Source organism: Pseudomonas sp. zfem004, from assembly GCF_032621715.1.
Classification (GTDB): Bacteria; Pseudomonadota; Gammaproteobacteria; order Pseudomonadales; family Pseudomonadaceae; genus Aquipseudomonas; species Aquipseudomonas sichuanensis.
The window spans coordinates 160,344-256,734 of the sequence record NZ_JAVYJF010000006.1; the positions used below are offsets into that span (position 1 = coordinate 160,344).

At 61.6% G+C, this 96,391-nt stretch carries 99 protein-coding genes and 1 tRNA gene; 35 read left to right on the plus strand and 65 right to left on the minus strand.

The window, feature by feature from the left end:
* The first annotated feature begins 421 nt into the window (after positions 1-421).
* Positions 422-748 carry a DUF2790 domain-containing protein gene (locus RTH46_RS08870; RefSeq protein WP_232882446.1) on the plus strand — a complete coding sequence of 109 codons (327 nt, stop codon included), beginning with the start codon at positions 422-424 and terminating at the stop codon, positions 746-748.
* A 30-nt stretch (positions 749-778) separates the two neighbouring features.
* Here the strand turns inward: RTH46_RS08870 and RTH46_RS08875 are convergent, their stop codons facing one another.
* The 3 genes from RTH46_RS08875 to RTH46_RS08885 all read right to left on the minus strand — a co-directional run bounded on the left by RTH46_RS08875 (position 779) and on the right by RTH46_RS08885 (position 2,429).
* Positions 779-1,129 carry a DUF3147 family protein gene (locus tag RTH46_RS08875; protein ID WP_316905461.1) on the minus strand — a complete coding sequence of 117 codons (351 nt, stop codon included), beginning with the start codon at positions 1,127-1,129 and terminating at the stop codon, positions 779-781.
* Positions 1,130-1,288: 159 nt separating this feature from the next.
* Entirely contained in the window at positions 1,289-2,194 is a 906-nt protein-coding gene (locus RTH46_RS08880) for a cation diffusion facilitator family transporter (protein ID WP_316905462.1), read from the minus strand.
* Between the two features lie 55 nt (positions 2,195-2,249).
* Positions 2,250-2,429, minus strand: coding sequence for a zinc-ribbon domain-containing protein (locus RTH46_RS08885; protein ID WP_316905513.1), 180 nt, complete (start codon positions 2,427-2,429; stop codon positions 2,250-2,252).
* Between RTH46_RS08885 and RTH46_RS08890 the strand changes: the two genes are divergently transcribed.
* On the plus strand, positions 2,388-2,636 hold the full coding sequence (locus RTH46_RS08890; RefSeq protein ID WP_316905463.1) for a hypothetical protein: 249 nt from the start codon (positions 2,388-2,390) through the stop codon (positions 2,634-2,636). The two genes, RTH46_RS08885 and RTH46_RS08890, sit on opposite strands and share 42 nt — an antisense overlap.
* A gap of 439 nt (positions 2,637-3,075) precedes the next feature.
* Positions 3,076-4,773: a phosphoethanolamine--lipid A transferase gene (locus tag RTH46_RS08895; RefSeq protein ID WP_316905464.1), complete on the plus strand. Its 1,698-nt coding sequence runs from the start codon at positions 3,076-3,078 to the stop codon at positions 4,771-4,773.
* 626 nt (positions 4,774-5,399) lie between these two features.
* Here the strand turns inward: RTH46_RS08895 and RTH46_RS08900 are convergent.
* From RTH46_RS08900 to RTH46_RS08955, 12 genes are read right to left on the minus strand one after another with little or no spacing between them, the layout of a single operon-like run.
* On the minus strand, positions 5,400-5,723 hold the full coding sequence (locus tag RTH46_RS08900; RefSeq protein ID WP_316905465.1) for a hypothetical protein: 324 nt from the start codon (positions 5,721-5,723) through the stop codon (positions 5,400-5,402).
* Positions 5,720-6,379, minus strand: coding sequence for a DsbA family protein (locus RTH46_RS08905; protein ID WP_316905466.1), 660 nt, complete (start codon positions 6,377-6,379; stop codon positions 5,720-5,722). The genes RTH46_RS08900 and RTH46_RS08905 overlap by 4 nt, the downstream gene beginning before the upstream one ends.
* Positions 6,369-6,677 carry a hypothetical protein gene (locus tag RTH46_RS08910; protein WP_316905467.1) on the minus strand — a complete coding sequence of 103 codons (309 nt, stop codon included), beginning with the start codon at positions 6,675-6,677 and terminating at the stop codon, positions 6,369-6,371. The genes RTH46_RS08905 and RTH46_RS08910 overlap by 11 nt, the downstream gene beginning before the upstream one ends.
* Positions 6,674-9,673, minus strand: coding sequence for a conjugative transfer ATPase (locus RTH46_RS08915; RefSeq protein ID WP_316905468.1), 3,000 nt, complete (start codon positions 9,671-9,673; stop codon positions 6,674-6,676). The genes RTH46_RS08910 and RTH46_RS08915 overlap by 4 nt, the downstream gene beginning before the upstream one ends.
* On the minus strand, positions 9,673-10,122 hold the full coding sequence (locus tag RTH46_RS08920; protein WP_316905469.1) for a TIGR03751 family conjugal transfer lipoprotein: 450 nt from the start codon (positions 10,120-10,122) through the stop codon (positions 9,673-9,675). Before RTH46_RS08920 ends, RTH46_RS08915 begins: the two co-directional genes overlap by 1 nt.
* Positions 10,100-11,596: a TIGR03752 family integrating conjugative element protein gene (locus tag RTH46_RS08925; protein ID WP_316905470.1), complete on the minus strand. Its 1,497-nt coding sequence runs from the start codon at positions 11,594-11,596 to the stop codon at positions 10,100-10,102. Before RTH46_RS08925 ends, RTH46_RS08920 begins: the two co-directional genes overlap by 23 nt.
* Positions 11,577-12,467, minus strand: coding sequence for a TIGR03749 family integrating conjugative element protein (locus RTH46_RS08930; protein ID WP_316905471.1), 891 nt, complete (start codon positions 12,465-12,467; stop codon positions 11,577-11,579). Before RTH46_RS08930 ends, RTH46_RS08925 begins: the two co-directional genes overlap by 20 nt.
* Positions 12,464-13,114 carry a PFL_4703 family integrating conjugative element protein gene (locus RTH46_RS08935; protein WP_316905514.1) on the minus strand — a complete coding sequence of 217 codons (651 nt, stop codon included), beginning with the start codon at positions 13,112-13,114 and terminating at the stop codon, positions 12,464-12,466. Before RTH46_RS08935 ends, RTH46_RS08930 begins: the two co-directional genes overlap by 4 nt.
* Positions 13,115-13,122: 8 nt before the next feature.
* A complete protein-coding gene (locus RTH46_RS08940) occupies positions 13,123-13,515 on the minus strand; it encodes a TIGR03750 family conjugal transfer protein (protein ID WP_316905472.1) in 393 nt (130 codons plus the stop codon).
* A gap of 14 nt (positions 13,516-13,529) precedes the next feature.
* Complete coding sequence (locus RTH46_RS08945) at positions 13,530-13,880, minus strand: TIGR03745 family integrating conjugative element membrane protein (protein WP_316905473.1); 351 nt, start codon at positions 13,878-13,880, stop codon at positions 13,530-13,532.
* Positions 13,881-13,898: 18 nt separating this feature from the next.
* On the minus strand, positions 13,899-14,132 hold the full coding sequence (locus RTH46_RS08950; protein ID WP_410478551.1) for a TIGR03758 family integrating conjugative element protein: 234 nt from the start codon (positions 14,130-14,132) through the stop codon (positions 13,899-13,901).
* Positions 14,133-14,134: 2 nt separating this feature from the next.
* The gene (locus RTH46_RS08955) at positions 14,135-14,524 is read right to left on the minus strand and encodes an RAQPRD family integrative conjugative element protein (protein WP_316905515.1); all 390 of its coding nucleotides are present in this window, start codon (positions 14,522-14,524) and stop codon (positions 14,135-14,137) included.
* 185 nt (positions 14,525-14,709) lie between these two features.
* On the opposite strand from RTH46_RS08955, the gene RTH46_RS08960 reads away from it, so the two are divergent.
* Positions 14,710-14,925: a hypothetical protein gene (locus tag RTH46_RS08960; RefSeq protein WP_316905475.1), complete on the plus strand. Its 216-nt coding sequence runs from the start codon at positions 14,710-14,712 to the stop codon at positions 14,923-14,925.
* A 33-nt stretch (positions 14,926-14,958) separates the two neighbouring features.
* Here the strand turns inward: RTH46_RS08960 and RTH46_RS08965 are convergent, their stop codons facing one another.
* The 9 genes from RTH46_RS08965 to RTH46_RS09005 all read right to left on the minus strand — a co-directional run bounded on the left by RTH46_RS08965 (position 14,959) and on the right by RTH46_RS09005 (position 22,547).
* Positions 14,959-15,264 carry a hypothetical protein gene (locus tag RTH46_RS08965; RefSeq protein WP_316905476.1) on the minus strand — a complete coding sequence of 102 codons (306 nt, stop codon included), beginning with the start codon at positions 15,262-15,264 and terminating at the stop codon, positions 14,959-14,961.
* A gap of 18 nt (positions 15,265-15,282) precedes the next feature.
* Positions 15,283-16,749, minus strand: coding sequence for a UvrD-helicase domain-containing protein (locus RTH46_RS08970; protein WP_316905477.1), 1,467 nt, complete (start codon positions 16,747-16,749; stop codon positions 15,283-15,285).
* Between the two features lie 11 nt (positions 16,750-16,760).
* A complete protein-coding gene (locus RTH46_RS08975; RefSeq protein ID WP_316905478.1) occupies positions 16,761-17,510 on the minus strand; it encodes a TIGR03747 family integrating conjugative element membrane protein in 750 nt (249 codons plus the stop codon).
* A 10-nt stretch (positions 17,511-17,520) separates the two neighbouring features.
* Positions 17,521-19,740 carry a type IV conjugative transfer system coupling protein TraD gene (gene traD / locus RTH46_RS08980; RefSeq protein WP_316905479.1) on the minus strand — a complete coding sequence of 740 codons (2,220 nt, stop codon included), beginning with the start codon at positions 19,738-19,740 and terminating at the stop codon, positions 17,521-17,523.
* Entirely contained in the window at positions 19,718-19,903 is a 186-nt protein-coding gene (locus RTH46_RS08985) for a hypothetical protein (protein ID WP_316905480.1), read from the minus strand. Before RTH46_RS08985 ends, traD begins: the two co-directional genes overlap by 23 nt.
* Before the next feature lie 86 nt (positions 19,904-19,989).
* Positions 19,990-20,520, minus strand: a complete 531-nt coding sequence (locus tag RTH46_RS08990; protein ID WP_316905481.1) for an integrating conjugative element protein — start codon at positions 20,518-20,520, stop codon at positions 19,990-19,992.
* Positions 20,517-21,077, minus strand: a complete 561-nt coding sequence (locus tag RTH46_RS08995) for a lytic transglycosylase domain-containing protein (protein WP_316905482.1) — start codon at positions 21,075-21,077, stop codon at positions 20,517-20,519. The genes RTH46_RS08990 and RTH46_RS08995 overlap by 4 nt, the downstream gene beginning before the upstream one ends.
* A complete protein-coding gene (locus RTH46_RS09000) occupies positions 21,062-21,838 on the minus strand; it encodes a TIGR03759 family integrating conjugative element protein (RefSeq protein ID WP_316905483.1) in 777 nt (258 codons plus the stop codon). Before RTH46_RS09000 ends, RTH46_RS08995 begins: the two co-directional genes overlap by 16 nt.
* A 10-nt stretch (positions 21,839-21,848) precedes the next feature.
* Positions 21,849-22,547 (minus strand): methyl-accepting chemotaxis protein, encoded by a 699-nt coding sequence (locus tag RTH46_RS09005; protein ID WP_316905484.1) that lies wholly within the window; start codon positions 22,545-22,547, stop codon positions 21,849-21,851.
* 178 nt (positions 22,548-22,725) lie between these two features.
* Between RTH46_RS09005 and RTH46_RS09010 the strand changes: the two genes are divergently transcribed.
* Together RTH46_RS09010 and RTH46_RS09015 are read left to right on the plus strand one after the other, a co-directional pair.
* Positions 22,726-22,914 carry a hypothetical protein gene (locus RTH46_RS09010; RefSeq protein WP_316905485.1) on the plus strand — a complete coding sequence of 63 codons (189 nt, stop codon included), beginning with the start codon at positions 22,726-22,728 and terminating at the stop codon, positions 22,912-22,914.
* A gap of 76 nt (positions 22,915-22,990) precedes the next feature.
* Positions 22,991-23,581: a hypothetical protein gene (locus RTH46_RS09015; RefSeq protein WP_316905486.1), complete on the plus strand. Its 591-nt coding sequence runs from the start codon at positions 22,991-22,993 to the stop codon at positions 23,579-23,581.
* A 19-nt stretch (positions 23,582-23,600) separates the two neighbouring features.
* Here the strand turns inward: RTH46_RS09015 and RTH46_RS09020 are convergent, their stop codons facing one another.
* Both RTH46_RS09020 and RTH46_RS09025 read right to left on the minus strand, forming a co-directional pair.
* The gene (locus tag RTH46_RS09020; RefSeq protein ID WP_316905487.1) at positions 23,601-24,878 is read right to left on the minus strand and encodes a Y-family DNA polymerase; all 1,278 of its coding nucleotides are present in this window, start codon (positions 24,876-24,878) and stop codon (positions 23,601-23,603) included.
* Positions 24,868-25,296, minus strand: a complete 429-nt coding sequence (locus RTH46_RS09025) for a S24 family peptidase (RefSeq protein WP_316905488.1) — start codon at positions 25,294-25,296, stop codon at positions 24,868-24,870. The genes RTH46_RS09020 and RTH46_RS09025 overlap by 11 nt, the downstream gene beginning before the upstream one ends.
* Positions 25,297-25,403: 107 nt before the next feature.
* On the opposite strand from RTH46_RS09025, the gene RTH46_RS09030 reads away from it, so the two are divergent.
* The 4 genes from RTH46_RS09030 to RTH46_RS09045 all read left to right on the plus strand — a co-directional run bounded on the left by RTH46_RS09030 (position 25,404) and on the right by RTH46_RS09045 (position 29,228).
* Positions 25,404-26,090 (plus strand): SOS response-associated peptidase family protein, encoded by a 687-nt coding sequence (locus RTH46_RS09030; RefSeq protein ID WP_316905489.1) that lies wholly within the window; start codon positions 25,404-25,406, stop codon positions 26,088-26,090.
* A gap of 51 nt (positions 26,091-26,141) precedes the next feature.
* Complete coding sequence (locus RTH46_RS09035) at positions 26,142-26,930, plus strand: hypothetical protein (protein ID WP_316905490.1); 789 nt, start codon at positions 26,142-26,144, stop codon at positions 26,928-26,930.
* A 19-nt stretch (positions 26,931-26,949) separates the two neighbouring features.
* Positions 26,950-28,215 (plus strand): hypothetical protein, encoded by a 1,266-nt coding sequence (locus tag RTH46_RS09040; protein WP_316905491.1) that lies wholly within the window; start codon positions 26,950-26,952, stop codon positions 28,213-28,215.
* A gap of 104 nt (positions 28,216-28,319) precedes the next feature.
* Positions 28,320-29,228 (plus strand): hypothetical protein, encoded by a 909-nt coding sequence (locus RTH46_RS09045; RefSeq protein WP_316905492.1) that lies wholly within the window; start codon positions 28,320-28,322, stop codon positions 29,226-29,228.
* A 29-nt stretch (positions 29,229-29,257) separates the two neighbouring features.
* On the opposite strand, the gene RTH46_RS09050 is transcribed toward RTH46_RS09045, so the two are convergent.
* The 10 genes from RTH46_RS09050 to RTH46_RS09090 all read right to left on the minus strand — a co-directional run bounded on the left by RTH46_RS09050 (position 29,258) and on the right by RTH46_RS09090 (position 38,819).
* Entirely contained in the window at positions 29,258-31,507 is a 2,250-nt protein-coding gene (locus tag RTH46_RS09050) for an SNF2-related protein (protein ID WP_316905493.1), read from the minus strand.
* Between the two features lie 97 nt (positions 31,508-31,604).
* The gene (locus RTH46_RS09055; RefSeq protein WP_316905494.1) at positions 31,605-33,044 is read right to left on the minus strand and encodes a DUF6094 domain-containing protein; all 1,440 of its coding nucleotides are present in this window, start codon (positions 33,042-33,044) and stop codon (positions 31,605-31,607) included.
* Between the two features lie 32 nt (positions 33,045-33,076).
* Positions 33,077-33,673: a hypothetical protein gene (locus RTH46_RS09060; protein WP_410478552.1), complete on the minus strand. Its 597-nt coding sequence runs from the start codon at positions 33,671-33,673 to the stop codon at positions 33,077-33,079.
* Positions 33,674-33,736: 63 nt separating this feature from the next.
* The gene (locus tag RTH46_RS09065) at positions 33,737-33,991 is read right to left on the minus strand and encodes a hypothetical protein (protein ID WP_103470012.1); all 255 of its coding nucleotides are present in this window, start codon (positions 33,989-33,991) and stop codon (positions 33,737-33,739) included.
* Between the two features lie 66 nt (positions 33,992-34,057).
* Positions 34,058-34,564 carry a DUF3275 family protein gene (locus tag RTH46_RS09070; protein ID WP_316905495.1) on the minus strand — a complete coding sequence of 169 codons (507 nt, stop codon included), beginning with the start codon at positions 34,562-34,564 and terminating at the stop codon, positions 34,058-34,060.
* 110 nt (positions 34,565-34,674) lie between these two features.
* Positions 34,675-35,397, minus strand: a complete 723-nt coding sequence (locus tag RTH46_RS26245; protein WP_410478556.1) for an IS3 family transposase — start codon at positions 35,395-35,397, stop codon at positions 34,675-34,677.
* On the minus strand, positions 35,394-35,753 hold the full coding sequence (locus RTH46_RS26250; RefSeq protein WP_410478553.1) for a transposase: 360 nt from the start codon (positions 35,751-35,753) through the stop codon (positions 35,394-35,396). The genes RTH46_RS26245 and RTH46_RS26250 overlap by 4 nt, the downstream gene beginning before the upstream one ends.
* 107 nt (positions 35,754-35,860) lie before the next feature.
* Entirely contained in the window at positions 35,861-36,643 is a 783-nt protein-coding gene (locus RTH46_RS09080; RefSeq protein ID WP_316905496.1) for a carbon-nitrogen hydrolase family protein, read from the minus strand.
* A gap of 16 nt (positions 36,644-36,659) precedes the next feature.
* The gene (locus RTH46_RS09085; RefSeq protein ID WP_153786006.1) at positions 36,660-38,342 is read right to left on the minus strand and encodes a flavin monoamine oxidase family protein; all 1,683 of its coding nucleotides are present in this window, start codon (positions 38,340-38,342) and stop codon (positions 36,660-36,662) included.
* Positions 38,343-38,504: 162 nt separating this feature from the next.
* Positions 38,505-38,819 (minus strand): helix-turn-helix domain-containing protein, encoded by a 315-nt coding sequence (locus RTH46_RS09090; protein ID WP_153786005.1) that lies wholly within the window; start codon positions 38,817-38,819, stop codon positions 38,505-38,507.
* A 505-nt stretch (positions 38,820-39,324) separates the two neighbouring features.
* On the opposite strand from RTH46_RS09090, the gene RTH46_RS09095 reads away from it, so the two are divergent.
* Positions 39,325-39,615 carry a DUF3077 domain-containing protein gene (locus tag RTH46_RS09095; protein WP_153786004.1) on the plus strand — a complete coding sequence of 97 codons (291 nt, stop codon included), beginning with the start codon at positions 39,325-39,327 and terminating at the stop codon, positions 39,613-39,615.
* 18 nt (positions 39,616-39,633) lie between these two features.
* On the opposite strand, the gene RTH46_RS09100 is transcribed toward RTH46_RS09095, so the two are convergent.
* Positions 39,634-40,095, minus strand: coding sequence for an Lrp/AsnC family transcriptional regulator (locus RTH46_RS09100; RefSeq protein WP_110994299.1), 462 nt, complete (start codon positions 40,093-40,095; stop codon positions 39,634-39,636).
* A gap of 145 nt (positions 40,096-40,240) precedes the next feature.
* On the opposite strand from RTH46_RS09100, the gene RTH46_RS09105 reads away from it, so the two are divergent.
* Complete coding sequence (locus tag RTH46_RS09105) at positions 40,241-40,933, plus strand: CatB-related O-acetyltransferase (RefSeq protein ID WP_316905497.1); 693 nt, start codon at positions 40,241-40,243, stop codon at positions 40,931-40,933.
* 54 nt (positions 40,934-40,987) lie between these two features.
* On the opposite strand, the gene RTH46_RS09110 is transcribed toward RTH46_RS09105, so the two are convergent.
* From RTH46_RS09110 to rpsU, 5 genes are all read right to left on the minus strand, one after another.
* A tRNA-Ile gene (locus RTH46_RS09110) sits at positions 40,988-41,064 on the minus strand.
* 17 nt (positions 41,065-41,081) lie between these two features.
* Positions 41,082-44,825, minus strand: coding sequence for a bifunctional diguanylate cyclase/phosphodiesterase (locus RTH46_RS09115; protein WP_153785996.1), 3,744 nt, complete (start codon positions 44,823-44,825; stop codon positions 41,082-41,084).
* Positions 44,826-44,944: 119 nt separating this feature from the next.
* Positions 44,945-46,795 (minus strand): RNA polymerase sigma factor RpoD, encoded by a 1,851-nt coding sequence (gene rpoD, locus RTH46_RS09120; RefSeq protein ID WP_316905498.1) that lies wholly within the window; start codon positions 46,793-46,795, stop codon positions 44,945-44,947.
* Between the two features lie 67 nt (positions 46,796-46,862).
* Complete coding sequence (gene dnaG / locus RTH46_RS09125; RefSeq protein WP_153785994.1) at positions 46,863-48,851, minus strand: DNA primase; 1,989 nt, start codon at positions 48,849-48,851, stop codon at positions 46,863-46,865.
* A 275-nt stretch (positions 48,852-49,126) separates the two neighbouring features.
* Positions 49,127-49,342, minus strand: coding sequence for a 30S ribosomal protein S21 (gene rpsU / locus RTH46_RS09130; protein WP_003255575.1), 216 nt, complete (start codon positions 49,340-49,342; stop codon positions 49,127-49,129).
* A gap of 205 nt (positions 49,343-49,547) precedes the next feature.
* On the opposite strand from rpsU, the gene tsaD reads away from it, so the two are divergent.
* Positions 49,548-50,573 carry a tRNA (adenosine(37)-N6)-threonylcarbamoyltransferase complex transferase subunit TsaD gene (gene tsaD, locus RTH46_RS09135; protein ID WP_279846038.1) on the plus strand — a complete coding sequence of 342 codons (1,026 nt, stop codon included), beginning with the start codon at positions 49,548-49,550 and terminating at the stop codon, positions 50,571-50,573.
* 26 nt (positions 50,574-50,599) lie between these two features.
* Here the strand turns inward: tsaD and plsY are convergent, their stop codons facing one another.
* Positions 50,600-51,169, minus strand: coding sequence for a glycerol-3-phosphate 1-O-acyltransferase PlsY (plsY, locus tag RTH46_RS09140; RefSeq protein WP_153785992.1), 570 nt, complete (start codon positions 51,167-51,169; stop codon positions 50,600-50,602).
* A 74-nt stretch (positions 51,170-51,243) separates the two neighbouring features.
* Here plsY and folB point away from each other — a divergent pair, with 74 nt between their 5' ends.
* Together folB and folK are read left to right on the plus strand one after the other, a co-directional pair.
* Positions 51,244-51,600: a dihydroneopterin aldolase gene (folB, locus tag RTH46_RS09145; RefSeq protein WP_110994292.1), complete on the plus strand. Its 357-nt coding sequence runs from the start codon at positions 51,244-51,246 to the stop codon at positions 51,598-51,600.
* Positions 51,591-52,100 (plus strand): 2-amino-4-hydroxy-6-hydroxymethyldihydropteridine diphosphokinase, encoded by a 510-nt coding sequence (gene folK, locus RTH46_RS09150; RefSeq protein ID WP_316905499.1) that lies wholly within the window; start codon positions 51,591-51,593, stop codon positions 52,098-52,100. The genes folB and folK overlap by 10 nt, the downstream gene beginning before the upstream one ends.
* 110 nt (positions 52,101-52,210) lie before the next feature.
* Here the strand turns inward: folK and RTH46_RS09155 are convergent, their stop codons facing one another.
* The 11 genes from RTH46_RS09155 to RTH46_RS09205 form a co-directional block, all read right to left on the minus strand.
* The gene (locus RTH46_RS09155; RefSeq protein WP_316905500.1) at positions 52,211-53,308 is read right to left on the minus strand and encodes a multifunctional CCA tRNA nucleotidyl transferase/2'3'-cyclic phosphodiesterase/2'nucleotidase/phosphatase; all 1,098 of its coding nucleotides are present in this window, start codon (positions 53,306-53,308) and stop codon (positions 52,211-52,213) included.
* Between the two features lie 60 nt (positions 53,309-53,368).
* On the minus strand, positions 53,369-54,937 hold the full coding sequence (locus RTH46_RS09160; RefSeq protein ID WP_153785990.1) for a SpoVR family protein: 1,569 nt from the start codon (positions 54,935-54,937) through the stop codon (positions 53,369-53,371).
* Complete coding sequence (locus RTH46_RS09165; protein WP_110994288.1) at positions 54,934-56,205, minus strand: YeaH/YhbH family protein; 1,272 nt, start codon at positions 56,203-56,205, stop codon at positions 54,934-54,936. Before RTH46_RS09165 ends, RTH46_RS09160 begins: the two co-directional genes overlap by 4 nt.
* 134 nt (positions 56,206-56,339) lie before the next feature.
* Positions 56,340-58,262 carry a PrkA family serine protein kinase gene (locus tag RTH46_RS09170; protein WP_153785989.1) on the minus strand — a complete coding sequence of 641 codons (1,923 nt, stop codon included), beginning with the start codon at positions 58,260-58,262 and terminating at the stop codon, positions 56,340-56,342.
* 283 nt (positions 58,263-58,545) lie between these two features.
* Positions 58,546-58,875 (minus strand): thiosulfate sulfurtransferase GlpE, encoded by a 330-nt coding sequence (gene glpE, locus RTH46_RS09175; protein ID WP_279846041.1) that lies wholly within the window; start codon positions 58,873-58,875, stop codon positions 58,546-58,548.
* Between the two features lie 12 nt (positions 58,876-58,887).
* Entirely contained in the window at positions 58,888-59,754 is an 867-nt protein-coding gene (locus tag RTH46_RS09180; RefSeq protein WP_316905501.1) for a symmetrical bis(5'-nucleosyl)-tetraphosphatase, read from the minus strand.
* Entirely contained in the window at positions 59,754-60,134 is a 381-nt protein-coding gene (gene apaG, locus RTH46_RS09185) for a Co2+/Mg2+ efflux protein ApaG (RefSeq protein WP_316905502.1), read from the minus strand. The genes RTH46_RS09180 and apaG overlap by 1 nt, the downstream gene beginning before the upstream one ends.
* A gap of 125 nt (positions 60,135-60,259) precedes the next feature.
* Complete coding sequence (gene rsmA, locus RTH46_RS09190; RefSeq protein ID WP_125462349.1) at positions 60,260-61,060, minus strand: 16S rRNA (adenine(1518)-N(6)/adenine(1519)-N(6))-dimethyltransferase RsmA; 801 nt, start codon at positions 61,058-61,060, stop codon at positions 60,260-60,262.
* On the minus strand, positions 61,057-62,046 hold the full coding sequence (pdxA, locus tag RTH46_RS09195; RefSeq protein WP_153785986.1) for a 4-hydroxythreonine-4-phosphate dehydrogenase PdxA: 990 nt from the start codon (positions 62,044-62,046) through the stop codon (positions 61,057-61,059). The genes rsmA and pdxA overlap by 4 nt, the downstream gene beginning before the upstream one ends.
* Entirely contained in the window at positions 62,043-63,368 is a 1,326-nt protein-coding gene (gene surA, locus RTH46_RS09200; RefSeq protein WP_316905503.1) for a peptidylprolyl isomerase SurA, read from the minus strand. The genes pdxA and surA overlap by 4 nt, the downstream gene beginning before the upstream one ends.
* Positions 63,343-66,177 carry an LPS-assembly protein LptD gene (locus RTH46_RS09205; RefSeq protein ID WP_153785984.1) on the minus strand — a complete coding sequence of 945 codons (2,835 nt, stop codon included), beginning with the start codon at positions 66,175-66,177 and terminating at the stop codon, positions 63,343-63,345. Before RTH46_RS09205 ends, surA begins: the two co-directional genes overlap by 26 nt.
* Before the next feature lie 131 nt (positions 66,178-66,308).
* Here RTH46_RS09205 and RTH46_RS09210 point away from each other — a divergent pair, with 131 nt between their 5' ends.
* The 3 genes from RTH46_RS09210 to RTH46_RS09220 are packed head-to-tail and all read left to right on the plus strand — an operon-like array spanning position 66,309 to position 68,762.
* On the plus strand, positions 66,309-67,328 hold the full coding sequence (locus RTH46_RS09210; protein ID WP_316905504.1) for an aminoglycoside phosphotransferase family protein: 1,020 nt from the start codon (positions 66,309-66,311) through the stop codon (positions 67,326-67,328).
* Positions 67,325-67,996: an N-acetylmuramate alpha-1-phosphate uridylyltransferase MurU gene (gene murU / locus RTH46_RS09215; protein ID WP_316905505.1), complete on the plus strand. Its 672-nt coding sequence runs from the start codon at positions 67,325-67,327 to the stop codon at positions 67,994-67,996. Before RTH46_RS09210 ends, murU begins: the two co-directional genes overlap by 4 nt.
* 1 nt (position 67,997) lies before the next feature.
* Positions 67,998-68,762 (plus strand): TerB family tellurite resistance protein, encoded by a 765-nt coding sequence (locus RTH46_RS09220; RefSeq protein WP_153785981.1) that lies wholly within the window; start codon positions 67,998-68,000, stop codon positions 68,760-68,762.
* Between the two features lie 45 nt (positions 68,763-68,807).
* Here the strand turns inward: RTH46_RS09220 and RTH46_RS09225 are convergent, their stop codons facing one another.
* Complete coding sequence (locus tag RTH46_RS09225; RefSeq protein ID WP_153785980.1) at positions 68,808-69,809, minus strand: alpha/beta hydrolase family protein; 1,002 nt, start codon at positions 69,807-69,809, stop codon at positions 68,808-68,810.
* A 95-nt stretch (positions 69,810-69,904) separates the two neighbouring features.
* On the opposite strand from RTH46_RS09225, the gene RTH46_RS09230 reads away from it, so the two are divergent.
* The 13 genes from RTH46_RS09230 (at position 69,905) to RTH46_RS09290 (ending at position 84,309) form a co-directional block, all read left to right on the plus strand.
* Positions 69,905-72,304 (plus strand): PAS domain S-box protein, encoded by a 2,400-nt coding sequence (locus RTH46_RS09230; RefSeq protein WP_279846049.1) that lies wholly within the window; start codon positions 69,905-69,907, stop codon positions 72,302-72,304.
* Entirely contained in the window at positions 72,298-72,930 is a 633-nt protein-coding gene (locus RTH46_RS09235; RefSeq protein ID WP_172670942.1) for a response regulator transcription factor, read from the plus strand. The genes RTH46_RS09230 and RTH46_RS09235 overlap by 7 nt, the downstream gene beginning before the upstream one ends.
* A gap of 304 nt (positions 72,931-73,234) precedes the next feature.
* Complete coding sequence (locus tag RTH46_RS09240) at positions 73,235-74,347, plus strand: ABC transporter ATP-binding protein (RefSeq protein ID WP_110994274.1); 1,113 nt, start codon at positions 73,235-73,237, stop codon at positions 74,345-74,347.
* A 40-nt stretch (positions 74,348-74,387) separates the two neighbouring features.
* Complete coding sequence (locus tag RTH46_RS09245; protein ID WP_316905506.1) at positions 74,388-75,422, plus strand: ABC transporter substrate-binding protein; 1,035 nt, start codon at positions 74,388-74,390, stop codon at positions 75,420-75,422.
* A 153-nt stretch (positions 75,423-75,575) separates the two neighbouring features.
* Positions 75,576-76,823 carry an ABC transporter permease gene (locus RTH46_RS09250; protein ID WP_153785977.1) on the plus strand — a complete coding sequence of 416 codons (1,248 nt, stop codon included), beginning with the start codon at positions 75,576-75,578 and terminating at the stop codon, positions 76,821-76,823.
* A gap of 11 nt (positions 76,824-76,834) precedes the next feature.
* Positions 76,835-77,662 (plus strand): ABC transporter permease, encoded by an 828-nt coding sequence (locus RTH46_RS09255; protein ID WP_125462360.1) that lies wholly within the window; start codon positions 76,835-76,837, stop codon positions 77,660-77,662.
* A 195-nt stretch (positions 77,663-77,857) separates the two neighbouring features.
* The gene (gene rpe / locus RTH46_RS09260) at positions 77,858-78,532 is read left to right on the plus strand and encodes a ribulose-phosphate 3-epimerase (protein WP_279846051.1); all 675 of its coding nucleotides are present in this window, start codon (positions 77,858-77,860) and stop codon (positions 78,530-78,532) included.
* Positions 78,529-79,347: a phosphoglycolate phosphatase gene (locus RTH46_RS09265; protein WP_316905507.1), complete on the plus strand. Its 819-nt coding sequence runs from the start codon at positions 78,529-78,531 to the stop codon at positions 79,345-79,347. The genes rpe and RTH46_RS09265 overlap by 4 nt, the downstream gene beginning before the upstream one ends.
* 70 nt (positions 79,348-79,417) lie before the next feature.
* Positions 79,418-80,899: an anthranilate synthase component I gene (gene trpE / locus RTH46_RS09270; RefSeq protein WP_153785974.1), complete on the plus strand. Its 1,482-nt coding sequence runs from the start codon at positions 79,418-79,420 to the stop codon at positions 80,897-80,899.
* 75 nt (positions 80,900-80,974) lie between these two features.
* Entirely contained in the window at positions 80,975-81,568 is a 594-nt protein-coding gene (locus RTH46_RS09275) for an aminodeoxychorismate/anthranilate synthase component II (protein ID WP_110994268.1), read from the plus strand.
* A gap of 9 nt (positions 81,569-81,577) precedes the next feature.
* Positions 81,578-82,627, plus strand: a complete 1,050-nt coding sequence (gene trpD / locus RTH46_RS09280; RefSeq protein ID WP_125462364.1) for an anthranilate phosphoribosyltransferase — start codon at positions 81,578-81,580, stop codon at positions 82,625-82,627.
* On the plus strand, positions 82,624-83,457 hold the full coding sequence (gene trpC, locus RTH46_RS09285; RefSeq protein ID WP_153785973.1) for an indole-3-glycerol phosphate synthase TrpC: 834 nt from the start codon (positions 82,624-82,626) through the stop codon (positions 83,455-83,457). Before trpD ends, trpC begins: the two co-directional genes overlap by 4 nt.
* A 147-nt stretch (positions 83,458-83,604) precedes the next feature.
* On the plus strand, positions 83,605-84,309 hold the full coding sequence (locus RTH46_RS09290) for a biotin/lipoate A/B protein ligase family protein (protein ID WP_110994265.1): 705 nt from the start codon (positions 83,605-83,607) through the stop codon (positions 84,307-84,309).
* On the opposite strand, the gene crp is transcribed toward RTH46_RS09290, so the two are convergent.
* Positions 84,306-84,950 (minus strand): cAMP-activated global transcriptional regulator CRP, encoded by a 645-nt coding sequence (crp, locus tag RTH46_RS09295; protein WP_153785972.1) that lies wholly within the window; start codon positions 84,948-84,950, stop codon positions 84,306-84,308. The two genes, RTH46_RS09290 and crp, sit on opposite strands and share 4 nt — an antisense overlap.
* Positions 84,951-85,141: 191 nt before the next feature.
* Between crp and RTH46_RS09300 the strand changes: the two genes are divergently transcribed.
* Positions 85,142-85,564 carry an OsmC family protein gene (locus tag RTH46_RS09300; RefSeq protein WP_110994264.1) on the plus strand — a complete coding sequence of 141 codons (423 nt, stop codon included), beginning with the start codon at positions 85,142-85,144 and terminating at the stop codon, positions 85,562-85,564.
* 20 nt (positions 85,565-85,584) lie between these two features.
* On the opposite strand, the gene RTH46_RS09305 is transcribed toward RTH46_RS09300, so the two are convergent.
* The 7 genes from RTH46_RS09305 to hemJ all read right to left on the minus strand — a co-directional run bounded on the left by RTH46_RS09305 (position 85,585) and on the right by hemJ (position 90,417).
* Positions 85,585-85,938 carry a hypothetical protein gene (locus RTH46_RS09305; protein WP_316905508.1) on the minus strand — a complete coding sequence of 118 codons (354 nt, stop codon included), beginning with the start codon at positions 85,936-85,938 and terminating at the stop codon, positions 85,585-85,587.
* A gap of 74 nt (positions 85,939-86,012) precedes the next feature.
* Positions 86,013-87,050, minus strand: a complete 1,038-nt coding sequence (locus RTH46_RS09310) for a DUF2157 domain-containing protein (RefSeq protein WP_316905509.1) — start codon at positions 87,048-87,050, stop codon at positions 86,013-86,015.
* 10 nt (positions 87,051-87,060) lie between these two features.
* Entirely contained in the window at positions 87,061-87,708 is a 648-nt protein-coding gene (coq7, locus tag RTH46_RS09315) for a 2-polyprenyl-3-methyl-6-methoxy-1,4-benzoquinone monooxygenase (RefSeq protein WP_110994262.1), read from the minus strand.
* A gap of 65 nt (positions 87,709-87,773) precedes the next feature.
* Positions 87,774-88,112 (minus strand): histidine triad nucleotide-binding protein, encoded by a 339-nt coding sequence (locus RTH46_RS09320; protein ID WP_153785970.1) that lies wholly within the window; start codon positions 88,110-88,112, stop codon positions 87,774-87,776.
* 64 nt (positions 88,113-88,176) lie between these two features.
* The gene (locus RTH46_RS09325) at positions 88,177-88,953 is read right to left on the minus strand and encodes an SDR family NAD(P)-dependent oxidoreductase (protein ID WP_153785969.1); all 777 of its coding nucleotides are present in this window, start codon (positions 88,951-88,953) and stop codon (positions 88,177-88,179) included.
* 51 nt (positions 88,954-89,004) lie between these two features.
* On the minus strand, positions 89,005-89,961 hold the full coding sequence (locus RTH46_RS09330) for an NAD(P)H-dependent flavin oxidoreductase (RefSeq protein WP_153785968.1): 957 nt from the start codon (positions 89,959-89,961) through the stop codon (positions 89,005-89,007).
* A 30-nt stretch (positions 89,962-89,991) separates the two neighbouring features.
* Positions 89,992-90,417, minus strand: coding sequence for a protoporphyrinogen oxidase HemJ (gene hemJ, locus RTH46_RS09335; protein WP_125462371.1), 426 nt, complete (start codon positions 90,415-90,417; stop codon positions 89,992-89,994).
* A 140-nt stretch (positions 90,418-90,557) separates the two neighbouring features.
* Between hemJ and argC the strand changes: the two genes are divergently transcribed.
* A complete protein-coding gene (argC, locus tag RTH46_RS09340) occupies positions 90,558-91,592 on the plus strand; it encodes an N-acetyl-gamma-glutamyl-phosphate reductase (protein WP_110994258.1) in 1,035 nt (344 codons plus the stop codon).
* 145 nt (positions 91,593-91,737) lie between these two features.
* On the plus strand, positions 91,738-92,088 hold the full coding sequence (gene erpA, locus RTH46_RS09345) for an iron-sulfur cluster insertion protein ErpA (protein ID WP_125462372.1): 351 nt from the start codon (positions 91,738-91,740) through the stop codon (positions 92,086-92,088).
* A 60-nt stretch (positions 92,089-92,148) separates the two neighbouring features.
* Here erpA and RTH46_RS09350 read toward each other — a convergent pair whose 3' ends face one another.
* Positions 92,149-93,240, minus strand: a complete 1,092-nt coding sequence (locus tag RTH46_RS09350) for an anhydro-N-acetylmuramic acid kinase (RefSeq protein WP_153785966.1) — start codon at positions 93,238-93,240, stop codon at positions 92,149-92,151.
* A gap of 4 nt (positions 93,241-93,244) precedes the next feature.
* Positions 93,245-94,672, minus strand: coding sequence for a peptidoglycan DD-metalloendopeptidase family protein (locus tag RTH46_RS09355; protein WP_153785965.1), 1,428 nt, complete (start codon positions 94,670-94,672; stop codon positions 93,245-93,247).
* Between the two features lie 214 nt (positions 94,673-94,886).
* Here RTH46_RS09355 and tyrS point away from each other — a divergent pair, with 214 nt between their 5' ends.
* The gene (gene tyrS / locus RTH46_RS09360) at positions 94,887-96,086 is read left to right on the plus strand and encodes a tyrosine--tRNA ligase (RefSeq protein WP_153786054.1); all 1,200 of its coding nucleotides are present in this window, start codon (positions 94,887-94,889) and stop codon (positions 96,084-96,086) included.
* The last annotated feature ends 305 nt before the right edge of the window (positions 96,087-96,391 follow it).

A 96,391-nucleotide genomic window follows, 5' to 3' on the forward strand; every position in this document is an offset into this window, starting at 1 on the left:
CTCTCATGTCTGACAAGCCGATTCGGCCTGAAAGGGCAGTACTTCTGCCAAGCTGCTCTGAGTTTGCGCCGATCAATCCTTCAAGACCAAGCTTTGAGGGGTATAAAACCACCGATCGTTCGCCCTAGCCTAAACCGGCAAAAATGCTTGGCTGTTCATATTAGTTGGGCAAGGATAATTACATTACAATCTATTACATGTCCAAATTGTAATTTCACCATCATCTTGTCGTTAGCCGCCTTTGCTAGTTTAAGGGCAGCACACAGGCAGCGCTGCTTTGGAGTCGTGGTAATCCAAAGCAGCATGGTGGGAGTAACGAGAGCCTGCTCACGCCGATGCATTCACCTTGGAACCAGATGCTCCCTTGGTAAGGTGAATTTTAGCGCCCTGTCACGGGCGCTTTTTTATTAATGGTATTTTCATGAAAACAACTAGATACGCTATCGCCGTGTTCATGATTTTTTCATCACTAACAGCCAATGCGCAAAGCGGTATGGAGATCAATCAGCGAACCGAGCGTGCTGCTAGGGATGCTACAGCTGACTATGCGCAGAGTGTTAAAAAGCCAATGCCTGAGCTTGAGGACTACACCTACGGTATGAGTCTCGATATCGGTAAGTTGGTCTACGTTTCGCCCAGCGTGCGGTACTGCGGTAACCTGAGCAGTATGATGAGCTACGAGGACTCGAACGGTGAACTGCACATGGTTCGCTACCTTGTGAAAGGCGAGTGCATCAACAGCCGGTGAGCGGCAATAGATTGCCTCCCAATGGCTGGCTCATAACAGCTCGATGCCAAATCGACGTAGTAGTAAGGAAAAACCACCAAAACTTGCCATGGTGATGACAATGCTGGTGATGAGTGTCGGCCAGAAGCCCAACTTGGGCAGCAATGCGGGAAATGCGATAAACATCGGCAGCGTCGGAATCACATACCAGAGCGTGTACCAGGCATGGTTGGAGATCTTCTCCATGCTCTGGCTCTCCAGGTAAAGCCAGATCAGCGTCAAGACGGTGACCAAGGGCAGGGCGGCAACCAGGCCGCCCAGCTTGTCGCTGCGCTTTGCCAGCTCAGACACGAGAATCACTATTCCGGCGGTGACCAGGTACTTCGTGATGATCCAAGTCATCGCTGAACCTTCTGGAGGTAGTGGAGTGAATCTGGCGAGATCGCTCATCAGGAGCTTGCGAAGTGCTTCTGCCGGTGAGGCCTAACCTTCCCTGCCTTTCTTCTACACCACCCCCCCTCGGCGCGGTAGGTGGTGTAGGACTAGGTGATTACCGACCGATCAGTGCGACGGCGAAGGGGTGTTCTGGTGAAATGCTGTGCGCTCGATCTGAATGGTGCAGTGATGGATTTCAAACGCATCGCTGACTGCATCCACGACAGCTGCAAGCACAGCGTCCCCATCTGCTGAGTCCCGAATCACGACGTGCGACGTCATCACGTTGCTGCCGCTACTGACGGCCCAAACATGCAAGTCATGGACGTCCGTGACGCCGTCGACCTTGAAGATTGTGGACTCGATTGCCGCAATGTTGAGTCCCCGGGGTACACCCTCCATAAGTATCCCCAAGCTCTCGCGAAGCAGTTGCCAGGTCCTCGGCAGCACCCAAAGCCCGATCGCGACAGCGACAACCGTGTCGACCCAGGTCCAACCGGTAAAACGGATGATGAGGGCGGCAATGATCACGCCCAACGAGCCGAGCATGTCGCTCCAGACTTCGAGGTAGGCGCCTTTGATGTTGAGGCTCTCGTTGCTGGCAGATGCTAGCAGTCGCATCGAAATCAGGTTGATGATAAGGCCGGCAATCGCGATCCACATCATCGCTCCAGTGGCGATCTCCGCCGGCATAAAGAAGCGCTGGTAGGCCTCGTACAAGATGTACATCGCCACTAGGAAGAGCAGTACGGCGTTGAACGTTGAGGCCAAGATCTCCAGCCGCGCATAGCCAAAGGTTCTTTTTTGATCCGCCGGCCGCTTGGCAATTTGGAGCGCAATCAACGAAATTGCCAAGGCGGCGGTGTCGGTGAACATGTGGGACGCATCCGACAGCAGCGCCAGGCTGCCCGTAATCCATGCGCCGATCACTTCAGCGATCATGAAGCTGCCGGTCAGGGCCAATGCCATGACCAGTTTTTTCTGATGTCCCCCACGTACGGCGGCACTGCCATGATCATGATTCGATCCCACGTATTTCTCCTTGCGCAGGGTAGTGGTCGCGTTGGCTTTCCAGTGGGGCCGAGCGCTAGGTCGTGGCCTGGCCGCACTGGCTGCAGAATTTTGCTCCTGCAGTCAGAGAAGAGCCGCAGGCTGTGCAACCACTCGCTAGTGGTGTTCCGCAGTTTAGACAAAAGCGTGCAGATGGGGCGTTTGCGGTCTGGCAGTGCCTGCACGCCTGCAGATCTTTAAGTGGGGCTTGGGCTATTACGCGCCCATTGTCTGTCCTACGGCCATTTCCATCGCAGTTATGCTGCTGCTCATGGTGGCTATGCCGATCACTTCCATGCTCACCACCGTGGTGCTTGCCACCGCCGTGATTTCCACGGCCGTGGTGCCCGCCCAGGAAATTTTTGAAAAAGCGCATGGGGCTCGTCCCTCATCGACAGGTGATATAAACACGAGCAAAAGATGAAAGAAGTGTCTGCTCATGAGAATGACTTTTAAGTTTAAGTAAAAGTTCAAAATTAGCGTACGTCAAAACGAAACCAGATTGTTTGTGAAATTTAATTTAAGTCATTGGGTGGTACTGATAAATCAATGGTCGGACCTTTCTGAGCTTTTATCATAGCCTGAGCGGTTGCAATGAAAATAGTCATTGTCGAGATTCTGACAGCATTGTAATCACGAGGTCATCATGTCGTTATCGTGAGCCGGAAATAATGCGCCTAGCGAGAGCTTGTTTTTCATTTAATTCCTATGCCCCACACATCCTAAGCGTCCTGAAGTCACGGGTTCAAGGTCTCTGGAGCTCCCATGCCCGCATGCGCTCAGTATCTGTCGAGGGCTTGCCTGGCAGCTTCCTAGTACTCCATAGCCAGCGCCGTGGATGTACAGCCCTTCAGAGCTTTATGATGACACCTTCAAAATCCATTGTTCGTATCCTGTTAAGTAAATGGTTGTTTGTTATTCGCAATGCTCGACAGGAAGGCATTAGTACCAATTTGCTCGTCGGGCTAGTAACGCTCTGGCTGTTGCTGTTCGCGAATGCTGAGCTTTGGCGTGTGCTCTGGCGTTTGGTATTCAACACCGACGAAGTTAACTGGCTGCTCGCGGCGAGCTTGCCAATTGTAGTGTTCGTTTGGGTGTTTACCGTACTCAGCTTGCTGTCATGGGGACGGCTTGCCAAACCTCTGCTGTGCCTGGTCCTGATCAGTGCGGCTTTCGCCAGCTACTTCATGAGCACTTACGGCATCGTCATTGATTACACGATGTTCACCAACGTTGTGGAAACCGACGTCAGTGAGGTTTCCGAGCTGCTGAATTGGAAGCTTAGCCTCTGGGTGGCAATGGTAGGGGTATTGCCCATCTACGTAATCAGTCAGGTGCCCCTCCGTCGCAAGCCCTGGACCAAGGCGGTGGCTAGCAGGCTCATCGTCCTGTCGCTCGCCCTGGTCACCCTTGCGGGCATCGTGCTGAGCCAGTACCAGTCGTATGCCTCTTTGCTGCGCAACAATCGGGAGATCCGGCTCATCCTGATTCCGACCAACTTGTTTGCGGCCGGACATGGTTACCTGAAGCGCCAGTTGGCCACACCGAAAACGCTAACCGCTATCGGTACCGATGCTGTGGTGCCACAGCTCGGAGTGGCTCGCAAACCGAAACTGCTGGTACTGGCAATTGGGGAGACCGCGCGTTCCGCCAACTTCTCCCTCAACGGCTATTCCCGTGATACGAACCCTGAGCTGGAAAAGCGCAATGTCATCAGCTTCTCGAATGTGAGCTCTTGTGGCACCGCCACCGCAGTTTCGCTGCCGTGCATGTTCTTGGACGTCGGCAAAGACGAGTACAAGGACGGCTTGGCCAAAAGCCGAGAAGGGCTACTCGATGTGCTTCAGCGCGCAGGCATCAGCGTCATGTGGACTGATAACAACTCGGGCTGCAAAGGGGTCTGTGACCGGGTGCCTAATCGCAAGACTACCCTACGCACAGATGCTCAGTTGTGCACCAGCGACGAGTGTAAGGATGGGGTGCTGCTCTCGGAGATGGAGGACTTCATCAAGCGTCAGGAAGGCGATGCAGTCCTGGTGCTCCACTACAAAGGCAGTCACGGACCGGCCTACTACAAGCGCTACCCTCCGCAGTTCAAGAAATTCGAGCCGGTTTGTGAGACCAATGAACTGGACAAATGTAAGCAACAGGAGGTGATCAATGCCTACGACAACTCGATCCTCTATACCGACTACGTCACTGCAGGGCTGATTGATATCCTGGCCGCGAACAGCAAATTTGACACTGCGCTGATGTACGTTTCGGACCACGGGGAGTCGCTGGGGGAGGGCGGCCTTTACCTGCATGGGCTGCCCTATGCGATGGCCCCAGATGAGCAAACCAAGGTGCCATTGGTGCTCTGGATGTCTGACTCTCTCGCGAAGAGCGAACGCCTCAATGTGGGCTGCTTGAAAGCTCAGGCAAGCTCGCCACTGAGTCATGACAACCTTTTCCACACTGTACTCGGGATGATGAGCGTCCAGACATCCTCGTATCGCTCAGCCCTGGATTTTACGGCCCCGTGCAAGCCTTTGGCCGGTAGCACTTACTCAGGCCTCTAATGCTGCAAGGGGTGGGACACGTCGGGCTGCCAGCGCATCCTCGCCGGTTTGTTTTGACAGGTGTAAGAAGTTGGACTAACTACATAGCAGTACTCAACAACGCGAGCGGAAAAGGAAATTTTGCATGAGCATCAAGCCAGGCCCTAAACGTACCAACGAAGATGGCACACCGGACAAAAGGCAGCGAGTTACGCCTGAGAAGCAAAAGGAACACCCGGACTTGAGACCCCACAAGCATAAAAAGGGGGAGTAAGACAGAAAAGCAGCTCTCCGGAGCTGCTTTTTAATTGCATAACCAATAACCCAACAACATAGTCGATTTGCCGAAGCTGCCGCGTCACGAAGGAGTCTGAGTGATATCAGGGGTATCAAAAATTGGGTGATATGCGATCTGAAAAAAGTTCAGTCGACCGTGAAAACCTACGTTGAAGCTGCAAAGCCTACGGATGCGTGTGGGTGGGACAACTGCTCATAGAGCCTTTCCAGCTCGACGCACAATGCGCTGTGTCGGCTGGCGAATCCTTGTGGTTCTCTCATTCAGGTCACCTCGACAATGACCTTACCTGAGACTGGGCGAACAGAATGGTCGTTCCGTTCGAGTCCGGCTGTGATCTCTGGGATGTGAACTAGTCGAACCATCCCTCATCCGGATCGACCAGGTCTTCTGGAGGGCCACCGATCTGCAGTTCAATGACAGTTCCAGGAGCCGGCGCATCCCAGTCGACGATCACGAGGCGCCCTGCACCGTTGGCCGGGTCGTAGTCCAACAGGACACAGTCGTCATTCCACTGCTGTAAAGCCCAGCTTAGTTCATAGTGGCATGGGAACTGGTCCTGAGCCTGCTCGAGCTGAAACCATCCATGGCCGGAGCCCGCGCCCGGGAAGAACCTGCTGGGCAGGTTGCTCTCTTCGTCGTTGTTGTCGGCGCGGATGATCGTGAGTGTGATCATTGTTCCAGCTGTTCCTTGTCCTGCAAGGGCTGGGCGGCCAGGGCGTCAATGACCGACAGCAATGCGGTGCTGTCTACCGGACCCTCCAGTCGCACACTGCGCCCGGTCAGGCTGTCGGTGACCTCGAGAGTGGGCGTGGCGGCAATGCCGCGGCTCTTGGCCACGGCCAGCTGACGATCGACCTCTTCGGCGATGTCCTGGTTGTTGGCAGCGCAGGCGAATACATCCGGCTCGATATCGAGCGCCAGGTTGGCTCGATCCTTGTCGACCCCGACACCGTTGCCTCGCGTGTGCTGCAGTACCTGATCGATCGCTCTCCAGTACGCCGTCGCTCCGCCAAGGTAGCCTGCACACTGAACCAGGCGCGCTTCGAGGACTGCTGCCGCACCGTGGCCATCCAAGGGGAAGTGGTGCCAGGCGAGCTTCACATCCTCATTCTGGCCCACCCAACGCTTCAGCTCTGGTGTATACGCCCTGCAATACGGGCACTCGAGGTCTGCGTACTCGGTGACCGTCCACCTTGCTGTTTCAGACCCAAAGTACCAGGGGCCTGTCGCAGTTGCCTTTTCATTGACTTGCAAAAACGTCAGAAAGGCGACGACTGAAACCCCAAAAACCAGCCCTATCAGCATTGCGCCACGGAGTTCAACGGTCATGATCGTGCTCGCCTTTGGGGGAAGACTGGAGGCCCAATGTATGCCGGTGTATTGCATTGAGCAGGTCTGTCATCGCGCCTTCGGGTTGAGGGTGCTGGTGCAGCCACTCGTTTAGGGCGGTCTGAATCAGCGGCATGATGTCGCGACGATCGAGGGCGTTATTTTTGATCTGTTGCAGCTCATCAATGAGTACTGGGGCGCAAACCGACAGCGACTGGAGGGTGTCGTGGCCGGGGTCTTTGAGCAGCTGGGTCAGGCTATCAATGATGTTCTGGGTCAGGTTATTCATGACTCTCATGCCACGCGCTCCACGGCCTTCATTGGTTCGGGAAAGGTGATAGGGAAGGGAGTGATACCGCGTTTGCGGTCCAGGTCTGCGGCCACCTGCAGCGCGGCGTGTAATTCATCGCAGCCGAGTGCTTGCATGGTTTCGTAACGTTGCCGCTTCTCTTCTGGCTCGGTCATAGCCAAGGCAAGGCACAAGCTGGGGGGCACCACCCGGAACAGCATCTCGATCCGCTTGGCCAGGACGATGCCCTCTGTGAACTTGCCGTTCTCTTTCCTGGCCGAGAGCATCATCGTCTTTTGTGCCGGCGTGAGCTCACGGAAGCGGGCGATCTTCTCCACCTCGTCTGGTGGCATGTTCAGGCAGATCCACCACTCGATCATGTTCAACAGCGCCGATGCTTCTGGGGGGATGTCGTCGACGTTCTGGGTCGCCATCCAGTACCAGGCACCCAGTTTCCGCCACATCTTGGTGATCTTCACCGAGTACGGGGAGAGCAGTGGTACCTTCAATGGGATGTGGCCTTCATCGGTGAAGGCAATCAGTGGTCGCCCCTTGAACTGGTCCCGCTCTGCGATGTTGTTGATGGTGTTCAACAGCGAGATATAGGCGATGGCCATCTGGGCCTGGTAGCCCTCACGAGCATAGGTAGCCAGGTCGACGATCGTGATGTCAGCTTCCGGCCAGGCGGTACCAGGACGGTTGAACATCTCGGCCTCCGTGCCCATGGTGAACATCCCCATGGCCTCGGCCATCTCCATGAATCGGTTGCGCCGGCTTTCGGGGAGTTTGTCGTCGCTGGCCATCGTTTGGAGCGCTGCGCTGATGTCTTCAGTGAGGACCGGGCGGTTCTCGCTGACGCACAGTTCGGCCGCGTTGAGGATGCATTGGCGGATGGCACTGCGGTCCGCCCGCGTGAGTCGAGCATCCTCCTTCGATTCGCCGCCGGTGATCATCAAGCGCGCCGTGATCTCCAGCTCGCCCAGAATGTCCCGTTGCTCGTCCTCCATGCCTGCCAGTGCGTCGGCCAGGTGCTGGTCCGAAGCATCCACGTCCGAGGCATTCAAGACCTTCACGTGGTCCTTGTTTTTAACCAGTTGCACCGCGTCGACGAACGGGGCAAGGCTCACGCCGGCGCCGGGGGCGAGCCGTACTCGGTTGACGGTCAGACCGAGTCGCTTGGCGAAGTCACCCAGCAGGCCGAAGCTGTTGCCGGCTTCGATGATGAAGAGCCTTGGACGGTAGAGCGCGATGGCTTGCATGATCAGGTAGTTGGCTGTTGCAGACTTACCCGCACCGGTGGGCCCGAACAGGAACAAGTGGGCATTCATCTGACGGTCGAGTTTGTTCAATGGGTCGAAGGTCAGAGCTGCTCCTCCCCTGTTGGATAGGGTGAAGCCTGGGTTGCCTGTGCCAGTCGAACGTCCCCAGATGGGGGCCAGGTTGGCGATGTGTTGGGCGAACATGAGTTGGGTGTACCAATCCAGCGCCCGGCTTTCGCTGGGGTCGAAATTGCACGGTAACCAACGCAGGTAGCTGTTCAGGGGGGCTACCTCGTCCTGTGGCTGGACCGGCTGCATGCCGGCGCCCAAGAGCACGTTGCACAGGCTGGTCGTGCGCTCCTCGAGCACGGCCTTATTCTGGCCACGGAGGAAGAACGCAACACTCCCCCGATAGAGCTTGTGCTTGCGCCCAAGAATGGAGCGGGCCTTGTTAACGTCATCCCGAGTGTGGATGGACGCCTGGGTGTCCCCGATGGCCTTCCTGGACAGTTGTTCGAGATGCCCTTCAAGCAGATCCTGCGGGGTCGGCACCATCGTAATGCATAACACGGTGTCCTCCGGCAGTCGATCGAACAGCGAGTTCAACGAGTCTGCCTGCTTGGTCTCACCGGTCAGATGCCCGGTGAGGGGAGCATTCTTCAAGCGATCGAGCATCACCACTCGGTGCGGCATGCCGTCGAACGACCACAGTCCGTTCTTCACATCCGACAGAGGTTCGCGGAAGAACAGGTTTTCCGAGAAGTCGGTACCGCTGGCCACGGGAAGCTCTCCTTCCTCGAGCTCGCGTGGGGGGTGGCAGACCGTCTCGTAGAATCGACGGATATCACGATCGGTGGAACCCAGATGATCTGGGTATGGGTTAAACCAACCCACCAGCCAGCGCTTGATCGCGTGCCCATCCATGCGTTTGGTCGAGACGCCGGCGTTGGCCAGCGAACCTTTAAGGCGGTCGCAGATTGCTTTGAGGTAGGCGGCAGGCTCCTGTCCGCGGACTACGAGGTCCTGCTTCTTCACTCGGCGATACACGACCATGCGGACTTTCCGTGTTTGCCCGCGCCAGGGAAGATTGCTGACCGCCGTGTCGACGAATAAGCCACCTGGCTTGGAAATGGACTCCAGGTGGTGGCGGAACAGCGCGAGGTACAGCTCGGTGAACCCCGTGTTCTCTGCTCGTGGCTGAACGTAAGCACGGAGTTTCTGCAGATAATCATTCCAGTCGGTTTCGTCCTGGGCATAGAGCTGGACCACCCAGTGCGAACTCTCTAGCTCGTCGAAGCTGTCTTGCAGGACACCTTGCAACGCATCACGAGCGTTTTGAAGCCAATCGTCGGAGCGCCCCTCGGTGCCGATCGGGACCAGCTCGAAAAACGCAGCTCTGGAAACGCCATCCTCGAGGAGCATGGCCTCTTCCTCGGGCAGGTATTCCGCCCAGGGCAGCATGTCCACGAACGACGGGTTGACCTCGTACATACGCGACACGTCAGCTTTCGTCGCCGGCCGACGTTTAGGGTTTTGCCAGTCGATAGGGGAAGGGATGCCCAGCGACTCCAGACGGGCGATGTAACGGTCATTTGCGGCCTGGCGATCCTCCTCGGTGATAGCAGAGCTAGCCGGTGCGAGGCTGCCGTCAACGTGATCGTGATCGTGATCGGTGGTTGGCTGGCCAAGCACGGGCTCGATGGGTGTCGCAGGGACTTTGCCCAGCAGTTTGCTGATGAACTGCATCAGTATTCCTCCGTCCGCTCACCTGGCATGGCGTACTGCACACGTTGATACATCGGGAACACCGTGGTGTAGCCCGGGACAGGCACTGGATCTGAGCCAGCCAGGTGCGGAAATACGTACATGACCAGGTCAGGGTTAGGCAGCCGTTTGAACTGGCTGTAGATTTCGTTTTGAGGCGTGCGGGTAAAGGCGTCAGCTTCTGCTCGCTGGCGGGCCATTTGTGGCTCATCGAGTGGCCGGCGAAGCTCTTGGCGTGCATCCAGCAGCGTTCTGCTGCTGGAGCTGCCAGCACTGCCCCCCGAAGTGCCTTGCTGCCAGACATCCATCATGCTGGCTTCCCCATGGGGCAGTAGCTCGTCTTTGTCTGTCGTGCAACCGCCCAGGATGAGGGTCAGCACGAGCCAGGCCCCGGCCTGCAGGCGGGGCTTAGTCCAGGTTTGCAGATACATGGTTGGCTCCGGCGTTGTAATCGACCTTGCGGCCTTTGATCTCGTAGTCGATGGCCAGCTGCTGGTCCAGATGGACTGCCACCTTTGCCCCGGGCTGGACGTACACGGCAGCGAACGCTTCGCCATAAAGTTTGTTCATCCAGGAGCGGATATCGCTCACCCCGCCGGTGAGGATGGCGCCCATTGCAGAGTTTCCGGAGGAACCGGTGGTGCCGAAGGAGGTTCCCCCACTGCTGAAGGTCGTCGAGCTGTTCTGCTCATCAGCTTTCAGCAACTTGGCGATGCCGGCGCCTGCGGCGGTGACCAGGGATTGGTTGGTCAGGTACTCCTTGGCGTTGGAACGGCGCTCACCGGATATGCAAGGGATGCCATAAGAGTCGCTGATCCAGCCGAGCCCGCCTTGAATTGCAGGTTGACCATTGCTGCTGTTCTGGTTGTTGTTCTGGTTGCCGTTTGCCTCCTCGGCTGGGGCGGGGAAGGAGCGGATCGTGCCGTCGGCGAACACGAACGTCAGGCTGCGGACTTGTCCGCGCACGCACGACAACGTCCAGTCGCCCGAGGCAGTGCCGCTGGCGACGGCGCCCACCACGTCGGGTAGGTCGATGCCGTTGGCAGTCAGGTTGTCGGGGCCGATCATGACCTTGAACGGGAACGGGTCATTGACTGTGCCATCGATTGGGACTCGGCCAATCAGGGCAGACATGGCTACTGACCCCATCAGCGTGGAGTTCTGAGGCAGGGTGTAGGCTTTCCGGACCTGCTTGCGGGAGTCCTGGGGGGAGATCTCCGCCCCGACATTTTGGGCGGTGTTGGTGAGTACGGTCTGGCCTTTATCCAAGGTCTGGCCGAAGCTGGATGGGAAGTTGAAGCCGCTGGCCGTTTGGGCTGAACCAGGCTGGAGCGGCTTTCCACTTGCATCCAGTGCAGTGCCGTCGGTGGGCTCAACCCAGATGAGGTCCTTGGACTTCTGCCCCTGCTGGAAGCCCGCGCCATCCCCGGGCTGTACGCCCAGGCCGATGGGCATATCCTGCCCTCCAGCGTTTGAGCTGTTCTGGGACAGGTGGTCCAGCTGGCGTTGGAACTGATCGAGCAAGCCGTTACTTTGATTTTTGACCTGCTCCTGCAGCTCGTCTTTTGCACTATTCAGCTTGGAATCAACTTTGTCATCCATTCGCGACAGCCGAAGCTGCAGGTCCGAGTTCTGGTCCTTGAGCTGCTGGTTATCGGTCAAAACCTTGGCGATCTGCTCCTTCACTTCGCGGCTTTCAGCGACCACTGTTCGCAATGTGTCGGCAGGGGTATCACCATCGACCCCCAGCTTGCGGGCTGTATCGCCTCCAATGGTGATCGTCTCGTCCGCTGGAGCAGCGGCTTCATCTTTCTTGCCTCCTCCCTTGACCAACAGGAAGACGGCGACAAGCAGCACAGGGATGAGCAGGTACTTGAGGAGCGGATTACTTTTCAGACTGCTCACGGCGTCCTCCTTTCGGGTCGACCTGGCTGATCGAGGACGGCAGCAACGCATCCTTCAGGCCCTTGCCCTGGGTTACCAGGTAGAGGGTGGTGGTATCGCTGGCGTTGCCGCGGGCTCCTAGGTAAGGGTGCTGGAACGTCGCAGTCGTGAAATTGCCCATCAGCTCTGCAGGATTCATCGTCACTTGTTGTGCGCTGAGGTTGCGGAGTTTCACTGCTGTGACGTAGCTGTTGTCGAGGCGCCAAGCACCCAAGACTGAGGCCTCTACTGGTAACACAGGCAGCAGGGTGCTCAGGTCCAGGCGCCGATCGACCCGCACCTGAGTGATGCCGGCAACTGGCTCGACGGTGCGCAGGGGGGCGTACAGCATTTGGGCCGCATAGCGGGTGAGTGCCACTGGCGCCGGGGTTTCGTGACGCGGTGCCGGGGTTATCTCTTCTTCCTGCTCCGGCGCCGAGGATCTTCTGGCAGCGCTCCGTGCGGGGGCACTATCCCCGTAGTAGGTTGCCGGGGACGTGCCGGGAACGATCTTCGCAGGCTCGAGCTTGGCCTGTCCTTCAGCCGCTGGGGTGGCGGCAATGTCCACCAGCATGATTTCCCCGGTCGCGACATTCTGCAGTTGCAGTCGTGTCGGTGGGATCTCCTGGCTGGCCAGAAGGTACACGGCGCCTCCTGTGCTCTGAACGCGTAGCAAACCGGCCAGCTGCGGCGGCATGCCGACTCGCACGTTCTGGTCGACGAACACAATGCGCTCTTGCCCCACAACCAGTGGAATGGCCATGGGAATGCGGTCCCACTGCAGCAGCTCTACGGCTTTGACATCGGCTGCCGCGAGCAGGCCCAGGGCGAGGATGCATGCACGCAGTTTCATGGTTTCACCCCAGCAGCCTGCAGATCTACCTCGATGCGTTGCGGATTGGAGGCGTAGCAGTTCCACATCAGCCCGAACGGATTCTTCTCCGGGTTGACGTCGGCCCGGACGATGGACAGTGGATAACGGGTCATTGCACGTTTGACCCGCTCGCCGTTCACCGACTCGTCAGCGAGCAGATCCAGGTTGACCGTCCAGTCGTTGATTCCGATTTCTTCCACGCGCAGCACGCCAGGGTCGGTGAGGCCGTGACCAGGAATTTCCGACACGCTTCGTTCACGGCGGCGCAGCTCGCCCGAGTTACGACGCAGTTCGTAGTCCTTCTTCAGGTACTCCTGGCACCCAGGGGTCACATAAGAGGCCAACCGGGCGATGTTGTCCTGGTAGTCGTCGTCCCCGTTCTTCTCCCAGCGCTGCATCTGCTGGAAGATATAGAACCCGAATGCATACACGTTCTCCGGCGGTACCTCCCACCACTTCCGGGTGCTACCGGAGCGGAGGTCAGGGGGCACATGCACGGTTAGATCCTCTGGGGCTTTGTGCCAGCCGTAGAAGGCGAACGCGCTGACGATCCCGAGCACGATCACTGCGATTCGAAGGCTGAGGATGTGCGCCTGCTGAGCATTCACTCGTTTTCGATAACTCATGTAGATCCCTACTTTTCGGTGCGACGGCAGGTCCATGCGCCTTCTCGAGTGACCAGCTTGGTGTCACCCAGGAAAGGGAGGAAGGTGAAGTGCTGGGTCACGGTCAGCTGGAGCTGGCGGTAGAACCAGATGTCGGGCCGGCCGCGTTTCATCTTCCTCAGGATGCGGCTGGCCACCGTCAGACCCAATGCCCCACCGACCAGGGCGCAGGCGATGACCAGGGCGGGATTACCGAAGAGGAAGGCCACGGGAATGCCCACGACAAAGCCTGCACCGCCGCAGGCTGCCACGGTTCCCCACATCTCATCCGCAGTCAGCCCCCCCATCACCATTGGTTGCCGGTTGAGGTTGTGCGGTAGGAAATCCAAGGAGCCGTCTTTGAGGTATGAGACTTCAGCCATGTTGTCCTACTCGCTCAGAGGACGCCGGTCGCTTTGGTGACCATGTAGATCGCCACGCCAATCAGACAAGCCCCGACAACGGCGGTCAGCCCCAGGTCACGCCACTTTTTCTTGCCTTCATGGATCTCGTGGTAGGTGCCGTAGGCATGATGCGCAACGCCCAGCATGGCCCCACCGACGAAGATCAGGCCGAGCAGCATGAACCCGTCGTATGCGTAGTTCTGGAAGGTCTGCATCATGTTGGACCCTTCCCCACGGGTGGGAGCTTGGGCACCAGGCAGGGCGGCGCTAGCCAGCATAGGGGTCGAGGCCAGCGCGATCGCGAGCCCCCTGATGAAGGTTTTTAAGCGCTGAGGTTGCGACATGCTTTAACTCCTAATGATTCAGCTAAGTACGAGTAGGGAAAGAATCATGATCAGCGTGATCACGCGGACGGCAGATGACGCCGCGATCCCACGGTCGATGTTTGTGGTAGCCCAGCCGCGATAGATGCTGTAGAGGGCCCATGCCCCCCAGAGCAACGACAGCGCGATGATGAAACCCAGGAACAGCGTTGAGCTGGCTTGGGGCGTGGTACCGCTGGCGGCGTTGAAGGCGGCGAGTTGTGCTCCGCTCATGCTCATGGCATCCGCCCGCCCGTGAGGGTGTATTTACCCGCGAGCTCTGCCGGATCCCGTGGCTGTGCGCGACTGGGGGTCAGGTACTCCTGCAGCCCCTGACGAACGCGCTGAATGTCCCCGGCCAGACGCTCGTAATCGAAGTAGTAGCGCTGACCTGGCTCGCTGGCGACGGTGGCGCTGCGCCGTGCGGAGTCCTCCAGCGCATTGAGCTGGCGAACCATGACCTCGATGTTGGCCTGCTCGGACGCCCCGGCCGCATGGGCTGAGGGGGAGAACAGCACGCTGCCAGTGACGCTGATCAGCGCGCCAAGCAGGATTCGGCGTGGAGATGCAAAGGAAGTGTTAGACGTGTTCACGGCTGGGCTCTGGCAAGGCTGACGTATGGCCATCAGGATGCCGAGACAGGCCATTCAGCCGCCTCAAGAAATACTTATCTGGTCGCCGTAGAATTTTTTCTTTGAACCAGTCACCCTCTGGATGAGGACTTTCAGTAGCTTCCGACCGCCTCGCACTGCGGCCGGGATGCGTGCCAGGGAGAAGGGCATACGAAGAATGCTGATCGATCGAGGGTGGTATGCCGCGACAGAACAAGAACTCACCGGCATTTGAAACCTGGGTGACCGACTTTCTCGGTGCCCGATTCCAAGATGAGGGGTGCTACGACAAGGCCGTTCTCGCCGCTGAGCTGCTGGAGCATCGGCGAGAAGTCAGCTCTGCTGAGTTGGTGGAAATGGTCAGAAGAGCCAACGCGATGCTGGCCCGCCTGCCGGGTCATGAGCTGGGTGATTGAGCAGTCCATAGCCCAGTTGCTGCCCGGCTTTGTCTATTGGCGCTCCCGCTTGAAAAATAGCAGGTAGCCGATGGGCATCGGAAACCCATAGGACCACGCTTGGGCGTTCTGGTTGCCCACTTTGATTTCTCCACGACATACTGGCTGTGTGCTGACCAGTTCCCAACCTTCAGCACCAAGCTCGAACATCTTCCTCTGGAGCCGCTCATGTTCGTCCAGGAGGGCGGGGAGATCGGGTTCCAACGTTTGTTCGGTGGCTTTGAAGATCCAACCGCCTCGGGTCGCGTCCTTGAAGGGGATGGCAACGTACTCAGCCCGATGTTCAAAATGCTTGCCCATGATGGCTCCTTGTTATGTTCAGCCGCGGGCCTGTGCACCCGGGGCGAGCGCGTCGACATAGCGCTTCATGATCAACAGCACCAGGCTGTTGATCGCCAAAATCTTCATTGCACGGGTGACGGCCACGTACAGCAGGTTCAGTTCGTCATCTCGTCGGCCGGCGTCGACGTCCGGTGCCAGGGGATCTGAGGTGAAATCGTCGAAAAGCTCGACGAAATCCCACTCCAGGCCTTTCGACTTGTGCGCGGAAGTCAGTGTGATCGTCGCATCAAGCTCTTTATCCGCCGTGCACGAACGCAGGGCCAGGACTCGCTGAGGAAGGTCCGGATACATGTTGATGATCTTGATCGAGCGAAGCATCTCGCCGTCTTGGCTCACCTCGGCGATTTCTACGTACTGGCCGTAGTCCCGGTAGTCCCGAAGCAGTTTTTTGTTATGGACCAGGTCGCGCTGCCCTCGGCTGAAATAGAACAGGTCCTCGAGGTCGCGCACTGAGTAGCTGTCGATGCCACCCACCCAGTAGATTTCGGGTTTCTCGCTGACGAGGCATAGCGCGTTCTCGATCACGCCGATGACGGTGCGATGGATGTACGTTCGGTGCGGAAGTCCAGCTGGCAGTGCTTTTTTGACCAGGGTCTTCTCGCCCAGCCCCTGCAGCTTTCTGGTTTCTCCCTTGTAGGACAGGATGATATTGGCGACATGGGCGACTGCAGGGCCGAACCTGAAGCTCTGGGTCAGATAATGCTTCTCAGCCCCGGCCATCCAGCTGGCATTGAGAGCGTCTTCTGCTCCTCGAAAGCGATAGATCTGCTGATGACGATCACCTACTGCCACTTTGCGAATCCGCTGAATGCGCACAATGTCAGCGATCACGGGGTTTACGTCCTGTCCCTCATCGAGCAGCACACAGTCGAAGCGCTGGCTCAGGTCGGGTTTGCTCAACTGGTACAGCTTCAGGTATCCGTCATGCGTGATCTGCACCGCTGTGTCCTGCAGATCAGTCATGCGCTTCCAGATGCTCATCGCTGCTACGAGCGCCTGGTTCAGGTAGCGCTCCTGGGCGGAGGTAAGCATTGGGCGGTCACGGAACCATGGAAAGTGGCAGCGCTCGATCAGATCGTCAGCGCTGGCCATATAGTTGTTGAGGGTGGTCAGCACGTCCCTGACCAGCTCCCAGTCCTGCGTATCAAGCGCTCGGGCGATATCGGTCAGTCGTAAGTTGTTGGTCTGCTTATGGCTGAACTGCGTGCCATAGACGGCATATGCGAGCCCGTGTGCGGTTTTGTTCACCACGTTGCGCGGGAAGCGCCCACGGGCGGCGATCTCAACCGATTTGTTGTAGCAGAGATAGAGAATCCGCAGCCGGGAGTGATGTTGCGCATACCCCACCAGCGTTGTGGTTTTTCCACTGCCGGCGCCGGCCTGGATGAGGAGTTTCGGTGCCTCCGAATAGATGATCGGCGACTGCTCGTGGGTCCATTGCATCGTGCTCTTCCTCACAAATACTTCTTGAAGCTCGCGGCTGTAATGCTCACGGATACGCCAAGCAGGGCAGCGCAGGGGAGCAGCACCAACATGGGATTGATGCTGATCGGGAGTGCCAAGTAGAAAGTCCAGGGGAAAATGGCCAACGGCAGGATCGTTGCGCGGGCCTTGTGGTAGAGATAGCTGGACTCCCGGCCGGCACCAAATTTACGGAGATCTCGCCGCACCAGGCCGTCAACCAAGCCAGTGAGTGCCGCCATAGCGAACAGCGGTACGGTCATCAGCAGGACGACCAAGCGGACACAGAACACCAGGACGGTGAACAGGGCTGCCAGGGTGTAGTTCTGTATCGTGGTGACGCTTTGCGCGGCCCAGTAGCGCATGTCGAGCTCGTTGCGGGCCCCGGCTTGGGCGATCGACTCCATACCTTGGACCCAGCTGAGCATCCCGGTCTTTACGACAAGCCAGTCGTAGGCCTCGGAGACCAGCCATGTCGCGGTTCGGCCAGGCTCCTGCACAATGGCGCTGTGTACCAACCCTTTTGAGAGCCAGCTGAGTTCGCTGACCAGCATTTGTTGGCCATGTCGCCATCCTGCTTCTGGCCAGAAGAAATAAAGGCATACCCAGTCGACCAGGATCGCGACGAGCAGCGAGCCGCACATCACGCCGAGGAAGTTGAATGGGAACCAGAAGATCTTGCTGAACAGCGACTCTTGTCGCTCCTGTTGCTGTTCGGCCTTCTTCGAAACGTCATCTGCCATGGGCTACACCTCACGCCGCGTCATCGGTGGCCACCTGGCGGAAGTCTTCGACCAGGTCCTCGGGCAGGGCGGTCTTCAACTGCTGGTAGCCCGGGGCCTCCCACCAGTCGCTCGATGACGTTGCCGATCGCCGCATGCCGGCGGCCAACTCCTGCAGGTTGCCGGGCATGACCTCGTCCGGGTCATTCGCGGGAAGCGGCATGCGTATTTTCCACAGGTTCCCACCTTCGATGAGCGCGAAGGCCTGGCCTTTCGGCAGTCCTACCACGTGGGCTGGCTCAATCATCGGCACACTCGCCAGCTGCACCTGGTCATGCGAGCTTGAGGTGAACGCGGTTTTGCCGTTGACCGAGTCGTTCGCGCTGCTCGCCGGCGTGCTGTTGTAGATCTGCACTTTGGGTAGCTGGTTGGTCAGCAGCTCAGCGGTCGCGGTCTCTCGAACGCGCAACATGAACAGGTTGTTGAAGTTACCGATCACCTGGCCGGCTTTGGCCTTCGAGCCGATCTTCGCTTCGATATCGCTCATCGTCTGGGTGTAGGCGGTGACCTGGATGCCGGCACCACCGGCCTTGTTCACCATCGGGATGAACTCGTCCCCGATGAGCTCGTTGAACTCGTCAGCGTGGAGGTTGATGCGGACCTTGCCCCCAGCCATGTGTCCCGGCAGGCCGTCGTCGATACCGTGCTTGTAAATGTGGCCTGCAACAGAGACCAAGTCACTGAACATCGAGTTGCCCACGGCCGCACTGACCTCGGTGTCGGACAATGCATCGAGCCCAACATAAACCACGGCGCGTTTTCTGATCACTTGCATCCAGTCGAAGATGGGGCGCTCATCCGCGAGGTCCAGGTAGTCGGGGGCGAGCAGTTCAGCGATCCGCCCCGTAGTGAGCTTCTCCAGAAGCGGCAGCAACGATGCGACGATCTTGTCGAAATAGGTCTTGTCGTAGCGCACAGCGCTGCGCAGGCCGTCCATCACCGAATCGTTGATGCGCTTCTGGGTCAGGTACATGTCGATCGCCACCACCCGAAGCGGGCGATCTTTCATCGCGAACGACAGGTTCTTGCGATCGATCTTCCCTTCCAGCTCGACGATGGTCTGCCAGGCTTTGGGGTCGTGCTCCGCGAAGTATTTTTGTGCGTACTCGATAAAGAGCTCGTCGATGTTTATGACGTGCCGGCGGATCTGTTCATAGTCCGGGCGGCGGCCGAGGGCGACCAAAGACTGCGCAATGATGTTGACGAATCGCCAGGCGAACTCACGGAATGCGGCAGAGTTGCCCTCACCGGAGAGCTGGCCAGCAATGCGGGTAGCGACTTCGCTGATCCGGCCAAAGCGGCCGATGGCGTTGTAGCGCGCGGAGATGTCCGGCCACCCCAGGTGGAATACGTAGAACTCGTCGAGGCGCCCAGCCCGTTTGCACTCGACGTACATGCGTTTGAGCAGGTCGGCATCGCCCTTGGGATCGAAGACGATCACCACCTCGTGGTCGGGCTGTTGCTCCGACTGCCCGCGTCGGCTCCAACGATGCGGCGGCTGATTCCTGCGCCCCATGCGAACGCGCGGCCTATGGCGATGGGTGCGGCGGATGTCCTGGGTGATGAAGACTTCTGCCAATCGCGTCTTGCCTACCCGGGTGGTTCCCAGCACCAGGGTGTGGCCAACGCGCTCGCCCAGGGGCAGGCTGACGTTCTGTTCATCGGGCTCAATCCCATGCAGCCTGGGCAGGCCACCTACTGGGGGCAGAGGCCGGGCGGGGTTCCAGCTGGAATCCCAGCCAGTCAGTTTGGTGATCGTCTTCAGGGGGAAGGGGGCAAACTCCAGGCGCTCCTCCAACCAGCGTGCCTGTATGTAAAGCTTCGTGGGCTCGACGTAACCGGCGTACTGGGGGAGGTAGGTGTCGGCCAAGCGCTGCGTGTGCTTCTGCGTCCAACGAAATCCCCGGCCGATAAACAGGCGCTCGTTGCTGATCGGCATTTCAGCGCTGGTCATGGTGTAGTGGGGAAGCCGACGCAGGTTGGCTTGGTAGCGCAGAACTCTTCGGGCCTGTAACAGCCGCACAGTACCGAGATAGATGAAGCCCAGGGCGGCGACAATTCCGAACAGCGGTGTCAGGGCGAATGCCCACGGCGCGCTCACACAGAGAGCGGCCGCCACGTAGCAAACTGCGGTGGTGAACAGTTCCACCGGAGGCCGTAGCAGCGATTCAAGGGTGTAGGTCGCCATCACAGCTCCTCGCAAATTGAAGGCTGACTTCTTCGCGCGCGGCATCAACCTGGTCGGGAGCTAATCGCTCGGCCAAGCGCTGCGCGAATGCGTGTTCATTGATCTCGGAGATGCCCGTCACACGCCCACCGTAGAGCTCGCTCACATGGCGGACCTGCTCGATCATTTGCTCTCTGCCGGGACGGTGGAGGGGGTGGCTGATGACCACCGTGAACACCGGCGATACAGGTCGTGATGGGCGCATGCCAGTTCTCACTGCTGAAGGGTTGTGGCAGTGATCAGCACTGGGTAGTGCTGCAGCCCCAGACGGCCAGCGAGATCGCTGGCTGGCACGGGCATCACCTGTAGACCTGGGGCCCAGCGACGGATTTCCTCCAGTCGCGCGGCGCTGCTGACATTCACGGCGAGCCCCACGGCCTGCAGGTGATGCAATTCTGGGAGCTTGTGCTTGAGCCAGGCCTGCGAGCCTGAGTCATCGCCGACGATGAACATCGGCTGCAGGCCCGCTGCATTGATCACGCGCCCCTGCACCTGGCCCGGGCTGAGCTCAGGAGTGATCACCGGAAATGCCCCGCCGGCCCGCACGCCGGTTACAACCGGGGGAGGGGTAGTAGGTTCTGGTTCGATGTCCTGGTAGTAGGGCAGGGCGGATGACCCGCCCCGGTCCTCTACCACGGTGAGCTGTCCAGCAGGTCCAGCACTGGCCTGTATGGCCAGGCTGCCCAGGGCTGAAAGCGTGAGGATCTGGATGGCCTTACGACGCCAGGTGTTGGAAAGAGTCATGGGTTCCGTACCTCGAACTTGATGCCGGTGACGCGGCTGAGATGTTTCGTGAAGTAGCTACGGTACTTCGCTGCCGGCGGGCCCCCAGCAGGGCGGTGGTACCGTCCGGCAGCATCGATCCAGGTTCCACCCTTGGCCTTTTGCTCAGCCAGGATCTGAGCGGTCACCGCCAGGTTTTTGTAGGGGTCAAGGCCTTCGCAGGGGTAGCTGTAGCGATGCCCGTTGAAGCGAACATTGGTCTGTCCCAGCCCCACGTCGACCCGTGCGGGTCCAGCCTTAACAATTGCGATCATCAGCGCTTGGCAAGCATCTGCTCGTGTGGCGAAGCGATAGCCGGTACCGGCGACATTCAACGTCCACGGCCACGGCACCAGCTGCCCGCGAAGTGGCGTGCCGCTCTCCTGCAGCGCAACTGAATAGAGCACAACGGGCGGAACCCCGTGCCTGATGGCGATCGCCTTGTAAGCGGGTGGCGGATCTTCTACACCCCATGCGCTGCCGGCGAGCAGCAGCACCGGCAGAAGGCAGAGCCGCCACGCAGTCATTGACGACGCCATGATCCATTCACCTTTGTCACGGCGGCCGGCAGCGAGCCGCCGAGGCCGAGGCGAATCCAGCGGCCTTGGTCGTGGTTGAGCGTGATCAGACGGCTTTTAACGGTGGACGGGTCAACACCCGCGAGAATCGCCCAGCGGCGGATTCGCTCATCGTCGTTCTGGCTGCCGACGAAATACAGGTCAAACGGAGTTTGGGACGCCTGCAGGCGCTTGACCTGGTCAATGCAGGGCAAGCAATCGTCCTTGACGAAGAGCGCCAGGCGCCCGTTGCCCTCCAGAGTTGGTTCCGGGAGAGGTCCAGCACCGCTCCCGGAACCGGCTTGGGCCGTAGGGGAGGACGAGATCTCAATGGCTTTGATGCCTGGGAACAGGCGCTGGTACGCCTCGTCGTAGGCGCGCTGATAGGCGAGCTCCCTGTCGACTCGCTGTCGTTCCGCCTGGACCTGCAGCTCGGCAAATCGGCGCCGCTCGCTATCCGACCGGGCCTCGATCCCAAGCGCTGTGAGTGGGTCAAGCCCTGGCGAATAAACCCCGCGGGGCCCTTGCATCACCTCTTGATATCGCTCGTACTCCTTGGAGGTCAGGCCCCACTCCTGTGCGGCTCTATCATGGAGTTTGTTCTGCGACAGGACGCTTTCGCTGGTGAGCTGTTGGGTACTGGAGGCGGATCCTCCTGCTGTGGAAGAAAGCGGCGCCGCCTCAATACCTACTGCAGTAAATGCGCAGGCGCAGGCAATGGCACGAACGATCGGTAGATTCATGATGCTTATCTCATGGCTGAATGCTGAGGGTTCGGGTGGTGCCGCCGGCGTCGAAGGTAGCGGTTCGCTCATCCACCGCCTTAAGTCGCCAGGTGCTGCCGCTGACTACCTCACCTGGACGGATCAGGTCGATCTGGCTCAGTCGTGTGCTACCTGCAGGGGCGACCGACAGGAAACGCTCGCCGCCTCGGTATTCGAGTCCCATCATCTGGAAGGGCGGTGGCTCTTGTGGGATAGGTGGGGCCTTAACCTGTGCGGGCTTCGGCTTGGGTTTCGGAGGGGAGGCTTTTTGAACTGGAGCAGTTGCCTGACCCTGGGGCTTGCTCATTTTCTGCAGCTTGCCGCCAAGCGATTCGAGATCCGCCTTTAGAACCAGGAGATCACCTGCACTCGCGGATGAGCGGGTGGCTTCGACTGCGATGTCCTGCGCCTGCTTGGCCGTGGCCTGCACAGCATCAATGCGGTTAACCAGCACCTGCTGGCTCACACGGAAGTCCTCCATTGTGACCAGAGGTTTGCCTGACACTGTATCGAGCCGATCGTCGATCGCACTCACCCGATTTTGTAGTGCATCGATGGATGTCTGTTCTGCCGCCGCATTCATGGCGCTGGACAGAGTTGAAAGCTGGTACTGCTGGAGCGCGATGATCGCGCCCAGGATGAGCAGTCCAGCAGCATGGGGTAGGTACTTTCGGATCGGCAGTTTCATGGGTGTCCTCTCGAAGCCGAGTACACCTTCGCGCAGCCACGATCCCATTTCAGTAGGAAATGCTTAGCCGGAGCGTGTGGATTTTTTTAAGGCCGAGTACCAGTCGACAATGCGACCTTGCTGCTGACATGCTTCGGCATCGGCCCAGTAGGGCGACATTATTCGTGGGATGGTCTGGATGTCCGAACAACGCATGACGCCGAGTGAGTTTAAAGCGGAATATCGGCGCCGAGGATGGAGCGGGAAGGACTTGGCGGCACGGTGGAACAAGCACCCCAATTCGTTGAGCCGCATCGTGAATGATCCGCTGCGCGATCTGCACTGGGATGATGCAGTGCGTGGCCTGGAGCAAAAAACTAACATATAGGTTTGTTTTAGCTGGCCAATAGCTCACATATAGGTTAACTTTTCCTCGTCGAAGCAATTCACTGAGGAACTGAACGATGGACATTTCACCCGTCAAGCCGACGTTCAAAGCGATGCGTGCCGCCTATGTCACTGTCCTGCAAGGTCAACAGGGGAAGGCCCTGCTGATCGGTAGTAACAGCGCATTGTTCCTCGCGGGTGACAACCTCTACCACGTGGTTGTTGGTCCTACCGGTAAAGTTGAAGTGGATGACGCAGGATGCTCGAGCCCCCTTGTCTGGGAAGAGTATCTGGGGTGCTGGGAGAGCGATGAAGACCCCGAGGCCACTGTTGCTGCGGTCAACTCCCCTCAGTTCATCGAGGTCGGCCCGGAGGTCAAGGGGCAGATCGCCATGCTTACCTACCCCATCGCTATGGCTAATTATCGCGCCCTGCTGGAACAGAACCCGGGTAAAGCTCTGCGTTTGGACAAGGAGAGCAACGGCAGTGCAGCTGCGCTCATTGATGGAGAGGTGTGCTGCTTGCTGGTAGGCCCGGATAACGTCGCTGACCTGAGCTTTATTGGTGACCTCATGCCTGAGGCATGGGGGATCGGCGGTTGGCATAGCGAGGTTGAAGAGACCCAGCATGCCATCGACCATCCAGTGTTCGTTGATATCCGCCACTGACACGGTACGAAGATCCGCCTCACCTGCAGTTAACTCGCCACAACTGATCGATTCTGGTTGTAAACGACTGGCTCATAAGCTCCCGGCGCATACCCCAGTCGGGATTACGGGGAACGGTGGCGGATCTCAGGGTGCCTCTGCCGTATCGCTGGTTCACTCCATCCATCACCGCCATCAGCCGGGCACACGCAGCCGGCTGCGTTGCGGCGAACAGATCATCGGTGAACTCGCCAGGTTGGCGTAGATCGAGGAGCAATACCTCGGCCTTGCTGTAGCGGTAGCCTGGCTGGTAGACCTGCTCTACAGCCTCGGTTGCGGCCCGCGTTAACAGTAGTGTGTCATTCGTGGGGTATGGCAGCTCTACCAGCGCACCCTTGGAAAAATGGGCCTCGTTTGGGTTGAACATTCCAGTACGGATCGCCACTCGCATGCGTTTGCAAACCGAACCCTGAGCACGCAGCTTTTCGGCAGCTCGCCCCGTGTAGGTGGCCACCGCCTGTTTAATTGGTGCCAGTTCCGTCAGCCGCTTGCCGAACATTCGACTGCAGCAGATTTCTTGCTTCGGCGGGTCGGCTTCGTCGAGGTCAAGGCATGAAATACCGGCAAGCTCGCGCGCGGTCTTCTCCACCACCACGCTGAATTTCTCACGAAGCATCCGTGGGTCAGCCTTGGCCAGGTCCATGGCCATGCGGATACCCATGGTCTCGAGGTGTGCAGTCATCCGCCTACCGATGCCCCACACCTCTTTTACCTCAGTGTTTCGCAGCACCCAGTCGCGCTTGAAGTCGTCGGTGATATCGACGACACCACCGGTCTGCTCCTGCAAGCGTTTTGCTGTGTGGTTGGCGAGCTTTGCCAGGGTTTTGGTACGAGCAATCCCGACCCCGACAGGAATCCCTGTACAGCGCAGCACTTTGGCGCGCACGTCCCGGCCGACCTGGGTCAGACTCCCCTGCACGCCAGTGAGATCGGCGAAGCACTCATCGATCGAGTAGACCTCGGTTGCCGGCACCATCGACTCGATCAGCGACATCACCCGCTCACTCATGTCGCCGTATAGCGCGTAGTTCGAGGAGAAAGCTACGATGCCGTGACGACGTAGCTTTTCCCGGCATTGGAAGTACGGTTCGCCCATTTTCACGAATGGTTTTGCGTCATACGACCGGGCGATCACACACCCGTCGTTGTTGCTCAGCACGACGATGGGCGTACGCGCCAGATCCGGGCGGAACACGCGCTCGCAGCTGGCGTAAAAGCTGTTGCAATCGATCAGCGCGAACACCTGGTCACTGGCCATGATCGCGCACGCTGTAGCGCACCACACCCCAGATGACCAGGTCATCGCCCTCCATGACGTGGCGCGGTGGGTATGCGGGATTCTCCGACTGCAGGATCAACACACCGTCGCGCCGGTAAAGCCGCTTGCAGACGGGCTCGGCGTTGATTGCGGCGATCACGATGTCGCCGTGCTCGGCTTCGTTGCTGCGGTCTACGATAAGAAGGTCGCCCGAGAAAATGCCAGCGCCCTGCATGCTGTCACCTTCCACCTGCACCAGGTACACGTGAGGGGCACGCAGGTCGAACAGCTCGTCGAGGGAAATGTGACGCTCCAGGTGATCCGCCGCCGGCGAAGGGAATCCGGCCGGCACACGGAACGAATACACCGGCAGCAGCGCAGGGCCGCCCGTCGGCGCGCCCAAGAAGGTGATGGTCATGGCAGATCAACTCAAATGAATATCTGTATATTTATACAGTAAACTGTCAGAGCGTTCCTACGTCAATGTGCGGAAGCCTGGCCGCCGACAAACGAGCGAGGTGGGTTATGTGCGGGCGATACGCAATCTTCGAGAGCATGGACGACTACCTGAAACAGTTGGCGCTCGATCTGGTGGTGATCAATGGGTATGACCATGAGCGGATCAACCGGTACAACGTCGCGCCCTCTACCCGCGTGGAAGTGATAAGGCCTGCGCCTGGAGGACTGAGTATCGACCGGGTGAGGTGGGGATGGTCGCCATTCTGGGCTAAGGGGAAGCGCCCTGACCCGATCAATGCGCGGGCCGAGACAGTGATGACCGGAAAGTTCTTCAAATCGCTATGGCCGGGAGGGCGAGCCTTGGCGCCGGCCAATGGGTGGTTCGAGTGGGTACCCAAGCCCGAGGACCCGAAGCACAAGCAGCCGTACTACATCCAAGCGGCGGATGGTACGCCTTTGTTCTTCGCGGCGTTGGCCGACGTTCATTCAGGGCTGGAGCCGGATGAGCGCAGTGGCTTCGTTATCGTGACTGCAGCGGCGGATGAAGGCTTGGTGGACATCCATGATCGTAAGCCCCTGGTGCTGACCCCTGAGCTTGCCCGAGAATGGATAGATCCAGACACAGCGACTGAACGGATGGTGGAGATCGTTCAAACAGGATGCCGGCCAAGTAATGACTTCCGATGGTTCCCTATTACCACCAAGGTTGGAAGCGTTCGTAATCAGGGAGCGGAACTGATACAGCCAATTTAACGGTTTATGTGTAGGGTTGTACGAAAGTGTAATATATACAGGAGTGGTCGATTGAAGATCAATGTTGGTAGGGTCCGAGATTATTTGATTGCTACGCTGGAAAATACTCAGGATCACGCAAGTGAAAGTCCTGAGTTAATGCATCTGATTGCTCAGATGGATGGTATTTTTCACGATGAGATTTTTTCGCTTCCACTGTCAGAGCAGTCAGCAGCAAATTTGCTTATAATTAATGCGTACACGATGCTTTTGGCTGGTGTTAGAGAGGCCCTTTCTGGGCATGTCGTTTGCGTCTTTCCAATAGTTCGGGCGGCTCTGGAATCCTCATGTTACGCTTATATCATAGCAAATGATGCTTCTAAGGCTGATGTTTGGCTGGATAGACATTCTTCTGAGACTGCTTTGAGTAAGTGTCGGAAAATGTTCACGGCCAAAAAGGCTGTGGATATTTTAAAAAGCAGTGACCCGGTAATGGCTGAATATGTCTGGGGGTATTACGAAGCATCGATAGATTTTGGCGCGCACCCTAATACCAAGTCGGTGATTGGTCATCTTTCGAATTCTGGGCCGGCCCAAGATGGCCTTCATGCCTTTGAGTTTACCAGCGTGTATGGAAAAAATAGCTGGCATGTTAATCACGCCTTATTTGTATGCGTTGAGGCAGGACAAGCCATCGCTTATCTCATAGCCGCCTCAATCGACAATCATCCCCTAATTCACGAGCGTGGCGAAATTTTCCAAAGCTGGGTAGACGCCAAAAATCGCATGGTTGAAGAACTGACTGGTGAACCTTGCGGCCACACTGGACCAGTCTACTCATCTGTAAGACCTCCACTGTGACTTCGTAGACGAGGCAGCGATGCTGGACATAAGTGAGAATGCGTTTAGGGACTATTTGTTCAATAATCATAAGGATGACTTTTCCTCTCTGATTGCAGGTCGAAGGGAACCGGTAGAGTGGGAAGGTGAAGAATTCCCGCCGCTTCATTTTTTGCTTCAGCGTAAAGTAGAACGTGCTATAAATGAGATACTGGATCAGCTAGAAGATCTGGTTTTAACAGCTAAGGAACTTAGGCTCGAAAAAGTAGGCCCTAATCCAACAAGGGTAGACCTGTTTGGGTGCTCAGAGTCCACGGGAATCACGATTATCGAGTTGAAGAAGTCGCAGCAAACTGAACGGCAGGCTTTCACAGAGCTATTGGCCTATGCTAATCATTTTTGCTCGATATTCCCGGGTGTTAATGAAACGGCAATCACCTCTATCTTAGTTGCGCCAATGGAGACGCGAACGGTTAAAGATGCATACGTGCAAGAGCTCTTGCAGAACAAGAAAAACATTGTCGCACTTATCCCGTCTTGTGAGGGTGGATGTTATTCCCTGGGTGTGTTTTACCCAGAGCAAAGCTATTACAAGTGGTTTGAGAATAATGTCTTCAATGATCACTCGATGACGTGTGTGACAATGTCGTTCCCACTAATTCAAGGCTGGATAGACTCCGAGTATGATGAGCCTCCTCAGTATGCTAAGGATGCTTTGAATCAAATAAGTAATTCAGTTGCACATATTTTGGAGTCTAAGGGCTTTCATTCCATAGTTTATTCGTCTCAGAAGTGGAATGAGGTTGCTGGTTTGTTTCCATACCCCAATATGATTGTTGTGGCTGCTGTGAATCCATTCTCGTCAGCGAGAACATATACTGAGGATGGGAGTATTGGGGGGAGATCTGCTCCAGGTCGGCTGACTGAAATTCAGGCGATCTACAATCAGCTTACCGAGGACGGCCAGCGCTTTAATTGGCTTGAGGCGATGGAGAGTGATTTTTCCGGTCGTTTGATTCGAACGGTTCGCGATCAATTGGAGTTCTGCTTGCAGAATGAATCACAATCGATCCATGTTGAGATCGGCTTGCCTGACTGGTACGGATTAAAGACCAGTATGGTAGATGCCGTGTTTACACACAACTTTGAGGCCTATACCACAGGCCTGTTGAGGGAAGTGTATAGCGAGTATGTTTGTTATCTTTATGAGGCTGGGCAGCAAGAAGTTATGTTTGGCTATCAAATGTTGACGCCATTTCTCGCTGTGTGGGAGATCTGCCGTGGCTTCGGTTACGAAGAAGAGTGATGGCTTTTTGAGAAAAAATTCCACCGAATGCTCGCGCTTTGGTGAGGTTGAGCGGTACACTGTATAACTGCGTTTACGCGTACTTAATGGAGCTGAGTGATTAAATGAGATTGTATCATTATACGGCAGTGGGACTTGCCAAAGCCATCATGACGCATGATCTTTCTAAAGGGCATCTAGATACGCCAGAGGGAGGAATTATTGAGGGGGTGGTATGGTTTACCAGTCTGCCATTCCCAGAGGGTACAGGAGTGCCTACTAAGCAGCGGCAGTTAACTGAATCTGAGGTGAGAAAGGCCCAGCGCGTTGAAGGAAAGAAACTGCGGAACACGTTGACTACAGACAAGTCGAAGATTCGCTTGACGGTAGAGTCTGGTAGTTTGCAGCCCCTCCGTATGGAAAATGGACTTCCTCGTGGATTAATTTCATTCGAGAAGTGGTGCAAGCTCTATGAGGCCCCTAAGCAGTGGGTCCGGGAAATGGGCCTGTCTGCTTTGTATGACCTCAACTCTCTCACCGATGAGGAGCGTTTCCGGCTGGCAAAGAAGAAAGGGAACTCCAAGGAAAGCACCTGGTACTTGCACTTCGGCCCCATACCATCGAGCCTTATTACTGCGGTCGACTGTCGTGTGGGTAGAGACTATGTGCCGTACAGCTTCGACGAACATGGTCGGGCAGAACTGGCAGCCGTTGGGGTTGAGTGTGTAAGTGTGACGGCTACGTTGGAGTTGCAAAAAATCCTTCTACCCAAACACTCTCACGAGATTGTGCATGCGACAGTGATATGCAGATCACCATCCGATCCAGTGGAGGTGTGTATTCGGGGAGGAGGGAACACGTGCATTATAAGAGTAGGGACAAAAGCTCTTGTGGTTCGCGCCGGTAACGAATCGCCTTATCCGTTCGAGCTTATTCATAGCTGGATCGACAAATTCAAATCTGATCTTGAAAGTTGCTGGGAGAGGGCTCGTGATACGTATCACATATATCATCCAGAAGAAACAGTTGAATAAAAAATAGGCCACCGTCTGGTGGCCTTTCATCATGCTGCGATTAATTGTCTTGCAAGTGCCATCTCCACCGAATCACCGTCCTGGTTCAGGGCGTCGAGGCCGGACTCGGGTACATCGCCCGAGGTGCTCTGCGCCACTGCGATCTTCTTGGCCATCAGCTGCAGGCAGGTGATCTGCGAGCTGCCGGCGTAGCCGAAGAAAACCACGCGGACCGGGTGTTTCTGTCCGATCCTCCACGACCGCCGCGCGGCTTGCTGTAGGGTGTACACGTTGTACCCCGTCTGCAGGAACGCGATGGTTGGGAAGTCCAGCAGGTCCAGACCGGTCTTGACCAGCTCCGGGTTGGTGAGCAGCACGTCGACACCGCGGTCGACCTGGTCGAGGATCCAGTCCTCGCGTCGAACCGTTTCAACCGTGGCCCGCAGTACCGCCACGCGCAGGCCTGCCTGCTCGAGGACCTTCTTGAGCCTGGACGTGGTGTCGCGCGTCCCGCTGTAGACGGTGTAGGCAAGGACCTTGCGGCCTTTCGCCTTCTCCTCGAGGCACAGGTTCAGCAGCGCCTGCTCCTTGGGCATCAGTTCATCGTCACCGAAGAGCGCCGGCACAAAGGCCAGCGTGTCGCGGGTACGCGGATGTTTGACCATCTCCGATCGGAAGCAGCAATCCGGCCAGGCCAACAGCACATTGAGCACCACTCCCAGAAGGGTGGTGTCTCTCCGGGCCAGAGCCTGGCGGAGTTCAGCGGTCAACGTTGCGGCCAAGCGCTGGTAGGCCGAGGCCTGCTCCGGCGCCATGGGCACGTCGATGAACTCCTCCTGGTAGCTGGGCAGCACGTTGCCACCGATATCCTTGAGCTTCAGGAACACGGTGAATGGCAGCACGAACCGGTGGATGCCTTTAGGGCCGAAGCCTGGGGCCTTCACGGTGCGTACCGACAGCTTCTTGCCCTTGGCGGTCTTGTGCGAATCACCATCGCGCTCGGTGTAAATGTCCTTGAGCACGCCGTGATCGCGCATGAACGACATGGCTGCAGGCGCCATACTGCCGCGTGCGTTGGGTCGGTAGCCGTCCTCGATCATGCGCTGGGTGAGGATGCGGAACAGGAGGTAGAACAGGTCGTCGGCGTAGCCACCCATCAAGGTTCCGGTGAGAAGCACGGTTTTACGCGCCTTCGCGGCCAACACCCCCATGGCCTGACCCTGGGCCGAACCGCTGTTCTTGTACTCATGCCCCTCGTCGACAACCAGCAGGTCGAAGAAGCCATCGGGTAGGTAGCGCTTGATGAACTCTGTCGGTTGGTAGCCGCCTTCGCCGAATCCGAACTCGATGTTTGCCATCGCCCGCTCCATGCGCTTGGCCTGGCGGTCGCTGAAGACGAAGTTACCTTTCGCGTCCATCAAGTTGATGAACTCCGAGACGTTGTCGACCAGCATCGAGGCCAGAAAGTCCTCGCCGAAGTCGTTTAGCAGCCGTTCCGCCCGGACCGGGCCGATCGTCGGTATCCGGCACATCGACTTCAGGATCGTCGAGCGTCGGTCCCCACCATCGGCTTTGCCTGGGCGCATAAGCGTCCAGAGGGCAGCGTTGCAGGCCGTGCAGTTGCGACGGCGATCACCGCGCTCGAACTCGTCCACGGTGACCAGATTGCCCTCCAGGTCCTCGAGGACCTGGCCACAATCTGGACATGCCGCCAGCAGCTGGCCACCTGCAGTACGCCGCTTCCAGCAGGCGAGTCGCCAGTGGAAACCCATCCGCATCCTGACGCGGCCGAGGATGAAGAACTCCGGCCGGCCGTCGTATGTTTGCCCCGACTGGTCACGTAGCTTGAGCAGTTTGACCAGCGTGTCCGGGCCGTTGAGCACCCAGACGCGGGCGCCTGGCGTGGTCTCCAGGATCTCGCGTCGCCACTTGTAGACCAGGTGAGGTGGTGAGATGACGAGGGTTCGACGGTAGCCTGCCGCGTGGAGCACGGCAGCGACCGCGATGGCCATCATCGTTTTCCCAGTACCCATCTCGGCGTTGATGATCGCAGCTTGCTCGTTGCGATCGAGTAGCAGCGCCGTGATGGCTTGGACAACCTCAGCTTGCGCCACGAATGGCGTGCGCTTGAGACTTGCCATCACGGCCTGGCGCTGTTCGTTGATGCTGCCGGTGTAGACCGGAGGGTTGGAGCTGTTGAGTGACGCCAGGAGCTCGTCGCCGAACTCGTCGATGAAATCCGTAAGGTTGATGTTCAGTGGGGAGTTGGCCGAGGCGGCTGCTTGGGTCAGTGCGTTCATGTGCATCTCCTGCAGGGAAAACAGGGCATGCACAAACCCCGGTGGGTATGGGCATACCCTGTGGGTCGGTGTGGGGTTGTCGCCGTTGCGGCGCAGATCAATAGTCGCTGGGAAGCAGCAGGGTGGTGGCGCTACGGTCGGCTTCGGTGATGATCCAGAGTCTGGACTCGCCGCCGGCGTCGATGTCGTAGCTTGAGAACAAGCGGTCTCCGTGGATAAGTGCGAGCTGGTTGGAGGCTCGATCGTCATCGCATAGCTCGCCCCAGTCGCCAGCCAGGTGGCGTTTCAGCGCAGGGGTTGGGTTGAGCTGCCCGGTTTCCACCAGGTGGCTGATAGCGGCAGTCATCATGATCTGCCCTGGGCTAAACAGCGGTGCTGTGACTCGTTCGTCCGTGGCAGACGCTTCGTCCATGCTCGCCGGCGAGGAGCTGATGATCAGGACCTGGCCGTGATGCACTGACGAAGGCGTCATCTCCCAAGCACGAATGATCGGGATGAAGCGGTCGGTGAGGATCCTGACTTCTGAGACGTTACCCTTCTCGTCCTCGGTGAATTCGGTCTTGCGCACCTTGTCCTTGTAGGTATCACCCTTCACGACCAAGGTCCGCCCCGACTTCGAACGTACAACACCGGAGATTGCGCCGGCGGCCAGGGCCAGAGCGAGGTGCCAACGGGAAAGCTCGCGGACAGGGGCTCGGGGTTGAAGACCGGCTTGCCCGAAGTGCAAGTTGAAGTCGGGCCAGAGACCCCGCAACCGCAGAATCTCGGCGGCGAATTGCTCCGGCTCCAGGGTAATGCGGTAGAAGTGCTCCAGCTCGCTAGCAGCTGACGGGACGAGGTACGGCTCCCATGTCCAGCTGGCTGGGATCTCCTCAGCTTGCTCCTGGCCGGCGCCGATCGCCTGCAGGCGAGACCTCACCTGGTTGGTGGAGACCCGGGCCAGGTCCTGCCGACGTACACGGATGCCGAAGATCACCACCTGTTTGAAGGTGGGGTCTGCAGCACCGTATACACGCAGTTCGGCGAAGTGGTTGCTCAGCCATCCAGTGAACTCGTCGTCCAGCACGTAGTGAGGAACGATGAGCACCATGACGCCGCCGTACTGCAGAAGCGGGAGGCAGCGCTGATAAAAAGCTTTCTCCAAGCGCCGGCGGCCGCTGCCTTGGTACTGGGATGCACCGGAGTGATCCGCGACCAGGTCACCGTAGGGTGGGTTGAGCCAGAGCAAGCCGAACGACTGGCGGCTGATCAAGGTGTCGAAGAGGTCGCTGTGCAGCACCCGATCGAGCAGGCCACGCGCGTGATCCGCGCGTTCGCGATCGTACTCGACGGCGAATGCTTGGACCTGGTCGCGGCCCAGGAGGTGAGCTGCTTCAGCAAGGGCAACACCCTCGCCGGCGCAGGGGTCGCAGATCCTCATCCTGCCCGAGGTGGCGGGAGTGAGCGCCTGCAGCGTGCGTTCGAGCGTGATCTCATCGGTGGGGTAGTAGCCGTTGCGGGCAAAGTTGCGCGCCAGGCGCGGAAACATAAGGGCCATAAGCGTTCCTTGAGTCATAGGTGAGCCCAGGCCTACGCCTGAGCTTCGATAGTGAGTTCGCCGCGACGGATCAGCTCTCCGAGGGAGGGCTCGAGCACGTCGAGCTGAAGAGCGAGCCGCCAGGCGCAGACGTTGCCGATCGCCCCGGGTAGGGCAGTCAGCATGCGGTGCTGGGTGAGGACCTCCATCACGGGCTCGCGCCAGTGGGGGAGAAGGGGAAGCGGGCAGGTCTCGATCACCAGTGGCCAAAGCCGTTGGTGAGGGGCTTCATTGCGCTCCAGGAGGGCAAAAGCGAAGTGATTGGCTTGGTCGGGCACCGAAGCGCGCCGATCGAACAGCCAGAGGTGCAACATGCTGCCGAATAGGGTGCCGCGGAATTGCCGTGTGGTACGCTTTTCCAGTAGGTCATGGTTAGGGAAAACGGGAATGCTCCGCCCGTCGACGAGAATGTGGAACTGCTCGATGCCATTCTCTTCTCGGCCAAGTGTGAGCCTGGCCAGAAACTCCTGCAGTGCGGTGTCACGACCCCAGGCCGACATGAACACCAGGTTGCGTTGCTCGTCGCACACACAGGCGTCGACGTACAGGTCCGGGCATTCTTCGATCTGGAACAAGGGGGATGGGTGCATGATGGCCTCCATAGTGGAGGCGTCCGTCCCAGAGGGCGGAAGCCCCCCGGGGTGGTCTGGTGGTTAGTTGAAGGTCCTGGTGTCTGGATCGAACACCACGGGTTTCTCATTGTGCAGTGGCCCGTGACCAGCACGGAAAATCTGGATGCGGTACTGGTCACGGAGGCGGATAGCGGCCTCGGCCTGGTCCAGTGTGAGCTCCAACTCCTCGATGAACAGGTCGACGAGCTCCTCGTCAGTCGACACCTCGTTGTTGGACAGCTGGTCCTCGATGTTCGCGAGGGTTTGTTTGCTCAAGTTGCTGAAGATGGCGTTCATGGTGGTGCTCCAGGTAGAAAAATGGAGCCCCCCGAGGAGGCCCCTCAGGGTGTGTGGCAGGGCGCTTTAAAACGAGGCCCTGGTCCAGGTTTGAGTTTTGAAGTCCATGGTGAAACCGAGCTGGTCCAGTCGGGTGCATTGGGCGCGCAGCCGTTGTCGGTCAACGGTGGTGTCGAGCCTCACGGTTTCGCTCAGTGGCCACACCGTGCCAAAAAGCTCGGCATCGATGTCGTTCGTGCTCGGTGGCGCCGTTGGACTCATCCCGAAGGGCTCATCCGAGGCGAAGGCATCAGTTTGGGGCTGTCGCGCCGGTGTATTTGGAGTCCGACGTGGCGGTAGCGGTGTGGATGGTGGCCCGTCCTCTTCAAGAGGGTCAGGGACGTTTGTTGGCAGGTGTTCTTCGTCCTCGCGACTGAGACCTGTGACATCCTCCAGGGTCATGCCCTCAAGTTCAGCCCTGATCTCAACAACGAGTCGACCGCCGTGCGAGTAGTACGAGGGTCGAATCTGCTTGATTGCGAAGTCACCTCGGTATTTACCCTCCTGGTACTGATCCAGGAGTGAACTGGTCAAGTAATTTTGGACACCGGTTAAGGTTCATGCCGCTGCCTTGAGCTTTTCCTCCATGGCTACTGGCGTTTCATAGCCGTTGTAGCTGTGGAGGCGCTTGAGGTTGTAGCGCATCAGATAAGCCTGGATGTCCGCACCCATTCTGATTTCAATGCGCCGAAGAATCGCTCCATGGCCGCGTTGTCCCAGCATTGCCCTCGATTACTCATGCTCTGGTTCAGGCTGTACTCTTCAAGTGCTGCCCTGAATTTATGGCTGGTGTACTGACAGCCTTGGTCTGAATGAAACATCACACCCGCAGGCTTGCCTCTGGACTCGGATGCCATGCGTAACGCGTCACAAGCCAACCTGGCATCGGCAGTCATAGAAAACGCCCAGCCCACAACTCGGCGTGCGTACAAGTCGATTACTGCGGCCAAGTACAGCCAACGTCTGCCAACCTGGATGTAAGTCACATCACCACACCACACCTCGTTGATCGTCGAGACTTTGAAATTTCGCTTTAGCTGATTCTCTGCAATCAGTGCTTCCGCACCCGATGACCGATAGCGGTGCGGCCTGCGCTGCTTGCACTGCAGGCCCGCTTCGCGCATCAATGCGCGCACTTTGTATCGCCCGACTTCGTGGCCTTCACGACGCAGCTCCTGCACGAGTGTTCGTGAGCCGGAGGCATTTCGCGACGCTTTGAAATGGTCGACTACCAACAGGCGCAGCGCATCTCTGCCAGGGTTTTCACGCCCTTGCCGCTTGCGCCACGCGTAGAAACTACTGCGCGTGACCCCAAGCACGCGACAGCAGTCGACAACAGGATACTGCTCACTCAGCTCGTTGATCAGCGAGAACGATCTTTGGAGTCCCGAAGCAGGAGAGCACTGGCCTTTTTTAGGATTTCGATATCCCGATCCTTTTGACGGACCAGCGCTTCGAGTTCTTCAATTCGCTGTTGCTCCGGCGTGATTGCCTTGGCTCCCGCCGGAACCTTGCCCGCTCTTTCTTGCCGCACTTGTTCAACCCAACGGCGAAGCGCGGTAGGCCCAAGCCCAAGGGCTGCGCAGACCTCGGGAACTGACTGGCCACCATCCAGAACCATTTCGGCAGCTTGGACTTTGTATTCTCTTGAATAAGATTTACGCACTGATTTTGCCTCCAATTGGGCGCCATCATAGCGCCCGATGAAGGTGTCCAAAATCATTAGGCCAGTTCACTTCAGCCGCGAACACCGGCAAAGCCGGTGCCATCCACTGCGTCGTCTGCTTCGCGGCTAAAGCCGCTCCCACAAGGTGCGCGCTGGGTCCCCTGTCAGTGCAAGTCGCGGCGCAGATCGGCCAGGTACGGAAACGCCTCTCGCCCTTTCACCACTCGCTCGTGCTCCAGTTCCGCCAGCCACAAGCCCTCGTCATGCCCGGCCATCGCCAGCAGGCTGCCGTCCGGCCCGACGATGCTGCTCTGCCCGCAATACTGGATCTCGCCTTCGCTGCCACAGTAGTTGGCGTACACCAGGAAGCACTGGTTCTCCTGCGCCCGCGAGCGCACGGTCACCTGGCAGACGAAGTCATACGGCGCCATGTTCGCCGTCGGCACCAGGATCAGCTCGGCGCCGGCCAGTGCCAGGCGCCGGGCGTTCTCCGGGAACTCGATGTCGTAGCAGATCAGCAAGCCGACCTTCCAGCCGTCAAGCTCGACCACCGGGAAGTGATTGGCGCCCGGGCTGAACATCGAACGGTCAAGCTCGCCGAACAGGTGGGTCTTGCGGTAGTTGCACAGGCTGCGGCCATGGGCGTCGATCAACTGGACGCTGTTGTAGATCGCGCCGTCGTCGGCCCGTTCGGGGTAGCCGTAGACGATGGCGATACGGTGAGCCTGGGCGATTTCCACCACGCTCATCGCCGAAGGGCCATCGTCGGCCTCGGCCAGGCGTTCCACCTGGTCCAGGCCGATGTTGTAGCCACTCAGGAACATTTCCGGGCACACCAGCAGTTGGGCGCCTTGTTGGGCGGCCAGCTGGGCCTGGTGCTGAAGGCGTTCGAGGTTGCCGGGCACGTCCAGGGGGCCGGGCGTGCCCTGGAACAGGGCGATGCGCATCACGCTACTCCTTCGCTCAGTCGGCCAGGGCGATGGGGCCGATTTCATGGAACACATCGCCTGGGCCTGGGTTGTCCGGGTGGGTCTGGCCACCGAAGTGGTTCATGATACCCCACACCGCGTTCAGCGAAGTCTGCACCGCGCCTTCCACCCAGGCCGGGGTCCACGACACGTCGTCACCGGCGATGAAGATGCCGCGCTGCTCGGCGGGCATGTCCTGCTGCATGAAGTGCGCGTACATGCGCTGGTTGTAGCGATAGTGGCCCGGCAGCGCGCCCTTGAAGGCGCCGAGGAAGTGCGGGTCGGCTTCCCAGGAAATGGTGATCGGGTCGCCGATGATGTGCCCGGCGATGTCGGTCTTGGGGTAGATTTTCTTCAGTGCATCGAGGGCCAGCTGCACGCGCTTTTCGGTCGGGTGCGGCAGCATCTTCAAGGCATCGCTCATCCAGGCGTAGGACAGGCAGATCACCCCTGGCTTGTCGTCACCGTTGTCGAACAGGTAGGTGCCGCGGGTCAGGCGATCGGTCAGGGTCATGCTCATCAGGTCGCGGCCGGTTTCCGGGTCTTTGTCTTTCCAGAACGGCCGGTCGACCATCACGAAGGTCTTCGACGACTGCATGTAGCGGGTGCGGTCCAGGGCCATCCACATCTTTTGCGAGAACAGTGCCTCCTCGCAGTCGATCTGGGTGGTCAGCAACCAGCTCTGGCAGGTGGTGAGCACCGCCGCATAGTGGCGTACGTCGCCATAGTTGTCGGTAACGGCCAGCAGACCATCGGAGGCCCGAGCGATGCGCTTGACCCCGGTGCGCGGTGCGCCGCCGTGCAGCGAGCTCAGGCTGGTGCCGGCCGGCCAATGGGCGCAACGCTCCGGCACATGGCGCCAGATCCCCTGCGGTACCTGCTCGACACCGCCGACCACCAGGTGCTGATGATCGTCGCAGTTGGTCATGACCACCCGGAAGATTTCCAGCATCGAGTTGGGGAAGTCGGAATCCCAGCCGCCGGTACCGAAGCCCACCTGGCCAAACACTTCGCGGTGCTGGAAGCTCAGCTTGGCGAACGAGCGCGAGGTGGCGACGAAGTCATAGAAGGTGCGGTCATCCCAGAGCGGCACCAGCTTGTTCCACAGGTCTTTCAGGCGTGGCACATCGCGGTCGCGGATGGCCTGCTGGATATCGCTGAATTGCGCGCCGCTCTCCAGGGCGTCGGCCCAGGCATCGGCCACTTCGTGGAACAGCTGCGGCAGGTCGGCCTTGCTTTCGGCGTAGTAGGTCTGGCCTTCGAGGTCGATCACTGTGCTGCCCGAGGCCGGGGTGAGCGGGTTGGGGAAGGGTTTGGTTTCCAGGCCCAGCTTGTCGACGTAGTGATAGAACGCCGTGGACGACACCGGGAAGCGCATGCCGCCCAGCTCGGCGACGATGCCATCGGTGCCATTGAAGGCTTGCGAACGCAGGCGCCCGCCCAGCTTCGACGCTTCGTACACCACCGGTTTGAGGCCCAGCTTCATCAGCTCGTAGGCCGCCACCAGCCCGGCAATGCCACCCCCGACAATCGCCACTTCCTCGCCATGCCGCGCTGCGGGGATGCTGCCCAGGCCGGCCGGGTGTTCCAGCCAGTCATCGAAGCCGAAGGGGAAGTCCGGGCCGAAGATGGTGACGGGTTTCTTGCCGTCGGCGGGGTGGCGGTTGTTCTTGTTCATGTAATGACCTTGCCAGAGAGGCTGCGCAGGGGGCGGAGCCTGAGTATAGAGAATGACTGGTGGCCATTTTATGAAGCGCGGTGTTCGTAAATAAGATGCAGAGTGGCGTCGTTATGTCGTTTATTTCGTCGTTATGATGCTATTGCATCTCATATCGACGAATCAGCGCAAGGAGGCCAGGTGCTCGACTGTCTCGGGGTACTTCTGCACCAGGCGGATCAAGGCGATGGCCTGGGCGTTGGGTTGAGAACGGCCTTGTTCCCAGTTCTCCAAGGTTCGTGCGTTGGTGCGCAGGTAGGCGGCGAACACTGCGCGCGACATGTTCAGGCGCTGGCGCAGTTCGATCAGCTCGTTGGGTACCAGCGGTGCCAGTTGTTCGAATTCGACCTTGTGCGAGCGCAGGGTGAGCTTGCCGGCCCGTTCGCCGGCGAGGGCGTCGAAGCCTTCGGTGAGTTCAGTGAAGATGTTGCGTGGCATTGGCGGCCCTCATCAAATATCTGTACGTATTTTGCGTATAGTTTGTGATTTGGTCGTCAAATCGTCAATAGGGTGGACTGCTGCCAGCCCAAATGGAGAGGGGAGAAGAGGGAGGGGAGAGAATTGCTGAATATGTCGCAGATAAAGGGCTGTAGCCTTGGGTGCCCCCGTCTGTTCGGCATCTGCGGCGATGGGCTGTCCATCATTCCTACAGACCATCTAAAGATAGGGAATTATCCTACTCGTCTTGTCGCTCTGGTCTGGCTGCACGGGTAATTCTTCACGGCTAATTTCTTGCGGTCGCCGCACATTCGGTGACTGGGCGTGAGAAACCCATCCTTCAACTTGAGCGCCGAGGCATGCTTTATGGCAGCCGTGCGCGGGCAGGCTATTGCCTGGCCGGATTCCAAGTTGGCCGGTTTCTCACCCCGCGTATGGCTGCCACCTTGTTCCTGTGAGAAGGAACAGTGGGCAGCTTTTCCTAGCCCAACTTGGAAACTGCGCCATGAAGAAAATCGTCCCCGACCCACCCCTGAAACTGAATCCCACCACCGAGCGCCCGTTCTGCACCTGCCAGTCCAGTCACCCGCCCATCTTCACCGTCCGCCCCGGCGTCGATGCCGCCGACGCGCTTGTGCACACCAGCATGTTGGCGTCCGCGATCCAGGAAATCGCCGACGACTACGCCCTGCATCACGCGCCCGAGGCGAATCGGGCGATGATCTGGTCGATCGTGCATTCGGCTGAAACCATCCGGGCACTGACGGATGGCCTGCTTGACGCGATGGAGGCCTGATGGCCGACCGTGGGGCAGTCAGCCCGGTTGCCCCCGGTCTACCTTGCTGCTGAGAATGATCGACGTGGTGGTCTTCTCGACCCCGTCGAGGCTACCGATCTGGTCGAGCAGTTGGTCCAGCTGTTCCGGCGAATCGCTGTGCAGCCAGGCCACATAGTCGAACTCGCCACTTACGGCACACAGCTGCTGCACCTGGCCCATGGCCGACAGCCGCCGCACCACCTCCTTGCCCGCACGCGGCTGCACCTTGATCCCCACATAGGCTTGCAGCCCGCCGCCGATCAGGCGTTGGCCAAGCCGGACGCCATAGCCGGTGATTACCTTGCTCTTCTCCAGCCGTGCCAGGCGCGAATTCACCGTGGTGCGGGCGATACCGAGCTGCCGGGCCAGGGTGGCGACGCTTTCGCGGGCATTGATCTGCAACAGGGCGATCAGCTGGCGGTCGATTTCGTCGAGGGCGATGGGGCGTGAGTCAGGCATGGCTAATCTCTGCAGTGGACGCGCTAGCCTAGCCAGCCGCCACGCTGCAGGGCAAGCGCTGGCTTTTGTGGTGCAAGCCGCTAATATTGCGGCCTCATGCCGCCCGGCAAGGATCGGGGGGCCACCATTGCAGGCGGAGTTGCAGATGAGTCTCAGGGACTGGTACTGGAAGCGCTGGATACGTCGCCAGGGGGGCAAAGTCGGCCTGGGGGTGTCGAAGTTCGGCAAGCGCGCCGTACTCGACCTTGAGCAGGAGGTCCGCCTCGGCGATGTCATACTCGACTGCCGCGAACTGTCGATCGGCGCCCACACCTACATCCGCAGCGATTGCCTTCTGCAACTGGTCGAATCGATCGGACGCTTCTGTTCGATCGGCAGCGGTGCCGTGATCGGCCAGGAAAAGAACACCCATCCGGTCGATTGGCTCAGTACCCACCCGTTCCAGTACACCGGCACCACCCTTGAATACACCGCGCGCGTGGACATGGCCAGCATTGGTCACGACGTGTGGATCGGGCACAGCGCGATGGTGATGGAAGGGGTCAAGGTCGGTACTGGGGCGATCATCGCCACCCGTGCCGTGGTCACCCGTGACGTGCCGCCCTATGCCGTGGTGGCAGGTGTGCCTGCCCGGGTGGTTCGTTACCGCTATCCGCCAGACATGATCGAGCGTCTGCTCGCCAGCCGTTGGTGGGAGCGTGACGTGCAGGCGTTGCAGCGTTTGCCGCTCAATGACCCGGCGGCCTGCCTGGCGGCAATGGAGCCACTTCCCCCGGCACGCTATGGGCGGATTCGCCTAAGCCGAAAGGGTGGCGAGGTGCTGGCCGGCCCGCAGTGAACGGACGGGCCGCAGAAACGAAAAAGCCGCGCATCAGCGCGGCTTTTGTATTTCTGGTGGGCCCACACGGACTCGAACCGTGGACCAAAGGATTATGAGTCCTCTGCTCTAACCGACTGAGCTATAGGCCCTCAGCAGGTGCGCCGGATTATAACGAGGGTTTCGATACCGTGCCATCCGAAAGATCCGATAGTGCTATGCGCAGGAAGGTCGCGGCGAACTCCGCGGGTGGCAGGGGCAGGCTGACGATGTAGCCCTGGATCTGTTCACAGCCCTCGGCGGCGAGGAAGCGCTGCTGGGCCTGGTTCTCCACGCCCTCGGCAATGATGGTGAGCTGCATGCTGCGCCCGAGCGCAATGATCGCACGGGCGATAGCGGCGTCGTGGGGGTCATCCGGCAGGCCGCGGATGAACGACTGGTCGATCTTGAGGATGTCCAGCGGCAGGCGCTTGAGGTAGCTGAGCGACGAATAACCGGTACCGAAGTCGTCGATGGCCAGCTGCACGCCAAGCTGCTTGAGCTGGTGGAGGACGGCCAAGGCTTCTTCAGCCTGGCTCATGATGAAGTTTTCGGTGATTTCCAGTTGCAGGTCACCCGCCTTGAGCTGGTATGTCCTGAGCAGTTGCTCGATGCGCTTGGCCAGGCTTGGCTGGCGCAGTTGGGCGCCGGCGAGGTTGATCGAGAGCGGGCCGAAGGACTGGTAGTTCTTTTTCCACGCGTGCATCTGCCGGCAGGTCTGTTCCAGCACCCAGTCGCCAAGCTGAAGGATGGTGCCGTTTTCTTCGGCGAGGTGGATGAACTGCTCGGGCGGCACCTCGCCGAAGGTGGGATGGGTCCAGCGGATCAGCGCCTCGGCGCCTACCAGGCCCTGGGTCTTGAGGCTGAACTTGGGCTGGTAGCACAGGCTCAGCTCGTTGCGTTCGATGGCGCGGCGCAGTTCGTGCTCGAGGGCGATGCGTTCGCTGGCCTGGGCGGTAAGGTCGCGGGTGTAGGCTTCGACCCGGTTGCGGCCCTTGGCTTTGGAGCGGTACATCGCGGCGTCGGCGTTGCGGATCAAGGTGGCAACGTCGGTGCCGTCCTGTGGGTACAGGCTGATGCCGATGCTGGCGCTGGTGAAGAACTCATGCTCGCCGGCCTGGAAGGGGGCATGGAAGCAGGCCAGCAGCTTGTTGGCGATGGCGCTGGCGTCGTCGGGCTTGTGCAGGCCGGGCAGCAGGATGATGAATTCGTCCCCCCCCAGGCGGGCCACGGTATCGACGTCGCGCACCTGCTCCTTCAGGCGTTGGGCGATACCTTTGAGCAGCAGGTCGCCGACCGGGTGGCCGAGGCTGTCGTTGATGTGCTTGAAGCGGTCGAGGTCGAGGAACAGCACCGCACCCTGGCGGTTGGAAACCTGGGCGCAGGTCAGTACGGCCTGCAGGCGGCTCTCGAACAGCGTGCGGTTGGGCAGGCCGGTCAGTGGGTCGTGATGGGCCTGGTAGTCAAGCTTGGCCTGGGCGTGCTTGAGGCTGGAGATGTCGGCGAATACGGCGACGAAGTGGGTGATCTCGCGCTCGCTGTTGCGCACGGCGCTGATGGTCAGCCAGCTGGGGTAGAGCTCGCCGTTCTTGCGTTTGTTGTGGATCTCGCCCTGCCAGTGGCCTTCGGCGGTCAACTGGTGCCACATGGCGAGGTAGAAGGCGCTGTCGTGCTGGCCAGAGGCAAGCAGGCGAGGGGTCTGGCCGAGGGCTTCGATTTCGCTGTAGCCGGTGATCTCGCTGAAGGCGCGGTTGACTGCGCTGATGCGCTGCTCGATGTCGGTAATCAGCACGCCTTCGGCGGTGTTCTCGAACACCGTGGCCGCCAGCTGCAGTTTTTCCTGCATCAGGTGGCGTTCGGTGATGTCACGGGCGATGGTCAGCATGCAGTCGACGCCGCCGATCGGCAATGGTCGGGCGGCCAGCTCGCACAGGCGGATCTGCCCGTCGCTGCGGCGGATGTGGCAGCTGAAGTCGCGCACGGCACCCTCGCGCTGGAGCCGTTCGACCAGGCGCTGACGTTCGTTGAGGTCGACCCAGATGCCGAGGTCCAGGGAGGTCTGGTCGACGTTCGGGCTTATGTCGTAACCGGTCAGGCGACAGAAGCCTTCATTGACCTCCAGCAGAAGGCCATCACTCTGGCGCGACAGCAGCAGGCCGTCGGGGGAGGCATGGAAGGCCTTGGCGAACTTTTCTTCCGAGGTTTGCAGTTGTTGCTGGGTCTCTTTCAGCTGGCTGATGTCGCGCACCGCCACCACCAGGGCCCGGGTTCCATCGAGGTCGAAGGCCTCGGCGGAGGTGAGGCCGGTGAACAGCTGGCCGTTGCTGCGGCGGAAGGTCATCTCGAGGTTGCGCACACCGCTGCGCTGCAGGCGTTCGAGCATGATCGGGCCGGTGCCGGCGACGCCCCACAGGTCGAGTTCGGTGGCGGTGCGGCCGAGTACCTGGTTCGGGCTCAAGCCGATCTGTTCTTCGAACGCTTCGTTGACCTCCAGCAGGCAGCCGTCGCTTTGCCGGGCAATGAGCAGGATGTCCGGGCACTGCTGGAATACCGAGGCGAACTTCTGCTCCGACAGGCGCAGTGCGTCCTCGGTGTGCTTGGTTTCGCTGATGTCGATCATCAGGCCGCGCATCAGGGGCTTGTGGCCGTGCTCGATCATGCTGACGATGTTGCGCACCCACAGGGCATGACCGTCGGCGCGGATCACCCGATAGTCGAGGCTGTGATCACGTCCGGCGGCAGTCTCGCTGTCGCAGTAGGCCTGAGCCCAGAGCGCGTCCTCCGGATGCAGGATGCTGCGCCAGAAACCGGGCTTGAGCCATTCGCTCAATGGGTAGCCGAGCAGGTCTTCGGCATGGGGCGAAACATAGCTGTAGGTAAAATCGTTGGCGTCGGCCTCCCAGGCGATCGCCGACAGGCTCTCGACCAGGCCGCGATAGTGGTATTCGCTGCTGCGCAGCTCCTGCTCCAGGGCGATACGCCGGGAAATTTCCGAGCTCAGCCGGCGGTTGATGCGAATCACCACGGCGAGGATGGCCACCAGCAGCAGGACCGCAGGCAGGCCGTACAGCAGCATGTCATGCCAGAAGGTACGCTGGTCGACGACATTGCCCACCCAGCGTTGCTGGATATGGCTGATTTCGCTGTTGCTCATGTCGGCCATGACCTTGTCGAGGATGGCCACGAGAATCTTCTGCTGCTGTGGCACGGCCATGGCCAGTTGGTAGCGGTAGGGCGTTTCGCCGCTGACGTAGAGGCCATCGAGCTTGAGCTGGCGCAGGCTCCAGATGCTCGAGGCAAGGTCGCCGACCACGGCGTCCACGGCGTCGGTGGCCAGTGCCTGCAGCGCCGAGCTGACGTTGGGCATGGCCACCAGGTTGAGGTCCGGGTGGTGCGTGCGCAGCAGCTCGTGGGGGGCGTAGTTCTCTACCACGGCGATCTTCAGGCCGTAGAGGTCCTTGAGGTTGCGCGGCTGCGCGCCACCGGAGTGGGCGAGTATGACAATCGGGAAGTCCAGGTAGGGGCGGGTGAAGGCCAGGTAGCTCTGGCGCTCCGGGGTGGACATGATGCCGGGCAGCAGGTCGATGCGGTTGTTGCGCGCCTGCTCGAGCACCTCGGTCCAGCTGCTGGGCTCGACCGGTTTGAGCGTGACGCCCAGGCGCTCCTGGATAAGGGCGATGTAATCGGCGGCCAGTCCCTGGTAACGGCCTTCCTGGTCGCGAAATTCGAAGGGCGGCCATGAAGCATCTACGCCCAGGCGCAGCTGCGGGTGCGCGCTGAGCCAGGCTTGTTCCTCGTCAGTCAGGGTCAGGGCGCCGGCCGTTGTGTTCCAGACCATCAGGAGCAGCAACAGGAGGGCCGGCATCAAGGGCATAGCGGCCTCTCGATCAGGGGGTCTGAGTCGAGTGTAGACGGGCATCCTGCCAGCAGGGTGACGCCGGTCATGACCTTTTGTCACATAAGAAAAACCCCGGCCTGGGCCGGGGTTCGTCATCACTCGTCGAGGAAGGAGCGCAGATGCTCGCTTCGCGTCGGGTGGCGCAGCTTGCGCAGCGCCTTGGCTTCGATCTGACGGATCCGCTCACGGGTCACGTCGAACTGCTTGCCGACTTCTTCGAGGGTGTGGTCGGTGTTCATGTCGATACCGAAACGCATGCGCAGCACTTTGGCTTCGCGTGCGGTCAGGCCCGAGAGCACGTCACGGGTCGCTTCCTTGAGGCTTTCGACCGTGGCCACGTCGATCGGGGACTGCATGGTGGAGTCCTCGATGAAATCGCCCAGGTGCGAGTCTTCGTCGTCACCGATCGGCGTTTCCATGGAGATCGGCTCCTTGGCGATCTTCAATACCTTGCGGATCTTGTCCTCTGGCATCTCCATGCGCTCACCAAGCTCTTCCGGGGTCGGTTCACGACCCATTTCCTGCAGCATCTGCCGGGAAATGCGGTTGAGCTTGTTGATCGTCTCGATCATGTGCACCGGAATACGGATGGTGCGCGCCTGGTCGGCGATCGAACGGGTGATCGCCTGGCGGATCCACCAGGTGGCGTAGGTCGAGAACTTGTAGCCGCGACGGTATTCGAACTTGTCCACCGCCTTCATCAGGCCGATGTTGCCTTCCTGGATCAGGTCGAGGAACTGCAGGCCACGGTTGGTGTACTTCTTGGCGATGGAGATCACCAGACGCAGGTTCGCCTCGACCATTTCCTTCTTGGCGCGGCGGGCCTTGGCCTCACCGATGGACATGCGACGGTTGATTTCCTTGATTTCGGCAACGGTCAGGCCGGTCTCGGTCTCAAGGTCGATCAGTTTCTGCTGGCAGGCGACGATCGCGGCGTTTTTCTCACCCAGGGCAGCGGCCCATTTGGTGTTGCGCTTGGCGAGGTCTCCGCTCCAGGTCTGGTCGGTCTCGTTGCTCGGGAACAGACGCAGGAAGTCGGCACGCGGCATGCGCGCGTCACGCACGCACAGCTGCATGATGGCGCGTTCCTGCTGGCGCAGACGGTCCAGGGCGCTGCGAACGCGCTCTACCAGTGCTTCGAACTGCTTGGGCACCAGCTTGATCGGCATGAACAGATCAGCCAGGGCCTGCATGGCGCCAATGCTTTCGGCATGGGTGCGGCCATGTTTCTTCAGCACCTTGAGGGTGATGACGAGCTGCTCGGAGACGGCACCGAAACGCTGGGCTGCAACGACCGGGTCCGGACCGCTTTCGGCCTCTTCCTCGTCGTCGCTGCTCTCGGCGTTTTCTTCGTCTTCGTCTTCGTCTTCCTTCGCGGCAGCGGCCTTGGCACCAGGGATCGGTACTTCTTCGGTCGGTGCGGCGATGTTGTCATCAGGGTCGATATAACCGCTGAGGACGTCGGACAGACGGCCACCTTCGGAGGTGACGCGGTCGTATTCGCTGAGGATGTGGTCGACAGTACCGGGGAAGTGGGCGATGGCGCCCATGACTTCGCGGATGCCTTCCTCGATGCGCTTGGCGATTTCGATTTCGCCTTCGCGGGTCAACAGCTCGACGGTACCCATTTCGCGCATGTACATGCGCACCGGGTCGGTCGTGCGGCCGATATCGGTCTCAACTGCCGCCAACGCTGCGGCGGCCTCTTCGGCTGCGGCTTCGTCGGTGTCGGCTTCCGCCAACAACAGGGCATCCGCATCCGGAGCACTCTCGAATACGTTGATCCCCATGTCGTTGATCATGCGGATGATGTCTTCCACCTGCTCCGGATCTGAAATATCCTCGGGCAGGTGGTCGTTGACCTCCGCGTAAGTCAGGTAGCCCTGCTCACGACCGCGGGTGATCAACTCTTTGATGCGAGATTGCTGTTGCGCTTTTCCGGACATAACACCCTATCCACTGAAGGTCTTGGCGGGCAAAAAACAAGCCGAGGATTATACCCGAGCATGGACCTCACGCGCCAGATGAGGTCGGGTTTTGTGCGGGAACATTGCGGCGGAGCAAGTCACGAAGCTTGGCAGTTTCGTCCTCGTCCAAGCCTGTTAGACGAGATTTGCTGATCAAATGTTCCAGGCTGCGCTCGCGTTGGCGGGCGGACAAACTAGTTATAGTGTCGAAAAACTGTTGTTCAAGGTTGTCGGCATCGATCAACCATTCCTTTTCCGCCAGGGCGCGCAGCAAGCGGCCTTGTTCGGTGCCATGCCAGCGTGCGATCAACTGCATAGAGCTTAGCTTAGGATTCTTCTGCGCAGCCTCGATCAGGGCCACCAGCAGTTGGCTGTAGAGTTGCTGCTCGTCGGCGAAGTGGCCGGCATCTTCGACCTTGCCGGCCAGCAACGGGTGGTGCAACAGCGTGCGCAGCGCCGATAACGACGGTGGTTCCACCGGCGCCGGTACCCGCGGTGGCGCCTCGCCACGTTGGCCATCGCGCTGCCAGGGCTTGCCGCCTTTCTTGTCCCAGGGCTTTCCATCCCATTGTTTCTTGCCGCCCTTGTTCGGTGTCCAGGGGCGTTGCTCCTGTTGCGCCGGGGCGTAGTCGGGCTGGTGCTGCAGGTCGCCATAGTCCGGGGTGTAGCTGGCCATGGCGTCGTAGTCGAAGCCCGGGTCGTAATCCGGCACGCTGCTGGCGGCCGGCGCACTCTGCGCCAGTTGCTCCAGCTGCTGCGGGTCGAGGCCGGTGATCTCCTTCAGGCGGTTGCGCATCAGTTGGCGCAGGTTCGCTCCTGGGACCTTTTCGATCAGCGGGGCGGCCAGCGTGACCATGTGCGCCTTGCCTTCCAGCGAGCGCGGATCGGCCTCGTTGCTCAACTGCTCGAAGAAATAGTCGGCCAGCGGCTGGGCGTGCTGGTTGATGCGGGCATGGAAGGCGTCGGTGCCTTCCGCGCGGACCAGGCTGTCCGGGTCTTCGCCCTCGGGCAGGAACAGGAAGCGTGCGCGGCGGCCATCCTGCAGGCTCGGCAGGGTCGACTCCAGTGCGCGCCAGGCGGCCTTGCGCCCTGCCTGGTCGCCGTCGAAGCAGAACAGCACGCTGGGCACCACGCGGAACAGGCGCTTGAGGTGTTCTTCGCTGGTAGCCGTGCCCAGTGTCGCCACGGCGTTGCGCAGCCCCTGCTGGGCCAGGGCGATGACGTCCATGTAGCCTTCGACGACGATGATTTCGTCGAGGTTGCGGTTGTTCTTGCGTGCCTCGTACAGGCCGTACAGCTCCTGGCCTTTATGGAATACCGGGGTTTCCGGGGAGTTCAGGTACTTGGGCTTGTCGTCGCCCAGCACCCGGCCGCCGAAGGCAATGACCCGGCCACGGCTGTCGCGAATCGGGAACATCACGCGGTCGCGAAAACGGTCGTAACGCTTGCCGCTCTCGGCGTTCTCGATCAGCAGGCCAGCATCGATCATGACCTTCTGCTGCAGCGTGTCGGCGCCCAGGTGCTTGAGCAGGTTGTCCCAGCCTGGCGGGGCGAAGCCCAGGCTGAAATCGCGGGCGATCTCGCCGGACAGGCCGCGGCCCTTGAGGTAGTCCACCGCCGCCTTGCGGGTCGGGTGGCTGCGCAGGGCCTGGCGATAGAATTCGCTGGCCGCTTCGAGCAGCGGGTACAGGGGGGAGTCGGTTGGCTGGCGCGGCTTCTGCCCTCGACGGCCCTCTTCGCGTGGCACTTCCATGCCGGCTGCACGGGCCAGTTCCTCGACCGCCTGGGGGAAGTCCAGGTTGTCGTGGTCCATGATGAAGCCCAGCGCGTTGCCGCCGGCGCCGCAGCCAAAGCAGTAGTAGAACTGCTTGTCGGGGCTGACGGTGAAGGAGGGAGACTTCTCCTTGTGGAACGGGCAGCAGGCGGAAAGATTCTTGCCGGTCTTCTTCAGCTGGACGCGCGAACTCACCACGTCGACGATGTCGGTGCGGTTCAGGAGGTCATCGATGAAACTCTGGGGAATCAGCCCGGCCATGGCAGCCTCGTCATCTGGCAACTGGCAAGTCTAAACGCTTGTGCTCGGGTTTGGCGTGGGGTGTTGCGAAGGGGTATGTGCTCGTCACCAGCCTGTGAGGGCTCGTCAGAAAGGACGTGCACGTCTGGCCAATGGCCAGGTCTGACGTGTTATTGCAGGTTGCCCATGGCTTTTGCCGGGGCACCCCAGGCGCATGGCCAAGGGTTTGAAGCGACCGCTGCCATCAGCCCGGCACGAGGCCGGGCGGGGCAGAAGCTTTACGTAGAACGGCTGTATTAGTACAGACGAACTGCGCGGCGCTGTTCGCGCTGAACTTTCTTCGCGTGACGCTTTACAGCGGCAGCGGCTTTGCGCTTACGCTCGGCGGTCGGCTTCTCGTAAAACTCGCGGCTACGAACTTCAGCCAGTACACCGGCTTTTTCGCAGGAGCGCTTGAAACGACGCAGAGCTACGTCGAAGGGTTCGTTCTCTTTAACTTTGACGGCTGGCATCCAGGGCTACCTTAATTCATTACCGGGGTAGACGTGCTCCTGGCAAAACATAAGGTGTGCTGGAGTACGTCGGTTTTCAAGGGTTGCGGATGTTAACCCTTAGCTGGCAGGAATGCAAAGCCTCTGATCGAAAACCGCTGGTCGGCACAGGGTGCGGGGACTATCATGCGCGCCTTCGAATTCAGCCTCGACAGGGCACGAACCCATGCTAGTACTGGGATTGGAAACATCCTGCGACGAAACTGGCGTCGCATTATACGACAGCGAACGCGGCTTGTTGGCCGACGCGCTGTTCAGCCAGATCGACCTGCATCGCGCTTATGGTGGTGTGGTGCCCGAGCTTGCCTCGCGCGACCACGTCAAGCGCATGCTGCCGCTGATCCGGCAGGTGCTGGAGGAGGCCGACTGCGTCGCCACCGAGATCGACGCCATCGCCTACACCGCGGGTCCTGGCCTGGTCGGCGCGTTGCTGGTGGGCGCTTCCTGCGCCCAGGCCCTGGCGTTTGCCTGGGATATCCCGGCGATCGGTGTGCACCATATGGAAGGGCACTTGCTCGCGCCGATGCTCGAAGAGCAGCCGCCGGAGTTTCCGTTCGTCGCTTTGTTGGTGTCGGGCGGCCATACCCAGTTGGTACGGGTCGATGGCATCGGCCAATACGAACTGCTCGGCGAGAGCCTGGACGATGCAGCTGGCGAGGCGTTCGACAAGACGGCCAAGCTGATCGGCCTCAATTATCCAGGTGGGCCTGAAATCGCTCGCCTGGCCGAGCAAGGCACCCCGGGGCGCTTCGTGTTCCCGCGGCCGATGTGCGACCGCCCAGGCCTGCAGTTCAGCTTCAGCGGCCTCAAGACGTTCGCCCTGAACACTTGGCAAAAATGCCGCGATGCCGGGGACGACAACGAGCAAACCCGTTGCGACGTGTCGCTGGCGTTCCAGCAGGCGGTGGTGGAGACTCTGACCTTCAAGTGCAAGCGGGCGCTCAAGCAGACCGGCCTGAAGCGCCTGGTGATCGCCGGTGGTGTGAGTGCCAACACCGCCCTGCGCACGTCACTGGAGACGATGCTGGCCGGCCTCAAGGGTAATGTCTATTACGCGCGCCCGCGCTTCTGCACCGACAATGGCGCGATGATCGCCTATGCTGGCTGCCAGCGCTTGATGGCCGGGCAGCAGCAGGACCTGGCGATCAGCGTGCAGCCGCGCTGGCCGATGGAGCAGTTGCCGGCACTGTAACAAAGGGCTGGGTTCGGGCGAGCGTTTCAGAAGTGCCGTTCGCGCCCGGCAAACAAGTCACGCAGATTGTTGCGATGGCGCCAGACGATCATCACCGTGAGCACGGTCATCGGCAGCAAGGCTGCCGGCTCGCGCCAGGCCAGCAGTGGCAGGGTGAGGGGCGTGGCGATCAACGCGGCCAACGAGCTGGTGCGGGTGAGGTAGAAGGTAAGCAGCCAGGCGCTGATGGCCAGCAGGGCGGCCGGCAGGTACAGGGCCATGAGCATGCCAGCGGCAGTGGCCACGCCCTTGCCGCCCCGGAAGCGGAAGTAGATCGGGAACAGATGGCCGACTACCGCGCAGATACCGACCCAGGCCTGCTCTTGCAGGTCCAGCCCGGCCAGGCGTGCCAGCAGCACCGGCAGCATGCCCTTGCACAGGTCGCCCAGCAGCGTCAGGATCGCCAGCTTGCGCCCGGCCAGGCGCAGCATGTTGGTGGCGCCGGCATTGCCCGAGCCGCTGGAACGCGGGTCGGGGCTGCCGCTGAGGCGGCTCAGGACGATGGCAAAGGACAGAGAGCCGAGCAGGTAGGCAAGCAGCGCCAGTGACCAAAACATGCTAACTATTCCGGGCGAGGACGCCCTGATTCTAACGGCGCCCGTCGCCCTTGTCGTGCTGTGGAGAGAAGTGCTTGGACAGAGTGTTCATCGAAGGCCTGGAAGTCGATACCGTGATCGGCGCCTACGACTGGGAGCGGGATATTCGCCAGTGCCTGCGCCTGGACCTGAGTTTCGCCTGGGACAACCGCCCGGCCGCCGCCGGTGATGACCTGTCGCTGGCACTGGACTATGCCAGCGTTTCGGCGCGGGTCCAGGCGTTTGCCGAGCAGGCTCGCTTCGAGCTGGTCGAGACCTTCGCCGAGCGCCTGGTGGCGGTACTGATGGCCGAGTTCAACATCCCCTGGGTGCGCCTCAAGCTCACCAAGCCGGGCGCAGTGCCAGCGGCTCGCGGCGGCGTTGGCGTGGAGATCGAGCGCGGATGTCTCTGAACACGGTTTACCTGGGCCTGGGCAGCAACATCGACCGCGAGCGGCACTTGTGCGCGGGGCTCGATGCGTTGGCTGGCATGCTCAGCGGCATGCAGTGTTCGGCAGTGTTCGAGAGCCAGGCGGTGGGCATCAAGAGCGGCCCGTTCTACAACCTGGTGGTGCGTGGGCAGACCGAGCTGCCGCTGCTGGAGTTCGATCGCCGGCTCAAGTTCATCGAGGCGGAAAATGGCCGGTATGCGCCGGACCGCAAGGGTTTGCCGCTGGATATCGATGTGCTGATGTACGGCGATCTGCACGGCACCTTCGATGGCTTGGTGCTGCCGCGTGCGGAAATCCTGAAAAATGCCTTTGTGCTCTGGCCGCTATCGCTGCTGGCGCCGGCGCTGATGCATCCGGGCGCCGGGAAAAGCATGGCGCAGCTGTGGCAGGAGGCGAGCATCGAACAGGTGCTGTTGCCGGTGCCGTTCGAATGGCGTGGGTTGCAGTTGACCCCAGCGTGAGCCTGCGCCGCCCTCTTCGCGGGTGAACCCGCTCCCACATGGATCGCGTTAACCTCGGGGCAAGCATCGTACCTGTGGGAGCTGGCTTGCCAGCGATGAGGCCGGGCAGATCAAGCGGACCTGTAAGCTTCGAGCGCCTTCAGGCGCTCGGCTTTGAGCGCTTCACCCAGGCCCTGGCCGGTCAGCCCGGTTTCCAGCAACGGCTTCACATCCACGGCACGCGCTGCTTCTGCGGCCCCGCGCAAGTACTCGCCTTGTGGATAAACTGAGCCCAGCGTCGCCATCTCGCAGGCGGCGATGAAGTCCTCGAAGCGCTGCGGCCGCCGATACACGTCGAACTTTTGCAGCATTTCCAGCAGGCTTGCAGGCTCCAGCTCCAGGGCATGGTCCGCCCGCTCGGCAAACTCCCCCACCAGCGCCGCCAGTTCCTGGCATTCACGCGGGGCTTTGAGGCGCTGGTTGAGCGCCTTGATCGCGGCAAGCGGCAGCCCTCGCAGCAGGCACGCCCAGCGCACTGGCAGCGGCTGCTGACGGCTTGCCGCCTGGTGCAGCGCCGGCAAGGTTTCAGCGCCGTGCGCAAGCTCGGGCATCAGTTCCGTCAGCCCGCCACAGCTACGCAGCACTTCGATGAACACCTGGGGCTCGCGCTCCATCAGCGCACGCTCGATCTCTTTCCAGCTGCGCTCTGCGGTCAGCGCCTGCAGTTCGCCCGACTCGGCAATCTGGCGCATCAGCCCCAAGGTTTCTTCGGCGACCTTGAAACCCAACGGCGCGTAACGGGCAGCAAAACGGGCAACACGAAGTACCCGCAAGGGATCTTCGGCGAACGCCGGGGAAACATGGCGAAGGATGCGTTCATCCAGGTCGCGTTTGCCGCGGTAGGGATCGTACAGCGTGCCCTGTTCGTCCTCGGCCATGGCGTTGATGGTCAGGTCACGACGGATCAGGTCTTCTTCGAGGGTGACATCCGGGCTTGCGTGAAAGGTGAAGCCGCCATAGCCACGGCCGCTTTTGCGCTCGGTGCGGGCCAAGGCGTATTCCTCGCCCGTCTTCGGGTGCAGGAACACCGGAAAATCGGCACCGACGGGGCGAAAGCCCTGGGCCTGCATCTGTTCGACGGTGGCGCCGACCACCAACCAGTCTATGTCGCTGACCGGGCGGCCGAGCAGGCGGTCGCGCACGGCGCCGCCAACCTTGTAGATCTGCATGTGGAACCTCCATTACTGGCGACAGGATACCTTGTCGACAGCAATGGAGGGGGTGTTGCGCTAGAGGTGGTGCACCACGGCCAGATCCATGCGCCCGTAGTCACCTGCCTCGCCGTGTTCACTGCGCGGCGGCATGTGGTGGGTTTTCATCACCTGGTCGCCCTGGACGGTCTCGAGGTGGATGTCGAAGCCCCACAGGCGGTGCAGGTGCTTGAGTACTTCGTCGGTGGAGTCACCCAGTGGTTTACGGTTGTGCTGCTGGTGGCGCAGGGTCAGGGAGCGGTCGCCGCGGCGGTCGATGCTCCAGATCTGCACGTTGGGTTCACGGTTACCCAGGTTGTACTGGGCGGCCAACTGTTCACGGATGGTGCGATAGCCATCTTCGTCATGGATTGCCGGCACCAGCAGATCGTCGCGCTGATCGTCGTCGAGAATGCTGAACAGCTTGAGATCGCGGATCACTTTGGGTGACAGGTACTGCAGGATGAAACTCTCGTCCTTGAAGCTGCTCATGGCAAATTTGAGGGTGGAAAGCCAGTCGCTGCCGGCGATGTCCGGGAACCAGCGGCGATCTTCTTCCGTCGGGTTTTCGCAGATACGGCGGATGTCGGTGTACATGGCAAACCCCAGGGCGTAGGGGTTGATGCCGCTGTAATAGGGGCTGTCGAAGCCCGGCTGGAACACCACGCTGGTGTGCGACTGCAGGAACTCCATCATGAAGCCTTCGGTGATCAGCCCTTCGTCGTACAGGTCGTTCATCAGGGTGTAGTGCCAGAAGGTCGCCCAACCCTCGTTCATCACCTGGGTTTGTCGCTGCGGGTAGAAGTACTGCGCAATCTTGCGCACGATGCGCACTACCTCACGTTGCCAGGGTTCGAGCAACGGCGCGTGTTTTTCGATGAAATACAGGATGTTTTCCTGAGGTTCGGCAGGGAAGCGCGCATCGTCGCGCTCGCCGCCCTTTTCGGTGCCTTTGGGGATGGTGCGCCACAGGTCGTTGATCTGCCGCTGCAGGTGCTCTTCACGCTCCTTCTGCCGGCGGCGCTCCTCTTCGGCCGAGATCGGGTAGGGGCGTTTGTAGCGGTCGACGCCATAGTTCATCAGGGCGTGGCAGGAGTCGATCAGGTCCTCGACGGCATCGATGCCGTGGCGTTCCTCGCACTGGGCGATGTACTGCTTGGCGAATACCAGGTAGTCGATGATCGAACTTGCGTCTGTCCAGGTGCGGAACAGGTAGTTACCTTTGAAGAAGCTGTTGTGGCCATAGCAGGCATGGGCGATCACCAGTGCCTGCATGCACATGGTGTTCTCTTCCATCAGGTAGGCGATGCACGGGTCGGAATTGATCACGATCTCGTAGGCCAGGCCCATCTGCCCACGGCTGTAGGATTTCTCGGTACTGAGGAATTGCTTGCCATAGGACCAGTGGTGATAACCCAACGGCATGCCCACGGACGCGTAGGCGTCCATCATCTGCTCGGCGGTGATCACTTCGATCTGGTTGGGGTAGGTATCCAGCGCGTAACGCGCGGCCAGGCGACTGATTTCGCGGTCGTAGGTCTGGATCAGCTCGAATGTCCATTCGGAGCCGGTGGAAATGGGTTGGCGTCTCTGCTCTCTGGCGGTCATGTGGCTAACCTGCGCTGGAAGAGTTCACGGAAGACCGGGTAGATGTCGCCGGCCGATACCAACTGTTGCTGGGCAAAGGTGTCGGGGAAGCCCTCGCCGATGCGCTCGTATTCGTACCACAGCGCCTGATGCTCGCGTGGGGTGATTTCGACGTAAGTGTAGTACTGCACGTGCGGCATGATCTGCTTGGACAGGATGTCGCGGCAGATTGGCGAGTCGTCGTTCCAGTTGTCACCGTCGGACGCCTGGGCGGCGTAGATGTTCCAGTCGCTGGCCGGGTAGCGCTCGGCCATGATTTCCTGCATCAGCTTGAGCGCACTGGAAACGATGGTGCCGCCGGTTTCGCGGGAGTAGAAGAATTCTTCCTCGTCGACTTCGCGGGCACTGGTGTGGTGCCGGATGAACACCACTTCGATGCGGTCATAGTTCCGCTTGAGGAACAGGTACAGGAGGATGAAGAAGCGTTTGGCGATGTCCTTGGTGGCCTGGGTCATGGAGCCGGAAACGTCCATCAGGCAGAACATCACCGCCTTGGAGCTGGGGTTGGGCTGCTTGACCAGCAGGTTGTACTTGAGGTCGAAGGTATCGAGGAACGGCAGGCGGTTGATGCGTGCCTTGAGTCGCTCGATCTCGGCCTCGGTTTCCTGGATGTCGGTGAAATTGTCGGGCTCCTCGACTTTCAGCCGATCCAGCTCCTTTTGTGCCTCGCGCAACAGTGCGCGGCTGCTGCCCGTCAGCGCGATGCGCCGGGCATGGGCCGAACGCAGGGTGCGCACGATGTTGATGCGCGAGGGGTTGCCTTCGTTGGCGATCCCGGCGCGCACGGTCTTGAAGGTGTCGGCACCGGTCAGGTGGCGTTTGACCAGGTTGGGCAGCTCGAGGTCCTCGAACATGAATTCGAGAAACTCTTCCTGGGTGATCTGGAAGACGAAATCGTCCATGCCCTCGCCGGAGTTGCCGGCCTTGCCGCGCCCGCCACCCCCGCCGCCGCCTTGTGGTCGAGCGATATGCTCGCCTGCAGTGAACTCTTTGTTGCCAGGGTGGACGACAGTCTGCTTGCCGCCGCGACCGTGGTGCAGCACCGGTTCGTCGATGTCCCGGCCCGGGATGCTGATCTGCTCGCCATGCTCCATGTCCATGATGGAGCGGCGGCTAACGGCCTCTTCGACGGCTTTCTTGATGTGCTCACGGTAGCGCCGCAAAAAACGCTGGCGGTTGACCGTGCTCTTGTTCTTGCCGTTCAGGCGTCGGTCGATTACGTAGCTCATGATCCCTCCGGTGACTGGATGCAGCTACCACTCTCAAGCTGCAAGATGGAGCAGCCACCGCTGCTGAAAGCCGTAGCGCCAGAGCTCGCCCTGGCGCTGTACGGCTTGCAGCTTGCGGCTTGTCACTTGCCGCTTTATTGCGATTTGCGGACCCGCAGGTACCACTCGGACAGCAGGCGCACCTGCTTGTCGGTGTAGCCGCGCTCGACCATTCGGGTGACGAAGTCGTTGTGCTTCTGTTGATCCTCCTTGCTGGCCTTGGCATTGAAGCTGATGACCGGCAGCAGGTCCTCGGTGTTGGAGAACATTTTCTTCTCGATGACCACCCGCAGCTTCTCGTAGCTGAGCCAGCTGGGGTTCTTGCCATTGTTGTTGGCCCGGGCGCGCAGCACGAAGTTGACGATTTCGTTGCGGAAGTCCTTCGGATTGCTGATGCCGGCCGGTTTCTCGATCTTCTCCAGCTCTTCGTTGAGGGCGATGCGGTTGAGGATTTCGCCGGTTTCCGGGTCGCGGTACTCCTGGTCCTGAATCCAGAAGTCTGCGTACAGCACGTAGCGGTCGAAGATGTTCTGGCCGTACTCGCTGTAGGACTCGAGGTAGGCGGTCTGGATTTCCTTACCGATGAACTCGATGTAGCGCGGCGCCAGGTATTCCTTGAGGTAGCGCAGGTAGCGTTCGCGCACTTCGGCCGGGAATTGCTCCTGCTCGATCTGCTGCTCCAGCACATACAGCAGGTGCACCGGGTTGGCGGCGATTTCGTGCGGGTCGAAGTTGAACACCTTGGACAGGATCTTGAAGGCGAAGCGGGTCGACAGGCCGTTCATGCCCTCGTCGACGCCTGCCGCGTCGCGGTACTCCTGAATCGATTTGGCCTTGGGGTCGGTGTCCTTGAGATTTTCACCGTCATAGACCCGCATCTTCGAGTAGATGTTGGAGTTTTCCGGCTCCTTGAGCCGCGACAGCACGGTGAACTGGGCCAGCATCTTGAGGGTGTCGGGTGCGCAGTGGGCCTTGGCCAGCGAGCTGTTGACCAACAGCTTGTCGTAGATCTTGATCTCGTCGCTGACCCGCAGGCAGTAGGGCACCTTGACGATGTAGATACGGTCGATGAAGGCTTCGTTGTTCTTGTTGTTGCGGAAGGTGTGCCACTCCGATTCGTTGGAGTGGGCCAGCAGGATACCGGTGTAGGGGATGGCCCCGAGGCCTTCGGTACTGTTGTAGTTGCCTTCCTGGGTGGCGGTGAGCAAGGGGTGCAGGACCTTGATCGGTGCCTTGAACATCTCGACGAATTCCATCAGGCCCTGGTTGGCCCGGCACAGCGCGCCCGAATAGCTGTAGGCGTCGGCGTCGTTCTGCGGGAATTCCTCGAGCTTGCGGATATCCACCTTGCCGACCAGGGCAGAGATGTCCTGGTTGTTCTCGTCACCGGGTTCGGTCTTGGCGATGGCGATCTGGTTGAGGATCGAGGGGTAGAGCTTGACCACCTTGAACTTGCTGATATCGCCGCCGAACTCCTGCAGGCGTTTGGTGGCCCAGGGCGACATGATGGTGTTGAGGTAACGGCGGTTGATGCCGAACTCTTCTTCGAGAATCGCGCCATCTTCGGTGGCGTTGAACAACCCCAGCGGTGACTCGAATACCGGCGAGCCCTTGATGGCATAGAACGGTACTTTCTCCATCAGCTGCTTGAGTTTCTCGGCCAGCGACGATTTACCGCCGCCCACCGGGCCCAGCAGGTAGAGGATCTGCTTCTTCTCTTCCAGGCCTTGGGCGGCATGGCGGAAGTAGGAGACGATCTGGTCGATGCATTCTTCCATCCCATGGAAGTCGGCAAAGGCCGGATAGCGGCGGATCACCTTGTTGGAGAAGATCCGCGACAGCCTGGAGTTGCTTGAGGTGTCGATCAGCTCTGGGTCGCCGATGGCCAGCAACAGCCGCTCGGCCGCCGAGGCATAGGCACTGCGATCCTCTTTGCACAGCTCGAGGTATTCCTGCAGCGTGAGTTCTTCCTGGCGGGTGGACTCGAAACGTTGTTGGAAGTGGCTAAAAATGCTCATGACGTCACCTCGCTCGATACGTGGAGACGACGCCGGATCAGTCAGCCGATGCTGGCATGCAACCGGTTTTTGCCGGTTGCTGTATACCCCCCAGAACACCCTGAAACGCTACCGATGACCCGCACGCCGGTGTACCGGCTCTCCCCTTTTTTGGATGGCCTGGGCTTAAGGATAGTTGGTTATACGAGAGGTCAAGGGCGGGGGGCGAAGAAGACGACTGCGACCGTTCGTCAGGTCGGTCGCAAGCCCGCACGGAGCGCGGGCTGCAGGAAAAATGAAAAAATTATTCAGCGCTGCCCTGGGCGGTTTCTCCCGGGTAGGTGGTGCGCCACAGCTCGAAGCCTCCGTCGATGCTGTAGACGTTGGAGAAGCCCTGGCCGACGAGGTAGGCGGCGGCGCTCTGGCTGGAATTGCCGTGGTAGCAGACTACCAGTGTAGGTGCGTCGAGGTCGGCGTTGCGGATGAAGTCGGCAACCGAGTGGTTATCCAGATGAGTGGCGCCGCTGATGTGGCCGGCGGCATAGGCTTGTGGGTCGCGAATGTCGACCACGACCGCGCCTTCTGCGCGCAGGGCGAGGGCCTGTTCGGGGGTGATGCGCTTGAATTCGCTCATGGGGCGGTTCCTTCAGGGCTGATCGGTGGGGGCGGCCGGTGCTGCCGGCAGGCGAGGGGTGCCCTCGCGGGTGCAGTCGCAGCGGTGGTACTCGCCGCTGTCGACGTTGTACAGGGTCATGGCGCCACCCCAGACGCAGCCGGTGTCCAGGGCGATGACGCCCGGCGCATCGGCGCGGCCTTCAAGGGCGGCCCAGTGGCCGAAGATGATCTTCACATGGCGTGCGCGACGGTCGGGGTGGTCGAACCATGGCTTGTAGCCTTTCGGCGCGCTGTCCAGGCCTTCCTTGCTCTTGAGGTCGAGCTTGCCGGCGGCGGTACAGAAGCGCATGCGGGTGAAGTAGTTGGTGATCACCCTCAGGCGCTCGACGCCGGTAAGGTCCTTGCTCCACTTGTTCGGTTCGTTGCCGTACATGCCGTCCAGGTAGAGCTTGAGGCGATTGTCGTCGCGCAGCACTTCCTCGACTTCGCCAGCCAGCTCCAGCGCTCTGCCCAGGGTCCATTGCGGCGGGATCCCGGCATGAACCATGGCGATGCCACGGGGCTCGTCGTAGTGCAGCAGCTTCTGCTGGCGCAGCCAGTCGAACAATTGGTCGGCGTCCGGCGCTTCGATGATTTCGCGCAGGGTGTCGCTCTTCTTCAGGCGCTCGACGTTATGCCAGGCCGCCAGCAGGTGCAGGTCGTGGTTACCCAGCACGCACACCAGGGCGTGGCGAATGGAGTACAGGTAGCGCAGTGTCTCGAGTGACTCGGGGCCGCGGTTGACCAGGTCGCCCACCAGCCACAGTCGATCGACGGCAGGATCGAAGCGTACGCGTTCGAGCAGGCACTTGAGCGGCTGCAGGCAACCTTGCAGGTCACCGACCGCGTAAGTGGCCATCAGTGCAGGGCCCCGGGAACGGCCAGGCGGAACGGTGCGATCTCGGCGTCGAAGCGTTTACCGTCTTCGGCGAACATCTGATAGCTACCCTGCATGGTGCCGACGCGGGTGGTGATGACCGCCCCGCTGCTGTAGGTGTGGCTCTGGCCTGGGTCGATCAGCGGTTGTTGGCCGATCACGCCGGCGCCGCGCACTTCCTCGACTTCGCCATCGCCATTGGTGATCATCCAGTGACGCGACATCAGTTTGGCCTTGACCGTGCCGTTGTTCTGCACGGTGATGGTGTAGGCGAAAGCGAAGCGACTGTTTTCGGGGTCGGATTGTTCTTTGAGGTAGCGGGTCACGACGCTGACGTCGATCTGGTAGCGGGGGTCGGACATGCAAGGGCCTTGGGCGAACTGACGCAATAACGCAGTCTAGGCCATTGGCGGGGGGGAGGGCCAGTCATGGCTGATCGCGGGGCAAGCCCGCTCCCACGGGAGCGAGCCTGTGTTGCGAGGAGGGGTTAGCCTTGCTGCTCGGCCAGCTTGTCGGCCAGGCGCACGAACGCGGCCAGGTCGAGCTGCTCGGGGCGCAGGCTGCCGTCGACGCCGGCGGCCTCGATGGCCTGGCTGTCGAGCAGGCCCTTGAGCGTGTTGCGCAGGGTCTTGCGGCGCTGGTTGAACGCTTCGCGTACGACACGCTCCAGCAGCAGCGGGTCCTTGGCCGGGTATGGCAGCACTTCATGGGGCACCAGGCGCACGATAGCCGAGTCGACCTTCGGTGGCGGGTTGAAGGCGCCGGGGCCTACGTTGAACAGGTGTTCCACGCGGCAGTGGTACTGCACCATGATCGACAACCGTCCCCAGTCACCACCGCCAGGCCCTGCGGCCATGCGCTCGACCACTTCCTTCTGCAGCATGAAGTGCATGTCGCGGATCAGGTTGGCGTGTGCCAGCAGGTGGAAGATCAGCGGCGTGGAGATGTTGTAGGGCAGGTTGCCCACCACTTTCAGGCTGCGTTGCGGTACACCCAGCTGATTGAAGTCGAACTTCAGGGCGTCGCCCTGGTGCAGGCGGAAATTGTCACGCCCGGCGAACTTGTGTTGCAGGATCGGCACCAGGTCCTTGTCCAGCTCCACCACGTCCAGTTGTGCGCCGCTGTTCAGCAGGCCCTCGGTGAGGGCGCCCTGGCCAGGGCCGATTTCCAGCAGGTTTTCGCCGGCCTTGGCATGGATCGCCCGCAGGATGCGGTCGATGATTCCGGCGTCATGCAGGAAGTTCTGGCCGAAGCGCTTGCGCGCCCGGTGTTGGTAATGCTCGGTCATGGTCGGTTCTCGGCCATCTGGTAGGCGGTTTCCAGGGCGACGCGCAGGCTGCCGGTGTCGATCTTGCCGGTGCCGGCCAGGTCCAGGGCGGTGCCGTGGTCGACCGAAGTACGGATGATCGGCAGGCCCAGCGTCACGTTGACCGCGGCGCCGAAGCCTTTGTACTTGAGTACGGGCAGGCCTTGGTCGTGGTACATCGCCAGCACCGCGTCGCAGTGCTCCAGATATTTGGGGGTAAACAGGGTATCGGCCGGTAGCGGTCCGCGCAGGTCCATGCCTTCGGTACGCAGGCGCTCCAGTACGGGCTCGATGATGTCGATTTCTTCGCGGCCAAGGTGGCCGCCTTCGCCGGCATGCGGGTTGAGCCCGCAGACCAGGATGCGTGGTTTGCCGATGCCGAACTTGTCACGCATGTCCGCATGCAGGATGCGGGTCACGCGCTCCAGGCGCTCGGCGGTGATGGCGTCGGCAATGTCGCGCAGTGGCAGGTGCGTGGTCACCAGGGCCACGCGCAGGCCGTGGGTGGCCAGCATCATGACCACCTGTGCGGTGTGGGTGAGCTCGGCGAGGAACTCGGTATGCCCGGAGAACGCGATACCGCTCTCGTTGATCACGCCCTTGTGTACCGGGGCGGTGATCATCCCGGCAAAGTGCCCGTCAAGGCAGCCTTGCCCGGCGCGTGTCAGCGTTTCCAGCACGAATGCGGCGTTGGCCTTGTTCAGCTGCCCGGCGGCCACTGGCGCGGCCAGGGGTGTGTCCCAGACATACAGGCTGCCGGCAGGGGCAGGCTGATCGGGCAAGTTGTCCGGAGTGACGACCAGCAGGCTGACGGCCAGGCCCAGCTGCGTGGCCCGCTCGGCGAGCAGGTCACGGCTGGTGATGGCGATCAGGGGATGGGGCTGGGCCTCGGCGGCGAGCAGCAGGCACAGGTCGGGGCCTATGCCGGCTGGTTCGCCGGGTGTAACGGCAAAGCGCAGGGGCTTCACTGGGTGGCCTGGTCAGCGCCAGGCAGCTTGACTTCAACGTAGGCCTCGTCGCGGATCTGGCGCAGCCAGGTCTGCAGCTCTTCGTCGTACTTGCGGTTGCGCAGTACGCTCATGGCCTGCTGTTCACGGGCTTTTTCGGTGCTGTCGGTGGCGCGGCGGCCCAGCACTTCCAGCACATGCCAGCCGTACTGGGTACGGAACGGCTTGGTCACCACGCCTTGTTGGGCGTTGGCCATCTGCTCTTGGAATTCAGGGACCAGGCTGGCCGGGTCGACCCAGTTGAGGTCGCCACCGTTGAGTGCCGAGCCTGGATCTTCCGAGAAACTCTTGGCCAAGGTGGCGAAGTCTTCGCCGCTGGTGATCCGGTCGTACAGTCTTTCGGCGAGCTCCTTGGTGGCGGCTTCGCTGCGGATCTCGCTTGGCTTGATCAGGATGTGACGCACATGCACTTCGTCGCGCAGCACGTTCTCGCTGCCGCCACGTTTTTCCTCGAGCTTGAGGATGATGAAACCGTTGGGGATGCGAATAGGCTGGGTGACGTCGCCGACGGTCATGCTGCTGAGCATCTTGGCGAAGTCCGGTGGCAACTGGCCGGCTTTACGCCAGCCCATCTCGCCGCCTTCCAGGGCGTTTTCGCTGGCCGAGCGTTCGATGGCCAGCTTGCCGAAGTCGGCGCCTTGCTTGAGCTGCTGATAGACCTGGCCGGCCTGCTGGGCTGCTGCCTGGATGGCCGTGGAGTTGGCGCTTTCCGGGGTCGGGATGAGGATGTTGGCCAGGCGGAACTCTTCCGACATCTGCATCTTGCCGAGGTCGGAGTTGAGGAAGTTCTTCACTTCCTGCTCGGACACCTGGATACGTTCGGCGACACGACGCTGACGCACGCGGCTGATGATCATCTCGCGCTTGATCTGTTCGCGGGCGTCGTCGAACGACAGGCCATCATGGGCCAGGGCGGCACGGAACTGCTCGGGCGACATGCCATTGCGCTGGGCAATGGTGGCGACGGCCTGGTTCAGCTCCTCGTCGGTGATGCGGATGCCCGAGCGCTCGCCGATCTGCAGTTGCAGGTTCTCGACGATCAGTCGTTCCAGTACCTGCTGCTCCAGCGCGCCGGCCGGCGGCACGCCGCCACCGCGCTTGGCGATGGTCTGCTGGACTTCACGCACGCGCTGGTCCAGTTGGCTCTGCATGACCACGTCGTTGTCGACGATGGCCACCACGCGGTCCAGGGACTGCGGTGCGGCATGCGCCGCGCCACTGAGTAAAACGGCGCCCAGCATCAGCGGGCGCAGACGATCAATAAGCTTGGTCTTCACGTTCACGATAACCTTGAATGCCTTTGTCCAGGAACGACTCAACCTTGTTGCCCACTACACCGCCGAGGCCCTTGAGCACGACTTGCAGGAAGATACCGTGGTCGCCCTTCTCGTTGTCCGGGATCGCCTGGCTGAAATCGTCGTAGTCGATCCAGTAGCGGTTGATCAGGCGCAGCTTCCAGCAGCAGTTGTCGTACTCGAAACCACCCATGGCTTCCAGGGTGCGGTTACGGTTGTAGTCATGCTGCCAGCGCGCGATCACGCTCCACTGCGGCACGATCGGCCAGATGACCGAGAAGTCGTGCTGCTGGATCTTGTAGTAATCCTTGATGTAGCCAGGTTGGCCCGGCGTGCCGTAGTCACCGCCACCGACTTTCCACAGACCGGTCAACTGGTCATAGGTGATCAGGTCGTTGCGATAGCGGTAGCCGAGGTTGACGATCTTGTTCGGATTGTCTTCAGGCTGGTAGTGGAACATGGCGCTACCCGAGCGGGTGCTGCGGCTGTCCGGGTCCCAGTTGAAGTCCGAGTTGAAGCGCCAGTCGCGGTTGAAGGCGTACTCGTATTCCAGGGCATACGGTGAAACATCCGACAGGCTGTCCTTGCGGGTGCTGTAGTCGATGCCCGGCAATTGGACCTTGCGATCCTTGAAGTACAGGGCCTGGCCAATGCTGAAGCGCTGACGCTGGAAACCGTTGTCCTCGATCCAGCGGGAGGTCACACCCAGCGACAGCTTGTTTTCGTCGCCGATGCGATCGGTGCCGCTGAAGCGGTTGTCGCGGAACAGCGAACCGTAGTCGAACAGGCGCTCGCCGGTATCGAAGATCGGAATGTCCTTCTGGTCCTCGTACGGGACGTAGAGGTAGAACAGTCGCGGCTCGAGGGTCTGGCGGTAATTGGTGCCGAACATCTGGGTGTTGCGGTCGAAGTACAGGCCGCTGTCGACGCTGAAGATCGGGACGTCGCGGCTCAGCGAGCTGTTGTAGCTGCCATAGCCCGGAAGGCCCGACTGCGTGATCGCCTGGGCCTTGCCCTGGCTGTCCAGGTCGAGGTCGTAGCGAGTGACGGCGTACTTGAGCTTCGGCTTGATGTAGCCGTAGCTTGCTTCCATCGGCAGGCTGATGGCCGGTGCCGCGTGCAGGCGGGTACCGTTGGCACGGGCGATGCCGGTGACACTCTCGTCAAGGCGGCGGCCGCCCAGGACATTGCCGTTGGCATCGGTCACGAGGCCGAGCGAATCGTCAGGCTGGCCATCCTTGTCGAACACCAGATCGTTCTTCAGGTCACGTTCGAAGCGAACGGCCTCGGCTTCGTAGCTGAGGTCGAGCCCTTCGGGGTGGTACGGCAGCAGGCCGGTAATCGAAAGCTGTGGAAGCTTGTCGTAAGGAGTGATCTGCGAAATGGTCGCCATTTCGTAGGCATGCACGTTCAACCGAGCGGTGTAGTCGTCGCCACGGTAGTTGAGCGTGCCGCGCTGGTTGACGTAGTCCTGGCTGTTGACGCCGATCTGGTCCGATTCCAGGTCCTGGAAGTAGAACGGGTCGCTGATGTCGGTGTAGTCCACCTCGCCCATCAGGCGATCATCCAGGCCGCCTTTGTGCTGCCAGTTGATCATCCAGCGTTCTTTCTTGTAGTCCGTTTGCAGCTTGCGGTCGTCGTCCTGATCGCTCAGGTAGGCGCCACCGAACTGACCTTCGCTGGATTTGGTCAGGTAGCGGAATTCGCCTTCCATGAGCATGCCGCGCTTGGCCATGTAGCGCGGGTACAACGTGGCGTCGTAGTTCGGCGCCAGGTTGAAGTAGTACGGGGTGACCAGCATGAAGCCGGTATCGCTGCTGCTGCTGAACGATGGCGGCAGGAAGCCGGACTGCCGACGATCATCGATCGGGAAGTAGATGTACGGCGTATAGAAGACCGGGAAGTCCTTGACCCGCAGCGTGACGTTGGTGGCAGTACCAAAGCCGGTGGCCGGGTTGAGGGTGATGTTGTTGCCCTTGAGCTGCCAAGCGTTGCTGCCCGGCTCACAGGTGGTGTAGGTACCGTCCTTGAGGCGGATGATCGCGTTTTCCGCGCGCTTGGCGTACAGCGCATTGCCGCGGATGTGCGATTTGTGCATCACGTATTCGGCGTTGTCGACCCGGGCTTCACCGGTGTCGAGCTGAATCTGTGCCTCGTCGCCGACCACCAGCGAGCCGTTGTCACGGATCTTGACGTTGCCCTTGAGCTCGCCACGGTTCTCGGCCTGGTACAGGTTGGCTTCGTCCGCTTCGGCCTGCATGCTGCCCTGGCGCATGACCACGTCACCGGCGAGGGTGGCGATCTGCTGCTCCTGCTGGTACTTGGAGACCTTGGCGTTGATGTAGGTCGGGGCCTCGTCCTTGGGCGTGGTGTCATCCATGCCCGGGCGGATTGGCTCGATATAGGCGCCACCGCAGTACGGGCCGGTCTCGGCCAGCTGCGCGGCAGTGAGCTTCTCGCGGGGTACCCAGTCGAGGTGGCTGTAGTCTTCGCTGCGCGATTTCAGGGCGCGGCCCTTGCTCTCGGTGACCAGCACCGGCTTGTCGGCCTGTTCCTGGGCTACTTGCTCCGGTGTTTCATCACCGGAACTGGCGGCAGCGGCACCCGGATGAACCGGGCGAGGCGGCAGGTTACTGGCTGCCTTGGGCTTGCAGTCCCAGCCACCGGAAGCGGACACTTGGCAGTCGAACTGCTCGGCTGCTAACGCATGCGGCATGGCCAAAGGTTGCAGGGCCAGCAGACCGCCAGTGACCAGCAATGGAAACTTTCTACGAAACGCGGGGGATTTCAATGCCATCTTATTAGTCCGGGCTTCCTGCGTGCCATCTGCCCGCGTGTGGGGGCCGCACGCCTCTCGATGGTCTGAAAAAGATGCTGGATAATAAAGCATGACCCGCTTGACGGCTAGCGCCGTCGGAGACCCTTGTAATGCCCGACCACGATGTACGTCTGCAACAACTGACTGCCTGGCTCGCCGAGCAGCTCGAGATTCTATTTCGCACCAACGGCTGGGGTGAGGTGCCCGCCGGCAGCCTGACCGCCGCCAGCAGCGATGCGAGTTTCCGTCGCTACTTCCGCTGGGAGGGCGCCGGCCACAGCTTCGTGGTCATGGATGCGCCACCGCCCCAGGAAAACTGCCGCCCGTTCGTTGCCATCGACCACTTGCTGGCCAGCGCGGGCGTGCATGTGCCGCAGATCCATGCCCAGGACCTTGAGCGCGGCTTCCTGCTGCTGGGCGATATGGGGCGCCAGACTTACCTGGACGTCATCGACGCCGACAACGCCGACGCCCTGTTCAAGGACGCCATCGAAGCCTTGCTGGCGTTCCAGCGCCTGCCGATGGACGCCCCGTTGCCCAGCTACGACGATGCGCTGTTGCGCCGCGAAGTCGAATTGTTCCCGGAGTGGTACGTCGGCCGCGAGCTGGGCGTGAAGCTGACCGAGGCCCAGCAGGCCAGTTGGCAGCGGGTCAGCCAGCTGTTGATCGACAGCGCCCTGGCGCAACCTAACGTGCTGGTGCACCGCGACTACATGCCGCGCAACCTGATGCAAAGCACGCCGAACCCTGGCGTGCTGGACTTCCAGGACGCGGTATACGGCCCGGTCACCTACGACATCACCTGCCTGTTCAAGGACGCTTTCCTCAGCTGGCCCCAGGCCCGTGTGGAGGGGTGGCTTGGCGATTACTGGCAAAAGGCCCGGGCTGCCGGCATTCCAGTACAGCCGGCATTCGAGGACTTCCACCGCGCCAGTGACCTGATGGGGGTGCAGCGCCACCTCAAGGTGATCGGTATTTTCGCCCGCATCTGCCACCGTGACGGCAAACCGCGCTACCTCACTGACGTACCGCGTTTCTTCGCCTATATAGATGAAGTGATTGGTCGTCGCCCGGAGTTAGCCGAGCTGGGCGCGCTGATCAGCGAACTCAAGGCCGGGGCCCATTCATGAAGGCAATGATCCTCGCGGCGGGCAAGGGCGAGCGCATGCGCCCACTGACCCTGCACACCCCAAAACCGCTGGTGCCGGCCGCCGGCAAGCCGTTGATCGAGTACCACCTGGAGGCGCTGGCCCGCGCCGGCTTTAACGAGGTGGTCATCAACCATGCCTGGCTCGGCCAGCAGATCGAGGATCACCTGGGCGATGGCGGCCGTTTCGGCCTGCGCCTGCGCTACTCGCCGGAAGGCGAACCGCTGGAGACCGGCGGCGGCATCTTCAAGGCTTTGCCGCTGTTGGGTGATGCGCCGTTCGTGCTAGTCAACGGCGATATCTGGACCGACTACGACTTCAGCGCATTGCAGGCGCCGCTGCAGGGGCTCGCTCATCTGGTGCTGGTAGACAACCCCGGGCACCACGGGCGCGGCGACTTCCGTCTGCAGGGCGAGCAGGTAACCGATGGTGACGACGCGCCCGGGACGCTGACGTTCAGCGGTATCTCGGTGCTCGACCCGGCGCTGTTCGAGGGCTGCCAGCCCGGCGCCTTCAAGCTCGCACCGCTGTTGCGCAAGGCCATGGCTGCAGGCCAGGTGAGTGGCGAGCACTACCAGGGTCACTGGGTCGATGTCGGCACCCTCGAACGCCTGGCCGATGTCGAACGCCTGATCGGCGAGCGCGCCTGACATGTGGTGGCCAAGCACAGTGATTGGTGCCGGGGCCGGTTTCGCCATGGCCAGCATCCCCGGGGCTTTGCTCGGGGCGCTGCTGGGCCAGGCCATGGATCGGCGCCTGCGTCTGCAGGGATGGGACGACATGCGCGAGCGCCTGGGCGGGCGCCCGGCGCTGCGCGACGAAGAGTTGCTGTTCGTGCTGCTCGGGCGACTGGCCAAGAGCGATGGTCGGGTTGCCGAGGGGCACATCCAGCAGGCGCGCCAGGAAATGACCCGGCTGGACCTGGCGGAACCCGCGCGGCTGCGGGCGATTGCTGCGTTCAACCGAGGTAAGTCGGGCAAGGGCCGGCTGGGCCATTACCTGCGCCGAATCAAGTTGCAGCCGCATGCCGCCGAGGGCACCTTGCGCGCCTGCTGGCGAATGGTCTGGGCGGATGGCAAGGCCGGTCGGCATGAGCACGATCTGCTGCTGCGCTGGGGCGAGCAGCTGGGGCTCAGCCGTCAGCAGGTGCAGGCCCTGGCCAAGGAGTACGAGCCACGGCGCTCGTCCGTCGAAGGCGGTGTGATGACCTATGCCGCCGCGCTGCGGCTGCTTGGGGTGGAGCCGGACACCGAGGCCGACAAGGTCAAGCAGGCCTATCGGCGACTGCTCAGCCGGCACCATCCGGACAAGCTGGTGGGCAGTGGTGCCAGTGAGGCCAAGGTGCGCGAGGCAACCGAACACACGCGCGAACTGCACCAGGCCTATGCCCTGGTCCGCAAGCGCCGGGGCTTCTAGCAAAGCTATCGCGGGGCGACGATGCGACGTGCCCCGCGCTGATCGTCACTGTTCCTGCGGGCTCAGCCAGCCGCGAACCCGGCGCAGCAACTGCTCTTGCTCCGCTGCCTTGTTGCCCGGCATGGCCATCAGCGAAAGCTGGCGGTACGCGCTGTCCTTCTGCCGCTTGCTGGCCTGCAGGCGCTGCTCGGCGGCCTGGCGGTCCTGGGGGCGCGTGGTGTAGTAGAGGTCGGCGGTCGGCACTTTCAGGGTTGGGGTCAGGCTCAGCAGATCGTGCTCGACCCGCGCCGGCGTCTGCGCCGCGACCATCACCAGTTTCTGTACCTCTGGCGGCTGCTTCTCGCTGAGGTAGCGCGCCGCCCAGTAGGCGCCGCTGCCGTTGCCCAGCAGTACGATGCTGCGTGCCTGCTGCTGTTGCGCATAGGCCACGGCAGCATCCAGGCGGGCGAAAATGCGCTCGGCGTCGGCCTGGTCGGTGTGTTCGTCGGCCTTGGCGGCGTCGGTGCTTTCGGCGGCGTCCGCCTCGGCGGCCGTGGCTTGGGCAACGTTGGCGTTGGCGTCTGCGGGCGTGTCCTTGGTTGGCGCGGTTTCACCCGCTTCCTTGACCGGTTCTGCGGCAGGCTTGGCCTCGACGCGCGCCTGCGGGCGTTCGGCCAGCAGGTCTGGAAGGCTCACGCTCAAGGTGTGCCAGCCGACATCGGGGAAGCCGCGACGCAACGGCCCGACCGTGGTCGGCCAGTCGGCGTTTTCGCCGGCACCGGGGACGATGATCACCGCACCTTTCGGGTCGCTGTCGTTGGCCGGCTTCCACAGCGCCAGGAAGGGTTCACCGTTGGCCTGCAGGGTCTGCTGCTCGGCCTTGGGTACCTGGCGCTCGAGGGCGAGGGCATCGTCCTGGCTGCGTTCGGCCAGCGCCGGGCGTACTGCGGGGGCAGGGGCTGCCTCGGCGGCAGCCTCGGTTTTTTCGGCATCGGCTGCTTGCGCACCGAGGGGCAGGAGCGAAGCCAGGCAGAACATGGCCAGCGTCGTGCGATAGAGTGTGAACATGGATCGGTCCAAGGCCATAAAGTTACCGGCAGCCTAATAGTATTTGTCCGCGACGGCCACGTCAGGTGGCCGTCCTTGCCAAGATGAGCGTAGAGATGAAGCGAGTGCGTTGCCTGTGGGTTATCGGCTGGTTGTGTCTACCCTTGATCGCGCTGGCGCGCCCGGAGACGCCGCCTTCGGTAGTGCTGGAGCCCAGCCAGCAACACTGGCTCGAGGCGCATCGCAGCCTGCGGGTCGGCCTGGTGCTGCAAGCGCCCTATGCCCAGTTCGACCGGCGTCTGCAGCAGTTCTACGGGGCCAACGTCGAGCTGGTCGGTGCGCTGGCCCAGGCCCTCAGGCTCGACCTGACCTGGCGCGGTTTCACCGATGAAGCGGCCCTGGAGCACGCGTTGCAAGCTGGCGAGATCGATTTCGCCCCGGGTCTGACCCAGACCCCCGCCAGCCTGCGCAACTGGTTGTTCAGCGACCCGTACATGCGCGTGCCGCAACTGGTGGTGGGCTTGCGCAGCGGTGCGGTGGCGGTGGACCTGGAAAAGCTCGGCGCCAATGACCGAGTGGCCGTGCGCATGCCGTCCAGGCTCGCCGACTACCTGCGCGGCAACTATGGCAACCTCAACCTGCAGGGCGTGCCCAACGAGCGTGAGGCCCTGCAACTGGTGCTGGGTGGCCAGGCCGGTTTTGCCGTGCTGGACGAGGCGCAGCTCAGCCGCCTGTCCCGCGAGAGCGAGTTCGGCGAGCTGGCCGTGGTCGGTGACATCGGCCTGCCGCAATTGCTGCGGGTGGGGTCGCGGCGCGATTGGCCGCTGTTGGCCGACGTCCTTGAACGTGGGCTGCAGGCCATGCCGGCCAAGGACCTCGAGCAGATCCACCAGCGCTGGCTACAACCGAAATACCCGCGGTTCTCTGAATCGCCTGGCTTCTGGCAGAACCTTGCCTTGCTGTTCGGCCTGTTGCTGTTGTGCGCCTTGGCCACGCTGGTGTGGCAGCGTCGCCAGCAGCGGGGGCTGGAGCGCGGCTTGCTGGCGGCACGCGAGAGCCTGGCCGAGCGCCAGACCCGCGAGCAGGCGCTGCGCCTGAGCCAGTTCTCCATCGACCAGAGCACCGTCGGGATTCTGTGGGTCAACTGGGACAGTCACGTGCGCTACGCCAACCACGCTGCCGAACGTATGCTCGGTTTCGCCGAAAGCGCCTTGCTTGAGCGCCCGCTGATCGACATCGAGCCCACCCTGGCCATGGACCGCTGGCTTGCGCTGTGGAAACGCGCGCGCGGCGGTGAAGGCGAGTTGCAGTTCGAGAGCCAGTGCCGCTGCGCCGACGGCAGCTTGCTGCCGGTCGATCTGTCGCTGTCGTTCCTGCGCTTTCGCGATGCCGAATACCTGGTGGTGTTTCTCACCGATGTCACCGAACGCCGCCGGGCATTGGCCGCCCTGCGCGAAAGCGAGGCGCGGCTCAAGGGCATTGCTGGCAACGTGCCAGGGCTGGTGTTCCGCCTGGAGCGCGACGCCGCCGAAGGCGAGTTGGAGTTCCCCTATATCAGCGAAGGCAGCGAAGCGCTGGTCGGTTACACCCCGGCGGCGATCCAGCACCCTGACATGGGGTTGCGCAACCTGGTGCACCCGCAGGACCGCGCCGATTATCACCGGGTCCAGGACATGGCCCTGGCCACTGACCAGGACTGGTCGTGGCAAGGCCGCATCCTCACCCGCCAGGGCGAGCAGCGCTGGGCCGACATCAAGGCCACCACCCGGCGCCTGGCCGATGGCCGCGTGGTGTGGGACGGCGTGGTCTGGGACATCACCCAGGGCAAGCAGGCCGAGTTGGCGCTGGCCGGGTCCCAGGAGCAACTGCGCGAGTTGTCGGCGCACCTGGAGAGCGTGCGCGAAGAGGAGAAGGCGCGGATTGCCCGTGAGGTGCACGACGAACTGGGGCAGATGCTCACGGTGCTCAAGCTTGAAGTGTCGATGTGCGAGCTGGCGTTCGCCGAGCTGGACCCCGCCCTTAACGAGCGCCTGGCCAGCATGAAGCGCCTGATCGCCCAGTTGTTCCAGCTGGTGCGCGACGTGGCCACGGCCCTGCGCCCACCGATCCTCGACGCCGGCATTGCCTCGGCCATCGAGTGGCAGGCGCGGCGTTTCGAAGCGCGCACGCAGATACCCTGTCTGGTGCAGGTACCGGACAATCTGCCACCCTTGAGTGATGCCAAGGCCATCGGCCTGTTTCGTATCCTGCAGGAGGCGCTGACCAACGTCATGCGCCATGCCCAGGCGCACACGGTGCAGATCGAACTGGTGCACGAGGCCGGGCAGTTGCGCATGACCGTGATCGACGACGGCGTGGGGTTTGCCATGGAAGCAGCGCGGCCGACGTCGTTCGGCCTGGTGGGTGTGCGTGAACGGGTGTTGATGCTCGGTGGCAGCATGAGCCTGGACAGCGAGCCGGGCGAGGGCACCAGCCTGAGCGTGGCGATTCCTTTGAAGCAGGAGAAACAATCGTGATTCGAGTGCTGGTGGCCGAAGACCACACCATCGTCCGGGAAGGCATCAAGCAATTGATCGGCCTGGCCAAGGACATGCAGGTGGCGGGCGAGGCGGGCAATGGCGAGCAGTTGCTCGAGACCCTGCGCCACACGCCCTGCGAGGTGGTGCTGCTGGATATCTCCATGCCTGGGGTGAACGGCCTGGAGGCGATCCCGCGGATCCGCGCGCTGAACAACCCGCCGGCGATCCTGATGCTGTCGATGCACGACGAAGCGCAGATGGCGGCGCGGGCGCTCAAGGCCGGTGCGGCGGGCTATGCGACCAAGGACAGCGACCCGGCTCTGCTGCTCACGGCCATCCGCCGGGTGGCGGGGGGCGGGCGCTACATCGACCCGGCCCTGGCCGACCGCATGGTGTTCGAGGTGGGCCTGACCGAAACCCGGCCGTTGCACACACTGCTGTCGGAGCGCGAGTTCTCGGTGTTCGAGCGCTTGGCCCAAGGTGCCAACGTCAACGACATCGCCCTGCAGCTGGCGCTGTCGAGCAAGACCATCAGCACCCACAAGGCGCGGCTGATGCAGAAGCTCAAGGTCAACTCGCTGGCGGAGCTGGTGAAGTACGCCATGGAGCACAAGTTGGTGTGAGTGTTCTGGTTGCGACAGGCACAGCAGCGGCCTGGCGTATATCCCTGTGGGAGCGGGTTTACCCGCGAATGGGCCTGACCTGCTGATCTCGGTGGCTGCACCGGCCTCTTCGCGGGTAAACCCGCTCCCACAGGCTCGGCATGGACCCTGTTTGGTATTCCAAACGCGTCATCCTTGTAGGGCGATCCCTACAGCAAGTCTTCCATCCGGATGATGGCATTCTCTCAGCGCCCCCGATTTTCGGGCGTTTGCGCCTCTTCTACTCTTTTGCCTACGCAGTCATTCCAACAAGAAGGTGCAGGGCATGAGCGAGGCGAATTCAAACGAGACGCTGGTCAGCTTCCGTGGTGTGCAGAAGAGCTACGACGGCGAATCGCTGATCGTCAAAGACCTCAACCTGGACATTCGCAAGGGTGAGTTCCTGACCCTGCTCGGCCCCTCCGGCTCGGGCAAGACCACCAGCCTGATGATGCTGGCCGGCTTCGAAACCCCTACCGCCGGCGAGATCCAGCTGGCCGGGCGCTCGATCAACAACGTGCCGCCGCACAAGCGCGATATCGGCATGGTGTTCCAGAACTACGCGCTGTTCCCGCACATGACCGTGGCCGAGAACCTGGCCTTCCCGCTGACCGTGCGCAACCTGAGCAAGACCGACGTCAGCGAGCGGGTCAAGCGCGTGCTCAACATGGTCCAGCTCGATGCCTTCGCCAAGCGCTACCCGGGGCAGTTGTCCGGCGGCCAGCAGCAGCGCGTGGCACTGGCCCGGGCATTGGTGTTCGAACCCCAGCTGGTGCTGATGGACGAACCGCTCGGCGCCCTGGACAAGCAACTGCGCGAACACATGCAGATGGAAATCAAGCACATCCACCAGCGCCTGGGCGTGACCGTGGTCTACGTGACCCACGACCAGGGCGAGGCGCTGACCATGTCCGACCGGGTGGCGGTGTTCCACCAGGGCGAGATCCAGCAGATCGCCGACCCGCGCACCCTCTACGAAGAACCCTGCAACACCTTCGTCGCCAACTTCATCGGTGAGAACAACCGTATCAACGGCACCCTGCTGGCCAGCGATGGCAAGCGTTGCCAGGTGCAGCTGGGCCGTGGCGAGCGGGTCGAGGCACTGGCGGTCAACGTCGGCCAGGCCGGCGAGCCGGTCACCCTGTCGATTCGCCCCGAGCGCGTGCGCCTCAACGGCCACAGCGAGAGCTGCGTCAATCGCTTCTCTGGCCGGGTGGCCGAGTTCATCTACCTGGGCGACCACGTGCGGGTGCGCCTGGAAGTCTGCGGCAAGGCCGACTTCTTCGTGAAGCAGCCGATTGCCGAACTCGACCCGGCCCTGGCCGTGGGCGATGTGGTACCGCTGGGCTGGGAGGTGGAGCACGCCCGCGCGCTCGATCCGATTGCACAAGCCCACTGATGGATTGCTTCACCAACCCTGTACTGTGGAGAGAATAATAATGCGCAAGCAGTTGAAACTGACCGCCCTGGCCCTGGGGTTGTTCGCCGCCGGCCAGGCCATGGCGGCCGGCCTCACCGTGATTTCTTTCGGGGGCGCCAACAAGGCCGCCCAGACCAAGGCGTTCTACGAGCCATGGGAGAAGGCGGGCAAGGGCAAGATCGTCGCCGGTGAGTACAACGGCGAGATGGCCAAGATCAAGGCCATGGTCGACACCAAGAGTGTGAGCTGGAACCTGGTGGAGGTGGAGTCGCCAGAGCTGGCCCGCGGTTGCGACGAGGGCATGTTCGAGGAGCTCGACCCGGCGTTGTTCGGCAATGAAGGCGATTATGTGCCGGGCGCCATCCAGCCATGCGGCGTGGGCTTCTTCGTCTGGTCCACGGTCATGGCCTACAACGCCGACAAGCTCAAGACCGCCCCCACCAGCTGGGCTGATTTCTGGGATACGAAGAAATTCCCAGGCAAGCGCGGCCTGCGCAAGGGCGCCAAGTACACCCTCGAATTCGCCCTGATGGCCGACGGTGTCGCGCCGAAGGAAGTCTACAAAGTGCTGGCCACCAAAGAGGGCCAGGACCGCGCCTTCAAGAAACTCGATGAACTCAAGCCAAGCATCCAGTGGTGGGAAGCCGGTGCCCAACCGCCGCAGTACCTGGCCTCGGGTGACGTGGTCATGAGCTCGGCCTACAACGGCCGCATCGCCGCCGTGCAGAAAGAGAGCAACCTCAAGGTGGTATGGAACGGCGGCATCTACGACTTCGACGCCTGGGCCATTCCGAAAGGCGCCAAGGATGCCGAAGAGGCGAAGAAATTCATCGCCTATAGCGTCCAGCCCGAACAGCAGAAAACCTACTCCGAGAACATCGCCTACGGCCCGGCCAACAGCAAGGCCGTGAGCCTGCTGTCGGACGAGGTGAAGAAAGACATGCCGACCACGCCTGAGAACATCGCCAACCAGGTGCAGATCGACGTGGCCTTCTGGGCCGACAACAGCGAGCAGCTGGAGCAACGCTTCAACGCCTGGGCGGCGAAGAAGTAAACCACCTGGAGCCGCTGCGCGGCTCATCGCCGGCAAGCCGGCTCCCACAGGGATCGCACACTCCCTGAAGCCAGTGCAGTACTTGTGGGAGCCGGCTTGCCGGCGATGGGCTGCGCAGCAGCCCCAATTTCAGCCTGTATCGCGGAGTTCGCCATGGCTATTGCAGTGCCCCTCAACGAAGGCGCAGGTCCAAGCCTCAAACAGCGCCTCAAGCATGCCGAGCGGGTCAACCGCTGGAAGGCCCAGGCGTTGATCGCGCCGCTGGCGCTGTTCCTCCTGCTGGTGTTCCTGGTGCCGATCGCCGCGCTTTTATACAAGAGCGTCGGCAACCCCGAGGTGGTCGCCGGCCTGCCGCGCACCGTCGAGGCCGTGGCGCAGTGGGACGGCAAGAGCCTGCCCGGCGAGGAGGCCTACAAGGCCTTGAGCCAGGACCTGGCCGAATCACGCAAGAACCAGACACTGGGCGATCTATCCAAGCGCCTGAACATGGAGCTGGCCGGCTACCGCAGCCTGCTGGCCAAGACTGCGCGGGCGCTGCCGTTCAAGGCCGAGCCTGCTTCCTATAAAGATGCCATGCAGACGCTGGACGAGCGCTGGGGTGATCCGGCCTACTGGCAGGCGATCCGCCGTAACACCAGCAGCGTCACGCCGTTCTACCTGCTGGCGGCGCTCGATCACCGTATCGATGATCTCGGTGAGCTGGCCAAGGCCACGCCGGACCAGGCCATCTACCTCGACATCTTTGCCCGCACCCTGTGGATGGGGGTGGTGATCACCGCCATCTGCCTGGTGCTGGCCTATCCTCTGGCCTACCTGCTGGCCAACCTGCCCACCCGGCAGAGCAACCTGCTGATGATCCTGGTGCTGCTGCCGTTCTGGACCTCGATCCTGGTGCGGGTGGCGGCGTGGATCGTGCTGCTGCAGTCGGGCGGGCTGATCAACAGCGCGCTGATGGCCATGGGCATCATCGACCAGCCGCTGGAGCTGGTGTTCAACCGCACCGGCGTGTACATCTCGATGGTGCACATCCTGCTGCCGTTCATGATCCTGCCGCTGTACAGCGTGATGAAGGGTATCTCGCCCAGCTACATGCGTGCGGCGATCTCCCTGGGCTGCCACCCGTTCGCCAGCTTCTGGCGGGTGTACTTCCCGCAGACCTACGCCGGCGTTGGTGCCGGTTGCCTGCTGGTGTTCATCATCTCGATCGGCTACTACATCACCCCGGCACTGCTGGGCAGCCCGAACGACCAGATGGTCAGCTACTTCGTCGCCTTCTACACCAACACCAGCATCAACTGGGGCATGGCCACCGCGCTGGGCGGGTTGCTGCTGCTGGCTACCGTGGTGCTGTACCTGATCTATAGCTGGCTGGTCGGCGCCAGCCGCCTGCGCCTGAGCTGAGGAGCCTTGTCATGCTGAGCCCCTACATGTCGCCCGTGGAGCGGGTGTGGTTCTACACCTTGCGCATTCTCTGCGGGCTGGTGCTGCTGTTCCTGGTGCTGCCGGTGCTGGTGATCGTGCCGCTGTCGTTCAACAGCGGGAGTTTCCTGGTGTACCCGCTGCAGGGCTTCTCGCTGCACTGGTACCAGGACTTCTTCGCCTCGGCCGAGTGGATGCGCTCGCTGAAGAACAGCATCATCGTCGCCCCCGCAGCGACAGTGCTGGCCATGGTGTTCGGCACCCTGGCCTCGATCGGCCTGACCCGCGGCGATTTCCCCGGCAAGTCGCTGGTGATGGCGCTGGTGATCTCGCCGATGGTGGTGCCGGTGGTGATCATTGGTGTGGCGAGTTATCTGTTCTTTGCCCCGCTGGGGATGGGCAACAGCTTCATTTCTCTGATCCTGGTGCATGCGGTGCTGGGTGTGCCCTTCGTGATCATCACCGTGTCGGCCACGTTGCAGGGCTTCAACTACAACCTGGTGCGTGCGGCAGCCAGCCTTGGCGCATCGCCGCTGCTGACCTTCCGTCGGGTGACCTTGCCGCTGATTGCGCCGGGTGTCATTTCCGGGGCGCTGTTCGCCTTCGCCACCTCGTTCGATGAAGTGGTGGTGACCCTGTTCCTTGCCGGGCCCGAGCAGGCCACCCTGCCGCGGCAGATGTTCAGCGGCATCCGCGAGAACCTGAGCCCGACCATCGCGGCGGCGGCGACCCTGTTGATCGCGTTTTCGGTGGTATTGCTGCTGACCCTGGAGTGGTTGCGTGGGCGGAGCGAGAAGCTGAGGACCCAGCAGCCGGGCTGATTTTCGGATGCCTGTAGCGGCCTCTTCGCGGGTAAACCCGCTCCCACAGGTGATGTGCGGCTCTCGAGATCTGCGCGATCCCTGTGGGAGCGGGTTTACCCGCGAAGGGCCAGCACAGGATTGACACCAATCAGCCCCGATCCGCTTCCCTGGGTTACAATGCGCGCCACCGTGATTCTGCCCAACAGGTGCGCCATGCAGCCCTACGCTATTGCCCCCTCCATTCTTTCCGCCGATTTCGCCCGTCTGGGCGAGGACGTCGACAAGGTTCTGGCCGCCGGGGCCGACATCGTCCACTTCGATGTCATGGACAACCACTACGTACCCAACCTGACCATCGGCCCGATGGTCTGCACCGCGCTGCGCAAGTACGGCGTGACCGCGCCGATCGACGTGCACCTGATGGTGAGCCCGGTCGATCGAATCATCGGCGACTTCATCGAAGCCGGCGCCACCTACATCACCTTCCACCCGGAAGCCTCCCAGCACATCGACCGTTCGCTGCAACTGATCCGCGACGGCGGCTGCAAGGCCGGCCTGGTGTTCAACCCGGCCACCGGCCTGGATGCGCTGAAGTACGTGATGGACAAGGTCGACATGGTCCTGCTGATGAGCGTCAATCCAGGCTTCGGTGGGCAGAAGTTCATCCCCGGTACCCTCGACAAGCTGCGTGAGGCCCGTGCACTGATCGACGCCAGCGGCCGTGATATCCGCCTGGAGATCGACGGCGGCGTCAACGTCAACAACATCCGCGAAATCGCCGCAGCCGGCGCCGACACCTTCGTTGCCGGTTCGGCGATCTTCAACGCCCCGGACTATCAGGAAGTGATCGCCAAGATGCGTGCCGAAATGGCGCTGGCACGCGCATGAGCGGCTTCGAGCAGCTGTTCCCGGGGACGCTGCCCAGGCTGGTGATGTTCGATCTGGATGGCACCCTGATCGACTCGGTCCCCGACCTGGCCGCAGCCGTCGACCGCATGCTGCTCGAACTCGGGCGCGAGCCCGCCGGGCTCGACGCCGTGCGTCATTGGGTAGGCAACGGCGCCCAGGTGCTGGTGCGCCGGGCGCTGGCCGGTGGCCTGGACCACGAAGGCGTGGACGACGCCTTGGCCGAGCGCGCGCTGGCGCTGTTCATGGAGGCCTACGCCGACAGCCATGAGCTGACCGTCGTCTACCCCGGTGTGCGCGACACCCTGCGCTGGCTGAGCAAGCAGGGCGTGGAGATGGCGCTGATCACCAACAAGCCCGAGCGCTTCGTTGCCCCCTTGCTCGACCAGATGAAGATCGGGCGCTACTTCCGCTGGATCATCGGCGGCGACACCCTGCCACAGAAAAAGCCCGACCCGGCGGCGCTGTTGTTCGTGATGAAGATGGCCGGTGTCGAGCCTGCGCAGTCGCTGTTCGTCGGCGATTCGCGCAGCGACGTGCTGGCGGCGAAAGCGGCCGGGGTGCAGTGCGTCGGCCTGAGCTATGGCTACAACCATGGCCGCCCCATCGACGAGGAGTCTCCCAGCCTGGTGATCAGCGACCTGCGCCTGCTGCTGCCTGGTTGCTTAGTCACCGACACTGGGATAACGTTGGCGGACCTTCAAGCCCCGCACAGCAGAGACAACGACGTGGTGGTTACTGGCAAATTCTGGATGAAAGTCATCAAGGCCCTGGCCCGCTGGCGCTGGCGCGCCTGACTTATGCCCGCCGGCGCCTGCCGGCCCGTCCGCTTGCCTGACCCCATTGCTGCTTGCCACGAGGCTACACATGACCCGCGAAGAATTCCTGCGCCTGGCCGCTGCCGGCTATAACCGCATCCCCCTGGCCCGCGAAACCCTGGCCGACTTCGATACCCCCCTGTCGATCTACCTCAAGCTGGCCGACCAGGCCAACTCGTACCTGCTCGAGTCCGTGCAGGGCGGCGAGAAGTGGGGCCGCTACTCGATGATCGGCCTGCCGTCGCGCACCGTCATGCGTGTGCATGGCTACCACGTGAGCATCCTGCACGATGGCGTGGAAGTGGAAAGCCATGACGTCGAAGACCCGCTGGCCTTCGTCGAAACCTTCAAGGATCGCTACAAGGTCGCCGACATTCCGGGCCTGCCGCGCTTCAACGGCGGCCTGGTCGGCTACTTCGGCTACGACTGCGTGCGCTATGTGGAAAAACGCCTGGGCGCCTGCCCGAACCCGGACCCGCTGGGGGTGCCGGACATCCTGCTGATGGTTTCCGACGCGGTGGTGGTGTTCGACAACCTGGCGGGCAAGATGCACGCCATCGTGCTGGTCGACCCCAGCGACGAGCAGGCCTTCGAGCAAGGCCAGGCCCGTCTGGAAGGCCTGCTGGAGAAACTCCGCCAGCCGATCACTCCACGTCGCGGCCTCGACCTCGATGGCCCGATGGCGGCCGAGCCGGCCTTCCGCTCCAGTTTCACCCAGGGTGACTACGAGCGCGCGGTGGACACCGTCAAGGAGTACATCCTCGCCGGTGATTGCATGCAGGTGGTGCCGTCGCAGCGCATGTCCATCGATTTTGCGGCCGCGCCGATCGACCTCTACCGCGCCCTGCGCTGCTTCAACCCGACGCCCTACATGTACTTCTTCAACTTCGGCGACTTCCACGTCGTGGGCAGTTCGCCGGAAGTGCTGGTGCGGGTCGAGGACAATCTGGTCACGGTGCGCCCGATCGCCGGTACCCGCCCGCGCGGCGCCACCGAAGAGGCCGATCGCGCCCTGGAAGACGACCTGCTGTCGGATGACAAGGAAATCGCCGAACACCTGATGCTGATCGACCTGGGCCGCAACGACGTGGGCCGTGTGTCGGCCACCGGCAGCGTGCGCCTGACCGAGAAGATGGTGATCGAGCGCTATTCGAACGTGATGCACATTGTCTCCAACGTCACCGGCCAACTGGCCGAGGGGCTGACTGCAATGGATGCGCTGCGGGCGATCCTGCCGGCGGGCACCCTGTCGGGGGCGCCGAAGATCCGCGCCATGGAGATCATCGATGAGCTGGAACCGGTCAAGCGCGGCGTCTACGGCGGTGCGGTGGGCTACTTCGCCTGGAACGGCAACATGGATACCGCCATCGCCATCCGCACTGCGGTGATCAAGGACGGCGAGCTGCATGTGCAGGCCGGCGGCGGCATCGTCGCCGACTCTGTGCCGGCACTGGAGTGGGAAGAAACCATCAACAAGCGTCGGGCGATGTTCCGCGCGGTGGCCCTCGCCGAGCAGACCAGCAAACGCTGAGCCGGCCGTGGTCCATGAGCCCGGCGGGCCGCCACGCGCCCCCGGAGTCCCCCGTATTCAAGAGGTTCGTTCCAGATGCTACTGATGATCGACAACTACGACTCCTTCACCTACAACGTCGTGCAGTACCTCGGCGAGCTGGGTGCCGAGGTCAAGGTCATCCGCAATGACGAGATGACCATCGCCCAGATCGAAGCCCTCAATCCCGAGCGCATCGTGGTTTCCCCAGGCCCCTGCACCCCGAGCGAAGCCGGTGTGTCCATCGAGGCCATCCTGCACTTTGCCGGCAAACTGCCGATTCTGGGCGTCTGCCTTGGCCATCAGTCGATCGGCCAGGCCTTCGGCGGTGACGTGGTGCGCGCCCGCCAGGTGATGCATGGCAAGACCAGCCCGGTGGTGCACCGTGACCTGGGCGTGTTCGCCGGCCTCAACAACCCGCTGACCGTTACCCGTTACCACTCGTTGGTGGTCAAGCGCGAGACGCTGCCGGACTGCCTGGAAGTGACCGCCTGGACCGCCCACGCCGATGGCTCGGTCGACGAGATCATGGGCCTGCGCCACAAGACACTGAATATCGAAGGGGTGCAGTTCCACCCCGAGTCCATCCTGACCGAGCAGGGCCACGAGCTGTTCGCCAATTTCCTCAAGCAGACCGGCGGCCGCCGCTAAGGATCGAGCATGGATATCAAGATTGCATTGAGCCGTATCGTCGGCCACCTGGACCTGAGCACCGATGAAATGCGCGAGGTCATGCGCCAGATCATGACCGGCCAGTGCAGCGAGGCGCAGATCGGCGCCTTCCTGATGGGCATGCGCATGAAGAGCGAAAGTATCGACGAGATCGTCGGCGCGGTGTCGGTGATGCGCGAGCTGGCCGACAAGGTCGAGCTCAAGAGCCTCGACGGCGTGGTCGACATCGTCGGCACCGGCGGCGATGGCGCCAACATCTTCAACGTTTCCACCGCGTCGTCGTTCGTCCTCGCGGCCGCCGGCTGCCCGGTGGCCAAGCACGGCAACCGCGCGGTATCCGGCAAGAGCGGCAGCGCCGACCTGCTGGAAGCCGCCGGTATCTACCTGAACCTCACCCCGGTGCAGGTCGCCCGCTGCATCGACAGCCTGGGGATCGGCTTCATGTTCGCCCAGAGCCATCACAAGGCCATGAAGTATGCCGCCGGCCCGCGTCGCGAGCTGGGGCTGCGCACCCTGTTCAACATGCTCGGCCCGCTTACGAATCCGGCCGGGGTGAAGCATCAGGTGGTCGGTGTGTTCAACCAGGCGCTGTGCCGCCCGCTGGCCGAAGTGCTGCAGCGCCTGGGCAGCAAGCATGTGCTGGTGGTGCACTCCAAGGACGGCCTGGACGAGTTCAGCCTGGCGGCGCCGACCTTCGTTGCCGAACTGAAGAATGACCAGATCACCGAGTATTGGGTCGAGCCCGAAGACCTCGGCATGAAGAGCCAGAGCCTGCACGGCCTGGCGGTCGATGGGCCGCAGGCGTCGCTGGACCTGATCCGTGACGCATTGGGCCGGCGCAAGACCGAGAACGGCCAGAAGGCCGCCGAAATGATCGTGCTCAATGCCGGTGCGGCGCTGTACGCCGCCGACCACGCCATGACCCTGGCCCAGGGCGTGGAACTGGCCCACGACGTGCTGCACACCGGGCTGGCCTGGGAAAAGCTGCAGGAGCTGGGCGCCTTTACCGCGGTATTCAAAGTGGAGAACGAAGCATGAGCGTGCCGACGGTGCTGGAAAGGATCATCGCCCGCAAGTTCCAGGAAGTGGCCGAGCGCAGTGCGCGGGTCAGCCTCGCCGAACTGGAGCGCCTGGCCAAGGCGGCCGACGCCCCGCGTGGCTTCGCCAATGCCCTGATCGAGCAGGCCAAGCGCAAGCAGCCGGCGGTGATCGCCGAGATCAAGAAGGCTTCGCCAAGCAAGGGCGTGATTCGCGAAAACTTCGTACCGGCCGAGATCGCGGTCAGCTATGAAAAGGGTGGGGCGACCTGCCTGTCGGTGCTGACCGACGTGGATTACTTCCAGGGCGCCGACGAATACCTGCAGCAGGCCCGCGCCGCAGTGTCGCTGCCGGTGATCCGCAAGGACTTCATGGTCGACCCCTACCAGATCGTTGAAGCCCGCGCCTTGGGTGCCGACTGCGTACTGCTGATCGTATCGGCGCTGGATGACGTGAAGATGGCCGAGCTTGCCGCCACGGCCAAGGATGTCGGCCTCGACGTGTTGGTCGAAGTGCACGACGGAGATGAGCTGGAGCGCGCGCTGAAAACCCTCGATACCCCGCTGGTCGGTGTCAACAACCGTAACCTGCACACCTTCGAGGTCAGCCTGGAGACCACCCTCGACCTGCTGCCACGCATCCCCCGCGATCGCCTGGCCATCACCGAGAGTGGCATCCTCAATCGGGCCGATGTCGAGTTGATGGCTATCAACGAGGTGTATTCGTTCCTGGTCGGCGAGGCGTTCATGCGCGCCGAACAGCCGGGGCTCGAGTTGCAGCGGCTGTTCTTCCCTGACCAGGTGAAGAAGACCGTTCAGCCACTGGACTGATTGAACCGAAGCCGGCGTTTGTTGCCGGCTTTTTTGTGTCTGTATTCGAGGGCCTGATCGCGGGGCAAGCCCGCTCCCACGGGTGACAACGTAGGAGCGGGCTTGCCCCGCGATGAGGCCGGTAGAGCTTTCATCAAAGGTGGATCAATGACCGATCAACCCCTGGCCCTGACCGTCGAGCAAGGCCTGCACGCCGAGCAGGAATTGCTGGCCGCCGTGTGCCGTGGCGAGCGTGACGCTGGCGTGCTGTTCTGGCGCCCCACCGATCATGCGCTGGTGATGCCACGCCGGATGAGTCGTCTGGATAACTTCGAAGCCGCCTGCGCCGAGTTGGCGATCGCCGGCTGGCCGGTATTGCTGCGCGAAACCGGTGGTGAGCCTGTGCCGCAGTCGCATTCGACCGTGAACGTGGCGCTGGTCTACGTTGCCCCGCGCAGTGAAGGCGATCACGGGCGCATCGAGAATGCCTACGAGCGCCTGTGCCTGCCGCTTTGCGATGTACTGCGCGAGTGGGGTGGGGTGGCGTCGGTGGGAGAAATCGACGGCGCCTTTTGCGATGGCCGCTACAACGTCAACCTGAACGGCCGCAAACTGGTCGGCACTGCCCAGCGCTGGCGCCAGGGCCTGGGTGGCAAGCGCCCGGTGGTGCTGGTGCATGGTGCACTGCTGCTGGATAACGAGCGTGAATCGATGGTGGCGGCGGTCAATCGTTTCAATGAATGCTGCGAACTTGAACAGCGTTGCCGGGCCGACAGCCATATCGCTCTGCATGAAGTGGCGCCACAGGCGCCCTGGTTCGAGCGCCTTTCCCTGGCCTATGCCGAGGTCATTGCCGGGCTGCCGAAAGACTAACGGGTGCCGTAGACCACCATGGTCTTGCCCTTCACCTGTACCAGGCTGCGCTCCTCGAGATCCTTGAGGACGCGGCCGACCATTTCCCGTGAACAGCCGACGATGCGCCCGATCTCCTGGCGGGTGATCTTGATCTGCATGCCGTCGGGGTGGGTCATGGCGTCTGGCTGCTTGCACAGTTCGAGCAGGCAGCGGGCAACTCGGCCGGTCACGTCGAAGAAGGCCAGGTCGCCGACCTTGCGGGTGGTGTTGCGTAGCCGCTGGGCCATTTGCGCGCCGAGGGCGTAGAGAATCTCCGGGTCCTGGCGGCCCAGTTCGCGGAACTTGTCGTAGCTGATCTCGGCCACTTCGCATTCGGTCTTGGCCCGCACCCAGGCGCTGCGCTGATGCTCCTGGCCGACGGGCTCGAACAGGCCAAGCTCACCAAAGAAGTCGCCGTTGTTGAGGTAGGCGATGATCATTTCGTGGCCATCGTCGTCCTCGATCAGGATGGTCACCGAACCTTTGATGATGAACGAGAGGGTCTCGGCCCGGTCGCCCGCGCAGATGATGTTGCTTTTGGCGGCATAGCGACGGCGCTGGCAGTGCACCAGCAGCTTTTCGATGTTCTTGATCTTGGGCGCAAGGGCTGAAGAAACCATCACGAAATCCTGTTCGATGTGAGGCGTTGGCTTTTTATTGAGGCTGCCTGGCGTGATGTGCCAGTCATTTGGCGCCAGCTTATCAGACACGTCCCCATGTATCGGCATTAAAGCGCTGCGCCTTGAGCTTTTCCGACAGCGTCACAAGGTCTAAGCTGGCACCCTTTTTACGAGATCGGGAGTCCGGATAGATGAAGGCACGCATCCAGTGGGCGGGTGAAGCAATGTTCCTCGGCGAGTCGGGGAGTGGCCATGTGGTGGTCATGGACGGCCCGCCCGAAGCCGGCGGCCGCAACCTTGGCGTGCGCCCGATGGAAATGCTGCTGTTGGGGCTGGGCGGCTGCAGCAGCTTCGACGTGGTCAGCATCCTCAAGAAGTCGCGCCAGGCGGTGGAGAGCTGCGAAGCCTTCCTGGAAGCCGAGCGCGCCAGTGAGGACCCCAAGGTGTTCACCAAGATCCATATGAACTTCGTGGTCAAAGGGCGTGGGCTGAAAGAGGCGCAGGTCAAGCGCGCGGTGGAGCTGTCGGCCGAGAAATACTGCTCGGCATCGATCATGCTCGAGCGTGCTGGGGTGGAAATCACCCACGGTTACGAGATTGTCGAACTCGCGTGACCGGTAATGGCGCCTGGCAATCAGGCGCTTTGCAGGTTCAGCCGCTCAGCGGCCAGTAGCCAGGCGACACCCGGGGCGAACGCGAGCAGCAGCATCGGGATGTTGAACAGCAGTAGCCCAAGTATTTCGCTGGTGCTCCAGGTGTTGCCGAAACTTTGGGCAAACAGCATGCACTGCAGCAGTGCCGTGACCATGGCGGCCAACCCGAACAGGGCGATGAGCGTGCGACGCTTGCGGCAGTTGCAAGCCAGCAGCAGGAACAGCAGCAGCCCGGGCACTGTGAACCGCAGCATCTCGACCACGCTGTTGCTGTCGGGCTCGCCGAGGTCGGGCAGTTGCAGGCTGAAGGCGGTTTGCCTGATGGTAGCGGTCATCAGGCAGACAAACGCATAGGCAACCGGTATCAGCCCGAGACTTTGCAGCAACCGAGCCGTGATCAGTCGAGCCTTCAACGGCGCAACGCCGGCAGCAAGCGCAACAGGCGCTCGGGTAGTCTGGCCCGTAGCTGTGCACTCAAGGCTTCCCGGCGTTTCTGGTACAGCAGGCCCAGGCCGATAACGCCAAGGCCGATCAGGGTGAGCACCAGCGGGAACAGCAGCGAGTCGGCAAATACCTCGTAGGACAGATAGCCGAGGTAGGCCGCCACACCCATAGCCCCGAACACCATGAACACCGGCCGGCGCAACAACACGGCCAGCCCCATAAGCCCCAGGTTGATCAGGCAATACAGGGCCTTGCCCAGTTCGCTGGCGCTGTCCATCGACGTCAGCCCGCCCCAGAATGCCAGCAGGCCGGCCAGGTAGCCCCAGCCAGCGTAGTCCTGGCGGGTGCGGCCATCGAAGCCGACGAACACCACCAGCACGGCCAGGCCGAACCACACCGAGACCGTACGTCGCTGGTCCCAGCTGAACACATCGCCATACACCCACTCGGTCAGGTCCATGGACATGAACCACAGCGCCAAGGCGATCGGCATGACGATGAACGGGAAGGGCACCAGGCGCAGCATCAGCAGGCCGGCGACCACGGTTGCGGCCTCCATGGCCAGCCAGCCGCCCTGCACATAGGTGTAGTACTGGTGATAGTCACCCTGGGCATCGTCCAGCGGCCACCAGCCCACCAGCCGTTCCACGGCGAAAACCGCCAGCGGCACGATACTCACCGCGACCGCCGCCAGCACGCCGGCGGCGATCGGCTGCCCGCGGCGTTGCAGTGACAGGGCGAACAGGGTGAGCGTGGCGATGTAGAGCAGGGCGATGGCCAGCAGTGCACTGTCGCCGATGCGCATCCAGGCTTCGGTGAGCAACCAGCCCATCGCCCCCATGATCAACAGGGCGCCGAAGTAGAAGGCGACGTGGGCCAGCTGGAAGCTGCCGCGGTTTTGCGGTTGCTGGCGCAGGAAGTCCAGCAGTGCGCGGTCCTGGCCCGGTTGCAGTACACCGGCGTCTACCGCGCGTGCCAGGTCCTTGGCGTCGAAGCGTTCCATGCGCTGTGCCTCAGATGCGGTAGGTGCTCTTGGTCATGACCTTGGCCATCAGGCTCATGCCGAACCGGATGGGCGCCGGGAAGCGATAGCCGCCGGCTTCCAGCGCGGATTCGGCGTGGTGCTCTTCGTCGACGCGCATCTGTTCGAGGATGGCGCGGGATTTGCCATCGCTTTCGGGGATCTGCTCAAGGTGCTCGTCCAGGTGTTTGCACACCTGATGCTCGGTGGCGGCGACGAAACCCAGGCTGACCTTGTCGCTGACCAGGCCGGCGAGTGCGCCGATGCCGAAGGACATGCCGTAGAACAGCGGGTTGAGCACGCTGGGGTGGCTGTTGAGCTGGCGAATGCGCTGTTCGCACCAGGCCAGGTGGTCGATTTCTTCTTCGGCCGCATGCTCCATGGCCTTGCGTACCTGGGGCAGCTTGGCGGTCAGGGCCTGGCCCTGGTAGAGCGCCTGGGCGCAGACTTCGCCGGTGTGGTTGATGCGCATCAGGCCGGCGACGTGGCGGCTTTGCTGTTCGTCGAGTTCGGCGTCGGGCTGGATGATCGCCGGTGACGGGCGCGAAGGTTGGCCGCTGAAGGGGAGCAGGGTGCGCATGGCGGTATCGGCCTGCAGCAACAAGCGGTCGAGCGGCGAGTAGTGACGTTCGGTAGCCATCGGGCACCTCCACTAGAGTGTGCCCGACAGTTTACCGCAATCGGCTGGAGGGGGCTTGCCCTGGATCAGCCCGGTGGCCAGTGCATCTGGCGCTGGCCAAGCACGTGCATATGGATGTGGTAGACGGTCTGGCCGCCTTTGGGGTTGCAGTTCATGACGACGCGGAAGCCTTCCTCGCAGCCTTGCTCAATGGCCAGGCGCTGGGCGGTGAAGAGGATGTGCCCAGCCAGGGCCTTGTCTTCTTCGGTCAGGTCGTTGAGGGTGCGGATGTGTTTCTTCGGGATGACCAGGAAATGGACCGGCGCCGCGGGGGCGATATCCTTGAAGGCCAGAATCTGGTCATCTTCGTAGATGATATCCGCCGGGATTTCCCGGTTGATGATTTTGAGGAATAGATCGTCCACAGCACTTGCTCCATGGTGAGTGTCCGGGCCGAGTGTACTGAGCCCGCTGCCACTCGCCCAGTGCTTATTCCATGCCGACCGGGCAGTAACGGCGGTGGATCACGCCGGCCAGCTTGCGCGTCAACCAGCGCGGCAACAGGCGCGGGGCAAAGGCCAGCCAGCGGTTGCGCCGGCCGGGGATGATCCGCGCGCGGTTCTTGTCCAGCGCGCGTACGGTGTACAGCGCGATCTCCTCGGGGCTTGGGCTGCTGTCGTCGAGGCGGGGAATGCGCCGGCGCGACGAACGAACCGGCCCGGGGCACAGCACCGAAACTTTGATCCCGGTGCGCCCGAGCTCTTCGCGCAAGGCTTCGCTGAAGCTGAGCACATAGGCCTTGCTGGCGGCGTAGGCGGCCATCCAGGGGCCGGGCGCGACCCCGGCCAGGCCCGCGACATTGAGGATCTGCCCGCCACCCTGCACGGCCATCAGGTTGCCGATGGCATGGCACAGGCGGCTCAGGGCCAGGATATTGACCTCCAGCAGGTCCTGCTCGTCAGCCCACTCATGGGCAAGGAAGGGCCCGTAGGTGCGTTGGCCTGCGCAGTTGACCAGCAGGTCGATGCGCCGCTCGCCTTCCTCCAGCTCAAGCACGAACCCCGACAGGCGCAGGGGCTGGCTGAGGTCGCAGGCGCGGAACAGCACCTCCACGCCAAAACGCTGGGTCAGTTCGATGGCCACCGGCTCCAGCGTCTCGCGCTGGCGTGCCACCAGGATCAGGTTGCGCCCGCGCCGCGCCAGGGCCTCCGCCAGGGCCAGGCCCAGGCCGGTGGAAGCGCCGGTAATCATGGCGTAACGGGTCATGCAAGGCTCCTGGGGCGTAAGGGGCGCCTAGTGTACAGCCTGGTTGGTTTGCTACAAGGCGTTGCTGCGTAGCTGTTGGGCGCGGTCCAGGGCGCCTCGGTATTCGCTGTGCAGGCGTTCGATCAGAGTTGCGGCGCCGGGCAGGTCATTGATCTCGCCGACGCCCTGGCCTGCGGACCAGACGGTCTTCCAGGCCTTGGCTTCCTCGTCCAGGGGCTTGAGCTTGGCGGCCTCATGGCTGCTGGTGAGCGCCGCCAGGTCGTAACCGGCCTGGTCCAGGCTTTGCCGCAGAAAGCTGGCAGGAATGCCGGATACTGCAGGCGTGTGGATGATATCGGCGGCTGTTGCGCCGAGGATCATCTGTTTATAGGCGTCCTGGGCCTGGCTCTCACGGGTGGCGATGAAGCGTGTGCCCATGTAGCCCAGGTCTGCCCCCAGCATTTGCGCCGCGAGCAATTCGTGGCCGTGGTTGAGGCAGCCCGCCAGCAGCAGGGTCTTGTCGAAGAACTGGCGGATCTCGGCGATCAGGGCGAACGGGCTCCAGGTCCCTGCATGGCCACCGGCGCCGGCCGCCACGGCGATCAGCCCATCGACACCGGCCTCTGCCGCTTTCTGCGCATGGCGCCGGGTGGTCACGTCATGGAACACCAGGCCGCCGTAGCTGTGCACGGCATCCACCACTTCCTTCACTGCGCCGAGGCTGGTGATGACGATGGGCACGCGATGCTCGACGCACAGGGCCAGGTCGGCCTGCAGGCGTGGATTGCTCGCATGAACGATCAGGTTGACGGCATAAGGGGCTGGTGCCTGCATCTGGGCCAGGCCTGCCTCGATTTCCTCCAGCCAGGCCTTGAAGCCTGCGCTGTCGCGCTGGTTGAGCGCAGGGAAACTGCCCACCACGCCGCTGGCGCAACAGGCCAGCACCAGTTGCGGGTTGGAAATCAGGAACATCGGAGCGGCCACCAGTGGCAGGCGCAGCCGCTGTTGCAGCGAGGCGGGCAGGGACATGGCGAAACTCCTGTGCAGGGCGGGTTATCGTCAGAACGGTTTGACCACCACCAGAATTACGATCCCCAGCAGGATCAGGACCGGCGCCTCGTTGAACCAGCGGTAGTACACGTGGCTGCGGGTATTGGTGCCGGCGGCGAAGCGCTTGCGCTGGGCACCGCAGATATGATGGTAGGCGGTCAGCAGCACCACCAGGGTCAACTTGGCGTGCAGCCAGCCCTGGCTCAGCCAGCCGGGGTTGAGGTAGAGCATCCAGCCGCCGAACACGTAGGTGGCGATCATTGCCGGGTTCATGATGCCCCGGTACAGCTTGCGCTCCATGGTGATGAAGCGCTCGAGGCTGATGCTGTCCTGGCTCTGGGCGTGGTAGACGAACAGGCGTGGCAGGTAGAACAGGCCGGCGAACCAGCAAACCACGCTGACGATGTGCAGCGCCTTGATCCATAGATAGAGCATGTGCGGTTCCTTCAGGTTTTCACGGTCGTGCGAATAGTAGTGGGCAAGCGCCGAAGGGTCATGGGAATAGTTGTTACAGGCCTGCCGGGCCCCTATTATCGTGCGCTTTCCAGTGGGCTCGTTGATAAGGGGCAAGCGTTATGATCAAGGTCGGTATCGTCGGCGGCACGGGTTACACCGGTGTCGAACTGCTGCGTCTGCTGGCGCAGCATCCTCAGGCCGAAGTGGCGGTCATCACTTCGCGCTCGGAAGCGGGCGTGGCGGTTGCCGACATGTATCCCAACCTGCGCGGCCACTACGACGGGCTGTGTTTCAGCGTGCCGGACAGCAAGGCTCTGGGCGCCTGTGATGTGGTGTTCTTCGCTACCCCGCACGGTGTCGCCCACGCCCTGGCCGGCGAGCTGCTGGCGGCGGGCACCAAGGTCATCGACCTGTCCGCCGACTTCCGCCTGCAGGACGCCGTCGAGTGGGGCAAGTGGTACGGGCAACCGCACGGCGCGCCTGAACTGCTCAAGGACGCGGTCTACGGCCTGCCTGAAGTGAACCGCGAGAAGATCCGCCAGGCGCGCCTGATCGCTGTGCCCGGCTGCTACCCGACCGCTACCCAGCTGGGCTTCCTGCCATTGCTGGAGGCTGGCCTGGCCGACCCTTCGCGGCTGATCGCCGACTGCAAGTCCGGCGTCAGTGGTGCAGGCCGTGGTGCCGCTGTAGGTTCGCTGTTCTGTGAGGCCGGCGAAAGCATGAAGGCCTATGCGGTCAAAGGGCATCGCCATCTGCCGGAAATCAGCCAGGGCCTGCGCCTGGCCGCAGGCAAGGACATCGGCCTGACCTTCGTGCCTCACCTGACCCCGATGATCCGCGGCATTCACGCCACCCTCTATGCAAACGTCGTCGATACCTCGGTCGATCTGCAGGCGCTGTTCGAAAAGCGCTACGCCAACGAACCGTTCGTCGACGTGATGCCGGCCGGCAGCCACCCGGAGACCCGTAGCGTGCGCGGCGCCAACGTGTGCCGTATCGCCGTGCACCGGCCACAGGGCGGCGACCTGGTGGTGGTGCTGTCGGTGATCGACAACCTGGTCAAGGGCGCGTCCGGCCAGGCGGTGCAGAACCTGAACATCCTGTTCGGCCTGGACGAGCGCATGGGCCTGTCCCACGCCGGCCTGTTGCCGTAAGCCTGCACTGTTGCAAAGGGCCCGCCGTGTGCGGGCCTTTTTCATGGGGGCGACTAAAGCAGCACAATTGTTGACCGATTTTCTCGGACAAGCGGATAATACGCGCCATCGAGTTTTATGGCGGCACTGCGCCGGGAGAATCAGCATGAGCGTCGAAACCTTCACCCCCACGGCTTTGGAGTTCACCCCAGGGGCTGCACACAAGGTGAAGACCCTGGTCAGCGAAGAGGGCAACGAGCGTCTGAAGCTGCGCGTTTTCGTGACGGGCGGTGGGTGCTCGGGCTTCCAGTACGGCTTCACCTTCGATGAAGACGTGGCCGAGGATGACACTATCGTCGAGCGTGAAGGTGTCGCGCTGGTGGTCGACCCGATGAGCTTCCAGTACCTGGCGGGCGCCGAAGTGGACTACCAGGAAGGCCTGGAAGGTTCGCGCTTCGTGATCAAGAACCCGAATGCCAGCACCACCTGTGGCTGTGGTTCGTCGTTCTCGATCTGATCCATGGGCTGACATGAAAACGCCGCGCATTTGCGCGGCGTTTTGCATTGTGCAGGCGGGTTAGGCGGGGTAGATGGCGCCGAGGACGCGCAGGCCCCTGGCGGCGGTGACGCTGGGCCGGTTGGCGGGGATGCGCTGCAGGCAGCAATGGGCCAGCCAGGCAAAGGCCATGGCTTCGACCCAGTCCGGATCGACGCCATGCGCTGCGGTGCTGGACACCTGGGCGCCCGGCAGCAGTTGCGCCAGGCGTGCCATCAGCGCGCCGTTGCGGGCGCCTCCGCCGCACACCAGCAAGGCTTCGGTGCCTTGTTGAGCCTGGCCCAGCGAGTCGATGATGCTGCGTGCAGTCAGTTCCAGCAGTGTGGCCTGTACATCTTCGTCGCGGTAGCTGGGCAGTCGGGCGAGATGGCCGTCGAGCCAAGGCAGGTTGAAGACTTCGCGGCCGGTGCTTTTCGGGCCGCTGCCGGCGAAGAACGGGTCGCTCAGCAGTGTATGGAGCAAGTCCGGTTGCACTGCCCCGCTGGCCGCCCAGGCTCCGTCAGCATCAAATACCTGGCCGCGCTTGCGCTCGATCCAGGCGTCCAGCAGCACATTGCCCGGCCCGCAGTCGAAACCATGCACTGGTTTGTCCTGCTCGATCAGGCTGAGGTTGCTGAAGCCGCCCACATTGAGGATCGCCAGGCGCTGGCCTAGGTGGCCGAACAGCGCTTCATGGAAGGCCGGTACCAGCGGCGCGCCCTGGCCGCCTGCCGCCACGTCGCGGCGCCTGAAATCACCTACCACACAGATACCGGTCAGCTCGGCGAGCAACGCCGGGTTGCCGATCTGTACCGTGAAGCCGCGGGCGGGTTCGTGGCGAATGGTCTGCCCATGGCTGCCGATGGCGGCAATGGCATCGGGCTGCAGGCCTTGCTCGCGCAGCAGGTAGTTGATCCCTTCGGCGGCAAGGGTAGCCCAGTGGTTCTCCGCCAGTGCCGCGCGGGCGATCTCGTCGGGGCCGCTGGCGCAGAGGCCAAGCAGCTGCTGGCGCAGGTCGGTGGGCATGGGGATGTAGTGGGTGGCGAGCAGCCGAAGCTGCTCGCGTTGTTCGATCAGGGCGATGTCCAGGCCATCGAGGCTGGTCCCGGACATCACGCCAAGATAGAGCGCCATGTGGTCAGCGCTTGTTGGCGGCGAGCAGGGTGGCCTTTTCCTGATCCATACGGGCGATCAAGGGTTGGCTCTGCTGGTTGAAGCGCGCGCGCTCAGCCTTGGCGATCGGGTCGGCCATCGGCACCTTCTGGCTCAGCGGGTCGACGTGCACGCCGTTGACCTGGAACTCGTAGTGCAGGTGTGGGCCGGTCGACAGGCCGGTAGTGCCGATGTAGCCGATGACCTGGCCTTGTTTGACGTTGCTGCCGGTCTTGATGCCCTTGGCGAAGCCCTGCATATGGCCATACAGCGTCTTGTACGAGTTGCCGTGGGCAATGATCACGGTGTTGCCATAGCCGCCACGGCGCCCGGCCAGCTCGATACGGCCATCGCCAGCGGCCTTGATTGGTGTGCCGCGTGGGGCGGCGTAATCGACACCCTTGTGGGCGCGGATCTTGTTCAGGATCGGGTGTTTGCGGCCGGCGGAAAAACGCGAGCTGATGCGGGCGAAGTCCACCGGCGTGCGGATGAACGCCTTGCGCAGGCTGTTGCCGTCGGCGGTGTAGTAGTTGGTGTTGCCTTGCTTGTTGGTGTAGCGCACGGCGGTGTAGGTCTTGCCGCGGTTGGTGAAGCGGGCCGACAGGATGTTGCCGGTACCGACCACCTTGCCGTCCATCATCTTCTGCTCGTAGACCACGTCGAATTCGTCGCCCGGGCGGATGTCCTGAGCGAAGTCGATGTCGTAACCGAGGATGCGTGCCATGTCCATGGTCATGCTGTGGGACAGACCCGCGCGTTGTGCCGAGGCCGAAAGCGAGCTCTTGATCACGCCATGGGCGTAGGCGGTGCGCACGACCGGTTTGCTGACTTCGCGATCGAAGCTGAAGCCCTTGTCGGTACGGGTCAGGCGGATGGTTTCGAGGTTGCTGACCTTGCTGTGCAGGCTGGTCAGTTGGCCGTTCTTGTCCAGTTCGAACTGCAGCACCTGGCCATGCTTGAGCTGGCTGAACTGCTTGGCTTGCTTGTTGCTCGCCAGCAGGTCGTGGACGGCGTTGGCCGGCAGGCCGACCTTGTTGAACAGTGTGGACAGCGTATCGCCGCGCGCCACGACTACCTCGCGGTGGCCGGGGGCCTTGTCTTCCTGTTTGGCAACAGCGGCGGGTTCCGGCTTGCTCTCGGGCTTGGCCTGGGCGGTGTCCGCTTCTTCGCCTTCGATCTGGGCGAAGGGCGAGTCGGTGTTTTGTTCGGATTGCACCAGTGGCGCGGCGCGGGATTCTTCCTTCAGCTGCTCGGCCGGGCTCTCCAGCTCCAGGCTGAGCGTGGTTTTCTTGGCTTCAACTTCGCTGGAAGGGAATACCAGCAAGGCCAGGCTGAGGAGAGCAGCGATGCCGCTGGCGGCCAACAGATGGCTTTTCGGATAAAGCGGGGGCGCTTTAGGCGTTTCGTTGGTCATAGGTGAGGTGACTTTGAAAAATGATGAAATGGAAAAGATGAATGACATGATGAAGATGAAATAACTGTATAAAATATAACCAAATCCATTCTCGCGCAAGGGCGCGTAGACGTTGCGTTGCGCTGTTCGGGTCACATTCCGTTGCGAAACTTGTATTTGATGGCCGATCTTGTATGGTTGGCTCCCCTTGAATCTGAGCCTTGCGGGTCTGTCTATGAAGTCTGTTGAAGAGCAGCTGGCGCTAATCAAGCGCGGTGCGGAAGAGGTATTGGTCGAGTCGGAACTGGTGGAGAAGCTCAAGCGCGGCCAACCGCTGCGTATCAAAGCGGGCTTCGACCCTACCGCGCCGGACCTGCACCTGGGCCACACGGTGCTGATCAACAAGCTGCGCCAGTTCCAGGATCTGGGCCATCAGGTCATCTTCCTGATTGGTGACTTCACCGGCATGATCGGCGACCCGAGCGGCAAGAGTGCCACTCGCCCGCCGCTGACACGCGAGCAGGTGCTGGATAACGCCGAGACTTATAAGCAGCAGGTGTTCAAGATCCTTGACCCGGCCAAGACCGAGGTCGCCTTCAACTCCACCTGGATGGATAAGCTCACGCCGGCCGATTTCATCCGTCTGGCCTCGCAGTACACGGTCGCGCGCATGCTCGAGCGTGATGACTTCGACAAGCGCTACAGCAGCAATCAGCCGATCGCGATCCATGAGTTCCTTTATCCGCTGGTGCAGGGCTATGACTCGGTGGCGCTGAAGGCGGACGTCGAGCTGGGTGGCACGGACCAGAAATTCAACCTGCTGATGGGGCGTGAGCTGCAGCGCTCGTATGGCCAGGAGGCGCAGAACATTGTCACCATGCCGCTGCTCGAAGGGCTCGACGGCGTGAAGAAGATGTCCAAGTCGCTGGGTAACTATGTCGGTATCCAGGAAGCGCCGGGCGTGATGTTCAGCAAGCTCGTGTCGATTCCGGATACCTTGATGTGGCGTTACTTCGAGCTGCTCAGCTTCCGCTCCATGGAGGAGATCGACCAGTTCCGTGCGGATGTGGCGCAGGGCGCGAATCCGCGCGACATCAAGATCAAGCTGGCGGAAGAAATTGTTGCGCGCTTCCATGGTGAGGAAGCTGCTGCCAATGCTCACCGTGCGGCGGGTAACCGGATGAAGGAAGGCGAGCTGCCTGAAGATCTGCCGGAGATCGAAGTCGCTGCGGCTGAGGACTTGCCGATTGCTGCCGTGTTGAACCGGGCTGGCCTGGTGAAAAACTCGGCTCAGGCGAGGGATCTGCTCAGTGCTGGCGCCGTTAAGGTTGATGGCGCAGTGGTTGAGCGTGATTTCATGTTTGTTCTGGGCGCTACTCACGTGTGCCAGGCGGGCAAGAAAGCCTTTGGCCGGGTTACCCTCAAGGCTGAGTGATCACTTGGCGGCATAGCTATATAGAAGCGGGGAGGCCGACAGGCCTCCCCGCTTTGTTTTCAGGCTGATGACACTTTCTTGAAATTAAAGGTTGACGGGGTTTCAGATCCCCTTATAATGCGCCCCACTTCCAGCGTCCCCGCTTTGTTTTCAGGCTGATGACACTTTCTTGAAATTAAAGGTTGACGGGGTTTCAGATCCCCTTATAATGCGCCCCACTTCCAGCGACAGCGGAACGCAAAACTCCTTGAAATTCAATGAGTTAAGCGATTCGAAAGCTCCGGAAGCGTTTCGGTCTCACGATC

Excerpts from the sequence above, each read along its gene's own strand:
- tsaD (WP_279846038.1), top strand. The coding sequence starts at position 49,548 with ATGCTAGTACTGGGATTGGAAACATCCTGCGACGAAACTGGCGTCGCA.
- RTH46_RS09090 (WP_153786005.1), bottom strand. The coding sequence starts at position 38,819 with ATGCCACGCAACATCTTCACTGAACTCACCGAAGGCTTCGACGCCCTC.
- RTH46_RS08995 (WP_316905482.1), bottom strand. The coding sequence starts at position 21,077 with ATGGCGTCGTCAATGACTGCGTGGCGGCTCTGCCTTCTGCCGGTGCTG.
- RTH46_RS09080 (WP_316905496.1), bottom strand. The coding sequence starts at position 36,643 with ATGCGCATCGCCCTGTTCCAGGGCACGCCCGGCCCCCTGGACGTGCCC.
- RTH46_RS08950 (WP_410478551.1), bottom strand. The coding sequence starts at position 14,132 with ATGAGCGGAGCACAACTCGCCGCCTTCAACGCCGCCAGCGGTACCACG.
- tyrS (WP_153786054.1), top strand. The coding sequence starts at position 94,887 with ATGAAGTCTGTTGAAGAGCAGCTGGCGCTAATCAAGCGCGGTGCGGAA.
- RTH46_RS08910 (WP_316905467.1), bottom strand. The coding sequence starts at position 6,677 with ATGAGAGTCATGAATAACCTGACCCAGAACATCATTGATAGCCTGACC.
- RTH46_RS08895 (WP_316905464.1), top strand. The coding sequence starts at position 3,076 with ATGACACCTTCAAAATCCATTGTTCGTATCCTGTTAAGTAAATGGTTG.
- trpD (WP_125462364.1), top strand. The coding sequence starts at position 81,578 with ATGGATATCAAGATTGCATTGAGCCGTATCGTCGGCCACCTGGACCTG.
- RTH46_RS08960 (WP_316905475.1), top strand. The coding sequence starts at position 14,710 with ATGCCGCGACAGAACAAGAACTCACCGGCATTTGAAACCTGGGTGACC.
- RTH46_RS08940 (WP_316905472.1), bottom strand. The coding sequence starts at position 13,515 with ATGGCTGAAGTCTCATACCTCAAAGACGGCTCCTTGGATTTCCTACCG.
- RTH46_RS09065 (WP_103470012.1), bottom strand. The coding sequence starts at position 33,991 with ATGAACGCCATCTTCAGCAACTTGAGCAAACAAACCCTCGCGAACATC.
- RTH46_RS08955 (WP_316905515.1), bottom strand. The coding sequence starts at position 14,524 with ATGGCCATACGTCAGCCTTGCCAGAGCCCAGCCGTGAACACGTCTAAC.
- RTH46_RS09105 (WP_316905497.1), top strand. The coding sequence starts at position 40,241 with ATGAGTCTCAGGGACTGGTACTGGAAGCGCTGGATACGTCGCCAGGGG.
- RTH46_RS09300 (WP_110994264.1), top strand. The coding sequence starts at position 85,142 with ATGAAGGCACGCATCCAGTGGGCGGGTGAAGCAATGTTCCTCGGCGAG.
- hemJ (WP_125462371.1), bottom strand. The coding sequence starts at position 90,417 with ATGCTCTATCTATGGATCAAGGCGCTGCACATCGTCAGCGTGGTTTGC.
- apaG (WP_316905502.1), bottom strand. The coding sequence starts at position 60,134 with ATGTCCGACCCCCGCTACCAGATCGACGTCAGCGTCGTGACCCGCTAC.
- RTH46_RS08970 (WP_316905477.1), bottom strand. The coding sequence starts at position 16,749 with ATGCAATGGACCCACGAGCAGTCGCCGATCATCTATTCGGAGGCACCG.
- glpE (WP_279846041.1), bottom strand. The coding sequence starts at position 58,875 with ATGAGCGAATTCAAGCGCATCACCCCCGAACAGGCCCTCGCCCTGCGC.
- RTH46_RS09055 (WP_316905494.1), bottom strand. The coding sequence starts at position 33,044 with ATGGCCCTTATGTTTCCGCGCCTGGCGCGCAACTTTGCCCGCAACGGC.
- RTH46_RS09305 (WP_316905508.1), bottom strand. The coding sequence starts at position 85,938 with ATGACCGCTACCATCAGGCAAACCGCCTTCAGCCTGCAACTGCCCGAC.
- RTH46_RS08875 (WP_316905461.1), bottom strand. The coding sequence starts at position 1,129 with ATGACTTGGATCATCACGAAGTACCTGGTCACCGCCGGAATAGTGATT.
- RTH46_RS09265 (WP_316905507.1), top strand. The coding sequence starts at position 78,529 with ATGAGCGGCTTCGAGCAGCTGTTCCCGGGGACGCTGCCCAGGCTGGTG.
- rpsU (WP_003255575.1), bottom strand. The coding sequence starts at position 49,342 with ATGCCAGCCGTCAAAGTTAAAGAGAACGAACCCTTCGACGTAGCTCTG.
- plsY (WP_153785992.1), bottom strand. The coding sequence starts at position 51,169 with ATGTTTTGGTCACTGGCGCTGCTTGCCTACCTGCTCGGCTCTCTGTCC.
- RTH46_RS26250 (WP_410478553.1), bottom strand. The coding sequence starts at position 35,753 with ATGATTTTGGACACCTTCATCGGGCGCTATGATGGCGCCCAATTGGAG.
- RTH46_RS09180 (WP_316905501.1), bottom strand. The coding sequence starts at position 59,754 with ATGGCCACTTACGCGGTCGGTGACCTGCAAGGTTGCCTGCAGCCGCTC.
- erpA (WP_125462372.1), top strand. The coding sequence starts at position 91,738 with ATGAGCGTCGAAACCTTCACCCCCACGGCTTTGGAGTTCACCCCAGGG.
- RTH46_RS09255 (WP_125462360.1), top strand. The coding sequence starts at position 76,835 with ATGCTGAGCCCCTACATGTCGCCCGTGGAGCGGGTGTGGTTCTACACC.
- RTH46_RS09220 (WP_153785981.1), top strand. The coding sequence starts at position 67,998 with ATGTGGTGGCCAAGCACAGTGATTGGTGCCGGGGCCGGTTTCGCCATG.
- RTH46_RS09015 (WP_316905486.1), top strand. The coding sequence starts at position 22,991 with ATGGACATTTCACCCGTCAAGCCGACGTTCAAAGCGATGCGTGCCGCC.
- RTH46_RS09085 (WP_153786006.1), bottom strand. The coding sequence starts at position 38,342 with ATGAACAAGAACAACCGCCACCCCGCCGACGGCAAGAAACCCGTCACC.
- RTH46_RS08930 (WP_316905471.1), bottom strand. The coding sequence starts at position 12,467 with ATGAAACTGCGTGCATGCATCCTCGCCCTGGGCCTGCTCGCGGCAGCC.
- RTH46_RS08920 (WP_316905469.1), bottom strand. The coding sequence starts at position 10,122 with ATGTATCTGCAAACCTGGACTAAGCCCCGCCTGCAGGCCGGGGCCTGG.
- RTH46_RS09225 (WP_153785980.1), bottom strand. The coding sequence starts at position 69,809 with ATGTTCACACTCTATCGCACGACGCTGGCCATGTTCTGCCTGGCTTCG.
- RTH46_RS09155 (WP_316905500.1), bottom strand. The coding sequence starts at position 53,308 with ATGCAGATCTACAAGGTTGGCGGCGCCGTGCGCGACCGCCTGCTCGGC.
- RTH46_RS09275 (WP_110994268.1), top strand. The coding sequence starts at position 80,975 with ATGCTACTGATGATCGACAACTACGACTCCTTCACCTACAACGTCGTG.
- RTH46_RS09010 (WP_316905485.1), top strand. The coding sequence starts at position 22,726 with ATGTCCGAACAACGCATGACGCCGAGTGAGTTTAAAGCGGAATATCGG.
- dnaG (WP_153785994.1), bottom strand. The coding sequence starts at position 48,851 with ATGGCCGGGCTGATTCCCCAGAGTTTCATCGATGACCTCCTGAACCGC.
- crp (WP_153785972.1), bottom strand. The coding sequence starts at position 84,950 with ATGGTTTCTTCAGCCCTTGCGCCCAAGATCAAGAACATCGAAAAGCTG.
- folK (WP_316905499.1), top strand. The coding sequence starts at position 51,591 with ATGTCTCTGAACACGGTTTACCTGGGCCTGGGCAGCAACATCGACCGC.
- RTH46_RS09045 (WP_316905492.1), top strand. The coding sequence starts at position 28,320 with ATGAGATTGTATCATTATACGGCAGTGGGACTTGCCAAAGCCATCATG.
- RTH46_RS08965 (WP_316905476.1), bottom strand. The coding sequence starts at position 15,264 with ATGGGCAAGCATTTTGAACATCGGGCTGAGTACGTTGCCATCCCCTTC.
- RTH46_RS09350 (WP_153785966.1), bottom strand. The coding sequence starts at position 93,240 with ATGGCGCTCTATCTTGGCGTGATGTCCGGGACCAGCCTCGATGGCCTG.
- RTH46_RS09020 (WP_316905487.1), bottom strand. The coding sequence starts at position 24,878 with ATGGCCAGTGACCAGGTGTTCGCGCTGATCGATTGCAACAGCTTTTAC.
- RTH46_RS09115 (WP_153785996.1), bottom strand. The coding sequence starts at position 44,825 with ATGCCCTTGATGCCGGCCCTCCTGTTGCTGCTCCTGATGGTCTGGAAC.
- RTH46_RS09040 (WP_316905491.1), top strand. The coding sequence starts at position 26,950 with ATGCTGGACATAAGTGAGAATGCGTTTAGGGACTATTTGTTCAATAAT.
- rpoD (WP_316905498.1), bottom strand. The coding sequence starts at position 46,795 with ATGTCCGGAAAAGCGCAACAGCAATCTCGCATCAAAGAGTTGATCACC.
- RTH46_RS08975 (WP_316905478.1), bottom strand. The coding sequence starts at position 17,510 with ATGGCAGATGACGTTTCGAAGAAGGCCGAACAGCAACAGGAGCGACAA.
- RTH46_RS09310 (WP_316905509.1), bottom strand. The coding sequence starts at position 87,050 with ATGGAACGCTTCGACGCCAAGGACCTGGCACGCGCGGTAGACGCCGGT.
- RTH46_RS08900 (WP_316905465.1), bottom strand. The coding sequence starts at position 5,723 with ATGATCACACTCACGATCATCCGCGCCGACAACAACGACGAAGAGAGC.
- RTH46_RS09030 (WP_316905489.1), top strand. The coding sequence starts at position 25,404 with ATGTGCGGGCGATACGCAATCTTCGAGAGCATGGACGACTACCTGAAA.
- RTH46_RS09100 (WP_110994299.1), bottom strand. The coding sequence starts at position 40,095 with ATGCCTGACTCACGCCCCATCGCCCTCGACGAAATCGACCGCCAGCTG.
- RTH46_RS09170 (WP_153785989.1), bottom strand. The coding sequence starts at position 58,262 with ATGAGCATTTTTAGCCACTTCCAACAACGTTTCGAGTCCACCCGCCAG.
- RTH46_RS09230 (WP_279846049.1), top strand. The coding sequence starts at position 69,905 with ATGAAGCGAGTGCGTTGCCTGTGGGTTATCGGCTGGTTGTGTCTACCC.
- RTH46_RS09160 (WP_153785990.1), bottom strand. The coding sequence starts at position 54,937 with ATGACCGCCAGAGAGCAGAGACGCCAACCCATTTCCACCGGCTCCGAA.
- RTH46_RS08985 (WP_316905480.1), bottom strand. The coding sequence starts at position 19,903 with ATGATCGAGCAGGTCCGCCATGTGAGCGAGCTCTACGGTGGGCGTGTG.
- RTH46_RS09000 (WP_316905483.1), bottom strand. The coding sequence starts at position 21,838 with ATGAATCTACCGATCGTTCGTGCCATTGCCTGCGCCTGCGCATTTACT.
- RTH46_RS08990 (WP_316905481.1), bottom strand. The coding sequence starts at position 20,520 with ATGACTCTTTCCAACACCTGGCGTCGTAAGGCCATCCAGATCCTCACG.
- RTH46_RS09240 (WP_110994274.1), top strand. The coding sequence starts at position 73,235 with ATGAGCGAGGCGAATTCAAACGAGACGCTGGTCAGCTTCCGTGGTGTG.
- RTH46_RS09205 (WP_153785984.1), bottom strand. The coding sequence starts at position 66,177 with ATGGCATTGAAATCCCCCGCGTTTCGTAGAAAGTTTCCATTGCTGGTC.
- RTH46_RS09250 (WP_153785977.1), top strand. The coding sequence starts at position 75,576 with ATGGCTATTGCAGTGCCCCTCAACGAAGGCGCAGGTCCAAGCCTCAAA.
- coq7 (WP_110994262.1), bottom strand. The coding sequence starts at position 87,708 with ATGGCTACCGAACGTCACTACTCGCCGCTCGACCGCTTGTTGCTGCAG.
- RTH46_RS08915 (WP_316905468.1), bottom strand. The coding sequence starts at position 9,673 with ATGCAGTTCATCAGCAAACTGCTGGGCAAAGTCCCTGCGACACCCATC.
- RTH46_RS09025 (WP_316905488.1), bottom strand. The coding sequence starts at position 25,296 with ATGACCATCACCTTCTTGGGCGCGCCGACGGGCGGCCCTGCGCTGCTG.
- argC (WP_110994258.1), top strand. The coding sequence starts at position 90,558 with ATGATCAAGGTCGGTATCGTCGGCGGCACGGGTTACACCGGTGTCGAA.
- trpC (WP_153785973.1), top strand. The coding sequence starts at position 82,624 with ATGAGCGTGCCGACGGTGCTGGAAAGGATCATCGCCCGCAAGTTCCAG.
- murU (WP_316905505.1), top strand. The coding sequence starts at position 67,325 with ATGAAGGCAATGATCCTCGCGGCGGGCAAGGGCGAGCGCATGCGCCCA.
- RTH46_RS09325 (WP_153785969.1), bottom strand. The coding sequence starts at position 88,953 with ATGACCCGTTACGCCATGATTACCGGCGCTTCCACCGGCCTGGGCCTG.
- RTH46_RS08905 (WP_316905466.1), bottom strand. The coding sequence starts at position 6,379 with ATGACCGTTGAACTCCGTGGCGCAATGCTGATAGGGCTGGTTTTTGGG.
- RTH46_RS09245 (WP_316905506.1), top strand. The coding sequence starts at position 74,388 with ATGCGCAAGCAGTTGAAACTGACCGCCCTGGCCCTGGGGTTGTTCGCC.
- RTH46_RS09210 (WP_316905504.1), top strand. The coding sequence starts at position 66,309 with ATGCCCGACCACGATGTACGTCTGCAACAACTGACTGCCTGGCTCGCC.
- RTH46_RS08870 (WP_232882446.1), top strand. The coding sequence starts at position 422 with ATGAAAACAACTAGATACGCTATCGCCGTGTTCATGATTTTTTCATCA.
- RTH46_RS08945 (WP_316905473.1), bottom strand. The coding sequence starts at position 13,880 with ATGTCGCAACCTCAGCGCTTAAAAACCTTCATCAGGGGGCTCGCGATC.
- RTH46_RS09005 (WP_316905484.1), bottom strand. The coding sequence starts at position 22,547 with ATGAAACTGCCGATCCGAAAGTACCTACCCCATGCTGCTGGACTGCTC.
- RTH46_RS09050 (WP_316905493.1), bottom strand. The coding sequence starts at position 31,507 with ATGAACGCACTGACCCAAGCAGCCGCCTCGGCCAACTCCCCACTGAAC.
- RTH46_RS08935 (WP_316905514.1), bottom strand. The coding sequence starts at position 13,114 with ATGAGTTATCGAAAACGAGTGAATGCTCAGCAGGCGCACATCCTCAGC.
- trpE (WP_153785974.1), top strand. The coding sequence starts at position 79,418 with ATGACCCGCGAAGAATTCCTGCGCCTGGCCGCTGCCGGCTATAACCGC.
- RTH46_RS09095 (WP_153786004.1), top strand. The coding sequence starts at position 39,325 with ATGAAGAAAATCGTCCCCGACCCACCCCTGAAACTGAATCCCACCACC.
- RTH46_RS09060 (WP_410478552.1), bottom strand. The coding sequence starts at position 33,673 with ATGCACCCATCCCCCTTGTTCCAGATCGAAGAATGCCCGGACCTGTAC.
- RTH46_RS09290 (WP_110994265.1), top strand. The coding sequence starts at position 83,605 with ATGACCGATCAACCCCTGGCCCTGACCGTCGAGCAAGGCCTGCACGCC.
- RTH46_RS09355 (WP_153785965.1), bottom strand. The coding sequence starts at position 94,672 with ATGACCAACGAAACGCCTAAAGCGCCCCCGCTTTATCCGAAAAGCCAT.
- RTH46_RS09165 (WP_110994288.1), bottom strand. The coding sequence starts at position 56,205 with ATGAGCTACGTAATCGACCGACGCCTGAACGGCAAGAACAAGAGCACG.
- RTH46_RS09330 (WP_153785968.1), bottom strand. The coding sequence starts at position 89,961 with ATGTCCCTGCCCGCCTCGCTGCAACAGCGGCTGCGCCTGCCACTGGTG.
- rsmA (WP_125462349.1), bottom strand. The coding sequence starts at position 61,060 with ATGACCGAGCATTACCAACACCGGGCGCGCAAGCGCTTCGGCCAGAAC.
- rpe (WP_279846051.1), top strand. The coding sequence starts at position 77,858 with ATGCAGCCCTACGCTATTGCCCCCTCCATTCTTTCCGCCGATTTCGCC.